Below are 109,768 nucleotides of genomic sequence, written 5' to 3' on the forward strand. Positions count from 1 at the left end.
ATGACCAGCCGCTTGACCGCCAACCCGGACAGAACCGGGCAATACCTCCGCCCGAAACCGCCCGCGGCAGCCTAAATCGGTATCGAACACCCTCTCAGGGGGTGTCGAATTCGCCGGTGCGGACGGCGGTGACGAAGGACTGCCAGGCGGCGGAGGAGAAGACGAGGGCCGGGCCGGAGGGGTCCTTGGAGTCGCGTACGGGCATCACGCCGGCGAAGCCGTCGGCGACCTCGATGCAGGCGGCGCCACCACTGCCGCTGTGTGAACTCTTCCGCCACAGCGCGTCGGTCAGGTCGACATCCACTCCAGGTCTCTCCTTACCGCACGGATGAAAGCCAGCGATTGGGTCCGGCCCGGGGCCTCGACCGCAAGGCGATCGTAGCTCTTGTTCAGCGCGGCAACCGACTTGGTATCGCGATCGATGTACCCGCGCTGCTCGATCTCGCCGTATGCCAGAACTTTGCGGTTCGGCATGGTAAGGAGGTGCACCATGTGCGTGAATGGTCGGCTCTCGCCGAGGGAGAACGGAACGACCTGAATGACGACTTCGGGTCGGTCCGCCAGCTCCTCAAGGCGGAGCAGTTGCTCAACCATGGCGTCGCGGCCGCCAACGACCCGCCTGAGACAGCTCTCGTCCAGGACCAGGTGAACGAGCGGAGGATGTGCCCGCTCCATGATCGCCTGCCTGGCGAGCCGGAACGCGATGCGTTCCTCGGCTAGTTTCTCGGTCGCACAGCCCTGCCTGACGGCGGCCATCTCGATCGCGGTCGCGTATGCCTGGGTCTGCACCAGCCCCGGGATGATGTTGATTTCGAAGATTCTGACCTGTTCTGCGAGCGCCTCGTACCGCGCGTACTCCGGGAAGCCCTCCAGGATTGCCGCGTTCTTCAGCTGATACCACATCAGTAGCAGCGTGCCGCCCGTGTCGAGCGCGGCGTCGGCGAGTTCGGCGAGCTTTCGACTCGGCGGCCGGTGCGCAAGTTCGACGTACGACAGGTGCGAGGGGGAGCACTCCAGGAGCGGGGCCAGGTCGTCCAGCAACATGCCTCTGGCCTCGCGGAACTTACGGAGTTGGATCCCGAACGGCGCCCAGGGGCTGGATTCCGGGTCGATGGTCTTCTTGTTCATGGCAGTCCCTCAAGTTCCAGCGGGCCCGTAGGCAACTCGCATGCCGCTTCCGATCGTAGGCGACGCTGCGCCACCATGTGCACCGAACGTGAAACTCCGATCGCAGAGGGTTCCCTACCTATGTCCGATGACGAGGCGCGCCGCCTCCACGGCTACGGGGTGCGGTTCGACCCCGAGGTCCAGCGCTACCGGGTCCGCAACGAGATCACCGGTGAGTGGCTGCGCAGCGGCACCGACGGTGAACTGGCCTCGTTCACCTTCTTCTCCGACGCGTACAGCGCCTGGAAGGTCTTCGAGGTCCACCCGCGCCCGGGGGAGCAGCCGCGATGACCTCCGCGCTGTCCCGTGCGACCGCCGAGCAGCGGCGGCAGGCCGCCTCGGTGCTGGACGACCTGACGACCGTCCTCGCCCTGGGCGGGGTCACGTTGCCCTCGATCGGCGTGGATTGGGAGTACGGGCGGATCACGGGCAACTACCTGGTCGACCTCGGCTCGGCCCGGCCGCTCGATCTCCTGCGGGTCGTCGACCTGCTCCGTAAGGGCCTGCGCTACGAGCGCCTGACCCATGACGACTGAACTCCACGCCCTGGCCCGGCTGTTGTGGTTGGGCTTCTTCTCCGCCGTGCTTCTCCTCGCTCTCAGAAAGTGAACCCCGCCCCCATGCGCGACCCCCGTCTCCTCGCCAAGCCGCCGGTGTGCCGGCTGGGCTGTCTCGCCCTCGTCCGCAACCGGCACGGGGACGTCCTGCTCGTGGACCCGGACTACATGGACGGCCTGCTGCTCCCGGGCGGCGCCGCCAAGCCCAACGAGCCCCCGCACCTCGCCGCCGCCCGCCACCTGCACGCGAGCACCGGCCTCAACTTGCGGATGACCGCCTACTCGGCCGTGGACTTCACCCCCGCCGACCGCTACCTGGAGCGCGTCAACCTGGTCTTCCACGCCGGCACCGTCCGCGACGAGACCCCCCTGACCGTCCCGCCGCGGAAGGTCAGCGGCCTGCTCGGTGCCCGCTTCGTCCCCACCCACGACATCCCCAACGTGATGTCCCCCGCCCAGGCCGCCCGTGTCCTGGAAGCCCTCGCCGGCCGTACTCTGCCGATCCTCCTGCACGGCCAGCGCCCGGACTAGGACCTGACTCCAGCCGCACAGTAGTCCGGCCAACGGGCCTCGGACGTCGGCCGGTTCCTCCTCCTCGGCTCACATCCGGGACTTGAGGACGTCGACCTCGCAGCCCGGCGCGAACGCGTCGAAGCCGTGCTCGACCAGCCAGCGAACCCCCAGCAGGCTTCGCAGCGACCACCACGCGCGGATGACGTCGAGGTCGACGTCGGTGCCGTAGCCGGTGATGACGTCTTCGAGGTGCTCCTCGTGTCCGAGCGTCAAGGTGGCGAGGTCGAACAGGGCATCACCGCGGCCGGCTTCGGACCAGTCGATGATGCCGGTGACCTCGTCGCCGTCGACGAAGACGTGATCGATCTGCAGGTCGCCGTGGGTGAATGCCGGAGTCCACGGCCGGATCGCGGCTTCGGCGATCCGGCGGTTACGGGTGACCAGGTCGGCGGGCAGGATGCCGTTCGTCACGAGCAACGCGCACTCGCCGTCGAGTTCCGCCGCCAACTCGTCGGGACTCCGGCGGCGTCGGCCGGACCAGGGCGGCAACGGCGCCTCGTGCAACGTCCGGATGGCGGCACCCGCCGCGGCCCAGGCCGCCGACGACGCGGTCGACGGCTCGCCGAGGCGCCCGAGCGCCGTCCCCGGGACAGCGGTGATCGCGAGTACGGGCGGTTTGCGCCACAGGACGCTCGGGGTGGGGACCGGCGCGAGGGCCATCGCCTCGACCTCGACGTCGATTCGGGCCTGATCGGTGTCCACCTTCAGGAACACGTCGCCGACGCGCAGGGTCGCGCGCTCGGAATGGGCGACGACGACCTCGATCTCATGCATGGCGACCCGCACCCCGCCCGGCTGCGAGCCCGGCGACGATACGTGGCGGCTCGACGGGTACTTCGAGCACGGTGGCGGTGATCCGGCGCGGCCAGGGCCGCACCCTGCGCGTCACCGCCGTCCCCGCCGTGCACCGCCGGCTCCTCACCCGCTGCCGGCCGCTCGACGCCGCCCAGGCCGTCCCGGCCCAGCGCGAGGCCCGCCGCGAGTACCACAACCGCGTCAGCGCCTTCCCGCCGGTCAAACCGGCCAGGGCGTCGACGTCCGCCGCGGTGAAGCGGCGGAGCGTCATCGGTTCGGGTTCCAGGTACGTGGGCACGGCGACGATTGGAGCAGCCCGCCCGGCGCGCGGCAACTGTATTCCGAGCGCCCGGGCGGACGATCTCCTCGATCAGTCGGGGACCGGACGGCGGGCGGCGCCCCAGGCGGGTGCCGCCCCTCGCGGGCCGAGGCGGGCTTCGATCGACAGCCGTGGAAGCAGGAGGCGCGGGGGATCAGACAGCGGCCAGGCTCTTCGCCAGGACCCGCTCCCGGCCCACGCCGTCGGGCAGCAGATCACCGGGCTCACCCGTGTCCGTGAAGCCGTGCCGCTCGTAGAGCGCGGTCGCCTGGCGGTTGTCCGGCATGACGGACAACCGCAGCGTCGTGGCACCGCGCTCCGCCGCCCACCGCTCGACCGCCCGGATCAGGCCGTCACCCACGCCCTTGCCCCGAGCCGTGGGGCTGACCCACATCGAGATCAACTCCGCATCCCCCGCTCCCTCGCCCGGCACTCCGCTGGCCATGCCCACCGGGCGGCCGTCCAGGAGCGCGACGAGATCGTGCGCGCCGGGAATCGACAGCCGGGCACGCCAGCGTTCCTCCCGGTCGCCGGAGCCCTGCCACTGGGCCAGCGTCGATCCGAACGCGTAGGGCGCCTCGGCGAGCGCGGCCAGTCGCAGCTCCCGCCACAGGGGCCAGTCATCGGAAGTCACGGTGCGAAGTTCGAGCATGATCCACACCCTGCCCGCCCACCACGGCGGCCGGCAACTGGATTACCGCCGTGCCGACGAGGCCGTGCCGAGGAGGCCGTTCCGTGCTGTGACGAGGCGGAAGCGGGAGCAGCGGGCCTCGCACACCCCCACCGCCACGGGACCTCGGTGCACCCGTCCGGCCACGGCACCGGGCCGCCCCGCCCCGGGAAGCGATCCGGGAGCCGTCAGTTCCACGGCTCCCGGCAGGGGTCCTCCCCCAGCAGCCGCGCTGCCGCCACGCAGAGGTCTTCGCCGTAGAGCTGGTTGCCGCCCCACGCGGAGCCCCACAGGTCGGACGCGGCCCGGGCGACGGCGCGCCAGGTGTAGTCCTCATCGCACCGCCAGGTGCGGATCCGGGCGGCCATCTCGGGGGTGATCGTCGCCGGGTCGACCGTGCCGTGTGCCATGCGGGCGACTGTACGGACGGTGCGGGGGAGGCGGCCACCGAATAGCCGGGGTCCGTCCGGAAGACGGCGGGCCCGCGGCGGGGCGGGTCGGGACGCTCCGTCAGGAGACGGTGTACGGGGCGAAGTCGGCGTTGGACTTGCAGCCGAGGTTGTCGAAGGTGCTGACCTTGGTGTTCGGGTCGGTGGAGACCAGGCGGTACTTGCAGGCGCCCTTGATGTAGCGGCCGTCGACACCGCCGGGGAAGTCGACCTCCTTGTTCCACAGGTACGGGGACTGGTAGTCGTTCACGCGGGCCGTGGCGTTGACGTCGATGCCGCCGGGGGCGTAGATCTCGTACACCCAGCCGGTCTTCGCGGGCCCGTAGGTGGCGAACTTCTGCGCCACCCACATCTCACAACTGGTGCTCAGGTGCGCGCTGTTCTGCCCGCCGCCCTTGACGATGTACTCGGCGAGCGGGGTCACCTGCTCGCCGCGGGGGGTGAAGCCGGTGCGGAAGATGTCCTCCACGTTCTCGCGGGTGTCGCCGCGCCACAGCGTGTTGACGTCCTTGCGCCACTGCCAGTGCTCCTCGTCCGCCTTGGCGGCGACCGACTGGGCGATCTGCGGCTCGGTCGTGGTGCGCCACCAGTCCCAGGCGTTGTAGCCGACGACGGGCCCGCAGGGCGTGGTCAGGTCATCGTCGGCGGCCGCCCGCGCGGCGGGCACGGCGGCCGTCGTCGGCGCGGCGGCCGCGGCCGGGGCGACGGCGACGGTGGAGACGGCGGAGGCGAGCGAGACGGCGGCCAGCACCCGCAGGGCGGTCTGCAACATCGGGGAACTCTCCATCGGTTGATCGACAACGACCGGCTCTTTATAGGGCGCGCGGACCGGGGCGCGCCCGCAGCGATACGCCACAACCACCCGCAGGGGTGGATTAGTCGTACGGACCGCAGCCTGGCGCGCTCGTGCCGCCCACCGCACGGGACGTCGGCCCGGCCGACGCCCCGCACGCCGCCGAGGCGGGCTACTCCTGCGGGGCCCTGCGGCAGCCCTCCACCGTGATCACGGCGGGGACGCGGTCGTCGCGCGGCATCCGGTCACAGGCCGTCGCGGGAGTTCTCGATCACGGTCGTCCGCTGACCGGCCGGGCCTGAGCAGGCCCGGCCGGTCGAGCACGCCCCGTTGCGGAACACGCGACCAAGGAGCCGCGCCGTTACCGCGGGACGACCTCGGCGGACTGGTATCCCAACGGCGTCGAGGTGTCCCCGGGCGGCAGGTGCGGCGGCGCCAACCGGTCAGGTCAGCTGCCGCCCCCTCGGCCCTCAGCCGGCAGCAGTCTCGACGACCCTCACGTCGAACGGCTGCCGGTTGTTGCGTTCGTTCCGGTCGTCCACGCTCTGCACGCTGACCGAGCCGCCGGTCAGCGTGCCCAGCTCCAGGCCGAGGGACAGCTTCACCGGGACGAGCGCGGTCGCGCTGCGCCCCTCCTTCAAGCCGGGACCGAACGTGCACCGCACCAGGTGGCCGTCGCCCAGTTCCTTGCAGTCCGTGGGGAAGAAGGGGCCCAGTGCCGTCACGCCTTGCGGCAGCACGACGGTGACGGTGAACGGCGAGGCCGTGGTCTCCGGGCCGAGATTCGCGACGAAGGCGTGCACGGTGGTGGTGCCGCCGGGCGCCGCGGGTTCCGGGTCGAGCCGGACGACCTCCAGGTCGGAGTCGGACGGCTGGGCAGGCACGCTCGGCGGTGCCGGCAGCACGGCCGGCCGGGGGTCGGGCCGCAGCGCCCAGGACGGCCCGGCGGACAGCGCCGCCACCCCGCAGCCCGCCGTGACGGCCGCCGTGAGCCATGTCCAGCGCCCCGCTCCACCGCCGAGTCCCGTACGCCAGCGCGCCATCGCCGTCCACCTTTCCCTTGCAGCCGGGCGGCCCGAACCGTCGTCGCGAGCCGCGTCCGCGTCAGGATGGCCGAGTGGCGGACCGCCTTCGCGCAGACCCGCAGGCCTTGCGCCGAACGGTGGAACGCGGGCACGGGAAGCCGGCCGGCGCGACCGCGGGATGCGGCGTAGGCGGGGCCAAAGGGTCGGGTGGCCAGGACGCCATGCTGCGCGGGAGTCCCTTCACGTACCGGGCTTTACCGCGAGGCGAGTGCGGCGGCGATGTGCGGGTCGGTGCGCGGGGCGGTGTGCGGGGCGGTGTGCCCGTCACGCCGGCCGGGGCCGAACAGGCAGGAGAACAGGCACGGGCGCGTGACCCGGTGGAGACGTCAGGCACCACAGGGGCCTCCCGACAACAGGTGTGGACGCCGAGGCCTGTCTCCTTGTCGCGTGTCCCGCTGAGGGGGATGCTCGACCGGCCGAGCCGGCTCAGGCCCGGCCGGTCAGCGGACGACCCTGATCGAGAAGTCCTGCGAGTCGTGCACGCTCGGGTCGTCGGGGCTGGTCACCGTCACCGTCCCCCCGATCGCCGGGCCCCCGGAATCGGCCGAGATCCGCACCGGCACCAGGGCCGTCGCCGTCCGCTCGGACGGCAGGCCGGCCGGGAACCTACAGGTCACCGTCCGGCCGGCCGCCTTGCAGGACCGCGGGTAGTACCGGCCGTCGGGCGTCGCTCCGGCCTCCAGCGAGACCGTGACGACGAGCTCCGGGGCGGCGTCCTGGGTTTCATTGGCGACGATCCCGTGCACCGTGGTCAATTCGCCGGGTGCCGCCGGGTCGGGGTCCTCCTGGATCACCACGATGGCACCGGAGCCGATCCGAGGCCGCTTGACCGGGCCCGAAGCGCCCACCAGCCCCACCACCGTGCCGCACACCACCGCCGTGACCGCCAGCCGACGCATCATCAACCGCACCTTCCACTCTTCCGTTCCTCCGGTCGGCGGTCACCCTAGACAGCCCCAGTACGCTCGCGTATCCGCAACGCCCCCCGCGGGACACCGCTCACCCGTGCAGGCGTACCAGCGCTGGTTGATCACATAGCCCTCGCCCAGGCAGCCGAACGAGCTGTAGACCCCTGCGTCTCTGTCGGTGGAGCTTTCCACCGGCGCCCCTTCGACCGGCATCGGGGACGACTCCGCCCACGCCGGCGAGTTCATCACCCGGGCCGGACGCTGACCGCGCATCACGATCACGATCGTCGAAGGCGGCCCACCGGGATCGGCGGCTTCGTTCTACTGCCCCGCCGACGGGTGGTCGAGAGATCGCCGGCGAGCCCGCCGCAACTGCCGCAACTGCCGGGACTGCGAGCGGCTTCCTGCCCATGCCGAGGCCCACCGCGGCTGGAGCGCCCTCACCCCCGTGCTCCGCCACCTCGCCCGCGACCGGGGGCGGCGGCCGCCCGTCGCCCGGGGGGACGGTACGGTGAGGTCGACACCGGCCCACCAACCCGCGGTGGCACAGACCCCGCGCGGCCGGCCCGGTCCGGACGCAACCCGGCTTTCGGTGTGACCGTCGTCATCCAGTCGGCACCGTGCGGATGCGCCGCGTTCCGCGTCTTCCTAGCATCCGTTCCATGACGATCATCTCCACCGTCCGGGTGGCCTGCATCGCCGCCCTCGTCAGCGCGAGTCTGGCGGCCGGCACCGGGACCGCGGCGGCCGGCGGGGGCGTCAAGTCCGCCGCGGTGCCGTACTACCACCAGGAGCTCGCCAACGACTGCGAGGCGGCGGCCCTGCGCATGGTCCTGGCCTCGCGCGGCGTGCACGTCGGCGACCAGGACGTCCTGGACCACATCGGCGTCGACTGGGACCACCCGGAGTTCGGCCACTCCGGCCCGCGCTCCGGGGACCCGTACCAGGCCTTCGTCGGCGACCCGGACGGCTCGGAGGCGGACGGCACCGGCTTCGGCGTGTACTCGCCGCCGGTGGCGCAGGCCGCCCGCGACTACGGGCTCTCCGTCACCCACTCCGGCTCGGGCATCTCCGTCCACACCCTCAAGGACGCCCTGGCCGCCGGACGCCCGGCGATCGTGTGGGTCGACTACCTCTGGCGCCACCTCAAGTCCACCACCTACACGGCGTACGACGGCCGGAAGGTGCTGTACGCGGGTCCGGCCGAACACGCCGTCGTCATCACGGGGTTCGCCGACGGCACAGTCTCGCTCAACGACCCCGCACGGGGCCGGACCACCGTCTCGGAATCGGACTTCGAAAACGGCTACGCCACCTACGGACACATGGCCGTTATCGTCGAATAGCGGCCACCACTCGCCCGCCACCGCATCGACGTCCTCTCCGCCGTGCTCGGATACGGCCGCCTCACCGGCCGTCACCCCGCCCGCGGGGCGGGCAGTGCGTAGGAATGAACCCGGGGGCCGCGCGGGTGGCGCTGCCCGGCCGGGCCGGGTGCGGGCCCGAGGGTGGGGCGCGAGACGTGTCTCCGTCCCGCTTCCCCTCCACCGTGAAGGACCTCCGTATGACTGGTCTGCTACCGATCGGCGCCGAGACCCCCTGCAGCTCGCTCCCCAAGGGCGAGGTGACCCTGGTCGGCCGGCTCACCCGGTTCCCGCCGAGGGGCGACCTGTTCCAGCCGGAGAAGCCCGCCGAGCTCGTCCACCCGGACAAGCCCGGCGACATCGTCGCGGTGATCGAGAAGTTCCCGGCGAAGGTCGGTGGTCTGTAGCCCCCGGGGCCGGACAATGTGAACCGAAGGGCCCGACGCGCCGGGCCCTTCGCCGCGCGCCCGGAGGAAGCGGTCTTGTCCCGGGCGGGGGCAGCGGGTCCAATGGCGCCTATGGCAGTGAGCGAGCTCGTTCTGATGACGGATCACGGCTCCACCGAAGGCAGCCGCGAGGTGCTCGTCGCCGCGGCGCGCAGGCTCACCGGCCGCGATCCCGTCCTGCTGGACGCGCGGCACTTCACGCCCGGCGGCGGTGGCCGGATCCGCGCCGAGGGCGGGGGAGTCCGCCTGGAGGCGGGCGGGGTGAGCGTGGTCACGGACAGCGTGCTGGTCTACGAGATCCCGCCGCACCGGCGCCGGGAGTTCGAGGCCGTCCAGCACCGGCTGCGCGAGGGCGGCGTGCGCTCCCTGGGCACGGACGCCGCCGCCTGGCGGGCCGCGACCGAGAAGGACCGCACCGTCCAGTGCTTCACCCGCGACGGCATCGCCCACATGCCGACCGTCGCCTTCCCCCGCATCCGGCCCACCGCCGCCGAGGCCGCCGAGGCGTTCGAGCGGCTGGGCGGCGACGTGTGGGCCCGCCCGACCGTCGGCATGGGCGGCGCCGACGTCTTCCACCTCACCACCCACGCCCAACTCGCGGCCGCCGCCGACTTCTACGACCGCGCGGGCACCGGCTGGCTGATCGCCCGCGACGCCGGGAACTTCGGGCCCGACGGGCAGCGCCACCAGTACCGGGTGGTGGTGCTCGGCGGCCAGGTCCTGCGCGCGGTCGAGCACGTCCAGCCGGACCCGGACGCGCCCTGCAACGAGTGCCAGGGCGCCGTCTCCACCCGCCTGGACCCGACCGACCTGCCCACCGGCCTGGCCGAACTCGCGGTCTCCGCGGCCAAGTCGCTCGGCCTGCCGTTCGCCGGCGTGGACCTCGCCGCGGAGAGCGGCGGCGTGGTCTTCGAGGTCAACGTCCACCCCGCGTTCGGCACGGACGGCGGCCTGGAGACCGTCGCCGTCCCCTACGTCGCCGCCCACCTGCCGTCCGGCGCCACCGCCGTGCCGAACTGACCGCCTCCGGGCCCCGGGACCGGTCCGGCTACTTCGGCGTGTACCAGCTGAACTCGAGGATGGTGTCGTTGTAGTCGGTGTCGTCGCCGTTCTCGGCCACGATCACCATCAGGTTGTAGGCGCCGATCCCGTACGGGCCACCCGAGTTGAGCTTGCTCGGCTTGAAGGTGCCGTCCGCCGCGCTGTACTCGAAGACGGCGGTCAGGAGGGCCGGACCGGTGACGGTCGAGGTGCCGATGACGGTGTTGTGCTCGCCGACGCCGCTGAACGTCACGTCCACGTCGCCGTCCGCGCTCCTGAGCGTCACCTTCTGGGTGCCGGACGAGTTGGCCTTCGCCTTGACGGTGACCCGGGCGCCGGCCGGAAGGCTGATCTCGGCGACGTCGTCCTTGACGAAGGCGTAGGCGTCGGACATGGGACTCCTTCGAGGGGATGCTGCTGCTGCTCGGCTGGTGATCACCGCTCAAGTTAGCCGGGAGGGAATCGAGTTCGGCGAGGACCGGGTCCGGATCCCTCGTTCGGGTGACATGTACCTGAAAGCGGTGCGCCGCCGCCGGACGGCGTTCCCCGCCCGCCCGTCGACGTGCCGCCGCCCGCAGTGTGGACGATGCGCAGGGAGTCGCCCGCGTAGCTGACGTCCAGCTTGTCGGAGGCGGAACCGCCCAGTGCGCCGGGCGGCGCCCAGGGCAGGGTGAGCGTGCCGGACTCGGCGAGGGTGTTCGGCACCTGCAGGGCCTCGGGGGCGCGCTCGTCGACCAGCTGGCCCGGGCCCTCGGAGAAGTGCAGGGACAGGTGGCCGCCGCGCAGCAGCAGACTGCCGCGACGAGGGCCGGGTACCGCAGGGCGTTGCGGCGCCCGATGACGCGGGCGGCGGCGTGGAACCGGCTCAGGTGACGCGTGCTCATGTACGCCCCTGGAAGCAGCCTTCATCAACTCGGGGAGTCCAGGGGATGCCGCGCCGCGCGGAACAGGACGTCGGCCGCTCCGACGTCCTGCTCCACGGCCTCCGCACGACTCCCCGCTACGTCCGCTGCTTCCGCTCCCGCTGCGGCAGCAGGCCCAGGTCCGAGACCTCGCCGAGGTGGACGAGCTTGTCGGGGTTGGACACCGCGTGCAGCGCCCGGACGGCGCCGTCGGCGATGTCGAGCCCGATGACGCTGGTGACACGCCCCCGGGGGTCGAGCAGGACGGCGCCGGGGCCGCCGTTGACCCGGGCCGGACGCACCGTGATGCCGAGCTCGCGGTTGCGGCCGAAGCCGAACAGCAGCAGCTGGGCGACGCGCTCCAGGCCGGCGACGGACCGGCCGACGGCGCGGGCCTTGCCCCCTCCGTCGCCGTGGAGGACGACGTCGGGCGCGAGCAGGTCGAGCAGCGCCGCCAGGTCGCCGCCGTCGGCGACCTCGAAGAAGCGGCGGGCCAGTTCATCGCCCTCGGCCCGCCGCTCCGGGGCCGGTGCCGCGACCGGCTCGACGGCGGCGGTCTCGCCGGTTTCGGCGGTCCGGGCGGTCTCGGCGCCGGCCAGGTGCTTGCGGGCGCGGGCGAAGAGCTGGCGGCAGTTCGCCTCGGACCGGCCCGTCATCCGCGCCACCTCCGGGTAGCCGTACCCGAGGGCCTCGCGCAGCAGGAACACCGCCCGCTCGGCGGGGGACAGGGCCTCCAGCATCAGCAGGAAGGCCATCGACAGCGTGTCGGCCAGCTCGGCGTGCTCGGCCGGGCCGCCGGGGCGGTCGACGTAGGCGACCACCGGCTCGGGCAACCACTCGCCGACGTAGGCCTCGCGCCGCACCCGGGCCGACTTCAGGTGGTTGATGCCCAGGCGGGTGACGGTGGTGGTCAGGTACGCCTTCGGGTCGGCGATCACCGTGCCGGCCAGCTCGGCGCGGGTCAGGCCGAGGAAGGCGTCCTGGACGAGGTCCTCGGCGTCGCCGACCGAGCCCGTCATCCCGTAGGCGATCGAGAACAGCAACGGCCGGTAGCCCGCCGCCCCCGCCGCAGCCGCTTCCGTCGTACCCGTCGACCCCATCGACCCCGTCGAAGCCGTCATGGCGCCCCTCCCTCTCCGGCACCCACCCGCCGCACGGCGGGGTGGCGCACGTCACATCCGGGCCCGGTCACACTCCGCCCGGCTGCCCTGTCTACAAGGGCAACAGCGGACAACGTAACCGAGGAGCACACCATGGAAGCCCGTCTGAACGCCTTCGCCAGCCCCGTCCTGGGCAAGGTCTTCAAGCACCTCATCGCGGCGGGCGCGGCCGTCACCGACGACGTCCTGCCGTACACCGTCCAGGAGTTGGTGCGGCTGCGCGCCAGCCAGATCAACGGCTGCGGCGCCTGCGTCGACATGCACTTCAAGGAGGCCGTGCACGCCGGGGAGCAGGCGACCCGGCTGAACCTGGTGTCGGTGTGGCGGGAGGCGACGGTGTTCACCGACGCCGAGCGGGCCGCCCTGGAACTCGCCGAGGAGGGCACCCGCCTCGCCGACGCGGCCGGCGGGGTCAGCGACGAGGTGTGGGAGAGGGCGGCCAAGCACTTCGACGAGGAGCAGCTCGCGGCGCTGGTGGGCGTGATCGCGATCATCAACGCCTTCAACCGGGGCAACGTGATGCTCCGCCAGCCCGCCGGAAGCTACGAGCCGGGCATGTACAAGCAGCACCACTGACCCTCGGTGCGGTGCGGTGGCCGGAGCGGCGGCGGTGCGGCTGCGCCGCCGGGAGTACGGGCTCGTGGCGGCGGACGTGGTCTACCTCCTGCCGGCCGCGTTCGTGGTGGGGGGCGCGTGGGGCCGCAGCCGTTCCTCGGCTGACGCCCGGCGCCCCGCCCGTACGGGTGGACCTCGCCGGGGCGTCCCGTCCCGGGCCGGCCCGCGCCGCCGGTCCGGGGCGGGTCAGCGGCGTGGGCCCGCGACGCGCTCGCTCAGCCGGAAGACGGTGATGTCGATCTGTCCGTGCCCGTCCTCCCAGGCGGCGACCGCCTCGCAGCCCTCCTCGCGCAGGACGCCCGGCCCGACGGCGTCGCCGGCCAGCGGCATCAGGCCCTCCTCGCCGTCGGTGCAGAAGTGGCCGAGGTGGGTGCGCAGCCCGGGGTGGGCGACGGCGGCGAGGCGCTCCCGCCAGTCCTCGTCCGGCTCGGTGGTGAAGGGCGGCAGGTCCTCGGGGGCGCGGCCGGTGGCCAGCGCGGCGCACAGGGCGTCCAGCAGGGTGCCGTCGGAGACGAGCCGGGGGAAGAGGACGCTCCACGACCCGGCCAGGGCGGCGTCGGCGAGGTCGACGCCGTACCGCTCCAGCAGCGGGGCGAGGTCGGCGCCGCGCACCAGGTGCGGGGTGAAGCAGGCGGCGTCGAGGGCGGCCGCGAAGCCCTCCGGGAACGCGGCCGCCCCGCCGGCCGCGTCGTGCGGCCGGACCTCGAACACCGAACGGGCCGCGTCGAAGACCGGGGTGCCGTCGGCCTCGTCGAACAGGTAGAGGCCGGAGACGAGGGGCTCGTCCCCGCGCAGGGCGGCCGGGCGTACCCAGGCGGCGTCCCGGTGGAAGCCGGTCTCGTGCAGCAGGTTGCCGTCGACGCGGGCGGCGTACACCGCGCCCGGGTCGTAGGCGTCGAGGGGGCGGCCGAGCAGCACGGCGAAGGCGTCGGCGAGCTGCCGGTCCCAGTCGGGAACGGCCGGCGGGGCGCTGGTGTCAGGTGCCATGGGCGCACCGTAGTGCCGCGCGCCGACACCGGCCGCGGCCGGGTCCGCCAACCCGCCGCGCCCGTCCGGCGGTTCACCGGCCGACCCGGGGCGCACCCGGACGGCGCAGGCGGTGCTCAGCCCGGTATCAGGGCGTCCCACTGGTCGCGGGTCGGGCCCTCGGGGCGGGGGGCGAAGTCGGGGTGCTCGGCCAGCCAGGCGGTGACGCGCTCGCGCACCTCCTCGGTGCCGTAGGCCTCCTCGGGGGTGCGCACCAGGTGGCGGGCGTGGGCGCGGGCGCGCATGACGACGGGGTCGTCGAAGGCGCAGGCGGCGCGGGCGGCGGCGTGCCGGTCCGGTGCGGGCGCGCCGCCGGCGAGGCGCTGCTCGTTGGCGCGGTCGGCGGCCACCTGGGCGTCGAACCAGGGGCGCAACTCCCGGGCGGTCCAGGCGTGGTAGCCGGCCGGGTCGGCGGCGGTCCCGTCGGCGTGGGCGGCGAGGTGGCGGGCGGCCCACAGGCCCAGGACGACGCCCTGGCCCATGGTGGGGTTGGTGTGGACGAGGCTGTCGCCGGCGTTGACCAGGCCGGTGACGACGGGCCCGTGCTCGTCGGCCAGGGAGGTCCAGCGGTTGTCCAGGCCGGCCATCGCCAGGACGGGGGAGCGCGGCTGCGCCTCCAGGGCGAGCCAGGCGGCGGTGGCGGGGAAGCGGCGGGCGGCGGCCTCGAACACGGCCGGGTCGGTGAGCGCGGCGCGGGTCGGATCGGCGGTGGACAGGACCAGGTTCACCGCGAAGGTGTCGTTGTCGGAGGGGAAGACGCCGGCGAGGGCGAACGTCGCGGCCGAGCCGTTCGGCACCCGCCCGGGGTCGCGCGGGCCGTCGGGGCGCAGCTGGTACCAGCGGCACAGGTAGGTGAGCCCGGTGCGGTGGTTCTCGACCACGGGCGGGCGGCATCCGGCCGCGGTGAGCCAGCCGGGCACCGGCGAGCGGCGCCCGCACGCGTCGACGACCAGGTCCGCCGGGTGGGTCCCGTCGGCCGTCCGCACGCCCGTGACCCGGGGCGGCCGGCCCTCCCGCACGGCCAGGCCGCCGACCCGTACGCCCTGGCGCACCTGCACGGCGGGCTCCCGCCGTACGGCCTCGGCCAGGGCCGCCTCCAGCACGATGCGGCGGGTGCGCACCGTCACCAGGTCCTCGTCACCCGGGCGGTGCGGGGGGTGCTCGCCGAACCAGTCGAACTCGTGGTACTCGCGGGCCCCGCGGGCCAGCAAGTCCTCGTAGACGTCGGGCAGTTCGGCTCGCAGTACGGTGCGCACCGGGGCGAGCAGCCCGTGCGGCTGGCCGGCCTGCGGCACGCGGGGCCGGTGCCAGTCGTAGAAGTCGGCGTCCAGGTCCCGCCCCGCCTGCCGTGGGTCCTGCTCGAACACGGTGACCGGATGCCCCCGCCGACCCAGCATCAGGGCCGTCGCCAGCCCGCTGATTCCGCCACCCATGACCGCAACCCGCGCCACAAGATCCCCTTCGCGTCGTGTTGCGGGGCGAGCCTACTGCACGGCCCCGCACCGCCCGACGCCAGGTCAGCCGGGCCGCGGGCGCTTCTTCACGGATCTGTCACGCCTTCGGCGACTTCGCCGCCGGGCGGCCCGGCGCGGCCCTATGGTGATCCCGGACAGGGGCGGGGGCCGGTCCGGTCGCAGCGGCAACGGCGTTGGGGGACACATGGGCGAGTGGGACGGATTCCTGGCGGAGGACGACACCGTGGTGGCGGGCGGCGCCTCGCTCTCCTTCTCGGAGACGGAGAGCGTCGCGTTCGAGGAGCACGCGGAGTTCGCGGTCGGGGCCGACGTCCACGAGGTGCACGACGTCCAGGCGGTGGAGGCCGTCGAGGTCGTCGCGGTGGAGGCGGTCGAGGTCGTGGAGGCGGCCGGCGCGGTGGAGGCGGTCGCGGTGGTGGAGGCGGTGGAGGTCTCCGTGGTCGCGGAGGCCGGCTTCGAGTCCTACCTCTCCGTGACGGAGACCGACACCGTCACGGCCTCCCACGAGTCGTACGAGTCCTCCGGGGCCGGGGCGTTCCACGGCGACGAAACGGCCTTCGACGCCGACGCCGGGCACGACGCCCTGGACCTCATCTGACCCTCCGTCAGCCACCCTGCGCCGGGTGGGCTGACCCTCCCCGCCCCTCGCCCCCGGAGGTGCCGTGCCGCCCTCGATCACCCTGGACGCCGAACGGCGGATCGCGGCCGCGCCGGAGCGGGCCCGCGCCGCCGTGGTGGCGGTGCTGCACCGCTGCGGCTTCCAGCTCACCACGGACCTCGCCACCGTCATCGAGGCCCACCGCGGCTCCGCCGTCCGGGCGGTGATGATGGTGGCGGACCAGGTGCCGGTGCTGGCGCGGGTGAACGTGCTCCCCGACCCCGCCCCCGGCCCCGGTGCCGCGCCGGATGCGGCGCCCGGCCCCGATGGCGCACCCGGCCCCGCGCCGGACGCGGCACCGGGGCCCGGCCCCGGCCCGCAGGCGGCGCTGGTGCGGGTGCACTTCTCGGACCGGGCGCTGTCCACCGTGGTGGTCGGGGTGCAGGAGCCCTTCCGGCAGGCGTTCCTGTCCACGCTCGCCGCCGTCGACCAGGCGCTCGCCGACCTGGCCCCCGGGGCCGGTGCCGGGGCCTTCCCGGCCCCGAACCTGTGGGCGCGCCAGCGCAGTTCGGACGTGGCCGAGCGCGGCCACGCGGCCGGCCAGCGCCTCGTCGACGGCGCCGCCTCGGTGTTCTCCGGCCGCCTGTCCGGCACCGCGCGCAACACCGGCCCCGCGGGCTGGTCCGGCATCACCCACGTGCGGTTCCTCTCGAACGAGGGCCAGGCGGTGCTCGACATGCCCGCCGTCGGCGCGCTGCTGGCGATCCCCGCGCTGATCGGCTCCGAACAGACGGCCGCGGGCGCGGCGCCCTCGCTGCCGGAGGCGCTGCGGGCCAAGGTGTTCGACCTCGCCGCGCTGATCGAGACCACGCTCTCCCGCTCCGCCTACCGGGACCCGACCGTCCCGGTCCCCGACGAACACCGGCTGACCTTCCAGTTCCTGTACCAGCAGGCGGCGATCCGCTCCCGGCTGCCGGTGCGCACGCTCTGCGTCTGCCGGGACTGCAAGCACCCCAAGGTCGTCAACCTGGACCTGAAGCGGCTGCAGGCCCGCAACCGCCACCTCAAGATGCTGGCGGCCGTGCTGGGGATGACCGCCGGGCACGACAAGCCCAACCCCTTCCAGGTCTTCAGCACCGTGTTCCGCCAGGCCAAGCTGGAACCCGACTTCATCTGCAGCCGCTGCGAGAGCACCGAGGCCAACGAACGCCCCGTCACCTTCTGCCCCGGCTGCGGCGACCAGCGCGCCGAGGCGGTGCTCACCACCTGCGACAAGTGCCGGCACGACTTCCGCACCCCGATGCGCGGCGTGCGCGTCTGGCAGGACGTGCCACCGGCACCCCCGGTGCCCGCGATGCCCCCGGTGCCCCCGGCGCCCCCGATGCCTCCCGCCCCGCCCCCACCCGCCGCCCCACCGGCGCCCCCGGCGCCCCCGGCGCCGTCCGCGCCACCCCCGCCGGTGACCCCGCCGCCGGTGACCCCGCCGTCCGCGCCGCCAGGGCCGGTGCCGCCCCCGCCGGTGACCCCGCCCCCGCCCGCGGTGCCCCCGCCCGGGCCCGCGACGCCCGCGCCAGCGGCGCCGCCCGCCACCGGGTTCGGCCCCCCGCCCGCCCCGTACCCGGCGCCGCCCGCCCCCGCCCCCGCCCCGGCACCGGTGCCCACCTCCCAGCCCGTCCCGTCGCCGTCCCCGCCCTGGGCCGTCCCGCCCCCGGCCAACCCGTACGCCCGCCCCACCGCCCCGCCGCCCCCGCCCGGACGGCGCTGCGCGATCTGCGGCCTGGCCTACCCGGTGCTGTGGAGCGTCCGGATCCCGCGGGAGGGCGGCGCCTGGCAGCACCTGACGGTGTGCGCGACCACCCCCCGCTGCTCCCCGGCCTCCGTCACCCCGCCCGTCCGGCTCTGACCACCCGGGCGCGGGCCCACCGCGACCGGCGCCTTCCCCGGCGGCGGGAGCCGCGGCGCACGGCCGCCGCCAGCCCACCACGGTGCCGGGCTCGTCCGGCCAGACCCACTGCACGCCGTCCGGGCCGGCGGCCAGGGTGCGCAGATGGGCCGGGGCCGGGTGCGGGTGCGGGGTCAGGGGGACAGAGCGGCGACGGCCGTGGGGGTCCAGTGGCCCGATGCGCCGGGGCGGGTGGCGAGGTAGCCGGCGGTGCGCCAGGGGCCCCAGGCGTGGGACTCGGCCGGGCCGGCGGCCAGGGTGCGCAGGTAGGCGGGTGCGGGTGCGGGTGCGGTGTCAGGGGGACAGGGCGGCGACGGCCGTGGGGGTCCAGTGGCCCGATGCGCCGGGGCGGGTGGCGAGGTAGCCGGCGGTGCGCCAGGGGCCCCAGGCGTGGGACTCGGCCGGGCCGGCGGCCAGGGTGCGCAGATAGGCGGGTGCGGGTGCGGGTGCGGTGTCAGGGGGACAGGGCGGCGACGGCCGTGGGGGTCCAGTGGCCCGATGCGCCGGGGCGGGTGGCGAGGTAGCCGGCGGTGCGCCAGGGGCCCCAGGCGTGGGACTCGGCCGGGCCGGCGGCCAGGGTGCGCAGATAGGCGGGTGCGGGTGCGGGTGCGGTGTCAGGGGGACAGGGCGGCGACGGCCGTGGGGGTCCAGTGGCCCGATGCGCCGGGGCGGGTGGCGAGGTAGCCGGCGGTGCGCCAGGGGCCCCAGGCGTGGGACTCGGCCAGGCCGGCGGCCAGGGTGCGCAGGTAGGCCGGGGCGGGGGCGTTGAGGTCGGCGCCGGCCGCGCCCCAGGGGGCGGTGAAGGTGAGCAGGGGGTGCCCGTCCAGGGTGCCCAGGCGCAGCAGGGTCTCGTAGCGGCCGGGGCCCAGGGCGGCGCGCCCGTGGGCGAGCACCCGGGTGAGGTCGAGGTCGGCGGCGGGGGAGCGGCGCATCTCCTGGGCGGCGATGTCGCCGAACTGGCCGGCGGTGAGCAGGTAGGCGCGGCAGGGGACCTCGCCGCACACGTCCGGGTCGTAGAAGGCCGAGCCGCCGCCCCAGGTCAGGGACCGGTCGGCGAAGTACAGGGTGCCGGGCAGCGCGGTGGCGACCGACCGGCGTGCGGGGCTGCGGTCGCGGCAGCCGGGGTAGGTGCGCGCTCCGCCGTCCGGGCGGCCGCCGCGCAGGTAGCAGGCGAGGCGGGCGGCGTGCAGGTTCGAGCCGTACGCCACGTACCAGACCAGGCCCGCGCTCACCGTCCGCTCACCGTCCGCTCGCCGCCTCCCCGCCGGGCTCGCCGCCGCCTCGCCGGGGGGAGTCCCCGGCGCCCGGCGGGGCGAACAAAACCTCTCGATTCGGTAAAACCACCCTCGCTGCCGGTAGCGTGCCGGACGCCATGCCGTTCATCACTCCGCCCTCTCCGGCCCCGCCGACGCACCCCGGCGGCGGCTACCCTGCACCAGCGAAAAGCACCCGAAAGCACCGAAATGACATTCGATTCATGCCGTGCCGCCGCCCTCGCGGCATCGATGATGAGAATTTCCTTTGACCGCACCTCCGCTGCATCCAGCGGACTCCCAGCACAGTCATGGTGAGGGGGCGCGCCCGCCGGTGACCTCAGTGTCACCTCCCGTCCCCCGCGACACCGCCCCGCCCGCGCCCCCCAGAACCACGGAGCCGAGGAAACAACCCCCCATGGACGCACGCCACGACACGGCCGGCCCCACCGCCGGCCCGGGCACGCTGCACCGCCCCCACCCGGGCCCCGCGGCCGGCTGGCCGCTCGCCCGGCCCGCCGACCCCCGCAGCCTGCTCGACGTCATCGCCGCCACCGCCGGCGCCCACCCCGAGGCGCCCGCGCTCGACACCGGCGACACCGTCCTCGGCTACCGCGCCCTGCTGCACGAGGTCGACACCCTCGCCGGACAGCTCGCCGCCCACGGCATCGGCCGCGGCGACCGGGTCGGCGTGCGCATCCCCTCCGGCACCGCCGACCTGTACGTCGCCGTCCTCGCCGTCCTGCGCTGCGGCGCCGCCTACGTGCCCGTGGACGCCGACGACCCCGACGAACGCGCCGCGATGATCTGGCAGGACGCCGCCGTCTGCGCCGTCCTCGGCGCCGGACGCCGCCTGGACGCCGGCCCCGCCCGCCCCGGCGGCCACCCCGCCTGGCCCACCCCCGCCGACGACGCCTGGATCATCTTCACCTCCGGCACCACCGGCCGCCCCAAGGGCGTCGCCGTCACCCACCGCTCGGCGGCCGCCTTCGTCGACGCCGAGGCCCGCCTCTTCCTGCGGCACCGCCCCCTCGGCCCCGGCGACCGCGTCCTCGCCGGCCTGTCGGTGGCCTTCGACGCCTCCTGCGAGGAGATGTGGCTGGCCTGGCGCCACGGCGCCTGCCTGGTGCCCGCCCCCCGCTCCCTGGTCAAGGCCGGCACCGACCTCGGCCCCTGGCTCGTCGCCCGCGGCATCACCGCCGTCTCCACCGTCCCCACCCTGCTCGCCCTGTGGCCCCGCGAATGCCTGGACGCCGTGCGCCTGATCATCGTCGGCGGCGAGGCCTGCCCCGCCGAACTCGTCGAACGCCTCGCCACCGGGGAACGCGAGTTCTGGAACACCTACGGCCCCACCGAGACCACCGTCGTCGCCACCGCCGCCCGCCTGCTGCCCGGACAACCGGTACGCATCGGCGCCCCCCTGGACGGCTGGGAGATCGCCGTCGTCGACCAGGCCGGACACCCCGTGCCCTGGTACGAGAGCGGCGAACTGCTCATCACCGGCGTCGGCACCGCCCGCTACCTCGACCCCGCCAAGGACGCCGAGAAGTTCAGCGCCCACCCCGCCCTCGCCTCCCCCCGCGTCTACCGCTCCGGCGACCTCGTCCGCAACGACCCCGAAGGCCTGGTCTTCCTCGGCCGCGCCGACGACCAGGTCAAACTCGGCGGCCGCCGCATCGAACTCGGCGAGATCGACGCCGCCCTCCAGGCCCTACCCGGCATCCGGGCCGCAGCCGCCGCCGTCCGCAAGACCCCGGCCGGCGCCGACCTCCTCGTGGGCTACCTCGTCCCCCACCCCGGCACCGCCCCCGACCTCACCGACGCCCGCCGCCACCTGCTGGAACGCCTGCCCGCCCCGCTGGTGCCCGTCCTCGCCCTCCTCGACTCCCTGCCCACCCGCACCTCCGGCAAGGTCGACCGAGGCGCCCTGCCCTGGCCCCTCGCCACCACCGGCACCGCCCCCACCGCCGAACCCCTCCACGGCACCGCCGGCTGGCTCGCCGGCCACTGGGAACGCCTGCTCGGCACCGCCCCCGGCCCCGCCGACGACTTCTTCGCCCTCGGCGGCTCCAGCCTCACCGCCGCCCGCCTCGTCTCCGAACTGCGCACCCGCCACAGCGGCGTCTCCGTCGCCGACCTGTACGCCCACCCCGTCCTCGGCGACCTCGCCGCCTACCTCGACACCCTCACCCCGGCCACACCCCCCCACCCCGCCACCACCAGCGCCGCCACCGCCGCCGGCCACCGCCGGCGCACCGTACGCCGCACCCCCCGCAGCGCCGCCCTGTGGCAGACCCTCCTGCTCCTCGGCATGTTCTCGCTCGCCGGACTGCGCTGGATCCTCGCCCTGATCGCCCTCGACAACCTCACCGGCAACCACCTCGCCTGGGCCCCCCACACCTCCTGGTGGCCCGTCGCCGCCGGACTGCTCCTGCTCCACAGCGCCCCCGGCCGCACCCTGCTCGCCGCCACCGGCGCCCGCCTCCTCACCACCGGCGTCCGCCCCGGCAGCCACCCCCGCGGCGGCCACGTCCACCTGCGCCTGTGGGCCGCCGAACGCTACACCGCCATGCTCGGCACCGCCGCCCTCGCCGGCACCCCCTGGGCCACCCGCTACGCCCGGGCGCTGGGCTGCCGCGTCGGCCCCGGCGTGCGCCTGCACACCCTGCCCCCCGTCACCGGCCTCGCCCGCCTCGGCGCCCACGCCTGCCTCGAACCCGAAGCCGACCTCGCCGGCTGGTGGCTCGACGGCGACACCCTCCACCTCGGCCACATCGAGGTCGGCGCCGGCGCCCGCGTCGGCCACCGCGCCACCCTCATGCCCGGCGCCCGCATCGGCGCCCACGCCGAGATCGCCCCCGGCTCCTGCGTCACCGGCACCGTCCCGCCCGGCGAACACTGGCACGGCTCCCCCGCCCGCCCCAGCACCGAACCCCTCGCCGACTGGCCCACCACCCCCGCCCGCGCCTCCCGCGCCTGGAACCCCGCCTACGGCGCCGCCTTCGCCCTCCTCGGCCTCCTGCCGATCCTCTCCGCCCTGCCCGCGCTGCTCATCGTCTACCCGATGATCGACACCGACCGCACCCTCGCCGCCGCCCTCCTCCAGCTCCTGCCCGCCACCGTCCCCCTCGCCGCCCTCACCCTGCTGTGCCACGCCGCCCTGATAGCGCTGCTGGTACGGCTGCTCTCCCGGCCGCTGCGCCCCGGCTTCCACCCCGCCGGCGGCCGCGTCGCCTTCTGCGCCTGGGCCGTCAGCCGCCTCGGCGACACCGCCCGGCGCACCCTCTTCCCCTTCTACGCCGGCCTCGTCACCCCCGTGTGGCTGCGCCTGCTCGGCGCCCGCGTCGGGCGGCGCGTCGAAGCCTCCACCGTGCTCGCCCTGCCCGGCCTGATGCGCGTCGACGACGGCGCCTTCCTCGCCGACGACACCCTCGTCGCCCCCTACGAGCTGCGCGGCGGCTGGCTCCACCTCGGCCCCGCCCACATCGGACGCCGCTCCTTCGTCGGCAACTCCGGCATCGTCGGCGCCGGCCGCCACCTGCCCGCGGGCTCCCTCGTCGGCGTGCTGTCCGACGCCCCCGCCCACGCCCCCGAAGGCTCCTCCTGGCTCGGCCGCCCCGCCTTCGCCCTGCCCCGCGTCGCCGACACCGGCGCCGACGCCCGCACCTACAACCCGCCCCGGCGCCTGGTGTGGGCCCGCGCCGGCGTCGAGCTGTGCCGGCTGCTGCCCGTCATCCTCGCCGCGCTGCTCGGCGACCTCGTCCTCGCCGTCCTGCAGGAACTGCGCGACGCCTACGGGCTGGGCACCGCCCTCGCCGCCGCCGGACTCGTCCTGATCGGCGCCGGCGTCCTCGCCTGCGCCGTCACCACCGCCGCCAAGTGGCTGCTCGTCGGACGCTTCCGCGTCGCCGAACACCCCCTGTGGTCCTCCTTCGTGTGGCGCAACGAGCTCTACGACACCTTCGTCGAGGAACTCGCCATGCCCTTCGGCGGCTCCACCATCACCGGCACCCCGTACCTGAACGTGTGGCTGCGCAGCCTCGGCGCCCGCATCGGGCGCGGCGTGTGGTGCGAGACCCACTGGCTGCCCGAGAGCGACCTGGTCACCGTCGAAGCCGGCGCCAGCGTCAACCGCGGCACCGTCCTGCAGACCCACCTCTTCCACGACCGCGTCATGCGGCTGGGCCCCGTCCACCTCGGCGCCGGCTCCACCACCGGCCCGCACTCCATCGTGCTGCTCAACTCCTCCCTGGGCGCGAACACCACGGTCGGGCCCGCCTCCCTCGTCATGCGCGGCGAGAACGTCCCCGGCGCCACCCGCTGGCTCGGCAACCCGGTGACCGCGTGGGACGCCGACCCCACCCCGCCCGCCGGCCGGCGCCGCCGCCGGGCCGCCGCGGCGGTGTGACGGCTGTGACGGGGATCACCTCCGCCGGGCGATGAGCGGGCGGCGCGGTCACGGTCTCCTCCCGTGACCGCGCCGCTTTTCGCGGCCCGCCCGAGAGGAACACGCTCATGACCGCCACGCCCGAGAAGAAGACCGCCGCCGCACCGAAGACCGCCGCCGGGAAGGCCGCCGCACCGAAGGCCGCCGCCGGGGAGGCCGCTGCCGCCGCTCCCCGGAGCGCCGCGGCGAAGGGCGGCCCGGCGTCCTACTTCCCGTCGATCGAGAAGAAGTACGGCCGCCCCGTCGCGGAGTGGAAGGGCCTCATCCGCACCTCCCCGCTCACCCGGCACATGGAGCTCGTCGCCTGGCTCAAGAGTGAGCACGGGCTCGGCCACGGCCACGCCAACGCCCTCGTCGCGCACACCCTGGCCGAGCGGGCCGCCTGAGCGCCCCGCCCGTCCGTCCGCCCGCCCGTCCGTCGCCGGCCGGTCCGTCCGTCCGCCCGTCCGTCGTCGGCCGGTGTCCGTTCCGCCCGCCCGTCCGCTCAGCCGGTGGAGGCGGCCCGGCGGGCGTGCAGGACGGCGGCGTCCAGCGGGAGGGGGGAGTGGCCGAGGAGTTCGAGGCCGGCGTCGGCGAGCAGCCGGCCGTAGTGGTCGGCCCGGCGCTCGCGTCCGCCGGTGTTGCACCGCATGTGGAGGTCCCAGGCGGTGGCCAGCGAGGGCGATCCGCCGTCGTCGGGCAGCAGGCGTTCGACGATGAGCAGGTCGGCGTGGGCGGGCATCGCGCGGGCGCAGTGGCCCAGGATCTCGCGGCAGCGCGCGTCGTCCCAGTCGTGCAGCACCCGCGACAGCAGGTAGACGTCGGCGCCCGGCGGGACGTCCGCGAAGTCGCCCGTCCGGTAGGTGCAGCGGGCACCGCAGCCGGCCGCGTCCAGCCGGCGGCGGGCGGCGTCGACGACGTGCGCCCGCTCCAGCAGGATCCCGCGCAGGCCCGGGTGGGCGCTCAGCACGCGGCCGAGCAGCTCGCCGGTGCCGCCGGCCACGTCGACGACGGTCCCGGGCGCGGCGCTGCCATCGGCGTCGTCGACGGCGCTCGTACGGGCGCTCGCGCGGGCCGCGGCGGCCGTCAGGACGGGGTGGCCGGGCAGCGGTTCGAACATGGGGGAGCTCGCGGCCATCGACTGGTCGAACAGGGCGGCGAGTTCGGGATCGCGGGCGAAGTGGTCGAAGTGGTTCTCGCCGAAGAGGTGGTCGAAGGCGGGCCGCCCGGTGCGGGTGGTGTGCTCCAGGCCCTCGAAGGACCGGTAGAACGGGCCGCCGTACATCAAGGCCAGTGACCGCATCGACCCCGGTGCGTCGGCGCGCAGCAGCGCGCCGAGCCCGGTGAGGCGGTAGCCGTCGGGGTGTTCGCTCACCACGCCCAGCATGGCGAGGTAGCGCAGCAGCGCGGCGAGGGCCTGCGGATCGGCGCCGACGCGCCGGGCCAGCGCCTCGGCGGGGGCGGCGCCGCTGCGGTCCAGGGCGTCGGGCAGCGACAGCCGGGCGCAGACCGCCAGGGCCTGGGTCGTCCACGCGCCGGTGAACAGCCGCAGCAGGGTCTCGCCGAGGTCGGCTCCGCCGCGGTGGCCGGGGCGCGGGCCGCCCTGCGCCCCGAGGCGGGGGCGGCAGCCTTGCGGGCCGAGGTGGGCGTCGAGGACGTCGGGGTGTTCGCCGCGGGCGTGGAGTTCCAGCCTGCGGTAGGCGCACCGGGCGCCGGCGGGCACGGTGAAGTAGAGGACGGTGCCGTCCTCGTGCGGGTTGTAGCCGCCGCCGTCGGCCTCGGCGCCGTGCCGGGCCAGCAGCGCGCACAGGCCGCGCAGCAGCAGCGGATCCGCGGCGTGGACCTCGAAGGCGAGGTGCGCCTCGTGCTGGTGGGCCCGTTCGTGGTCGGCGAGGGCGGTGAGCGGGGAGAGCGGCGGGACGGTCAGCGCGAACACCTCGACCTCCCGGTGCTCCCGGCCGGGGCCGAGCGCCCTCGGGCGCAGGATCCGCACGTCGAGGGCGGCCGGGTCGCTGCCGTGGCGGCGGGCCAGCCGGTCCCGGACGACGACGCTGGGCACCGGCGGGGCGTCGAAGTCCAGTCCGCAGGCGGCCAGGTGGGCGTGCAGGGTCGGCTGGTCCGGGGGGAAGACCAGGACGGCGGCGTGCGCGAAGCGGCAGTGCCGGGCCGCGGCCCGCAGCTCCGGGCCGGCCAGGCCGGGCAGTAGGAGGGGGAGCAGGGAGGCGGTGTCGTGCTCCCGGACGAACGCGGCGGTGCGGCGCAGAACGGCCGCGTCGTCCCGGGGGTCCGGGGCAGGAGCCGGGCCGGGGGCCGGGGTCGGGGGTGTCGCGGCGGGCGCGGGAGTGGTCGTGGTCGTGGTCGTGGTCAACGGGGTGTCCTCGCTGGGGCGCCGGGCGTGCGGCGCCGCGGTACTGGGGGGAAGGGGGGGAGCGGAGCGGCGGAGAGGGACGGCGCCGGGGCGTGCGGCGCGGCGGGTCAGAGGCCGACGTAGTTCTCGGCGAACCAGTCCTGGTGGCTGCGCGAGGCGCGCAGGGAGGCGAGGCGGGCGCGACGGATGGATTCGTGGAAGAACGATTCGCCGTCGGGCGGTCCCGGCCGGGCGTGCAGCAGCCCGACCATCCAGTGGGAGAACTCCTGGGCCCGCCAGATCCGGGCCAGGGCCTGCGCGGAGTAGCGCTCCAGTGCCCGGCCGTCGCCGCGGGTCAGGTCGTCGGCCAGGGCGCGGGCGAGCAGTTCGGCCTGCAGCACGGCGAGGTTGGCGCCCTTGGCGGCGGCGGGGCTGATCAGGGCGGCGGCGTCGCCGGCCAGCAGCAGGGACCCGTGGCGCAGCGGTTCGACGACGTCGGACTCCAGGTCGACGACGGCGCGCCGGACGATGCGGCCGCGGTGCAGCGGGCCGTGATCGCCGGCGCGCATCCGGGTGTCGAGTTCGTCCCAGAGCCCTTCCTCGGGCAGTTCCTCGGCGCGGGTGCCGCGTTCGCACTGCAGGTAGTAGCGGGTGACCTGCGGGGTGCGGGCCATGTGCCCGGCGAAGCCGCGCCCGTGCAGCGCGTAGGCCACGGCGTCCAGGCTCGGCGGGGCCTCGGCGAGCAGGCCCAGCCAGGAGACGCCGTGGTCGCGGCGGTGGCGGCGGGCGGTGGGCGGCAGGCAGCGCCGGGCGGCGCCGTGGCGGCCGTCGCAGCCCGCCACGTAGCGGGCGCTCCAGCGGCCGGTCTCGCCGCCCGGGCCGCGCACGGTGACCGCGGGCCGGGGCCCCTCGGCGCCGTGCACGGCCAGGGCCTCGGTCTCGAAGCGGATCCGCCCGCCGGCCTCCAGGTACTGGTCCAGCAGGTCGGCGACCAGGTCCTGCTGCGGGTAGACGGTGTGCTGCTCGCCGCGGCCGAGGCGGGCGTAGTCCAGGCGGAAGTGCCCGTCGTCGGTGCGGAATTCGCAGCTGCCGTGGAGCCGGCCGCGCCGGTGCAGGTTCCCCGACAGGCCGTGCCGGTCGAGGATCCGGACGGTGTTCGCGGCCAGGAACCCGGCCCGGGCCCGGGTGCGCAGCTGCAGGGGGGTGGCGCGTTCCAGGACCGCGCAGTCGACGCCCTCGCGGTGGAGCAGGTTCGCGAGCAGGAGACCGGCCGGGCCCGCACCGAGGACGACGACGTCGGCCGTGTTCCGGGCGGTTCGGGTGTTCTGACTTTCCGTCACGGGAAATGGATCTTAATCGGCGCAAGATACATCGATCGTCGAAAATCGCCCTAAACGGTGAATAGGCGGATGATCATCCCGTCGCTGCGCACCGCGCCGGGCCGGGTTCGGCGCGCGCGCAGGCCGACGTCGCCGTCCCCGATCGCCGCCGAGCTCCGGGCCCCGGGTTCAGCGCGCGCGCAGGCCGGCGAAGACCACCTCGAAGACCCGCTCGCGGGCCGCCGGGTCGCCCGCCAGCTGCTCCGTCGCCGTACCGACCCCGACGAGCAGCGCGACCAGCTCCGCCAGGCCCACCTCGGGACGCACCGCCCCAACCCGCTGCGCCGCGGCGAGGATCTCGGACAGCTGGGCGCGCATCAGCTCGCCGGACTCCCGCAGGGAGGCGTGCACGTCGACCCCGGCCTCGGCGAGAGCGCGGGTGAACTCCTGCTTGCCGGCGGACTGTTCGACGATCAGGCGGAAGCAGGCGAAGAAGGCCTCGCCGGGCTCGGCCTCGGCGGCGAGCCGGGCGGCGCCGGCGGTGATCGTCTCCAGCCGGCGGACCACGACCGCCTCCAACAGGGCTTCCTTGGTGGGGAAGTGGCGGAAGAGGGTGCCGACGCCGACCCCGGCGGCGCGGGCGATCTCCTCGGTGGGCACGCCGATGCCGCGGGTGGTGAACACCTCCGTGGCGGCGTCGAGGAGCCTGGCCCGGTTGCGGGCCGCGTCCGCGCGCAGCGGCCGCGGCGGGGCGCCGCCGGCCCCGGCGCCGCTCATGTCGCCGCCGGTGGCGCTGCCGCTCACGTCGCCGTCGGTGGCCCCGTTCTCCTTGCGTACCGCTGGCACCGGTCTCCCCCTTCCGTCCGCGGCGCGCGCGGATCTACCCGTGGACAACCGGAGTGGTCAGTCCGTATCGTTCTAAACGGAGTCGCTGGTCCGATTCTAGCGGCGCGATCCTGGGGGTTGATCATGTCCGAAACACCGTCTCCGCGCGAGGTCGTCCTCGAACTGCTGGCGGGCATCACCGGGGGCCGGTTCACCGAGCTGGCCCGGCTCTACGCCGAGGACGCGGTCGTCGAGACCGTCTTCGCGCCGGTCGAACCGCGCGTCTTCACCGGGCGGGCCGTCATCGCCGAGCGGTTCGCGCAGGTCGGCGCGCACATGCCGATGGAGCTGCGGACCAAGAACGTGGTCGTGCGGGAGACCGACGACCCCGAGGTGGTCGTCGCGCAGTTCGACTACCAGGCGCACCACCGGCACACCGGCCGGGACTTCGAGGTCGCCAACGTCCTGGTGGTACGGGTGCGCGACGGCCTGATCGTCGACAGCCGGGACTACCACGACCACCTGGCCCTCGCCGTCGCCGGCGACGGCCTGCCCGAGCTGGTGGCCGCCCTGGAAGGCGAGTAGCACCGGGGGAGGACCGGGGGCCGGGGCCGCCGGCGGCACGATCGAAAGGCGGCGGACCCGGCCCCGGGTACGGTTCCGTACGGGCGGGGCATCGACCGCGGGTGGTGCCCGTACGGCTGCGGTCGGGCCCCATTCGACAACTTCAACAGCCCTTGAAGTCAAGCCCGCGCCGCCGCGGCGGCCCGCCCCCGGCCGCCCCCGGCCGTCCGCCGCTCGCCGCAGCGGGGTAGCCTCGCTCACGGCGGAGGCCTGCGCACGGCAGCACCGACGACGAGGCGGACAGGGCGGGGCGATGGCGGATCAGCAGCGCAGCTACTGGCGGGTGGCGGACGGTTCGGCGGTCAGCGCCCACCAGGCGCACATCGTGTGGACCCGGGCCGCCTACCCGGCCCTGGTGGACGTGGCGGGCCGCTACCACGCGGTGATCAGCTACGCGGACCTCGCCGAGGCCGTCCAGGAGGCCTCCGGCGTGCGCACCCGGATCCACCAGCGGCACTGGATCGGCAAGGTGCTGTCCCTGGTGGTCCTGGAAGCCCACCGGCGCGGCGACCCGCCGCTGACGGCCCTCGTGGTGAACGCGGCCGACGGCAAGGTCGGCGCCGGCTACCAGGAGGTCCTCGCGGTCGCCGGGCAGCCGCCGCTGTCCTCGGAGATGGACCGCGAACAGCACGCGGCCGCCGCCCGCCTGGCCTGCTACCGCCACTTCGGCGCCGACCTGCCCGCCGACGGCGGCACCCCCGCCCTCGCCCCGCGCCTGCGGGCCTCACTGGAGCGCAAGGCCGCCGCCACCGCCGGCACGGCCGCCGGCACGGCCACGGGCACCGCCACCACCGCGACCCCCGCCGCCGCGCCGCGCCCCCCGGCGATCTGCCCCACCTGCTTCCTGGAGCTGCCGGCGACCCGGGTGTGCGACTCCTGCGGGGAGACCGTCGCCCCCTGAGGCCTTCCACCGTCCGGCGGAAGGTCGGGCCGCTCCATCTCGGAGGGCGGGCCGCTCCACCGCCGAGGGCGGGCCGCTCCACCGTCGCGGGCGGGCCGCTACACCGCCGAGGGCAGGCGCCCGGGCATCCGCCAGCCCTCCGCCAGGCGGGACGGGGACAGCCGCTCGCCGCCGCCGAAGAACTCGCAGAACTTCATGATCAGCGGGTCCCAGCCGACCGGGTCCACGTAGTGGTCGGTGCCGGGCACGATCAGGCGCTCCTCCACATGGGCACGCACGACCGTCACCTCGAAGGCGGTGCACCGCTCGTTGCCCGCCAGCGGCGTCGCGGCCACCACCCGGCACTCCAACTGCACCGGGCACTCGGCCGCGCGCGGCGCCCGCACCAACTCGCCCGCCAGCTCCGTCATCCCCGCCGCCGCGAACTTGCGCCGCTCATGGCGGTAGCCCTGCTCCCGCCGCAACTCGCTGATGTACGCACGGGCGGTCAGCAGCGCGAGGGCGTTCACGGCCTCCACCTGCGCCGAGGACGGCAGGTTCAGCACGCACTCGCCCTCGCGCCGCAGGTTGACCGAGGTCTGGGAGGCGTTGCCCAGCCCCAGTACGCAGGACTGCCCCAGCCACCACGCCGAGGACACCGGCGCGAGGTTGGCGCCGCCGTCCTCGTTGCGCGAGCCGATCAGCACCACCGGGGTGCCGAAGTACAGGACCTTCAGGTCGGTGACCTTGTGCACGGGAATCGCCGTTCTCGGGAGGGGAAGCGTCGTCGATCGACGACTCTGCCCCCGCCCGGACGGGGGCGCTGGCGGCGATCGGACATCCAGTTCCCGCCACCGGCGCCCCCGGCGCCCGGCCGACGGGCCCGTCAGCCCACCGGCCCGTGGGCGGCCACCTGACGCGCCAGGCCGTCCCGCAGCCGGTACGACAGGCCCACCACGGCCGCCTTGCCCTCGGCCACCCTCGACGCCAGCACCTGCGAACGCTCCACCAGCAGGTCCACGGTCTGGCGGATGTGCTCGTCCACGATCGCGTCGCGGTCCTCGATGCCCGCGGCCCGCGCGGACAGCACGCTCGGCGTCACCCGCTCCACCACGTCCCGCACGAAACCGCCCGGCAGCTGCCCCTGCTCCAGCGAGTCCAGCGCCGCCGCCACCGCACCGCACGAGTCGTGCCCCAGCACCACCACCAGCGGGCACTCCAGCACGCTCACCCCGTACTCGATGCTGCCCAGCGCCTCCGCCCCGGTGACGTGCCCGGCGGTACGCACCACGAACAGGTCACCCAGCCCCTGGTCGAAGATGATCTCGGCGGCCAGCCGGGAGTCCGAACAGCCGAACAGCACCGCGAACGGCCGCTGCGCCGGCGCCAGGGCGGCCCGGCGCCCGGCGTCCTGGTTGGGGTGCTCGGGACTGCCCGCCACGAACCGGGCATTGCCCTCCATCAGCAACCGCAGCGCCTCCGCCGGGTCGGACACCGGGTCGGACGGGGCGGTGACCGCGGAGGCCGCGGCGGCCGCGGCGTCGGACACCTGGGCGGACATCGAATCGGATATCGGTGTGGGGATCATGCCAGCACCCTAGATCGCCCCCGGTGAGCCCCGCAGCCGGGGGGTGCGGCCCCGCCGGCGGGCGACGGCACCGCCGCCCGCCGCCGTAGCCGCCCCAAGCCCGTGGCCCGCGGCCCGTGGCCTGCGGCCCGTGGCCCGAGGCCCCGCCGCACCACCCGCCGTCGTCCCGTCCGCCCGGCCGGGACCCGCGCCCGGAGGGGAGCGGCGGCCGCCGCGTCCGTCACCGGGGGTGGGTACGGTGGCCGGTGTGTCCTCCCCCGCGCCCCGCCCCGCCCGCGTCCCCCTGGCAGACCTCGCCCGGCTGCGCCGCGCCCGCGACCGGATGGACCGCGAGTACGCGCAGCCCCTGGACGTGCCCGCGCTCGCCCGCACCGCGCTGATGTCCTCCGGGCACTTCTCGCGCAGCTTCCGCGCCGCCTACGGCGAGACCCCGTACAGCTACCTCATGACCCGCCGGATCGAGCGGGCCAAGGCGCTGCTGCGGCGCGGGGACCTGAGCGTCACCGAGGTGTGCATGGAGGTCGGCTGCACCTCGCTGGGCTCCTTCAGCAGCCGCTTCACCGAGCTCGTCGGCGAGAGCCCCAGTGCCTACCGGGCCCGCGACCACGAGGACGGCGCCGCGATCCCGGCCTGCATCGCCAAGATCCGCACCCGCCCGGTGCGGCGTACGGAAGCGAAGGACGGGAGCCCTCCCGTAGCGTGACCGCATGAGCATCGAACTCGCGCAGTGCTTCATCGCCGTCGACGACCACGACAAGGCCCTCGCCTTCTACCGCGACGTCCTCGGCTTCGAGGTGCGCAACGACGTCGGCTTCGAGGGCATGCGCTGGGTCACCGTCGGCTCGCCCGACCAGCCCGACGTCGAGATCGTGCTGGAACCCCCGCTGGCCGACCCACACGCCTCCGAGGACGACCGCCGGGCCGCCGCCGAACTCCTCGCCAAGGGCCTGCTGCGCGGCGTCATCTTCCGCACCGACGACTGCGACGCCACCTTCGAACGCATCCGCGCCGCCGGAGCCGAGGTCCTCCAGGAGCCCATGGACCAGCCCTACGGCGTCCGCGACTGCGCCTTCCGCGACCCCTCGGGCAACATGCTCCGCTTCAACCAGCCCCGCACCAGGTAGCGCGGAGGCCGGCGGCGGCCCTCCGCGGCAGTCTCCGGCGGGTCCCGGGTCCGGCGGGGCCCGGGTCCTGCCCACCCCCGTGGGGCCGGGCCCGGGAGCCGCCGGGTCAGGGGGCCGTGCGGTCCTGACGCAGGCAGGCCCGGAAGGCCTCGGCGGCGGTGACCGCGGGCAGGACCGGCCAGGGCAGCAGGCCCGCGGCGGCGGCGAGGGTGGCCGGGGTGAGGACCGGGAGGGTGGCGGCGAGGGTGAGGCGCACGCGCAGGGCGTGGGGCACCCCGGGGCTGGTAGGGCCGGTGGGGCCGGTGGGGTCGGGAGCGGTGGGGGTCATGACGCCCGCCGGGCCCGGTCGAGGAAGGTGCGCAGGTCGGCCCAGGCGTCGGCGGGGGCTCCAGGGTCCCCGGACATCGCGGCGGGCTCCTCGCGCCAGGCGGTGCGCACGGCGCCCGACAGGGCGCTGTCGCCGCCGCTGAAGAGGCGGCCGAGCTCGTCCATGCGCTCGGCGATGCGGCGCACCCGCGGGTCGGTGGGCGCGACGCCGGCGGTGCGCAGGGCTTCGGCGTTGCGGTAGAGCTGGGGCCACTCGACCTCCAGCAGGTAGTGGGCGGCGGGCCCGAGCGCCGCGGCGTGGTCGGCGAGGGCGTGGAGCTGGTCGCCGTCGAGGTGGCGCTGCAGGGCCTCCCGGGCGGCGGGGGCGGTCGGGCCGGTGTCCCCGACGGCCTGGACCAGGCGCAGCAGGTCGGTGGTGGAGGGGGCGCGTTCGGCCGCGAGTTCGCCGTGCACGTGGGCGAGGCGCTCGCGCAGGGCCTGCAGGGCGGCGAGGGAGGCCTCGATGGCGGCCAGGTGCTCGCGCACCAGCCGCACGGGGTCGACGCCGGCGTCCAGGCAGGTGGCGATGGTGTCCAGGCCCAGGCCCAGGCGGCGCAGGGCGAGGATCTGGTACAGGCGGACGACGTCCTGCTCGGTGTAGGCGCGGTGGCCGGAGGCGGTGCGCCGGGAGGGGACGAGCAGGCCGATCTGGTCCCAGTGGTGCAGGGCGCGCACGGTCAGTCCGCTCGCCTCGGCGAGCGGGCCGACCTTCCAGGTCTGTTCGGTGGACATGGCACGAGCATCCCTCCTGACGTCGCGTGAGGTGCAAGGCCGGGTGTCAGGCCGCGGTGGTGCGGGCCGGCACCGGGTGCGGCAGGTGCGGAGGGTGTGCCCGGCCCGGGCCGGGGGGCGGAGTGACGGCCCGGAGTGACGCCCTTTCCGCAGGCGGGGGCCGCCGGTCCCGGCGTCGGGTGCACGGGTACGGGACGATGGCGGCATGGACGACACCCGACAGATGATCAGCTCCGGCTCCCCGCTCGAACCGCGGATCGGCTTCTCCCGGGCCGTGCGCAAGGGCTCCCACGTCGCCGTCGCGGGCACCGCCCCCATCGGCGAGGACGGCACCGTCGTCGGCCAGGGCGACGTCCACGCCCAGACCGTCCGCTGCCTGGACATCGCCGAAGCCGCCCTCAACGAGGCCGGCGCCTCCCTGACCGACGTCGTACGGACCCGCATCATGCTCACCGACATCGGCCGGTGGAAGGAGGACGCCCGCGCCCACGGCGAACGATTCGCCACGATCCGCCCGGCCTGCACCTTCGTGGAGGTCTCGCGCTTCATCGACGAGCGCTGGCTGGTCGAGATCGAGGTCGACGCGATCCTGGACTAGCTGTTCCGGCCCGTGGGCGCCGTCGTCGGCGTCGGCATGGGCGCGGGCGTGGGCCCGGCCGTCGTGGGCGGGGGTGTCGTCGGCGCCGGTGTCGTGGCGGGTGCGGGGTCCATCAGGGTGTGCAGGAGGTCCTTGCCGAGGGTCAGGCCGGTCTGTGACTCGTCCGGCAGCCCGTAGTCGTCGTACCAGTCGGCCGGCGCCTCCGGGTGCGGGCCGCTGACCGCTACCCGGCCCGCGCCGTACGGGGTGACCACGACGGCGGGCCGGCCGCCGGGGTAGCGGGCGAGGACCTCCGTGCCCGGGCCGTCGACGTCGAAGGACGGGCCGTCCTGGAAGTACATCCGCTGCGGGCGGCCGCGCCACAGGACGTCGACGAGCTGGTCCCGCTCGTCGGTCACGCTCGCACCCGGGGAGCGGACGTACGGGCCGGAGTCGCCCGGCAGGAGGTCGTAGCCCGGGTCGCCGGCCAGGTAGCCGCCCATGCACAGTCCCAGGTAGTGCCCGCCGCCGCGCACGTACGCCCGCACCAGCTCCGGGGAGAAGCCGGGTTCGCGCCCCAGCAGGCCCCACGCGGTGTCCACCTCCTGCCCGTTGGTGCCGCCGGGCTGCACGTACACCGCCACCCCGCTCAGCGCGGACGGGCCGAAGCGCACCCGCTCCTTCGGCCCGACGTAGCGCACCGCGAACCCGTCGCGCTCCAGCATCGTCGCGGCCGCCTCCGGGCACCCCTCGCAGGCCGCCGGCCCCCGGTACACCAGCGCCAGCGGCCGGTCGTCCTCCCGCACCGGCGTCCCGCCCCCGCCCGCGGGGCCGCCCGCACACCCCGACACCACCAGCACCGCCGCGGCGGCCACCGCCGCACCGCGCACTCCCCGTCCTCCGCGCCCACCACGCACTCCGCGCACGCCCGCCCGTCCCTCGGACCGTTCCCGACCCCCGCCTGCGGGCCGACGTTACGTCCCGGCGGGCGCGCGCCGCGAACCCGCCCCCCGATCGGGCGAGTTCGCGGCGCGCGCCTTGACGGACCGGGGGCGGGCACGTCTCAGCCGTCCGCCCGCCGCCGGCGCCGCAGGGAGTCCACCACCGCCGACAGGTCCTCCTCGGCGATCGACGGGTCCGCCAGCAGCACCTCGCGGGCCGCCGACAGCACCGGGCCGCCGCCCGCCAGGGCGAGGTCCTTCGCAGCCAGCCGCACCGGGAAGTCCGAGTCGGTGCTGTGCGCCCGGGCCACCACCCCCGCGAGCGGCCCGGCCGCCAGCACCTCCCGCGCCGCCTCCGGCGGCACCCCCAACTCCCCGGCCACCGCCAGCACTTCACCGACCACCGTGACCGAGGCCACGATCGCGCCGATCGCCACGGTCTTCAGCGCCGCCCCCGACCCCGGGCCGCCGCAGCGCCGCACCCGGCCCAGGCGCTCCAGCACCGGCCGCGCCCGCTCCAGGTCCGCGTCCTCGCCACCCGCGAGGACCAGCAGCTCACCGGCCGCCGCCGGGCCCACACTGCCCATCACCGGCGCGTCCACCATCCCCACGCCGTACGGGAGTCGGGCGCGCAGGGCGGCGGTGGCCTGCGGCCCGATCGAGGACATGTCGATCCACAGCGTGCCCGGCGCCAGCTCGGCCGTGAACCGCGCGGCGACCTCGGTGACGGCCGCCGGGTCGGACAGCATCGTGACGACGACCTCCGCGCCCCGCACCGCCTCGGCCGGGGACGCGGCCTCGGTCAGGCCCCCGGCGCGGCCGGGGGAGCGGTTCCAGACGGTCAGCGGGTGGCCGGCGGCGGCGAGGCGACGGGCCATCGGCAGGCCCATCCGGCCCAGCCCCAGAAAAGCGATCTTCTCCATGGCCCCCACGCTAGGCAGCCGCCAGGCAGGCGACAAGCGAATGTCCCGCATGATAGCCATGCGCAATGGACATGGCTTGGCTGGACGTCTTCCGCACCGTCGCACACCTCGGCTCCTTCACCGCCGCCGGCGAACGCCTCGGCTTCACCCAGTCCGCGATCTCCCGCCAGATCGCCACCCTGGAAAGCGAGTTGGGCACCCCGCTGTTCGACCGCCTGGCCCGCGGCGTCCGGCTCACCGAACACGGCCGCGCCCTGCTGCCGCACGCCGAAGCCCTGCTCGAACGCCTCGACACCACCCGCCGCGACCTCGCCGCCCTCACCGAACTCACCGCCGGACACCTGCGGGTGGGCGCCTTCGACAGCGCCAACGCCGCCCTCGTCCCCGGCGCGCTCGCCGCCTTCCGCGCCGCGCACCCGCACGTCGCCATCAGCCTCACCGAAGGCCTCTCCGCCCACCTCCTGGACCTGCTCGCCAACGGCGCCATCGACCTCGCCCTGGTCGCCTCGTACACCCAAGACGCCTACGACGGCGACCAGTTCGACCTCCGACCGCTGCTGGACGACCCCGTGCTCGTTGCCCTCCCGCCCGAGCACCGCCTCGCCGGGCGCCGACGCCTGCGCCTGGCCGAACTCGCCGACGAACCCTGGATCGCCGCCCGCCGCCACGCCGAATCCACCCTCCTCGCGGCCTGCCTGCGCAGCGGCTTCCGCCCCCGCATCGAATACGCGGTCGGCGCCTGGACCGCCAAACTCGGCCTCGTCGCCGCCGGCCTGGGCCCCACCCTCATCCCCTCCCTCGCCGCCCGCGCCGCCCGCCCCGACATCGCCCTCATCCCCCTCCACCCCGACGACACCCCCGTCCGCCGGGTGTGGACGGCGACGCGGCGGGGGCGGCGGGTGACGCCGGCGGTGGCGGGTTTCACGGGGTTCCTACGGGAGGCGGCGGGGGCGGGGGTGTAGGGGGTGCTGTGGCTCGGGGGGTGTGGACGGCGACGCGGCGGGCGCGGCGGGCGACGCCGGCGATGGCGGGGCCGGGGTGGAGGGGGCCGGAGCGGCGGAAAGGGGCCGGGGGACCCGGTGGCGTCCGGCGCGGAGATCGGGAAGACTCGCCCGCATGGTCTCGGTACTGCAGAACGTGGCGATCGACTGCGCGGACGCCTATGAGCTGGCCCGCTTCTGGAGCAAGGTGACCGGCCGTCCGCTGGACCCGGACGACCGGCCGGGCTCCCACGAGACCCAGGTGATGCTCGCGGAAGGCCCCGTCCTGTACTTCAACCAGGTGCCCGAGCCCAAGACGGTCAAGAACCGGATCCACCTGTGCCTGCGCCCCGAGACCTCCCGCGACGAGGAGGTGGAGCGCCTCCTCGCCCTCGGCGCCACCCTCGTCGCCGACCGCCGCAACCCCGACGGCTCCGGCTGGGCCGTCCTCGCCGACCCCGAGGGCAACGAGTTCTGCGTCCTGCGCAGCGCCGCCGAACGCGCCGCGGCGACGGACACCTGACCCGACGTGCCGTCAGAGCCCGCGCGCGCCGAGCGCGGTGCGGGCGGGCGCGGTGCGGGCGAGGGCGGTGCGGGCGGGCGCGGTGCGGGCGAGGGCGGTGCGGGTGAGCGCGGCGATCTCGTCGGGGGTGCCGACGGCGTCGACGGTGACCAGCAGGCCCTGGCGGGCGTAGTGGCGGGCGACGGGCGCGACCGCCGCCTCGTGCAGGCCGAGGCGAGCGCGGATCCTCTCCTCGGTGCCGGCTTCCCACCGGTGGCGCCCACTGCGGCAGAGCCGTTCCGCCTCCTCCTCGGGCAGGTTCAGGCGCACCACCGCGTCGAGAGGGGTGCCGAGTTCCCGCAGCAGATCGTCCAGGGCGAGCGCCCGGGCGGTGTCGGGTGGGCGGTTGAGGAGGACGAACTCCGCGGGCGCCGTGCGGTGCAGGTGCTCGCGCAGGACCTCGGTCGCGAACTCGTCCGGGAACCGGCTGCCGGACTCGATGATCCCCGCGGCCCGCAGGCCCAGTTCCGTGCGTCGGCTCAGGTGAGCGCGCATCAGGTCGCCGAGGCGGATGACCGGCACTCCCAGCACCGGGGCCAGCGCATCGAGCGGGGATTCCCCTCGCCACGCCGGCGGCTGCAGGAGGACGAGTCGGGACACGGGACCGCATCCTGCCACGGCGCCGCCGAGGCCGTCCACGGACGTGCGCGGGCGGTCGCGGTGCCGGCGGCCATCGCCCGAGGCGGCCGATTCGTTCAAGGCCGCCGGGCCGGTCCTCGCCTACGGTCGGGGGCATGACCTGGGTGAACGACAGCATGCTCGAACGGGCCGGCCGGTTCCTGTGGACCTCGGGGCGGGTGCTGGAACAGCGCCGCTACGCCTTCCACTTCGACGGCGCCGGGCCCCAGGGCCCGCTCGCCGCGCTGGACGCCTACGCCACCGGCGACGGCGGGTACGCCTTCGGCCTCGAACCCGACGTGCGCGGACCCGCCCCGCAGCCCATCGCCGTGCCCTCCGCCCTGCGAGTCCTCGCCGAGACCGGCGCCCTGCACGGTGAGCGGGCCCGGCGGATCTGCGACTGGCTGGCCGCGCACACCACCGCCGAGGGCGGCGTGCCCAGCGTCCTGCCCAGCCTGCGCCGCTACCCCCGCCCGCCGTTCCTGCCCGTCCCCGACGAGCCCGCCGCCGACCTCCTCGCCACCGGCCAGATCGCCGCCCCGCTGCTGCGCGCCGGCATCGACCACCCCTGGGTCGCGGCGGCCGCCGACTTCTGCCACCGCGCCGTCGAACACCTGGAGCACACCCACCCGTACGAGGCCGGCGCCGCCGTCGCCTTCCTCGACGCCGCCCCCGACCGCGAGCGGGCCCGGCGCCAGGCGCACCGGCTGGGCGAGCTGGTGCGCGCGCAGCGGATCGTCCTGCTCGACCCCGACCACCCCGAACAGGCCCGCGTCGCCGCCGGATACGCCCCCGGCGAGCACCACCTGCCGCACGACTACGCGCCCACCCCGGACAGCCTGGCCCGGCAGTGGTTCACCGACCGCGAACTGCGGGCCGGCCTGGCGCACCTGGCCGGCCTGCAGCAGGAGGACGGCGGCTGGCCGATCCGCTGGGCCCGCTGGTCGCCCACCACCGAGGCGGAGGCCCGCCCCGGCGTCACCCTCGCCGCGCTGCTCACCCTGCGGGCCTACGACCGCGCCGGCCCGGCCCGTGCTTGACCTCAAGCGGACTTGAACTCCTGTCGGTACCGTGGACGACCGGCCTGGTGCTGACTTCCCCCGCACCTTGCCGTAGACCGGCTACAAGCAGCTTCGCCGAATCGGTGACCGCCAGGTCAACCCTCTACGGATTGCTTGTCCTCAGGACCCATCCCATGTCAGCGAGCGTCTGAGAAATCGGGACGTACCACATTCCGTTGAAGCACCACGGCGTTCGATATCCACCGTCGGATGCCGTGCGGCCGTTGCAGTTGGTCTCCTTCTCGAGTGACGTGATGGTTCCGCGGGCCTGGACCTTGCTTCCGTCTATCGCGACCACGGGTCCGCCGCTGTCCCCGTTGATAGCGGCGATGTCGTTCGGGTCCGTCTGGACGACCTCGTCAGCAAATTTGCGCCAGATCTGGTTGGGACCCTGAATCTGCCGGTCAACCTGAAGGACGCGGAGGCCGCAGTGAGCGCCCGAGTTGGCCGCGGAGTGGCAGACGTAGTCGCCTATATTGTTTCCGCCGTAACCGGATACCTGAACGGCATCACCATCATTCGGGTCATTCCATGGGCCACCGTAGACGTATCCACCCGAATGCTGCATGTCGTGGGGGACGATGCCGATGGTGTCGTCTGCGGCGTTTCCGTCACCCTCGTTGGCGTATCCCATGTACTGATTGCTGTACCAGGTCCTGTACGAGCCTGCGCCGCAGTGCCAGGCAGTGGTGACAAAGTTCTTGTAGTTGGCCGAGGGGCTGTAAACCCCGAAGCCAGTGGAGCAGATGTGGCCGGGCCCAGCCGGGGCACGCCGGCGCCGCCGTACCAGGGCTCGGAGTCTGCGCCACGCGTCAGGTCCTCCACCATAGCTTGGTGGTGGGCGTGGACTTCCACACCAGCGACGGCCGATGCGATGGCTTCCACATGTGGAGTGAGTTCTTCGGCGGAGAGCAACGGAAGGATGGCGCGCGTCTCGGGTGCGCCCTCGTCGTCTGTTTCATAGCCGAGGTCGAGGCCACTTCCGTCAAGCGACGGCCCGATGCTGTTGATGTGGCTCGGCCTCTTCGCCGCGATGGGCATCGGCTTGCCGTTCGGCAGCAGCTTCTCACGTGCTGTGTGCAGTTCGGCTTTGGAGTACTTGGCGGGCACGACCTGGACACTCACGCCCGGCGGAAGGTCTTGGAGCGTGTCGCGAACTGTGTCCGGGAGCTCTCCCTTCCAGTGCAAAGTGATGCGACTGGTTCCCGGGTCCACCTCGACCTCGGAAAATCCCGGAATCCGATCCCGGTTCTGCTCATCCTGCCCTGCAGTGATGTGGTCGACTACCCTGTCGAGAGCTTCCTGCTTTTTCATGAGCTCGACGACGTCCGGCTTGGCTGCTCCTCGCAACGTGGCCGCATCGGTGCCGCCGGTGGGCAGCTTCTTCTGGGGCGCGTGGCCCGCCTGGGCCGGCGCTGCGGTGGGTATTTCTCTCCCTGATATGGCGATCGCTGGGGTGATTGCGGATGCTGACGCCAGCAGGACGGTCGCCAGGATTGTCCACGTTCGACCGGAGTTGCCTTTCTGGGCCATTAAGTCCCCCCAAATAGGATGCCATTAGGCGTCGTGAACGATGCTGCACCCCGCACCGTAGCGGCGTGAGAGGGCAGAGCGCACCTCAGATAAATGCCCCATGGGTCCCCTTGTGGAACATTTCGGGCGCACCGTTTAGACTTTGCCATTTCTCGGCAAATGAAAGCGGTGCGTTGGGGTTATTTGCCCGGAAAGCGCTGTTTGCTGACTCGCTTGACTTTGCACACGCTATGCCGCAAGCATGGTCATGACCGCCGGGGAGGGCCCGTGACGCAAAGCACCATCCGTCAGATAGCCAAGCGCGGAAGACGAAATCGTCTGGCCGCTTTGGCCGCCATAGCCATCCTTGGCGGCGGGTTCGCGACGACTGCTTGGTGGATGAATCGGGCTCCTGAAACGAAGGTCTACGAAGGCCCCGTGGCCGGCCACCCGCTCCTTGTCAGCTCCGACGGCCAGACCTTGACCCTCAGTATCGGCTGGGGATGCGAAAAACAGCCCCAGCTCGTGGCACGCGAGTCCGCGGGCATGGTGAAGATCTCCCTGCGGCACACGGTCCCCCCAGGGTTCTGCGACCCGGGTGGCATCGGACAGATCGCGATCCACCTGAACCAGCCGCTCGGGACCAGGGCGCTGAACGACGCCACCGGCAAGCCCGCCGTCCACTTCGACGAGCGCGATCTTCGCCGGCCTGCGTTCCTGCCAGAGAACTACTACCCCTATCCGGCGGGCAGCATGGTCCAGCTTCCCGGCCTGGCCCCGCTCCCGACCGACACTCCTGCGTGGGCCAGCGGGTACACGCTGGGCACAGGGGCCGACGTGCAAGGGTCTCTGATTGTCAGCCAGATCCTCCGGAGCAGCACACCACCGGACGGCCGAGCCGCCACCGTCAAGGGCCACCCCGCGACCATCACGTCATCGAATCCCCAAGGCGGGCCCCGTTCGCTGACATGGTCGGACGGGACCTACACCTACATCGTCACCACCGGCGGCCCGCCACGACTCTCAGACGACGAACTCATCCACGTCGCAGAGAACCTCGGCAACTGACTAACGTAGGGTGGGGGCCGCCGTCAGACGGGTCCCGCCAGCGCCCCGCGGTTGCGCCTGCACTGCTCGGAGCAGCACACTGCCCAGCTGTGCCTGGGCACCGTCCGGACCATCGACGTCCGCGTCGACGCATCCCCATGGTGCAGCACGACCAGAAGCCTGGCGGCTGGCCTGCAGCAGGAGGACGGCGGCTGGCCGATTCGCTGGGCCCGCTGGTCGCCCACCACCGAGGCGGAGGCCCGCCCCGGCGTCACCCTCGCCGCGCTGCTCACCCTGCGGGCCTACGACCGCGCCGACCCGACCCGTACTTGACCTCAAGCGGGCGCCGGCCCGGCTCGTGCTTGACCTCAAGCGGACTTGCACTCCTACGGTCGACCGCGTCCTGACGATCAGTCGGTGGACGCGACCCACGACGCGAAGGAGCACCGGAGAGATGGCGACGCTCAAGGAGTACCCGCACGAGGTGATCGCCGCCCAGCCCATCGGGGCGTGGAGCGGCGAGGCCTACCGCAGGGTGGTGGGAGGACTGCGCGAGCAGCTGGCGGTGGAGGGCCTGACCCATCCGCACTGGTGGACGCTCAACCACGCGGCCGGCCGGCCCGGCGGCTGGACCAGGGCGGCCCTGGTGGAGCGGCTCGTCCGCTACGACGACCAGGACACCGACTTCGACGCCGTCTTCGACGACCTGATCGCGCGCGGCTGGCTCGTCGAGGACGCCGGCGCCTTCACCCTCACCGAGGAGGGCGAGGCCGGGCGCCTACGGGCCCGGGAGCGCAACCTGCGGATCCACGAACGCACCCACGAGGGCATCGACCCGCAGGACTTCGTCACCACGGTCAACGTGCTGCGCCGCATGGTGGCGAACCTGGGCGGCGACGGGAACCTCCCCGACTGACCGGCCGCCCAGCCGGCCGCGGAGGCGGCCCCGGACGGGGGTCGGGGCCTCCTGCGCGGGCGTCACCGCGGCGTCGATCCGCCCGGCCGAGCCCGCAGGGCACGCCGCGGCGCCGCGCCCTCCTCCGGGCCGCATGCGGACTCCACCGCCCTCCCGGGATGTCGTCGGCGCGGAACAACAGCCGCCACCGCGACGGTCGCCGCCCTCGCCCCGGCGAGCGGTCTGCCGGCATCCCCGCCGCCGACCCTAGTCCCACACCACGGACCACACGGCCGTACCGGGCGGCGCCGGTGGGACGTCCCGGTACTCGTCCACCAGGCCCGGGACCACGCCGCTCGCCGCGAGCCGCGTGGTCCACGCGGCGCGGGCGGCCTCGTCCGCCGTGGTGCAGACGGCGACGGCTTCCGCCGTGAGCTCCTCCAACGCCAGTGTCTCCGGGTGCAGTTGGACCCGGACCCAGGCGACGTCCGGGCGCTGCTCCACGGTGCGCAGGCAGGCGACCAGGTCGGCGAGCGGGGGCCGCCCGTACCCCCACTGGTTGGGGGCGATGCACCCCTCGTCGTCGTTGCCCTCGAAGCATTCGTCCAGCGTCAGCAACGGCATGACGCCGTCCTCGCCGGCCCGGTCGATCACGTGCGCTATGGGGATCACGGTCAGGGATCCTCGCACAAGGGCGTGCGGAGCGGGCCGGGGCGGCCGGTCACGCCCGGGCACCGGAGGAGGATTGACCCGTGGAAAAGTGCTCCGATTGCCCCAGGATCATGGGTCTTTCGGGCCGTAGATTGGCCGCATGACGACGACGAACACCACCGCGAACACCGCGAACACCGTGAACGCCACCGCCGTCACCACCGCGATCCCGGCCCCGGTCCTGGCCCGCCGCGCCGAGGCCGAGACCTGCGCCGACCCGGGCGCCACGCCACCATGACGCTGCTCGCCGAGACCGACCAGGGGCAGGGCGGCTTCACCGTCTACCGCTCCGCCTTCTCCCGGGGCGCCGCCGGGGCGCCCGCGCACGTCCACACCAAGGCCTGGGAGCTGTTCTTCGTGATCAGCGGCTCGCTGGAGGTGCTGGTCGGGGAGGAGGTCACCGTCCTGGGCGAGGGCGACTTCCTGGGCGTGCCCCCGCACACCCCGCACGCCTTCGCCGCCGCCGAGGGCGCCGAGGCCGACGTCCTGTTCCTGTTCACCTCCGGCATGGACCGCTTCGACTACCTGCGGCTGCTGGGCAGCGTGATGCGCGGCGAGACGGCGCCGGCGGCGATCGCGGCCTCCGGCGAGCGCGTCGACAACCACTACGTCGACAGCCCCGTCTGGCGCGAGGCCCTGGCGGGCCGCGCCTGACCGGGCCGGTCGGGGGGCTGACCGGGCCGGCCAGGGCGGGGTCGGTCACCCCCGCGCCCCGGGTCGTCGCTCGTCGTCGCTCGACGGGCCGGGGCGGCCCGGGTGTGGAACGGTGGAACCCGGGGGTGTCCCGGTTGCGAGAGGAGTGGCCATGTCGTCGAAGCGCCGCCGCAAGAAGAAGGCCAGGGCCAGGCGCGGGGCCAACCACGGCCGCCGCCCCCAGTGCTGAGCCGTACCTGAGACGGCCGCTCGCGCCCGGGCCGTAGCCCGGGCGCGACGCGGCGGCCGGGCAGGTCAGAGCCGCCCGCGCCCCAGGAAGCCGCCGCGCGGCACCACGTGGTACTGGCGGCGGTCGTTGCCGTTCGTGCCCAGGACGAGTTCCAGGACCAGGCCGCGGCCGTCCGCGCGGGCCTCGCGCAGCAGCTCCGCCGCGGCGGGCTCCGCGGGCGTCTGCTCCATGACGTGGTACGCGGTGGGCGCCGGTGCCGGGAGAGGGTCCGGGCGCGGGATGCCCGGCAGGTCCCAGTGCAGCCGGGCGACGGGGCTGTACAGGCCGGGGGAGTCCATGGCCCAGCCCTCCTCGGTGGTGCCGCCGTCGCGGTACCAGCGCAGCGCGTGCTCCACGGTGCCGCCCGCGCTCGGCCGCTGGCCGGCCCGGCACCACTCGGCCACACCGGCCGCCTCGATCCTGGGCAGCACGGCGGTGATGTCCTCGCGGACCACGTAGTAGGCCCGCGCGTGGAGCCGGCAGATCAGCAGCGCCTCGGCGTCGGAGAGGCGGTCGAGCGCTTCGAGGGGCCTCGGGCGGGTGCGGGAGTCCAGGACGCGGGTCACCACGTGCTCGACGCCCTCCACCGCCGCCAGCGCCTCCACCAGCCGCCGGATCCGTCCGAGCTCCGCCGCCCGGGCCGCCCGCGCCCGCGGCGAGTCGGCCAGGGCGCGCAGCCGCCGCTCGGTGGGCCAGCGGCCGCGCACGGCCCGCAGGCCGTCCCACAGCTTCGTCAGCGGGTAGAGCAGGAGGGTCAGGAAGCCTTCCACCGGCCGGTGTCCTCTCGGATCGCACGCGTGTCCGCGCAACTCACCCTGGCCCACCCGGGCCCGGCCCACAATCCGCTCACCGGGCCCCGCTCCGGCAACCCACGGCCGGAGGTCAGTCCCAGGGTTCGTTGACGGTTCCGGTGGTGAAGGAGGCTTCTTCGAGGAGTTCCGGCGTCAGGCGGACGCCGGTGAGGTGTTCGGCGAGGGCCAGGGCGAGCTGGGTCTCGTCGGGGTACAGGGCGGGGTCGAAGTCCGGGACGGCTGCGCTGACGGGGCCGGGAGCCATGTCCTCGACGCGCAGGCGGGTGGTTCCGTCCGCGTACCAGCAGCCAGTTGCTCGCCAGCAACGACCGCCACTGGCCCGGCAAGCCGTCGAGCGACATGATCCTCGTGCTGCGCCTCGACCGGACCGCCGGTCCGGCGGGGCGGGCGTGCGGCTAAAGTCCCAGGTGAGAACCGTCGCGCCGTCCGAGGAGACCCCGCCATGCCGACCGACCCCGTCGCCGCCGCCGCAGCCGCCCGCCCGCAGGACGCGAGCCCGCGGCCCGCGCGCCTGGGGCTGGGCACCGCGGCCGTCGGCCGGCCCGGCTACATCACCCTCGGACGGGACGCGGACCTGCCCGCCGAGCGGACCGTCGAGGCGCTGCGCGAGCGCACCCACACCCTGCTGGACGCCGCGTACGCCGCCGGGGTGCGCTACTTCGACACCGCCCGCTCCTACGGCCGCGCCGAGGAGTTCCTCGCCCAGTGGCTGGACGACCACCCCGGGCCGGCGGGCGAGGTGACGGTCGGCAGCAAGTGGGGCTACACGTACACGGCCGGCTGGCGGACCGAGGGCGTGGCCGCGCACGAGGTCAAGGAGCACTCGACGGCCGTGTTCGACCGTCAGATCCGCGAGACCCGCGCCCTGCTCGGCGACCGCCTGGACGTCTACCTCGTCCACTCCGCCATGCCCGACGGCCCCGCCCTCACCGACCCCGCCCTGCACCAGCGGCTCGCCGCGCTCGCCGCCGAGGGCGTCCGGGTGGGCCTGTCCACCAGCGGCCCCGCCCAGGGCGACACCATCCGCCAGGCCCTCGCCGTCACCGTCGCCGGCCGCCCGCTGTTCACCGCCGTCCAGGCCACCTGGAACCTGCTGGAGACCTCCGCCGCCCCCGCCCTCGCCGAGGCCCACGCGGCCGGCTGGATGGTCGTCGTCAAGGAGGGCATGGCCAACGGCCGCCTGGCCGGACGCAACGCCACCGGCCCCGACACCGCCGCCCTGCGCACCCTCGCCGCCCGCACCGGCGCCACCCCCGACGCCCTCGCCCTGGCCGCGGCCGCCGCCCAGCCCTGGGCCGACGTGGTGCTCTCCGGCGCCGCCACCCTCGACCAGCTCGCCTCCAACCTCACGGCGGCCGAGGTCCGGCCGGCCCCGGACGACCTCGCGGCCCTCGCCGGCATGGCGGAGCCGGCCGAGGCGTACTGGCGCACCCGCTCCCGACTGCCCTGGAGCTGACGGGAGTCGGCGCCCCGGCCGGGTCCTGCGGGGCCCCGCCGGTCAGGCCCGAGGCTCGGCGGCCCGCTCGGCGGCGGTGCTCGCCCGCCACTTGTCGAGGTAGCGGAAGAACACGTCCAGAGGCGACTCGTCCCCGGCGACGTCCTCGACGGCCCGGGGCCAGCCGCTCAGCACCGACAGGCCCTTGGCCTGGGCCAGCCACTGCGGGAACGCTCCGTCGGCCCCGAACTCGAACGGCTCGCACAGGCCATGGGCCTCGAGTGCGACGGCGTACCCGGTGAGCATCGCCTGCAGTTCCAACAGGTCCCGGTGGTACAGCCACATGCCGGGTCGCAGGCGGATCTGCTCCAGCAAGTCGTCCAGGTTCCGGAAGTCGGCGGGCCACCTGGTTCGGGGCCGGGTTCCATGATCAACTGTCATCGGCCCACCCTACGCAAAAAGCTCGCGGCGGCTGGGGGCCTGCGGGATGCTCGGCGCGTGCGTGGGGAATGCGACGGGGTCACCCCGGTGCCGCGGATGCCGCTGCTCGGCGACTTCCGGCTCCACGCCGACTTCCAGGTCGGCCTGGACCGGCCGGTGTTCGTCGCGGAGGGCGACCTGGTCCACTACGGGCGGGGCCACGTCGTGGTCACCCGGCCGACCGGTGAGCGGCACCGGCACCCGGCCGGCCGCAGCCACTGGATCTGCGGCCGGCCGGGCCCGGTCCCCGATCCGGGCGCCGGGCGGCGGCGCCGGTAGCGCCCCGGCCGGCTGTCGGTGCCCCCTCCTACGGTGGGCCGCATGACGCAGCCACCACCGGACCTCGCCACCGCCGTCGCCGAACTCGCCGCCCGCGCCGACCTGCCCGTGCCGCTGCCGCCGGGCCGCCTCGTCGGCGCCGAGGACGGCCGGGAGCCGCTGCTGTGGATCAGCGACGCCCCCGCGCCCGCCGGGCTGTGGGCGCAGCTGCACCGCGCGCACTCGCACAGCGGGCTGTGGCCGCTGCTGCTCAGCCCGCTGGAGCGCGGCGGCCCCGACTACCGGCCCTGGCTGTCCGGCGAGCTGTACCCCACCGGCGCCGAGGTCCCCGGGCTGGACGACCCGGCCGCGCTGCTGCGTGGCTGGTGGCAGACGGGCCGCGGCGAGGACGGCCACGGCGAGGACGGCCACGGCGGCGGTGACGACGACGAGGAACTCGCCGAGGCCCTGGCCCCGTACGGCCTCGCCTGGCCCGGTACCGCGCCCGCCGTCGCCGTCCCCGAGGGCGCGGCCGACCGCGAGGCCCGCCGGCTGGCCGACGTCCTGCAGCCGGGCAGGGACGTCCGCCTGGGCCTGGTGCGGGCCGGCGGCGGCGCCGAGGCACTGGCGGTGTGCGGGTGGAGCGGGCCGGTGAACCACGAGGGCGACATCGCCAAGATCGCGGCCGTGCTCGCCGACTGGGAGCGCCGCTTCGGCGCCCAGGTGGTCGGAGTCGGCTTCGACACCCTGGAGTTGAGCGTCCCCGTGCCGCCCGCCACACTCGCCGAGGCGCTCCTGCCGGCCGCCGAGCACACCGCCTTCTGCCCGGACCTGGTCTTCCAGGGCACCGGCAGCCTCACCGAGTACGCCGAGCAGCTGGTGGGCGCCCACCAGTGGTCGTTCTGGTGGGACTGACGCCCGCCCCGCCCCGCCCGGGGTCAGTACTCGGAGCTCGGTGCGGCCGTCGTCGGCCCAAGGTCCGGCTCGTCGCGCAACTCCACCGCCTCGCCCGGCCGTTCGAGCTCCAGGACGACCAGCTCGTTGCTCCCCGCCCGCCACAGCGGCGCGGGGGCGTAGAGGGTGCGCTGGGGGCCCTGCGCGCGGTAGCGGCCCAGCAGGAACCCGTTCAGCCACAGCAGCCCGCGCCCCCAGCCGGGCAGGGCCACGAACGCGTCGGCGGGGGAGGGCAGTTCGGCGGTGAAGCGGTGGAATACCGGCTGCCCGTCCGGCCCGTCGTCCCCCGCCGCGTCCGGGCCGCCGCTCGCGAAGTGCAGCGCCGACAGGTCGGTCAGCGGCAACGGCCGGATCTGCCAGCCGAACAGCCGCTGGCCGCCGTGCGAGACACCGCGGGTGATGCCCTTGCGGTCGTCCATGTTCGGGCCGTAGTTCACCCGGCCCAGGGCCTCCACCAGGATGTCCAGGGTGACCCCGTCCGCGCAGGTGGCCAGCGCCAGCGACTCGCCGGGGGAGTTGCGCTCCAGCGTCCCGAGCGGGCGCCCGTCCGCGAACACCAGCGCCCGGTCGGCCAACCCGTCGATGCGCAACGGCAGTTCGGGGCGCGGGCCGGGCACCCGGGTGCGGTAGTGGATCAGGCCGCGGTCCTGCCCGAGCTGCTCCATGGGCAGCGGCGCGGCCCGCTCCACCGGGTGCGACAGCGCGTCCAGGCTCTCCAGCAGCACGGCGCGCCCCTGCGCCCGCTCCAGGCGCTGCGGCGCCACCCGGGGGAGCGGGGCGGGCAGTTCGCCTCCGGGTAGCTCCGGCACGGGCAGGTAGCGGCCGATGACCTCGCGCAGGGCGTGGAACTTGTCGGTCAGCTCGCCGGCCTCGCCGATCGGCGCGTCGTAGTCGTAGCTGGTGACGGTCGGCTCGTAGCCGGCGTCCAGCGGGTGCGCGCCGGAGTGGTTGGCGCCGGACCACAGGCCGAAGTTGGTGCCGCCGTGCGCCATGTAGAGGCTGACGGAGGCGCCGGTGGCCAGCAGCTCGTCCAGCGAGGCGGCGGTCTCCTTCGCGTCCCGCACGTGGTGCGGCAGGCCCCACTGGTCGAACCAGCCGATCCAGAACTCCATGGCGGTCAGCGGGCCCTCGGGCTGGTGGCGGCGCAGCACCGCCAGGCGCTCGGGGGCGCGCGAGCCGAACGTGGCCGTCGCCAGGTGGCCGGGCAGGGCGCCGCCCTGCTGCATGGTGTCGTGGGCGCCGTCGGTGGTGAACAGCAGGCAGTCCACGCCGCGCCGCTCCAGGCCGTCGCGCAGGTGCAGCAGGTAGGCGGTGTCGTCGCCGTAACTGCCGTACTCGTTCTCCACCTGCACCGCCACCACCGGCCCGCCCCGGCTGGCCAGCAGCGGCAGCAGCTCGGGCGCCAGCGCGTCGAACCAGCCGTCCACCTCGGCCAGGAACGCCGGGTCCGCGCAGCGCAGCCGCATCCCGTCCACGGCCAGCAGCCGGGCCGGCAGGCCGCCGAACTCCCACTCCGCGCAGATGTACGGGCCGGGGCGCAGGATCACGTCCAGCCCCATGCCGCCGGCCAGGCGCACGAACCGGCCCACGTCCCGCCACCCGGTGAAGTCGACCTTCCCACCGGGCAGTTCGTGGAAGTTCCACGGCACGTACGTGTCCACCGTGTTCACCCCCAGCGCCCGCACCCGCCGCAGCCGGTCCTCCCACAGGTCGGGGTGGATGCGGAAGTAGTGCACCGCACCCGCCACCACCCGGTGCGCCACCCCGTCCCGCACGAACCCGTCCGCGTCGTACCCGAGCATGCGCATTCCTCGCCTTCCCGATCGCCGGCCCCGGCCACCCCGAACCTAGCAAGGAACCCGCCCGCGCACCGTCCTCCCCCGGCGCGCCCGCCCGCCGGCGGGAGGGCCGGGGTCGTCCCGGACCCGCTCGATGGGCCAGAATCCAGGACCTGGGACAACCCCGGGCACCGGCGAGAGTGATCAATGACACGCGCATTCGACATCAACAGGCTGCTGGACCTCATGCCGCCGCACGAGGGGGCCGGTGAATCCGGTGACTGGGCAGCGGTCGAGCGGGCGTGGGGCTTCCGGTTCCCCAGCGACTACACCCAGTTCGTGACCCGGTACGGGCGCGGGAGCATCGAGGCCTGTCTCTCGGTGTTCTGCCCCGATGAGCTGATGCCGGAAGACGCTCCACAGCCGGGGATGCACGACATGACGGAGGAAGCGCGCCACCTCTTCGAGGAGGACGGGGAGCCTACCGATGAGGTGCACTCCGCCGAGCAGCTGATCGCCTGGGGTGGTTCGGCCACTGCTGACACGCTGTGCTGGCTGATGGTCGGGGACGACTCCGACGCGTGGCCGGTCGTGGTCCTCGGCAGGAACGGGGGCGCGCCGCTGGTCTTCCACATGGGGATGGCCGAGTTCCTCTACCGGATGCTCACGGCGGAGATCGACCCGTGCCCCATCGGGATCACCGATGCCTGGGGCTGTGCGTCCCCTCGGTTCGTCCACTGGCGGCTCAGCCGGGAGCGGTCCCGCGCCAAGCTCGACCCGCTGACCGGCGGGCCGAGGAGCTGACACACCCCCTGACCGGCAGCCTACCGATGAGGTGCGCTCCGCCGAGCACTGATCGCCTGGGGGCTGACACGCTGTGCTGGCTCATGGTCGGGGACGACCCCCGCGCGCGGCCGGTCGTGGTCCTCGGCAGGAACGGGGCACGCCGCGGGTTTTCCCCTGAGGATGGCCGAGTTCCTCCACGGCGTGGACTGCGCCCGGATCAGCCTGAGCCCCGTCGGCGCCGTCGTCACCTGGGGTGAGCGGCCGTCCGTCCACTGGCGGGCCGAGTGGCGGGGACAGAGCGGTTCAGGGCTGGGTCGCCGGAGGTCCGGCGGGCAGTGGGGTTCGGCTCGGTGATGAGAGAGGGATCAGCCCGCACCGGTGGCCGAGCGCTCTGCCCCTGCCCCGCTACGCCGGGGGTAGGGGCAGGGTGGGGAGGTGGTCGGACATGAGGAGGGCGACGAGTTCGCGGCGGGTGCGGGTGCCGGTCTTGTGGAGGATCGCGGTGACGTGCTGCTGGACGGTGGGGACGGTGAGGTGGAGGCGGGCGGCGATGTCCTTGGTGCTGGTGCCGCGCACCGCGTGGAGGGCGACCTGCTGTTCGCGGGGGGACAGGCCGTGGGCGAGGACCGCCAGGGGCAGGCGCTGGACGGGGGAGGCGGGGGAGGCGACGACGGCGACGGCGCCGGCGGGGCCGTCGAGCGGGGAGGCGTGCAGGGCGAGCCACCGGCCGTCCGGGGTGCAGACGCGGACCTCGGCGGGCCGGCCGGCGCGGGCGGCCTGGCGGGCGACGGTGAGGAAGCCGCTGGGCACGCCGCCGGTGTGGGCGGTGGGTTCGGCCATCCGCGCGATGAGGTCGCGGGCCGCGGCGTCCGCGGAGCGCAGCCGGCCGTGGGCGTCCAGGACGGCGACGGCCGGGCCGTGGACGGGCGCGGCGGGGCCGGCGGCGCGCAGGGCGGCGAGGTGGGCTGCGCGCAGGGCGGCGCCGATGGGCGCGGCGACGCGTTCGGCCAGGCGCAGGTCGGGCGGGCCGTAACGGCCTCGGGCGCGTTCGCGCATGAACGCGGCGCTGCCCCAACGTCCGCCGCCGAGGTCGAAGTTGATCCGCAGTTCGTCGCCGTAGCCGCAGGGGTGCAGCAACTCCCGGTAGCGGACGCTGCGTTCGGGGTGGCCGTCGGTGGCCCGGTCGACGCTCTGCACGCGGTGGCCGGCGCTGCGGATCGCGGTGAAGGTGGTGGCGTCCTCGCCCTGGAACTCCAGCCGGACGGCCTGTTCGAAGCGGGCGGGGTCGAGGCCGTCGGCCACCGTGGAGGTGGGGAAGCCGGTGACCGGGTCGGTGCCGTGCCAGCAGCCGCCGTCGAAGCCGAGCGGGTCCGCCAGCAGGGTGTGCAGTTCGCGGAAGAGCTCGGCGGCCGGCAGCCGGGAAGCCGCCAACTCACCGATCGTTCCCAGGACTTCCCGTTCCAGGTTGCGTCGTTTGGCCACGGACGGAATGGTAGGGAGGGCGGGACCGTGGTCGGTGGACGAACGACCGGATTGGCCGGACGCGGGCGGACGGTGACCGAAAACGCGGGGGCGGCCGCCACTGCTCGGCGACCGCCCCCGTCCCCCGTTCCCCCGGGCCCCCGGTTTCCCCTGCCCCCCGTTCACCCGTGGTGCCCGCTCAGGGCTTCGGCGTCGGTGTCAGCTCCACGGGTTGGCCCGCTGGTCGTCGATGGCCGTCCAGAAGCGGGTCCCCATCGGCAGGGTGCCGTTGGCCCACAGGCCCCAGCCCGAGGCGTCGTGGAACTCCGCCATCCGGAAGCCGGATCCGAAGGAGCTCGCGCACAGCTGGTCGGCCGTGGCCCGGCTGGACAGCCGGGTGCCCGCCACCGGCGCGGTGGCCTTCACCTCGCCGCCGGCCCAGCTGTGGAAGCCGCTGGTGGGCACGCCCGCGGGCGCCGGCCGGCCGTCCTTCAGGAGGCACAGCACCGGCAGCTGGGCGCCGGCCCAGGTGTCGCCGTTGTACGGGTCGCTGCCGCTGTCGTAGCCGACGTGCACCACGTTGTCGGCGCGCTGCTCCAGGGTGGTCCAGGTCATGCCCTTGTGGGCGCCGACCGGGCCGAACAGGGCCTCGTAGCTGGTGCGGTAGATGTTCCACTGCTGGTAGCGCCCGTCGTTGCAGCCGAACATGTAGAGCTTCCAGCCGCCGAAGTTCTTGGTCGTGTTGTCCAGGCACAGGGAGTCGGACACGTTCTGGATCCGCACCCCGACCATGTCGTACTTCGCCGTCTCGCCGGCCGCCGTGTACGGGGTGATGCGCCACATCTGGCTGGTCTGGCCGGCGGCGCACTGGTAGCCGCCGGGGCGGCCGTCGGTGGAGGTCAGGCAGGAGCGCCGGTCGACCTGGTTGTTGATCGTGTAGATGCCGCTCCAGCCCGGCACCGGCGTGAACACCCACATGCCCGGGTTGTTCTCCGGCGCGCAGGGGTGCATGTCCTGGGAGCTCCACACCGCGCCGTCGGGACAGCGTTCGGAGGCCTGGTTGAACAGCACCGTCGCGGGGGTGTCGGCCGAGGCGGCACCGGGGGTCAGCGCCAGGCCGCCCAGGGCGAGCGCGGCGGACAGGACGATGCGTCGGATCAGCGAGCGCACAAGGATCTCCAGATCGAGGGGAGACGGGACAAGGGGCGGTACGGCCGGCCGACCGCCCCCAGCTTGTCAGCGCCCGGTCAACCGCCGGTATCCGAGTTTTCTAGGACCCCGCCGGCACCCCGGCACACCCGGCACCCCCGTCCTCACCCCCGCTCGCCACTCCGCCGGAACCCGGCACTCCCTACCGGCACCCCGGCACACCCGGCACTCCCTACCGATACGTGACGGATTCGCCCGCCGCCCGCCGCGCCCTACTGTCGGGGACGTCAGCAGGAAACGCCCACGACGACCCCCAGGGAGCAGCAGCCATGACCGCCTACGCCATCGCCCAGGTCCACTCGGTCGAGTTCGGCCCCGACATCGTCGAGTACCTGGAGCGCATCGACGCCACCCTCGACCCCTTCGGCGGCCGCTTCATCGTCCACGGCGGCGCGTACGAGACGGTGGAGGGCCGCTGGGGCACGGGCGGCACGATCGTCATCGCGTTCCCCGACCTCGACCGGGCCCGCGCCTGGTGGGACTCCCCCGCCTACCGGGAGATCCTGCCGCTGCGCACCCGGCACATGGTCGCCGACATCATCCTGATCGAGGGCGTGCCGGCCGGCTACCGGGGCGCGGACGCGCTCAAGCACTGACGCGCTCAAGCACTGGCGCGGCGTCAGGCGTCCAGCCGCTCGCGCCACCAGGCGACCGTCGCCCGCACCTGCTCCTCCAGCGGCGTGGCCCGGACCGTGAACGCCGCCTCGTAGGCGGAGGCGTCCACGATGAACGGGCGGTCGAACTGGTAGCGGACCTCCCGCAGTTCGCGCAGCAGCGGGGAGAACAGGCCGGCCGCGCCGAGCAGGACGGGGGGCAGGCGGCGCACCGTGACCGGGGCGGTGCCGGCCTCGGCGGCCAGGTGCCCGACCATGGCGCGCACGGAGGCGGCGGGGAGGGTGGGCACGTGCCAGGCCCGGCCCCAGGCCCGCTCGTCGCCGGCGACCTCGGCCAACGCCCGTGCCACGTCCGGCAGGTAGGTCCAGCTGTGCGGGGCGTCCGGGTCGCCGAGCACCGCGACGGAGCGGCCCTTCAGCAGGCCCGGCACGACCCGGGCGGCGAGGTGGCCGCCGTCGGTGACACCGGGGCCGAAGAAGTCCGAGGCGCGCACCTCCACCGCCCGGATCCGCCCGGCCTCGTGCAGCGCCCGCGCCTGCTCCCAACCCGCCGCCCGCACCCGCCCCTTGGGGCCGGTGGCGGCGAGCGGGAGGTCCTCGGTCAGGGGGCGGTCCGGGTCGGCCTGCGGCCCGTACCCGTACAGGTTGCCGAGCAGGACGAGGACCGCGCCGCTGTCCTCGGCCGCCGCGCACAGCGAGGAGACGAGGCCCGGCCAGCGCGAGGCCCACTGCGGCAGGGGCGGCGCGGCGCAGCCGTGGATGGCGGCGGCGCCGCGGGCGGCCCGGGCGAGGGCGGCGGGGTCGCTCGCGTCGAGGGTGAGGTGCTCGACGCCCGCCACGGGCTGCGGCCCGGGGCGTCCGGTGCGGGTGGCGACCCGTACCTCGTGGCCCTGCGCGGCCAGCAGGCGGGCGGTGGCGGCCCCGGCGGGCCCGTGTCCGACGACGAGATGGAAGCTCATCCGGCTCACCCTATCCACGTCCCGGCGGGTGCAACGCGGCGGTGGGGGGAGGGTGTTGAGGAGCTGCATTTATTTGGTATGGAGAACGTAAAAGAAGATCTATGCTGTCGGGGTTCATGATCCTCGCGCGAAGTAAGGTCTGCAGCGTTGAAGCTTCCCCGGGTGTCCGCCGTCGTCGCGGCCGCCGTTCTGGCCCCCGCCGTCCTCTTCCCCTCGACGGCCTCGGCCGCCGACGCCCCGCAGCCGGCCGGCGTCTCGGGCCCTGACACCGCCTCGGGTTCGGCACCCGACACGGCGTCGGAGACGGCGAAGGACACGCCCAAGGACCTCTCCGGCGGGGAGCAGCAGAAGGACCAGACGGACCAGAACGACCGGAAGGACCGGAACGCCGGTCAGCCGACCGACCAGGAGACCAAGGACCGCGCCGAGGTCGAGCGGATCCTCGCCGACCCGGCCAGCGGGCCCAAGGTGCGCGAGACGGCCGCGAAGGCGCTCAAGGGCACCGCCGCCGACCTGCGGCGCTTCCTGGAGACCGGGCTGGAGGACGCCCGCCGGACGGACAACCGGCTGCTGGTCGTCCAGATCGCGGACCGCGGCGGCCCGGCCGTGCGCAAGGCCGCCGACAAGGCGCTGCGCGGCACCTACCAGGACATCCTCGACTTCCTGAACACCGGTCAGTACGTCGCCCGCGTCGAGGACCAGGACCGCGCCGAGGTCGAGCGCATCCTCGCCGACAAGGACAGCGGCCGTGGGGTGCGCGAGGCGGCCGAGAAGGCGCTCAAGGGCACCGCCGCCGACCTGCGGTACTTCCTGGAGACCGAGCTGCCGAAGCAGCGCGCCATCGACAACCGGGTCAAGGTCGCCCAGATCATGTCCTCCGGCGGTCGCGCGGTGCGCGAGGCGGCGAACAAGGCGATGGACGGCGACGACGCGGCGATCCTGAGGTTCCTCACCGAGGGCTGGCCCGCCGCCCAGGCCGAGGACGACCGGGTCGCGATCCTGGTCATCCTCGCGAACAAGGAGACCGGCCGGCACGTCGCCGAGGGCGCCCAGAAGGCCCTCAACGGCACCAACGCCGACCTGCGGCGCTTCCTGGAGACCGAGCTGCCGCGCCTGCGCGCCACCGACAACCGGATCAAGGTCTCCCAGCTCGCCGAGACCGGCGGGCCGGCCGTGCGCCAGGCCGCCAAGGCCGCCCTGGAGGGCAGCGACGCGGACATCCTGGCCTTCCTCACGGACGGCTGGGCCAAGGCCCGCGCCGTGGACGAGGCCGCCGCGTCCGGCGCCGGTACCACCGCCCAGGGCGGCGGGCAGCCGCAGACCGTCCAGCCTGCGGGTCTCACCCAGACCGTCACGGGCACCACCACCGGTACGGGCACGGGGATCGTCACCGTGGGCTCCGGCTCCGGCACGCTCGCCGCAACCGGCACCGACGGGATCGGCTGGGAGGCCGGCGGCGCCGCTGCGGCCCTGGCCGCGGGCGCGGCCCTGGTCGCGCTCTCCCGCCGCCGTTCCGCCGAGGACTGACGCCGAGCACCGGCGCCGAGCACCGGCGCCCCTCGCGTCCCCGGCCGTCGCCCGCCCCGGCCGCCGCCCGTGACGGGCGGCGGCCGCGGAGGCGGTACGCGCGTCAGCCGTCCCGCCCGGCCAGCCGGCGGGCGATCCGCTCGCGCTCCCGGGCCGCGTTGGTGCCGTCCAGCTGACCCTCGAAGACGCGCCGGGCCGCCGCGACCAGCTCCGGCGGCACATCCGGGCGGGCGCACTCGATCGCCCACAGCGCGTCCTCGGTCTCCATGTCCAGCCCCACGCAGGTCGGCACGCCCCGCCCGGCCAGGGTGGAGGCCAGCACCGCCTCGAACACGGCCCGCAGCCGTACGTCGTCGTAGTCCAGCACGTCTCAGTCACCGCCCCCGCCGCCGGAGTTCCCGCGGCGCCGGCTGCTGCGCAGCGCGCTGCGCAGCACCTCGCCGCCGCGGACCGTGACCGAGGCGACCGCGCGGGTCCACGGGGGCCCGCCCCGGTCGGCCCACACCACGCACCCGCATCCGGCGACCACCAGCACCAGCAGCCCGACCAGCACCGCACCGACCATCGCGGTCACCCGCCCTTCCTCCGTACGTCACGCCCCCCATGCGGATCCTCCCACCCGGTTCGGCCGCGAACCCCGCGGCTGTGCCAGGATGCCGTAGCCGGTCCTCCCGATCGGCGCACCGGCCCGCACCAGGCGCGACCGGTCGCGCCCGCGCACCACCCACCGCGCCGGACCGCACACCTCGCCGCACGCCCCGACGCACCACCCCGCCGCACCACCCCGCCGCACCATTCCGACGCACCACCCGAGGAGCCCCCGTGGCCACTGCCCGGTACGCCACCCTGCACACCACCGCGGGCCCGATCCGCCTGGAGCTGTTCCCGTTCCACGCGCCGAAGACGGTCCGCAACTTCGCCGAACTCGCCGAGGGCACCCGCGCGTACACCGACCCGCGCACCGGCGAGCCGGGCAGCGGCCCGTACTACGACGGCACGCTGTTCCACCGGGTGGTCGCCGGGTTCATGATCCAGGGCGGCGACCCGACCGGCACCGGCACCGGCGGGCCGGGCTACGCCTTCGCGGACGAGTTCCACCCGGAGCTGTTCTTCAGCAAGCCGTACCTGCTGGCGATGGCCAACTCCGGCCCGGGCACGAACGGTTCGCAGTTCTTCATCACGGTGGGCACCCCCGCCCACCTCAACCGCAAGCACACCGTTTTCGGGCAGGTCGCCGACGCGGCCTCCCAGGCCGTGGTCGACGCGATCGCCGCCGCCCCGACCGAGGGCGAGCGCCCGGTGGCGGACGTGGTGATCGAGTCCGTCGAGATCACCTGGTCCTGAGCGCGATGGCCCCCGGCCCGGCGCGGAGCTTCCCGGCGCACCCGATCCGGGGGGTGCGGGCCCGTTACGTCCGCCAGAGCGGCTGCCCCGGTGACGTGGCGATCGTCACCGTGGACTTCGAGCCGTGGGAGGAGGGCGTGTGCCTGGAGGCGGCGCCGGACGCCACGGTGCGCGGCGGCTGCGATCCGCAGGACCTCGCGCTGTTCCACGCGGCGCTGGCCGAGGGGGTGCGCGAGGAGCTGGCCGAGCGGGCGCCGGGGCGGGCGGTGGCACTGGCGGTGGTGGTGCACGGCACCGTCGTGCACGAGATCGACTCGCGCGAGCACTCCTTCCGGATGGCCGGACGCCTGGCCGCGCGCGAGGCCCTGGCCCGGGAGGGCGGCGATCCCGGGGAGGACGCGGACGGCCGCCGCCCGGTCGAGCGCGGGCGGCGGCCGGAGAGTTGACGGTCCGTCAGACGCAGCTGGTGAAGGTCGGGCTGGCGTTGGCGACGTAGACGGTCGGCCCGGCGTTGGGGTCGGAGGCCACCGGGACGGTGATGGTGTCGTCGGCGGTCCACGGGATGCCGTGGGCGTCGAAGGTCCAGCTGCCGGTGACCTTGCGCGCCACCTCGGCCAGCGTCACCCAGCCGTACTGCTGCGGCGGGACGGGGACGGTCACGGCGTTGTTGACGCTGCGCGAGCCGTTCCAGACGTTGGTGAAGGTGAGGCCGGTGGTGACGGCCGCGGTGAACACGCCCGGGGTGCCGCCGGAGATGGTGGAGCTCAGCGTGCTGCCGATGCTGCTCGACCAGCCGCTGGTGTCGGTGACCGCGAAGCTCTGCTGGACGGTGCCGCTGGTGTTGTTGAACCAGACCGCGGAGGAGCAGACCCGGGGCAGCGGCGCGGCCGGGGCCTCGCTCTGGACGGTCCAGGAGCAGGTGGAGGCGTCCTTCTGGCACTGCTTGGCGGCGTGGTCGACGGCCAGGGTGCGGGCGGCCTGCGGGGCGCCGGTGGCCCACTGCTGGTTGGCGGTGCCGTTGCAGGCGTACTGGTCGGTCCAGGCGTCGTCGTACTGGGCGCCGGCCAGCAGGTCCAGGCAGGTGCTGTCGCCGGCGTGGCGGATCATGAACGCGTCGCCGCCGCCGGGCGCCGGCTGCAGGAACCAGCGCTGGCCGGCCTGCCCGGCGCAGGTCTGCTGGCGCAGGGCCGGGACGAACCAGGCGGCCAGGTCGACGCACTTGCCGGTGTCGTTGTTGACGATGGTGAAGGTGGAGTCGGAGGGGTCGACGTTCAGCCGCCAGGACTGGTGGTAGCCGGGCGCGGAGTTGGTGACGACGTAGACGCCGTCGCCGGTGTTGCCGTTCTGGACGTCGAGCCGGCGACCGTTGCCGAGCGAGGTGAGGTTCAGGCAGGTCAGCGGCGCGCCGGCGCACCCGGCCGCGGTGGCGGTGGCGGTGGCGGATGCGGGCGAGGGCGCCGGGGCGGCGTGCGCGGGCGCGGCGGCCAGGCCGAGGGCGGCGCAGCAGGCGGCCAGGAGGGCGGCGAGCGCGCGCAGCCAGGGCGCGGTGCGGCCGGGGGTCCCGGTGGCGGTCAGGAGGGTGGCGGGCACGGAGCGGTGTCCTTTCGTCGGAGCTGTCGAGGGGGAGAGGAGGGAGAGGTCGGCGGTGGTCAGGGGGCGGCGGCGAAGGCCGCCTCCAGGCGCGGGACGTAGTCGACGAGGTCCTGCGCCCAGCAGCCGGGGGTGTGGCCGCCGTGGCAGTCCGGGCCCCAGGCGCTGCCGTCGCCGTAGTCGACGTAGTGGTACGGCAGTTGGAGGGCGTTCAGGCGGTCCCGGACGCGCTTGGCGGTGCCCTCGGCCCAGAACTCCATGTCGGCGGGGTTGCCGTTGCCGGTGCCGGTGTAGACGGCGATGCCGGTGTGGGCGAGCAGGGCCATCCGGGAGGCCGGGTCGGCGGCGTTCCAGCGCCAGTCGGCGTTGAACACCGGGTACGGCGTGCCGAAGACCGCGTCGCTGGAGACGGTGGGCCCGAAGTCGAAGCCGCAGGGGTGGCCGTCGCTGGGCCCGCACAGGACGGTGCCGACGTTGGTGAGGGTGGCGACGACGGCGCCGCGGATGATCATCTCGTCGGCGGACAGGTCGTTGGCGCCGGACATGGTCAGGACCTGGCCGAACAGGTCGGGGCGGTCCTGGGCGTAGTGCAGGGCGCCGAAGCCGCCCATGGACAGGCCGCCGACGGCGCGGTGGGCCCGGTCGGTGCGGGTGCGCAGGTTGGCGTCGACGAACGGCACGACCTGGCCGAGGTGGAAGGTCTCCCAGTTCTGCGCGCCGGCGGCGGTGCCCTGGTCGAGCCAGTCGGTGTACCAGCCGCGCAGGCCGCCGTCCGGGATGACGGTGATCATCGACTGCGCGGCGGTCAGCGCGGGGTAGGCCAGCGCCGGGTCGATCGGGTTGTCCGAGGCGCCGTGCAGGAAGTACAGCACGGGGTAGCGCTTGTCGGGGTGCCGGGCGTAGTCGGCGGGCAGCAGGATGCGGATGGTGTGCTCGCCGGCGACCTGGGGCGTGGTGACGGTGATGACGAAGTTGGTGGCGCTGCCGGTGGCGGTGCCGACCTGGGTCAGCCCGAAGCCGTCCGTCAGCGGCGGCGGGCCGGGCGCGGGGTCCGCCGCGGGCCCCGCGGCGGGCGCGGGCGGGGGGACGGCGGAGGCCGCGGGCGCCGCGGGCGCCGCGAGCGGCAGCAGGCAGGCGGCCAGGGCGGCGACGGCCGTACGGGCGCGCCGCAGCCGGGCGGGCAGGAGCCGGGCTGGGGTCATGGGTCGTCCTCGGCCTTCGACGGGGGCGGGGGTGAGCGGTGTCCGGACGGGCCGTGCCGACGGGCCGTCCGCCCGGTCCGTGCCGACGGGCCGTGCCGACGAGCCGAGCTGACGATCCGTCCGCCCGGAGGTCCTGTCTGAACATCGACAACTCTCGTCACGTCGCCCACCCTCGCGCCAGAGCCACCGGCGGCGCACCTGGGCCACCGGCGCATGTGCGCCACCCGCCGGGGTACGATCCTTCGGTTGCGAATGACCGGGGGGGTTGCCGTGCACGACGTACTGGATCCGGACTCCGAACGCGGCCGCGTCTACCGCGGCCTGGTCGGCCGGCCGCGGGCCCGGGTCGCCGACCTGGCGCACGGCGCGGGCCTGGACGAGGACACCGTGCTGGCCGTCCTGCGCGACCTCGCCGACGAGGGCGTCGCCGTCGCCTTCGACACCGCCGGCAGCGCCGACGACCGCGACCACGCCTGGGAGGCGCTGCCGCCCGGCCGGGTGGTCGAGGCCGTCCTGCAGCGCGACGCGCTGCGCCAGGCCACCGCCCGCCGGACCGGCGACGAACTGGAACGCCTCTACCGCTTCGCCCGACGCGACGCCGGCAGCTACGGCGCGCTGGAGGTGGTCGAGGACCCGGCCGAGGTGCTCGCCGCGAGCCGGCGCCTGCAGCTGGCGGCCCGTCACCAGGTCCGGGTCGTCGACGTGCCGCCGTACTCCGGCACCAGCGCCCACTACGCCGACCAGGAGGTGCTGCAGCGCCGCCGGATGGCCGCCGGCGTCGTCTACCGCGCGATCTACCAGGGCTGCGCGTTCGAGGACCCGGTGGCCGGGCCCAACATGGCGCGCATGGTCGAGGCGGGCGAGCAGGCCCGCACCCTGGACGAGCCGCCGCTCAAGCTCGCCATCGGCGACGACGACCTCGCCATCGTCACCCTGCCCGCCGACGACCGCCCCGGCGTCGTCTCGCTGCTGATCCGGCCCTCCGGCCTGCTGAACGCCCTGACCGCCGTGTTCGAGACGCTGTGGCGCCTGGCGGTGCCGGCCACCGTGGCGGGCGCCGACGCCGGTGTCGACCTGCGGATCGACGACCGCGACCGGCGCATCCTCACCCTGATGGCCAGTGGCGCCACCGACGACGCCATCGCCCGCCGCCTGGGCCTGGGGCGGCGCACCGTGGTGCGCCGGGTGTCCACCCTGCTGGCCCACCTGGGCGCCACCACCCGCTTCCAGGCGGGCGTCCAGGCGGCCCGCCGCGGCTGGCTCTGAACCGGCCGGACGGGCACCGCCTCACCGCGGGCGCCGGGGCCTTCGGCGTCGGGCTTCACCGGCGCAGGGCCGGCCGGCGCAGGGGCCTCCCCGGCGTCGGGCCTCGCCGGTGCGCCGTCTCACCGGCGCAGGGCCCGGCCGGTGTCCGTGAGCAGCCAGGAGCCCAGGAAGCGGGCGCCGGCCAGGCAGAACAGGGCCGGGACGCCGAACAGCGGGATCCCCACCGGACTCGGGCGGCCGGTGGACACACGCCCGTCGTCCTCCAGCCAGACCCGGGTCTCCTTGCCCTCCGGGTACGGGCCCTCCGGGCGCTCCACGCTGAACTCCCGTCCGTCCACGGTCCAGCGGAAGGTGCAGGCGTAGGTCTTGGCGCCCAGGCCGCCGCCCTCCACCGGCTCCTGGCCGCTCACCCGGCAGCGCGTGACGGTGGCCGGTACGCTGCGCGGCTCGTGCAGCCGGGCCCGGACGGTCCCGGCGACCTGCGCGGACAGGAACACCGCGCCCAGCGCGAGCAGCAGGAACCCCGTTACCCGCACGCCGGAGCCGGCGAGTTCGCCCTCCGCGTCGCCCCGGCCCGCCACGACACCGGCGGCCAGACCGGCCAGCGCCGCGGCGCCGCACACCCACCACAGCACCCCGGCCACCGGCTCGTCCTGCGACCACCGCCACACCGTGACGCCGCCCGCGACGGTCAGCACCACCACCGCGCCGGCCGCCGTCGCCACCGCGGCCCGCCGGCCCGCATCCGGCCCCCGGCCGGGCCCCTGATCCCCCGTCATGCCGCATTCCTCCCCCGTGGTCCGGCTCACCCCGTCGATGGTGTCCCGGGCCGGCGGCCCGCGCACACCCCCGGAGCCGGTTTCCGTACCGAGCGGTGACCCGGCCGCGGCATCGTCACACCGGCGGCCCGGTCACCGCCTCCGTCACCGGCTCCGTCACCGGCTCCGTCACCGCGGCCGGGATCCTCGCCCGGCCGGGCCCCGTCGTTCAGGGCAGGGCGAGGATCCGGGCGACCCCGAACTCGAAGCGCTCGTCGAAGTCCCCGTCCTCCAGCCGGGCCGCGACCCGCTCCACCGCCGGGTAGCGGCCCCCGCCGAGCGCCCCGGCCAGCGAGTGCTCGCCGCCCTGGGCGGCCAGGGCCTGTTCCTCCTGGGTCAGGCCGAGCGCCAGGTACTGCAGGTTCCACAGGGTCCAGGCCGCGCGGCGCTCGTCCAGCCCGCCGTCCAGCAGGGCCCGCAGCACGGCGTCGGCGTAGCGCAGGGTGGCCGGCTCGGCCGCGTACGTCCCGGCGACGATCAGCGCGCCGTCGCGGTGGGCCAGCAGGGCGCTCCGGTAGCGCCGGGAGAGCTCGCGCACCCGCTCCTGCCAGGGGTCGGGCAGGCCGTCCAGGCGGACCCCGGCGACGATCGCGTCCGCCATCAGCTCCAGCAGGCGGCCCTTGGTCTTGGCGTGCCAGAGCACGGTGTTCATCCGCACGCCGAGGCGTTCGGCGACGCCGCGTACGGACACCGCGCCCGCGCCCTTGTCGTCGAGCAGGTCGAGCGCGGCGCGCACCACGGTGTCGGTGTCCAGCCGGGTCCGGGAAGCCTCCGGCGCTTGCTTCTTGGTCACTGACCTAGTCTACTGGATGCGGCATCGTTGGTCAGTGACCAAGAGATGTGACGCCCGAACGACCCGTGACGCTCTCGAAAGACCGCGAAGGGGAGACCCATGCCCAGCACCCAAGGAACCCGACAGGTCGTCATCGCCGGAGGCGGGCCCGTCGGCCTCTGGCTCGCCGCCGAACTGCGCCTGCACGGCGCCGAGGTGACGGTCCTGGAAGCCCGCACCGAACCCGACCCGCACTCCCGCGCCAGCTCCGTGCACCCCCGCACCCTGGAGATGCTGGACTGCCGCGGCGCGATCGAGCCCTTCCTCGCCGAAGGCCTGCGCGTCCCCCGCGGACACTTCGCCGCCCTGTCCGCCGGGCTCGACTTCCGCCGCCTCGACACCCCCTACCCGTTCAGCCTCGCCCTGCCCCAAGTCCGCACCGAGCAGCTGCTCGCCGACCACGCCCGCGCCGCCGGCGCCGACCTGCGGCGCGGACACCGCGTCACCGGCCTCGGCCAGGACGACCGGGCGGTCACCGTCCACGTCGACGGCCCCGACGGCCCCTACCGGCTGCGCGCCGCCTACCTGGTCGGCTGCGACGGCACCCGCAGCACCGTGCGCGAAGCCGCCGGCATCGACTTCCCCGGCACCCCCGCCACCGCCTGGGCCTGGATGGGCGACGTCGTCCTCGACACCCCGCCCCGCCACCCCGCCTGCTCCAACGAACGCGGCACCTTCATGGCCTTCCCGCTGCCCGGCGGCATCCACCGGATCGCCGGCAACGACGCCGCCACCAACCGCACCCGCCCCTCCGCCCCCCTCACCTTCGACGAGCTGCGCGCCAAGGTCCGCGACATCACCGGCACCGACTACGGCATGCGCGACGCCGGCTGGACCTCCACCTTCGGCAACGCCGCCCGCCAGGCCGCCCGCTACCGCCAAGGCCGCGTCCTGCTCGCCGGCGACGCCGCCCACGCCCACTTCCCGGCCGGCGGCCCGGGCCTCAACACCGGCCTCCAGGACGCCTTCAACCTCGGCTGGAAGCTCGCCCGCGTCCTGCACGGCACCGCCGACGACACCCTCCTCGACAGCTACCACACCGAACGCCACCCCATCGGCGCCGACGTGCTGCGCAGCACCCGCGCCCAGGCCGGACTGATGACCGGCCACACCCCCGAACACCTCGCCATGCGCGAGCTGCTGTGCGAACTCATCGACGGAGTACCGGAGTTCTCCGACAACCTGGCCGCCCGCGCGGCCGGCCTCACCGCCGCCTACCCGCCCGACCCCGCCACCGGCGCCCACCCGCTCACCGGCACCCGCGCCCCCGACCTGCGCCTGAGCGCCCCGACCGGCACCACCACCCTCTTCGCCCTGCTGCGCCCCGGCCGCCCCGTGCTGCTCGACCTCACCGGCCGGGCCGCGCACCCGGACCTCCCCGGGACCGGCCGCCTCACCCGGCACAGCGCCCCGCTCGCCGAGCGGCGGGCCGACTGGCGCGCCGTCACCGCCGCCCTGGTCCGCCCCGACGGCCACCTCGCCTGGCTCACCGAGGAGACCGACCCCGACGCCCTCGCCACGGCCACCCGCACCGCCGTGGCCGCCTTCTGATCCGCAGGCGCCGTCCCGGACCCCCGGGACGGTGCCCCCATTGCGGTTGGATCACGACGTGTCCGGTTCGTCGGTCCTTGGGGGAGTGTGCGGTGATTGATTTTGTTGGCAGGGCTGTCAGCGCGCTCTCATAATGCCTGCTGACACGCGTGACGGACGGTCCGGAGAACCCCTGGGGGAGTGGGTCCCACGAGGGACCTCGCGCGTGGGAATCCGCATTCTTTTCCTGGGGGGAGTCCCTTGCCCGAGTCCGAGAACGAGAGCGCCGCCGCCGAACCTCCGGCACCGGCCCAGCCGGCCACCGCGCCCGAGCCGGCCACCGCCGCGCCTGAGGCTGCCAACGCGCCTGAGCCCACCGTCGCGCCCGAGCCGGCCGCCGCCGAGCCGAAGCCGTCCGCGCGCCGGCTGCCGCGCGCCGTCGGCGTCGCGCTGGCCACCGCCGGCCTGCTCGCCGTCACCGCGGCCAGCGCCGCCGTGACCGTCGCCGTCGGCAAGCCCGACGCCCACGCCCACCCGGCCGCCGCCCCCGCCGTCACCGCGTCCCCGACGGCGAGCGCGAGCGCCGCCGCGAGCGCCCCGCCCGCGCCGCAGCCCGTCCCGGTGCCGACCGCCGTCCCGAGCGAGCCCGCCCCGGCCAGCACCGTCAAGGGCACGGTCAGCGGCGGCAAGCACGACGGCGACCTGCGCTACTTCCTGCTCCCGATCCCGGCCGGCGGCGAGTCCTACGGATCCGCCGACGGGATGAAGATGACCGACGACGACGTCGCCGACCTGTTCGGCAAGCAGGACGGCATCAAGGACATCCTCGCCTCCTACGGCTACAAGGAGGGCGCGACCCGGATGTACCGGACGGCCGACGGCAAAGCCGAAGTGACCGTCACCCTGCTGCACTTCGGCTCCGCCTCGATGGCGACCGAATTCGTCAAGGGCTACAAGATCAAGTCGCTGGACCCGGTCGACCTCGACGGCCTCCCGGACGCCCGCGGCTACCTGAAGAAGCCCAAGCAGCAGGCGTACACCGGCTCGATGACCGGCATCGCCAGCCAGGGCGACGTCCAGTACACCATCGACGTCGACGTGAAGGGCACGCCGGACAAGGCGCTGCTGAGCGAGCTGATGAAGCGCCAGCGCGACTGGCTCGCCTCGGGCGGCTGAGCCCCGCGCCGCCGCGCGCCGCCGCCCGCCCACCGACGCCACCCCTTCCTTCCTCCTCTGGAGCCACTCCCGTGACCACCGAACCCGCGGAGCCGGTACCCGCGCCCGCCGCGCCGCCGGCCGCGCCCGCCGTCCCGCCGCCGCCCGCAGCCGGACCGCACACGAACAACCCGTACGCCGCAGGCACTTACACGAGCGGCCCGTACGCCGCCGACCCGTACGCCGCAGGCCCGCACCCCGCCGCCGCGCACTCCGCCGCGCCCGGGGACCTGCTGGAGGGCGGCCCCCAGAGCGCGCCCCGCGCCCCGCGCCGCCCCCGCCCGGTGCTGCTGGCCGCCTGCGGCCTGGTGCTGGGCACCCTGGTCGGCGGCGGCGTCGGCTACGGCGTGCAGGCCCAGCGCCCGGCCACCCCGCTGCCGCCGCTGCAGGTCGCCCGCCCGTCCTACCCGGCCGGCACCGTCGACCCGGCCGCCCTCGCCGCCGAGCAGCCCGCGCCGCCGGCCATCGACGGCGACCTGACCAAGCTGCTGCTCACCGCCCCCGAGGGCAGCACCCCCTGGGGCGACAACCCGGACAAGCCCGGCTGGGCCACCATCGGCGAGATCGCCGAACACAGCGGCGACGCGGCCTTCGCCTTCCGCGACCTCGCCTCGCGCGGCTTCCGGCGCGCGGCCGAGGTCGACTGGAAGAAGGACGACACCCGCTACCGCATCATGCTCACCCAGTTCACGGCCGAGCACGCCGACGAGGCGAAGTCCTCCACCTGGCTGCCGTTCGCCGACGGCGCCAACGGCGGCTACAAGGTCGAGACCGTCGCCCGCCACTGGGCCGAGAGCACCGACCAGTACTACTACGGCGAGGCCGTGGCCAAGCGCGGCTCCTTGCAGATGACGATCGAGGTCTTCGGCACCCAGATGGTGAGCGCCGACGTCCTCAAGGACCTCGCCAAGCGGCAGTGGGAGCGCCTCGTATGAACGACGACACCGTGACCGGGCACCAGGTCGCCCCCGAGCGGCCGCCCGCCGCCGAGCCGGTTGCCGCGGCCGACCCCGCCGCCGCACCGGCCGACCAGGCCGCTGCCGCGACCGACCCCGCCGCCGCACCCGCCGCGACCGACCCCGCCGCCGCACCGACACCGATCACCCCCGCCCCCGGCTCCCGCCGGCTGCTGCGCGCCGGCGCCGCGACGGCCGCCGCCGCGCTGGTCGGGGTGGTCATCGGCATCGGCATCATCAAGACCCAGTACGACGACCCGGCCCCGGCCACCGCCGCCGCCCCGTCCGCCGCTCCCACCCCGACCGCGACCGCCACCCCGTACGGCGCCAAGTCCAACGGCAGCCACTTCGGCGCGCTGCGCGACCTGCTGCTGCCCGTCCCGGCCGGCTACGAACTCGGCCCGGACGACGGCGTCTACGGCAACGACACCGAGCTCAACGGCCAGCAGCTGTCCGCCGAACTGGACGCCGAACTGCAGCAGGTCCCCAAGGAGAAGCGCGACAAGCTGCGCTCCTACTGGGAGGGCCTGCACGTCAAGGCCACCGGCGTGCGCACCTACCTCGCCGGCGGCGACGACCTGGTGATCGGCCTGAAGCTGCGCCAGTTCAACCAGCAGGAAGTGCAGCGGATCAACGAGTACACCGCGGTCTTCACCGGCGACACCGGCCTGTTCCGGATCGGCCCGAGCATCCCGGGCCACCCCGAGGCGCACTGCTACCTGATGCCGGCGCCGCCGTCCGCGCCGATCGACTACCTGGAGTGCTCGGCCGCCGAGGGCGACCTCCTGGTCGTCATGAACGCCGAGGGCGTGGCACCGCTGCCCAAGGACAAGATCGTCGCCCTCTTCACCCTGCAGCTCGACCGCCTCGCCCGCCCGGGAGCGTCCGCATGACCGACCACGACACCCCGCCGCAGCCCGCCTCGGACCCGCTCCCGCCGACCCCCGCCGCCTCGCCCGCCCCGCCCGTACCCCCGACGGCCCCGCCGCTGCCCGGCGCTCCCGCCGAAACCGCCATCGGGGCCCTGGAGTTCACCGCGCCGCCGCCGACCCCCGAGGAACTCGCCGAGCAGCAGGCCCACCGGGCCCGCCGCCGCAAGGCCGCCGTGCGCTGGAGCTGCGCCGCCCTGGTCTTCGCCCTCGCCGGCACCGGCACGGCCCTGGCCGTCACCGCCCCCGAGCGCACCGACATCCCCGGCCTGGCCACCCCGGGCGACGGCCGCTACACCTTCCCGCCGCTGACCCTGCCGCCGCTGCCCGCCGGCAAGGCCGCGCCGAACGGCACGGGCAAGTCCCTGCACTACGCCGACCTGCGGTACCTGCTGCTGCCCGCCCCCAAGGAAGCCGGCGGCTCCCTGGCCGCGCCCACCTTCCCCGCCCCCACGGCGCACCCCACCGCCTCCGGCACCCCGGAGCCGGCGCCGAGCGCGACCGCCTCCCCGACGGCGGCCCCCACCGCCACAGCCGCGGCCTCCGCCGACTGGGTGCCCTGCGACGCGCTCCTCGCCGAGCAGCAGGACCCGGCCAAGCTGCGCGCGAGCCTGCTGGAGAACGCCTGCCGCGCCGCCACCGTCCGGGAGTGGACCGCCACCGACGGCACCCGCACCCAGATCCGCCTGCTGCGCTTCGGCTCCAGCAAGGAGTCCTGGAGCACCTACACCTCGCTGCGCTCCAAGGGCGCCCCCAAGGCGGCCCCGGACACCGCGTCCACCGACCACGAGAAGTGGGACGAGGTCGACGGCGTCGAGCTGACGGCCGTCGAGTCCACCGCGCACGGCCCCAAGGGCAGCCCCACGGCCCGGGTCGCCTACGTCTCGGCCGCCGACGTCCTGGCCGTCATCACCATGACCAACCCGGCCGGCGTGCCCGTCGCGCCGTTCCGCCAGGTCGTCACCCTGCAGTCCGACCTGCTGGCCTGACCCCGGGTACGGCACGGCGCGCGCGGGAAGTCGGCCGAGCCGACTCCCCGCGCGCGGGGCGCCCCACCGGTCAGCCCTCACCCGGCCTGCGCGGCCACGGCCAGGGCGGGCCGCGGTCGATCCTCCGTCAGGCGCTGCGCGCGGGCGGCCTCCAGCAGCTCGTCCAGACGACGGTGGACACCGGCGACGTACGCCCCCGCGTCCTCCTCCCCCCTATGACACACCCGTGCGTGCCGCAAACTCCCGCACGCCGGGCACCGTCGCCGGCGCGTAGAGCAGGTCCGCTGTGAGGGCTCGCAGCGCCGGCCGACGCACCTCCTCCGGCGCCACCTGCTCCGTGAAGCGCAGCGAGGCGAACGTGCGACGGCGGTCGCCCAGGTGGTGCCACATGCGTGCACAGTCCGTGCCGTACCGGGCTCGTCGCTCGGCGGTCGGCAGTCGCCCCGGTGAGATCCGCGCCGCATACGGTACGCCCTCGTCCGGGGTGCCCAGAGCCGTGTGCACGCCGACCCAGTACAGGTCCGCCTGCGTGCTGGTGGCGTCGACCGTGAACAGCGGGGTCCGTGGCCTGGCGTCGGCAGTGGCCAGACGGCCGACCACCTCCTCCACGCCCGCCATGAGGTTCAGGGCGTCGCCTCGCCGCTGCCCGCACGCGGCCGTGTAGGCGGCTGTCATCAGCAAGGTCGCCGCGACCGCCTGAGGCACGTCCGCCTGGTCCTGGCGGAGCGAGTCGGCGGTGCCACGCAGAAGGTCGACCGCCGCAGCCGGGCGGCCCGCGCGTCGCATCGTGATCGCCAGAACCCGGGCCGCCTCGCCCTGGACCACCGGGTCGCCGCTGGCCTGTGCTGCGGCAAGCGCCCTCTCGGCGGCCGGCCAGGCGACGTCGGAGTGGGACTTCAGCGCGAGCTCCGTCGCCAGCACCCAAGCCCGGGCCACGCACGCGTGGGCGGCCTCCCGAGTCCGCCCGGACGTGGCCTCCCGGGTGGCCTGCGCCGTACCCAGCAGGCCGGGCAGAGCCTCGCCCAGGTCCTGGTAGCGGGCAGCGGTGAACTGTGCGCGCGCCGAGGCCAGCATCCGGCCGAGGCGCTGCAGGGACGTGGGCTCCGACGCCGTCGGCTGGTACAGGGCTCCGACGATCCGGGACGACGCATCGGGAGGTGAGGCGGCCGTCGCCGACGACGGGAGCATCGAGGTCCCGGCCGCCGCCATGCCGGCGACGAGCAACTGCCTGCGGAGCATGGCGTCCTCCTGACCCGGGGTCACATTCCGCGTCAGCGTAGCCGGTCGTCCCAGGCCAAGGGCGTCAAGCGGCAGGTCCAGCGCCTGGGCGATCAGGAGCAGCGCCCGCTCGGTCGGCCGCAGCAGGCCCGCCTCCACCCGGCTGACAGCCGACGCCGAGTAGCCGCACACCCGGCCCAGCTGGGCCTGAGTCATCCGCTGCGCGCACCGGGTGGCCCTGATGACCGTCCCGATCTGACGTTGACGTGACACGGCGTCACCCTCCAAGTGCACGGGGTGGCCACCGTACAGACGGGGCGACACCCGTAGTCAGGGCGTGCACGGCGCATGCGGGGCACGCATACGGCGTGCGGGAGCACCCTCCGCATCTCTCCCACGGGGTCGCCGCGGCGGTTGTCTGGGAGCACCCCGGCCGGGCGTATCCCCATCCAGTCCTCACCCGGAGGAGACCGTGACATGAGTGCGTCCCTGTTGCTCGACCACCCCGCCGCCCGGACAACCCCGCGCGCCGTCCCGGTGCCCGGTAGCCTGCCGGAGGACGGCCAGGACACGTCGATGACGGCGTGCCCGGTCTGCGGGTCGGGATCCACCTACCAGACCATGGGCGGCCGTTGGGGCTGCACCGTGTGCGGTTCCACCTGGAGCTGAACAGCGAGGAGGTAACCGGCATGTCGATCTGCGCGCAGTGCCGCGCCGCATCAGCGGTGATCGAGGACCTCGACGTGCAACCGCCGCAACCGTGGTGCCTCGGTTGCGCGACCGCCCTCGTGCGGGCCGGCGACCCGGTGGTCAACTACCGTCCGCTCGACGGCACGGACGGGTACGGCCGCGTCCTCGCCGGCGGCAGCACCCAGGTGCTGCCGTTCCGCTGACGGGCACGGCGAAGCGCCCCCGCACACTCCCGGAGGGCGCCGTTTGGCGGACTCCGGGAGTGTGCGGGGAAATCGCTTCGCATACACGCGGCCGCAGGTCCGGGGCGTGCTCGTGAGCAAAGCCCGAACTCCCGTGGGGTGGGCCGTCAGGCGTCTCGGGGCGGGAGGAGGCCGCGTTCGGTGAAGACCTTCTTGGCGACGAAGGTGGCGTTCAGGGCCTTGGGGAAGCCGCAGTAGCCGGCGGAGTGCAGCAGGGCCTCGACGATCTCCTCGGGGGTGAGGCCGACGTTCAGCGAGGCGTTGATGTGGACCTCCAGCTGGGGCTCGCAGCCGCCGAGCGCGGTGAGCATCCCCAGGGTGACCAACTGGCGGTCGCGCGGGGCGAGTTGGGGGCGGCTGTAGATCTCGCCGAATCCCCAGGCGACGATCTGGTGGCCGAGCTCGGGGCTGATGTCCTCCAGCGACTCCACCACCCGGCGCCCGATGTCGCCGTCGATCCGCTCCAGCACCTCCATCCCGTGCTCGAAGCGCTCCCGGCGGACCTGCGCGTCGTTCGTTCCCATGTGCCGCACTCCTCTCTGCGGGCCGCCCGTGCCGGCGGCCGCGTCGCGTTGTCGACCTGGGCAGAACCGTAGGGCGTGGAGTGCGCTCCGACTCAAGCCCGACACTCCCGTGCCCACCGCCGGCGCCGACGGTGGGCACGGGAGTGTCGGGGCGTCAGGCCCGGTGGTAGGGCAGCGGGGTGGGGACCTCGCCGCCGAGTTCGGCGGCGGCGTGGCGGGCCCAGTACGGGTTGCGCAGCAGCTCGCGGCCGAGCAGGACGGCGTCGGCGCGGCCCTCGGCGATCAGGGCCTGGGCCTGGGCGGGGTCGGTGATCAGGCCGACGGCGGCCACGGGCAGCCCGGCCTCGTTCCGCACGGCCTCGGCGAAGGGCACCTGGAAGCCGGGCGCGGCCTCGATCCGGGCGTCGGGGACGAGGCCGCCGGTGGAGACGTCCAGCAGGTCGACGCCGTGCGCCTGCAGTTCCTTGGCGAGGCGGACGGTGTCCTGGGAGGTCCAGCCCTCGCGGCCGTCCTCGGGGTTCTCGGTGAGCCAGTCGGTGGCGGAGACGCGGAAGAAGACGGGCAGCTCCTCGGGCCACACCGCGCGCACCGCGTCGACGACCTCCAGCGCGAAGCGGATCCGGCCCTCGAAGGAGCCGCCGTAGCCGTCGGTGCGGCGGTTGGTGTGCGGGGAGAGGAACTGGTGGATCAGGTAGCCGTGGGCGCCGTGGACCTCGGCGACCTGGAAGCCGGCGTCCAGTGCGCGCCGGGCGGCGTCGGCGAACTGCCGCACGATCGCGCCGATCTGATTCTCGGTCAGCTCGTGCGGCGCGCTGTGGGCGGGGGAGAAGGGCTCGGTGCCGGGGCCGACCGGCGTCCAGCCGTACTCCTCGTCCGCGGCCAGCGGGCGCCCGCGCTCGACCCAGGTCCGCTCGGTGGAGGCCTTGCGCCCGGCGTGGGCGAGCTGGATCGCGGGGACGGTGCCCTGGGACGTGAGGAAGGCGGTGATCCGGCGGAAGGCCGCGGCCTGCTCGTCGTTCCAGATCCCGAGGTCGTACGGGCTGATGCGGCCCTCGGGGCTGACGGCGGTGGCCTCGGTGATGATCAGCCCGGTGCCGCCGGCGGCGCGCGCCGCGAGGTGGGCGAAGTGCCAGTCCGTCGCCACCCCGGCCGCCGCCCCGTCCGGCAGGGCGCTGTACTGGCACATCGCCGGCATCCAGATCCGGTTGGGGACGGTCAGCGAGCGCAGGGTGTACGGGGTGAAGAGGGTGGTGCTCATATCGGACTCCCATGGGGGTCGGCGGCGCCGGAGCGGACGGGACGGCGGCCACAACTGCTTGCAGCTGCAACTTATGTCTATCAAGATAGTTGCACACGCCGGGCATTTGCAAGGGGTGCCCCCGCCCCCTGGAAACCGCCGAGACGGGCCGGGGGCACCGCGGCGCTCAGCGCCCGCCGCCCGGCCGCAGCAGGTCGCGGGCCCGGGCGGCCAGGCCGTCGGCCCCGCACCGGCCGGCCAGCTCCAGCCCGCGGGTCAGCGCCGCCCGGGCGCCCGCCGCGGTACCCAGCGCCTCCCCCAGGTCGACCAGCGCGAGCGCGTGCTCGTAGCGGGCCGGCGAGCGCTCCAGCACGCCGACCGCCTCCGCCAGCAGCTCGGCCGCGCGGGACCGCTCGTGCACCGCCGCGCACAGCCGCAACGCACTGCCCACGGCCGACTCCGTCCCCGACTCCCGGGCCCGGCGCACCGCCTCCGCGGCCAACTCCCGGGCCCGCTCCGGCTCCTCGGGCGCCACCGCCCGCGCCAGGTGGCCCAGCCACGGCGCCCACACCGTGTTGCGCCATCCGCGCGCGTCCAGGGCCGCCCCGGCGTCGGCCAGCGTCGCCGCCGCGCCCGTCGCGTCGCCGCGGGCCAGCAGCAGGCGCCCGTACAGCGTCGGGGCGTCCGGCAGCACCATCACCGTCGGGTACGGCGGAGCGAAGGCGTGGTCGTGGGCGAACTCCAGCGCCCCCTCCAGCCTGCCGCGGGCGGCCAGCGTCTCGGCCAGCGCCCCGACCGCGTCCCAGTGCAGGGGAACGTCCGGCCCGATCCGCTCGGCGATCCGCAGCGCCCGGCGCAGGTAGTCCTCCGCCGCGGCGAGCGCACCGCACCGGAAGCGCAGCATGCCGGTCAGCAGGTAGGCGAAGCCGAGGTGACCGCCGCTCCACCCGGCGACCTCGTACGCCCGGACCGCCTCCATGAACAGCTCCTCCGCCCGGTCGACCCGATCGGCGTACAGGTAGCTGATGCCCAGGATCCCGGGCAGCTCGAAGCCCCAGGTGGTGTTGGTCCAGCCCAGGCTGCGCGGCAGCCGCCCACCCGGCAGGGCGGACTCGGCCAGGGCGAGCGCCTGCGCGCGGTCGACACCGCGCAGCGTGAGGTCCCAGCACCGCAGCACGGCCACCGCGTGCGCCAGCCCGTCGCGTTCGAACATCGACCCGCCCGCCGCTTCCCCGTGCGCGCCGGTGCCGCCCGCGCCGGTGCCGCTCGCGTGGGTGTCGCCCGCGCCGGTGCCGCTCGCGTGGGTGTCGCCCGCGCCGGTGCCGCTCGCGTGGGTGTCGCCCGCGCCGGTGCCGCTCGCGCGGGTGTCGCCGAAGGCCAGGCCGACCGTCCCCAGCATCCGGTCGAACTCCTCCAGACGCCGCGAACGGCCCGGCCCGTCCGCATCCCGCGACTGGAACGCGGCGAACATGAAGTGCGCGACCTCCAGGCGCAGCCGCCCCGGCCCGGGCCCGCAGCGGGCCGCCTCCTCGGCGCACAGCGCGGCGGCCTCGCCGACCCGGTTGCTGTGCGCGAGGGCCTGGGCGAGCCGGAAGACCGCGTCCACCCGCAGCTCCGGACCCAGCCCGTACGGGTCGGCCAGCGCCAGGCGCAGCTGGTTGACGGTGGTCGCCGGATCGGTCAGCAGCGCCGAGCAGCCGAGCTCGTAGAGCACCGGAGCGCGGTCCTCGTCGGCGGGCGGCTCGCTGATGGCACGGCGCAGGCAGCGCTGCGCCGCTTCGGGCGCGCCGATCGCCAGGTGTTCGCGGGCCGCCCGGCGCAGCTTGTCGACGATCGCGCGGTCCCCCTCCGGCAGGATCTCCAGCAGGTGCCGGGAGGCCGCCAGCAGGCCGAGGCCGGCGTTCTCCACCTCGACGGCGGCGACCCCGTGCATCCCGGTGCGGGTGGACGGCGGCATCGACCGGTACACGGAGGTGGCGATCAGCGGGTGGACGAACTCCAGCCGGCCCGCCGGGGTGCCGGTCAGCACCCGGTGGCGCCGCAGCTCCCGCACCGACTGGGCGGCGGTCTCCGGGCCCTGGGCGCAGATCGCGGCGGCGAGGTCGGGGCGGATGTCGGTGTCCAGCACGGACGCCGCCCAGGCGAAGCGCAGCGTGGTCGGGCCGAGCCGCTCCAGCCAGTGCCGCAGCGTCATCCCCCGGGCGGTGGCGGCGAGTTCGCGCAGCTGCCCGGTGCTCTCCTCGACCGGGTCGAGCCGTTGGTCGGCCACCTCGCGCAGCAGGGCCGCGGTCTCGTACGGGTTCCCGCCGGTGACCGCCCAGACGTGACGGCAGAAGGCGTCCTCGGCCGCTGCGCCGAGGGCCTCGCGGACCAGGTGCGCGACCGAGGCGGGCTGCAGCGGGCGCAGTTCGTGCCGGCGGTCGGCCCGCTCGGCGAGGCCGCGCTGCAGCGCCAGGGCGTCATCGGGGAACTCGTCGCGGCTGGCCAGGACCAGCAGGGCCGGAAGCTCCCGGACGCGGACCGCGAACCCCGCCAGCCAGCCCAGGGACTCCGGGTCGGCCCAGTGCAGGTCGTCGACGATCACGGCCAGCGGGGAGCGCACCCGCACGAGGCGTGTGAGGACGAAGTCCAGGCCGTCACGCACCCCCTGCGGGTCGAGCTGCCCGGCCGGCGGCACCAGTCCGGTCGCCGGGCCGACGACGTCCTCCCACGGTCCGAAGACCTGGCCGCGCTCCTCGTCGGACAGGGCCGCGAGCACCGGGCGCACCAGCTGGCGCACCACGTGGAACGGCTCGTGGCACTGGCGCTGCCCGCCCCGGGCGAACAGCACCGTGCAGCCCGCGTGCCGCGCCGCCCGCCGCACCTCGGTCAGCACCGCGGTCTTGCCCAGGCCGGCCGCGCCCGTGTAGAGCAGCAGTTCCCCGACTTCGGTGCCGACGGGCCCGGTGAGCGCCTCGATCGCCCGGCTCGCCGACCGGATCTCGGTCTCGCGCTCGTGCAGTCGGCCGCCCTCCCCGCCGGACCCCGCGTCGCCCCCGGGCTTCACCTCGGTCACGTTGCCTCCAATTCGCCCTGTCGCGAAGGTCGTTGAGAGGCCGACGGTACTGCTGCGGAGGCGCCCGCGGTGGGGGCTTGACAAAGCTGCCCGGCGGCCGTGCCGAAAACCCGTTGGCCGGGGCCGGCGAGCCGACGACGGCGCCGCCCGGGAGCCCGGGGCGGCGCCGTCGACGGGTCAGGCGGCGTCCGCTCGGCGGCCGGGCCGCCGAGCGTGGCCGCCGTCGGCTCACCGGCCGTCGGCGCACCGGCCGTCACCACGTCGGCGCGCCGGCTGTCGGCGCGGCAGCCCGTCGGCCCGTCGGCCCGTCGGCGCGGCGGCCCGGACGCCGAGCGCACGGGTCAGCGCACCGGCTGGGGGGTGCGCTGGGCGGGGACGGCCGGCGTCGGGCGGCCGCCCGACGAGGCGGTGGCCGGGGCGGCGCCGAGGGCCGTGCCGCGGGTCTCCTCCGCCCACAGCACGCACACCAGCAGGCCCAGCGCCGTGGTGCCCGCCGCGATCAGCATGGTCGGCCCGGTGCCCAGCCCGGTCAGGGACAGCGGCAGCAGGTAGGTGCCGACCGCCGCGCCGATCCGGCTCACCGAGGTGGCCACACCCACCGCGGTGGCCCGGATCTCGGTCGGGAACAGCTCGTTGGGGTACGTCCAGTCGAGCACGTTCGGCCCGCCGCACAGGAAGGCGTACGCGCACAGCGCCAGCAGCGCGACCGCGGCCGGGGCGCTCGGCCACACGCCGAGCAGGGCCAGCGGCACGGTCATCAGGGCGAAGGACCAGATGATGACGGGCCGTCGGCCCCGGCTGTCGATCAGGCGCAGCGCCGGGTAGCAGCCCAGCAGGAACACCAGGCTGATCAGCCCGGTGCCGAGGGTCTCCATCACGGTGCCGCCCGGCATGCCGAAGGAGGAGAGGATCTGCGGGCCGAAGGTGAGCATCGCGAACAGCGGGCCGACCTGGCAGAGGAAGAACAGGCCGCAGAACAGGGTGCGGCGCCGGTAGGGCTGGGTCAGCAGCAGGCGCAGCCCGCCGGGGCCGCCGTGCCCGGCCGGGTCGGGCATCAGCTCGCGGCCGTCGACCCGCACTCCCAGGTGCTTCTCGACCACGCGCACCGCGTCACCGACCCGCCCGTTCGCCGCCAGCCAGCGCGGCGACTCCGGCGAACCGCGGCGGATCACCAGGAAGACCACGCACAGCACCGTCGAACTCGCCAGCATCCACCGCCAGCTGCCGGGCCCCGCCAGCTCCAGGAACAGGTAGCCCACCCCGTACGCGAGCACCGAGCCCGCGTACCAGGCCACGATCTGCTGACCGAGCAGCCGCCCGCGGTGCTTGGCGGGCAGCCACTCGGCGAGCAGCGAGGTCGCGATGGGGTAGTCGGCGGCCACGGCCATGCCGAGCACGAAGCGCAGCACGGTGATCGCCCACACCGCGTCGACCCAGAAGGAGGCCACCGAGCAGGCGACCATCACCAGCAGGTCGGCGGTGTACATCACCTCCCGGCCGATCCTGTCGGTCAGCACGCCGAACAGCGCGCCGCCGACGAACATGCCCACCAGGGCGGCGGCGCCGATCAGGCTGACCTCGGCGGTGGACAGCCCGAGGTCGGGACGCATCCCGATCAGGGCGACGCCGACGATGCTCAGGATGTAGCCGTCCAGCAGCGGCCCGCCCGAACAGGCCAGGGCCAGCCTGCGGTGGAAGGCGGTATACGGGGCGTTGTCGATGGTCTGGGACATGTGCTTGGGGTCCTCCGGAGCGTACGGCCGCGCTGTCCGCGGGCCGTGCGCCGGGTAGACGGCGGGGAACGACGCCGCCCACCTCGGGCGGCGCCACCGCCCGGTCACACCGGGCGACCGTCCAGGGTTGCCCCGGCCGGCGAGCGCCACCACGGGGTCCAAGGTCGAACGGATCGGTGACCTTGGTCCCGAAGCGGACAGGCCCTCCGCCCGTGCCGCACCGCCGTCCGCCCAGTCCTGCCGGGGCCGGGCGCCGTCGCGGGGCCCTCCCGCCGTCCGACCCCGTCCGCGCCGTGACGCTCGTCACGACGAGGGCCTCGACCGGCCCGCATCCGTGAGCCGTGTCACGCCCTCGGCGGTGTCGCGCCGTCGGCGGTGTCGCGCCCTCAGCGGTATCGAGCCCTCAGCAGTGGCACGCCGTCGGCTGTGTCGAGCCCTCGGCGGTGGCACGCCGTCGGTCGTGGCACGCCGTCAGCCGTTCGCGGCCGTACCTGGCCCGGCCGCGCGCAGCCGGGCCAGGCCCACGTCCAGGGCGGCCTCCAGGTGCGCGATCGACCCGGTGGCCATCAGGATCAGCACCCCGCCCTGGACGCCGGCCAGCAGCGCCGCGGCCTCCCGACCGGCGTCCAGCGCCGGGTCGACCTCGCCGGCGTCCTGCAGGTGACGCACGCCCGCGGCGAGCTGCGCCTGCCACCGGTCCAGCAGTTCGCCGGCCACCGCCCGGGCCGCGCCGGTGGCGGAGCCCAGTTCGGACAGGGCCACGTGCAGGGGGCAGTCCGAGCCCTGGGCGCGGTAGCGGGCGAGGACCTTGTCGCGCCACCGCTGCCAGGCCTCCCAGGAGGTGAGGGCGCCGAGTTCGGGCTGCTGGTCGTCGATCACCCGGCCCGCCTCGTGGCGGGCCACGGCCAGCAGCAGTTCGTCCTTGCCGCCGGGGAAGTAGTGGAAGAGCTGGCTCTTGCTGGTCGCGGTGCGGGCCATGACGTCCTCCAGGCGCAGCGCGAACACGCCCTCCTCGCGGATCTGCCCGGCGGCGCCCTCGACGATGCGCAGCCTGGTCGCGGCGCCCTTGCGGGTCAGCGGCACGTTCCCTCCCGGTGCTGGTGGCCTGCCTCCGATCCTCGCGCGTCCCGCTCGGCCCGTCACGGCAGGAGCAGCAGTTTGCCGGTGGTGCGGCGGGACTCCAGGTCGGCGTGTGCGCGGGCCGCCTCGGCGAGCGGGTAGCGGCCGGTGACGTGCGGGGTCAGCCGTCCGTCCAGGACCAGGTCGAAGACCTCGCCCGCCCGCCGCACCAGGGCCTCGCGGGTGGGGACGTGGTGGTGCACCACCGGGTAGGTCAGCAGGATGCTGTTGGGCAGGTCGGTGGGACGCAGCGTGGGCACGCCCATGAACGGCCCGTAGTAGGCGTGCACCCCGTGCGGGCGCAGGGCCAGTTGGGAGGAGGCGAAGGTCTCCGCGCCGCCGCCGTCGTAGACGACGTCGGCGCCGCGGCCGCCGGTCAGCTCCCGCACCGCCCCCTCGAAGCCGGCGCCGGAGTGGACCAGCACGTGGTCGGCGCCGGCCCGCCGGGCGACCTCGGCCTTGTCCTCGCGGGAGACCAGGCCGATCACGTTCCCGCCGCGGGCCTTGACCATCTGGGTGAGCAGCCGGCCCACCCCGCCGGCCGCCGCGTGCACCACGGCGGTGTCGCCCGGGCCCACCGGGTAGGTCTCGGTGCTCAGGTGACTGGCCGTCAGGCCCTGCATCAGCAGGCCGCCCGCGACCTCGTCCGGCACCCCGTCGGGCACCGCGACCAGCGAGGCGGCCGGGACGGCGAGCACCTGCGCGTAGCTGCCCGGGTGGTAGAACCAGGCGACCCGGTCGCCGACCGCCAGGTCCCGCACCTGCGGCCCGAGCCCGGCGACGTACCCCATGCCCTCGGCGCCGAGGACGGCGGGCGCCGCCCAGCCGCCGGTGCCCTGCGCCCGGGCGCCGACGTCCATGTAGTTGACGCCCGCCGCGCCCAGGCGCACCAGCACCTCGCCGGGGCCGGGCACCGGGTCCGGCAGTTCGGTCCATCGCATCACCTCGGGGCCGCCGTGCTCCTCGATCCGGATCGCGTGCATGGGGGTGACCGCCTTCCTGTGCGGGCTCGTTCGAGAGGGAACGAACTGCACGGTAGGCAGCCGGAATTGGACCCACAAGTCCAGAATCCCTGCGGCGACGGCCCGTTGGGCGCTGCCCGCTGCCCGCTGCCCGCTGCCCGCTGCCCGCTGCCCGCGACCGGGAGCCGCCGCCGGGAGCCGCCGCCCGGAGCCGCGCGGGGTAGCCTGGCCGCCGACACGGGAACGAGGGGGAACCGGGGCCGATGACGTACGCGACGACACCGGACGGCGTCCGCATCGCCTACCAGCTCCAGGGCGGTCACGGCCAGGGCGGCCACCCGGCCCCGCCGCTGGTCCTGCTGGCGGGCCAGGCCAACAACCACCACTGGTGGGACGCGGTCCGCGCCGACTTCCACCCCGCCCGCAGCACCCTCACCCTCGACTACCGGGGCACCGGCGACAGCGACAAGCCCGACACCCCGTACAGCACCGAACTGTTCGCCCGGGACGTCGTCGCCGTCCTCGACGAACTCGGCATCGACCGGGCCGACGTCTACGGCACGTCCATGGGCGGACGGGTCGCCCAGCAGCTCGCGGCCCGCCACCCGCACCGGGTCGGCGCCCTGGTCCTCGGCTGCACCTCGCCCGGCGGCCCGCACGGCGTCGAACGCGGCGACGACGTCCGCCGGGCCCTGGCGCAGACCCGCCCCGGCGCCGCCCGGCAGGCCCTGCTGGAGCTGATGTACACCCCCCGGTGGCTCGACTCGCACCCCGGTCCGCACCACACCCTCGGCGACCCCGACATGCCCGCCCACGCCCGCCGCCACCACCTCGTCGCCAGCAACCGGCACGACGCCTGGGACCTCCTGCCGGCGATCGCCGCACCCGCCCTGGTCGTCCACGGCAGCGACGACCTGCTCAACCCCGCCGCCAACGCCCCCCTGCTCGCCGAGCGCATCCCCGGCGCCCGGCTGCACATGATCCCCGGCGCCCGGCACGCCTACTTCGAGGAGTTCCGCGCCCAGGCCGGGCCCCTCGTCCTGGACTTCCTCACCACCGTCGCGCGCGGTCCGGCGCACCGGGTGTGATCCCCGGCCGACCGCCGGCCGCCGACTTCCAACCTCCCGGCCCCGCGCGCTCCTTCCGCAACGCGCGGGGCCGCGGCGCGCCCGCCGGCCGCGGTGCCCGCCCTCACGTCCGAGCGGCGGGTCGTCCTCGCCCGCCGGTACCGGCCGGTACCGGGCCGGGTGCCGGACGAACTGCCGGCGGCTTCCTCGAACCCGGCGAGCAGGCGGCGGGCGCCGGCGCCCGGGAGCCGCTGGAGGAGACCGGGTACCGGGGCCGGATCCGCCCCGCCGGGCCGTCCTGGCACGACGCCTGCTCCGGCGCCCGGCGCTACGCGTTCTTCGCCACCGACGGCGTCGAGGCCGCCGAACCGCGGCCCGAGCGCACCGAGTCCATCGACGTCGTTCCCCTCGCCCTGGAGGAGTTCCGCACCCGCGTCCTGCGCCGGGGCGAGCCGGCCGACAGCGCCGCGGCCTGCCGCGCGCCGGGCGTGCTCGGCCTGCTGGGCGGGGCGGGGGCGGGTTCCGGAGAGCGGGACCGAACCGCTTGACCTCAAGTCGACTTGAACTACCAGACTGGCCGGCATGCCGAACGACACCGCAACCAGCAGCCGTCAGCCCGTCCTCCCGCTGACCGACACCGCACTCGACGAGATCGCCGCCCGACTGGCCGCCGGGGCCGCGGTGATCGGCGTGGGGGAGTCCACGCGCTTCTCCCGGGAGACCTCCGGCATACGGGACCAGCTGTTCCGCCGGCTGGTCCGCGACCACGGCTTCCGCGCGCTGGCCGTCCAGGACGGCGCCGGTGCCGCCGCGGCCCTCGACGCGTACGTGGCCGGCGGCGAGGGCACGGCCGCCGAGGCGCTGGCCGGCGCCTGGCGGCCGTGGCGCACCGAGGAGACGGCCGGCGCCCTGGAGTGGATCCGGGCGTTCAACCGCGACCACGCGGACGACCCGGTCCGGATCATCGGCGTGAAGCCGCTCCAGGCGGCGCCCGCCGACTACGACGCCGTCCTGGAGCAGGTGCGCGCGGTGGCGCCGGAGCGGCTCGCGCAGCTGACGGCCCACCTGGACCCCATCCGCACCGCCCACACCGTCGACGAGCACGTCCAGCGGGCGCGGGGAGTCCACCCGGGACGGCCGTTCGCCGAACACGCCCGCGACGCCCTCGCGTTGGTCGAATCCCTCCCGGCGGTGGGCGGGGACGCGCTCGCGCGGATGCGCCTGATCGTGGAGTTCCACGACCGCAGTGTCGCGGGGCGCAACAACTACGCGGGCGAGGCGGAGGTCGGGGCCGACCTCATCGCCGACTTCCAGCACCGGACCGGCCTGCGCACCGTCTACTGGGACGGCATCGCGCACACCTCGGCGGGCGAGACGGTGCTGGGCCTGGCCCCGGATCGCGGCCCGCAGGCCACCCTCGGCAGCCTGCTGCGCAAGCGCTACGGCGCGCAGTACGTCTCCGCGGCGATCGGCTTCCACCACGGCGACCTCGGCGTGGCCATCGTCCCCGCCCCGGGCGCGGACCTGGTCGACGCGGAACTCGGCGCGACGGACCTGCCCGCCCACTGGCTGGACCTGCGCCAGGACGACGTGCGCGGCCGCTGGGACAGGCCGGTGAAGGCCCGGGTGATCAGCGGCGTCTACACCCCGGAGCGGGACGCCGTGGAGCACCTGGCCGTCGACTCCCTGACCGAGGCCTTCGACCTCCTCGTCCACATCCGCGAGGTCTCCCCGGTGCACTGGCTGCCCTGAGCGCGGGCGCGCCGGTGGCTCGCCTCCCGAGGAGCACGGCCCCGGCCTGCTGTGGCCCGTGCTCCGAGCGGGGTGCGCCGAGCCGGGTGCGCCGGGCCCGGTGCGCCGGCCGCGGACGGCGGTCCCGGTGGTCTCGTTGGGGTGGTCTCGCTGCGGGGCAAGCGGCCCCGGTGCGGTGCCCGCTTCGGTGCCCGGCGTGGTGCCCCGCTTCGGTCCCGGCGTGGGGCCCCGCTTCGGTGCCCGCTGCGGTGCCCCGGAGCGGGCCGGGGGATCCCGTCGGCGGGCACCGGCCCCGAGGCGGTGTCAGGGCCGGTCGCCCGCGCGCAGTTCGGTGGCGATCTGCCGCCGGCCGGCGATCAGCGTCTGCAGCACCACGCAGAGCCCGGCCAGCAGCGCCAGGCCCGCGGTGGGCAGCAGCACCGGCACCAGCGCCGGGGTCAGGGCGTCGCCGACCGTGGCGCCGACCAGGGTGGAGAGGTCGAACGCGCCGCCCAGCAGCGCGGCCGCCGTGAGGGCGACCAGCCCGCCGCCGACGATCGCCGCCAGGGCGTGCGGCAGCGCCTCGGCGATGATCAGGGCCAGGCCCTGGCGGGGTCGCAGGCCCATGGTCCGCAGCCGGGCGAGGACGGCGGTGCGCTCGGGCGCGGCCCGCAGCAGTGTCAGCAGGACGGCCAGCAGGGCGAATCCGGCTCCCGCGGCGGCCGCGTACCGGAACAGCCGTCCGGCGGCGTGCTGTAGCGGGTCGTCGGCGAGGGCGGCGGCCGTCTCCCGGCTGCTGTGCACGGTGTACCCGGCGGGCAGGCCGTCGGTGTCCTTGCCGACGGCCGTGGCGTCGTCCGCGATCAGCTTGGCCAGACCGACCGGCCGGGCCCCGGTGTCGGCCCGCAGGGCCGTCCGGACTGCTTCGGGGTCGACGTCACCGACGGCGAACCACTCGTTCAGCCGCCTGGCGTCCGGCAGGCGTTCCCAGGCGGGGCCGGCGGGGACGACGACGAACGGCTTGCCCGGGTCCGGCAGCGCGGGGGTGGCGGTGAGCGTCCCGGCGACGGTGAGGCGCAGGTCGTTGCCGTTGGGCGTGCGCACCTGGGAGGAGCCCGCGGCCAGTTGCCCGACCAGGTCGGGGCTGACCAGCGCGGGGACGGGGGTGTCCGGGCCGCCGGGGGCGGCGGCGAGCGCCGCCGGGTCGAACCCGCCGGCCCCGAGGCTCCGGGCGATCTGCGCGTAGGCCGCCGGATCGACGACCATCACCAGGGAGACCTCGGTGGACTTCTGGTCGGTGCCGATGACGCGGGTCTGCGGCTCGACCCAGACCGGGGTGGCGGCCCGGACGCCGGGCAGGGCACCGGCGGCCCGGGTGAACGACTCGGTCAAGGTGGCGTAGCCCGGGAGGGAGACGGCGACGTCGCCGCCGGTGGACAGGCGTGCGGCGCGCATCCGGGCGTGGTCGACGGTGTCGAGCACGGTGGCGCCGAAACCGGCCGTGGTGACGGCGATCAGCAGCGCCAGCAGCGGCAGCGCGGACGGCCGGCGCCGGCCCGTGGTGTCGCGGGCGGCCCGGGCCAGGCCGAGGAAGCCGATCAGTCCGCGGCCCCGGCCGGCCAGCGCGGCCAGCCAACCGACCACCACCGGCTCGATCCGGGCCAGCAGCAGTCCGCCGGTGACGGCCAGCAGCAGCGGCGCGGCCACCAGCAGCGGGTCCGCCCCGGTCGTCAGGACGTGGCCGACGCCGCGGCGGCGGACCTCCGCCACGGCCGCGACGGTGACGGCCAGGACGGCGAGTTCGCCGACCACCCGGCGCCAGCCGCCCGGCGATCGCCGGCGCGACCACAGCAGGGCGGCCCGGGCCGGGAAGGCCAGCAGGGCGAGCAGGGTGGCGGCCAGCGCCGCGAGGAGCGCGTAGCCCCACCGGGGGGTGGGCAGCAGGTCGAGGGCCAGGGCCGTGGCGAGCACGGCGGCGGGCACGACGGTCGCCGCGCCCTCGCCGAGCAGGCGCAGCAGCACCCCGGCGCGCGAACCGCCGCGGGCCCGGAGCAGACTGAGCTCGGCGGTGCGCCGGTCGACGGTCAGTGCGGCGGTCAGGCAGAGCACCACCACGGCCACGCCGGCCACCCCGGCGGGGCCGATCGCGCTCAGCGGCACAGCCGCCTGGTAGCGGGCGTTCGCGCGGGTGAGCAGGTCGGTCAGGTCGGCGGAGATGCGCAGGTCCGGGCGGCCGGTCGCCTTGACGAGCGCCGTGGCGCCGCTCCCGGTCTGGAAGGACGCGAGGGCGGAGCGGGTGCGGTCGAGCCGGTCGGCGCGCAGCCCGGCGGGGTCGACGGGCAGCCGCCAGAAGTTCTCGCCGCCCGATCCCCAGCGGGCCATCGCGGGCAGGCTGTCGCCGCCGACGAATCCGGTGGTGCCCCAGTGCTCGTGCAAGGGGGCGGTGTCGGTCCGCAGGCAGGCGCGGACCGGGCAGCCCAGGTCGTCCCAGAACGGGTCCCGCGGGTCGTTGACGCGGTAGAAGCCGACCACCACGGTGCTCCGTTCGGCACCCGGGCCCGCCTCGCCGTTGTCGATGACGTCACCGAGCCGGATGCGGATGGTCTCGGCGGCCTGCTCGCTGAGGACGATCGGCAGCGGGCCGTCCGGGCCGGCGGGGGTCGGCCAGGTGCCCTCGGTGAGGGTGACCCGGTCGGCCAGATCGTGCAGGTAGAGCAGGCCGAGGTCCGGGAGGCCGAACTCCGAGATCCGGGCGTACCCCGGATTGCCCATGGGCCGGGAGGCCAGGGCGCGGGCGCCGTGGGCCTGGCCCGACCGGGCCAGCGGCAGCTCCCGGCCGAACGCCTCGGCCAGTTCCTGCTGCACCCGGTCGAGGGTGGAGGCCTTGTCCTCGTCGAGGACCTTGGAGGTGGTCCGCAGGCTGTTCTGGTTGAGGCCCTTCTGGCTGACGAAGTCCCGCAGCGCCGTGTCCGCGCCGCGGTCCGCGAGGCGGGGGAAGGCCGCCGCGAGGAAGACCGTCACCAGGGTGAGAGCCGCCATCAGCAGGGCGGCCGCCGGGTCGGCGCGCAGCCTGATGCGGACCCAGTGCATCACATTCCTCCCCCGGACCACGTCCCCCGGCCCTCTGCCGGCCCCACCCGTCGATCCGTGAACACCGACATCCGGTCACCGGATAGCGGACGACTCTGTCAGATCCGGTGCGGGAACGGAAGGGAGGTGGGCCGATCCGCTGGGCCGGAGGCGGATTCCCTCGCGCGCTCCCCAACTCCGATGCTGCCGAACTCCTTTGACCAGGGGAAATCCGTGGTCCGGGTTTCCGCTCGGCACGGTGAACCCGCGGGCCGCCGCATCCGTTGCACCGCCACGCAACGGAAGGGGAGCGGGCGGTCCGGCGTCGCGGCGACCGCGGATGCCGCCGTCCCGGTCAGCCGACCGGGACGGGGACGCCCCGGACGGGCAGTGGCAGGCCCGCGCCGTGCTCCCAGGCGTCCCAGGCGTCCTCGACACGCCGGAGCAGGACGGGCACCTGCTGCCCCCGACCGCCGGCCGGGAGGCTTGCCGTTGCCGAGGATCGTGCTCAACTCTGCTCCCCATAGGAGGGCTTGCCGTCGCCCGACCGGCGCGTCATCCTCGCCCGCCAGTACGCGCGGGCCCGTCGGGATGCGTTCCCGACGGGCCCGCGCCGGTCGGTCAGACCGAGGTCAGCTCACGCGCGCCGAACAGGTCCTGCGACCGCATGACACCGGTGGGGTCCTTCCACCACACCCTGAGGGTGTAGCCCTTGGGGAGGATCGACCGGACGGCGTTCAGGCAGGCGGTCCTGTCCCCGTCGACGTCGCACGGACCCTGGGGGTCGTTGATGACGACCTCCCCGAGCGGCATCCGGTTCTTGACCATCCGCCAGGCCAGCTTCGTCTCGACGAGCCCGTTGGCCGGGCCGACGGAGTGCAGGAAGGCGGCGATCTCCTGGGCGTCGACGCCCTCCCCGCTCGGGAGCGCCCCGCCGAGGGGGTAGGAGTCCCCCTCCCAGCCCTGGACGATGACCGTCCCCCAGGCCGGGCCGCCCTTCTGCCACGCGGGAAGCCTGCCGAGGAGCTGCTCGGCGAACTTCTCCCGCCCGTCGTTGTGGACGAGGACGGGCGTGTCGCCCGCGAGCACGAAGTACGTGTGCAGCTCGTCGACGGTGAGGTTGTAGGCGGCGGAGGGAGCGCTCCGGTGCTCGACGGAGACGATCCGGACGGCCGCACCGGTGTCGGTGCGCAGGGTGTCGCCGGGCCGCAGGTCGGCCGCGTCGGTCCACCGGCCGGTGTCCTGCGCCCAGAACGGGTGGTTGTCGGTGGCGGTGAGGGTGGACGTCCTGCCGCCCGGGCCGGCGACGGTGAGTTCGGTGAACTCGGTGTCGTTCGGGTTGGAGACGGTCTCCCGGACGGTCCGCGGGCCGGACACGCCGGTCCGCGGGTCGGCGGCCGTGACGGTGTCGCCCACGCGGACCTGTTCGATCGGACGGGTCGTTCCGTCGGCCATCAGCACGAGGGTGCCGGCGGGGAAGCTGTTGAAGCGGGGAATCGCGAGGTCGGGACGGAGGAGGAACCTGAATCCGCCCTTCTCGTACGCCCAGCCCGAGACGGCCTTGGCGGCCTCCTTGAAGTTCTTGTCCCAGCCGAAGTGCCGGGCGACCTCGAGGGCGACGTGGCCGCCGGGGACCACGCGGGAGCAGGTGTCGAGGGCGGTGTCGCCGGTGGCGCCCGGGGCGCGCCAGCCCCACTCGCCGATGGCGTAGCCACAGTTGACGCCGTTGAAGATCCGGCCGGGGACGCCGGGGATCCTGCCGAAAAGCTTGAGGACAGTGTGTTCGTATCGGGAGAACGCTATGTACGGTCCCGCGGCGTAGGCGTCGAGGGTGGCCACCATCGCGTCCTCCGCCATCCGTCGGAGCACGCCCTCCTGGTGCGCCTGCCGGACGGCGTCCAGCTGGGCGCCGTCCGCTATGGCGCGGGCCTCGTCGCGGCTCTTCCCCGCGTTCTCGGCGGACCGGCGCGCGGAGGCGACCGCCGCGTAAGCGATGTCGGCGGCGCCGCGCGCGGCCGCCGCGCTCGCCGCCGCGTAGGTGGCCGAGTTCTGCGCGGATTCGGCCGCCCGGTCGGCCGTGGCCTCGGCACCGCGGGCGGTCGCGGCGTAGCCGGCGGCCTTGGCGGCGGACGCGTCGGCCTTGTCGGCGGCGGTCTTGGCCTGCTGCGCGAAGCCGGCCGCCGCCGAGGCCGCGGCGCGCGCCTGGTCGGCAGCGGCGTTGGCGGCGTCCGAGGCGCCCGCGGCGACCGCCGCGGCCTGGGCGGCCTGGGCGGCGTTCTGCCGGGCCAGCGAGGCGACCTGGGCGGCGCCGTCGATGGCGTTGTCGACGGCGGCGACGTGTGCCTCGGTCAGCCCGTCCTGCTGCTGGGCCTGGTACACGCCGGTCTGGAGGAAGTCGGCGAGGAGCGGGTAAGGGCCCTCCAGGGCGATCTGGGCGGCGGACTTGACCTCGGCGCCGCCGGTCTCGATGAGCTGGGAGGCCGTGAGGCGGTCGTCCACCGCCTTGGCGTCGTACTGGCCCTGGGTGAGGAAGGCGACGAGGGTCTCGGGCGTGTTGGTCTCCAGCGCGGCCTTCGCGGCCTGCTGGAGGTGCGGCCCGCCGGTCTCGATGAGCTGGGAGACCTTGACCCGGTACTGGGTGAGCGCCGCGGTGTGCCGGCCGGTCTGGAGGAAGGCACGGACGGCGGCGCCGTCGCCGGTGAGCGCGGCCTTGGCGGCGGCGCGCACGGTGTCGTACTCGCTGTTGTCGGCGAGGTAGCGGGTCTGGGCTCGATCGTCCTGCTCGGCCGAGGTCTGCCAGGCGGTGCGGACGTAGTCGACCACGGCCTCGTCGCTGCCGGCGAGGGCGTACTCGGCGGCGGCCTTGGCCCACGGGCCGCGGACCTTGAGGGCGGCGAGCGCCATCCTGCGGCCGTCGGCGACCACGGTGGCCGGGTCGGTGCCGGGCTGGGACGCCCGGGCGGCGAGCTGTACCGCGTCCTGGTCCAGGCGCTCGGCCTGGGCCTTGGCGTCGTCGGCCGCGCGCCGCTCGGCGTCGGACTCGGCCTTCAGGTCCTGGGCCTGGACGATGCCGTCGGCCTTGCGGGCGTTCAGCTTCTCGGCCTCGACGAGTGACGCCTGGGCCTGGACCACGCGGGCCTTGGCGACCGCGAAGCCGGCGTCGTCGGCGGCCTGGCGGGAGCTCTCGGCGTGGGCGGCGGCCTGCTGGGCCGCGTTGGTGGCGTTGCCGGCGTTGGCGGCGGCGTTGCGTGCGGACTCGGCGGCCTTCGTGGCGTGGTCGGCGGCCGCGTTGGCGGCGTCGCGGGCCTCGGCGGCGGCCTGGCCGGCGTCCTTGGCGAACGTGGCGGCGGCGTTGGCGGAGCGGGTCGCCTCGGCCGCGTTGCGGCGGGCCCTGGCCGCGGCCTGCCGGGCCTCGGCGGACGAGGCCCCGGCCTGGTCGGCGTAACCGCCGGCCCGGTCGGCCGCGTCGGCGGCGGCGTTCACGTCGGCGACGGCGGAGGCGGCCTTCTCCGCGGCGTACTGGGCCTGGAACGCGGCCTTGGAGGCGTTGTCGGCGGAGGCACCGGCGGCGCGGGCCTGGGCGGCGGCCCGGGTGGCGTCAGCGGCAGCGGCCTCGTCGACCTTGCCCGCGGCGGCGGAGGCGAGGGCGCGGGTGGTGGCCTGGGCGGCCCCGACAGCGGCCGCCGCGGCACGGCCGGCGGCCGCCGAGGCGACGTTGGCGGCCTGGACGGCGGCCCGGGCGGCCGCGATCGAGGCCCGGGCCGCGTCGGCGGCGCGCTGGGTGGCCTCGGCGGCGCGCCGGGCGGCGGCCGTCGCCCGCTGGGCGTCGTCCTTGGCGGCCAGGGTCTCGGCGGCGGCCTCCTCGGTGGCCTTCTTCGCGAGGGCGGCGGCCTCGACAGCCCGGTCGGAGGCCTCCTTGGCGGCGTCCTTCTGGCGTGACGCCTCCGCACCGGCCTGCTGCGCCTGCTGGACCAGTTGCTCGATGGTCGCGTGCTCCTGGTCCCGCGCCGCGGCGATGTGCTGACCGGTCTCCAGGAAGGTGCGGACCTCCTCCGCGCTGCCGTCGAGGGCGATCCGAGCGGCCTGCTTGGTCGCGGGGCCACCGGTCTCGAGGAGCTGTGAGACCCGGATCCGGTCGTCGCTCTCCTGCAGCGGGTAGCGGCCCTGGTCCAGGAAGGCCCGGACGTCGGCGACGGGCTTGTCCAGTGCCGCGAGGGCGGCGGCCTTGGTGTGCGGGCCGGCGGCTTCGGCGATCTGGGAGACCAGGACCCGCTGGTCCTGCTCCAACGGGGCCTTCCAGCCGTCCTTGGCGAACGCGGCGACGTCCTGGTCGGTGCCCGCGAGCGCCGTCTCGGCGGCCGCGCGCAGCCGGGGGCCGCCGACCGTGACCATCTGCAGGACGGCCGCCCGGCCGTCCTTCGCCTCGGCCTTGGCCAGCTCGCCGTCCTGCGGGCTCTGCGGCGTGCCGAGGAACTGCCGGACCTGGTCCGTGGTCCCGGTGAGGGCGATCTCCGCGGCCGCCCTGACGCTCGGGCCACCGTCCTTCCACGCCTGCAGCACTCGCCCGCGGTCCGTCAGCGCGGGGGCGGGCGTCGTCCCGTCCGCCGTCGCCGGGGCGGCGGACAGCGTGGACGCGAGCAGCGCGGCCGGCAGCACCGTACGGCACAGCAGCCTCAGCCCGGCCCTCCTTCCACGGTGTCCCAAGCCTGTCGAAACTGAACTCATGATTTCCTCGCAAAAAGGGTCGGACGGGGCGGTCCGGGGCAGCGCGGAACAGGGGCCGTCCGAGGTTTTCCCGAATGACGGAAAACGGCCTGCGCGGTCCCCCTGAAGCCCCGGTTCTCGGCCGTGCGCATTGTCGCCGAAGTCGGCGGGCCTCCATGAGAGTCCGCTTCGACGATCGAGTCAAGCATTGGGAAAGCAACCGTCACATGCCCGTTTTGGCCGCCTTGCTGTTGGTGTGCGTCCGGCTCGTCGACCAGCCGGTCCGGCGCCGGGAAGGGCTTGCGTGCTCAGGGCTCCGCAGGAGGCAGCGGCCACCGGCCACCGGCCGCCTCCACGAGTCGACGCGGTGCCAAGAACTGTCGACGCAGTGCCAAAAAGGTTCGGTTGCGCCCTGCCAGAATCCGCTGGGAGCCACTGATTTCGAAACCCGGTACCAAAGCGTCCGCATCCACGAGCGGGCGTGATGCACATTCCTCGGCTCCCGCACCGGACAACCGTCATTCCCGTTTGCGTCTCGATCAGATGAGGAGTCATGAAGAACCTTGCAGGAAAACGCGGCGTCACGGCCGCGGCGACCGTTCTCGCCCTGTCCACCGTGGCGGGCTGGGGTACCGCCGTGGCGGCGCCCGGTGGTGCTGCGCCGGCCGCGGCGGCGGAGGCGCCCCCGGCCGCGGTGGAGGGCTTCGCCTACCCGGGGTCGGCGCAGATCCTGGCGGCGAGGGGAATCACCCTGACCCGGGGCGACGGCGGCATCACGCTGGCCGACTGCGGGAAGGCGGGGAGCTTCCAGATCAAGGTGAACGCGATCACCAAGCCGGCCAACCCGGACGACATGATCTGCTTCGCCGCGCCGGGGGCGTCCGGCTACCTGGCGCTGTCGATCCCGGACGCGTACCGGGTCACCACCTACGGCCGGTCGGTGCGGGCGAGCCTGTCGACGGACCAGAAGCCCACCGAGACGGTGGACGTCGCCGCGGGCGGGACGAAGGGCATCGGCGAGTCGCTGGATCCGAAGAGCCGGGCGGTGCTCCTCGAACTGCGCGTCACCGGATCCACCGCCACCGCCCCCACGCCCGCGCCCACCGACCCGGCGCTCGCCTTCGCCGCGAAGGTCGACGTCGGCGACACCAAGCGCTCCTGCACCGGCACGCTGGTGGACCGGTACTGGCTGCTGACGGCGGCGTCCTGCTTCACCGACACCCCGAACGATCTGTCCACCGTCACGGCCGGCGCCCCGAAGGACAGGACCACCGCGACCATCGGCCGCACCGATCTCACCAACACCGGCACCGGCGCGGTCGTCGACGTGGTCGAACTGGTCCCGCGCACCGACCGTGACCTCGTGATGGCCCGGCTTTCCAAGCCCGTGGAGGGCATCACGCCGGCCGTGCTCGCCGCCACCGCACCCGCCGCGGGCCAGAACCTGCGCATCCCCGGCTACGGCCGCACCGCCACCGAGTGGGTGCCCACGAAGCTGCACACCACCGCCCACGCGGTCGCCGCGGTCACGGCGGCCGGTGTCGACACCGCGCCCGCCGCCGGGCAGGCGCCGCTGTGCCAGGGCGACGCCGGCGCTCCCGCCCTGCGCGACAACGGCGGTACGACCGAACTCGCCGCCGTCGCCACCCGCTCCTGGCAGGGCGGCTGCCTGGACACGCCCTCGACCGAGACCCGCACCGGCGCGAGTGCCACCCGCGTCGACGACCTCGGCGCCTGGGTCAAGGCGCTGAGCTACCGCACGGCGGAGGTCAAGGCCGGACTGCACGTCCAGATCGTCGGCGGCAACAGCGGACTGTGGGACACCGCCGTGGACCGCACGACGCACAGCTGGCTCGGCACGTGGTCGCCGATCGACAGCAGCGCGCTGACCGCGGTGGACAGCGTCTCCATCGGCGACACCGTGCACGTCTTCGTGGTCGGGGCCGGCCGGGTCTACACGAAGGACGGCAAGGTCGGCGGCGCCTGGACCCCGTGGCGCGAGGTCCCCGGCGGCGCCGCCGGCGTCCAGGGCATCACCGCGACCGCCCGCGGCAACACCGTCAGCCTCCAGATCATCGGCTCGGACAACACGGTGTGGGACGCCACCGGCGACTACGACACCGGCGGGTGGGCGGGCTGGGTGAAGCTCGGCGACAACACCGCGGACCACCTCAGCAGCGCCACCACCCCCGACAACGTCGTCCACCTGTACTCCGTCGGCACCGACCGCAGGGTCTACACCCGCGACAAGCCGACCAACGGCCAGTGGACCCCGTGGGTCGAGATCCCCGGCGGCGCCGTCGGCGTCCAGGGCATCACCGCCGCCGCCCGCGGCTACACCGTCGACCTCCAGATCATCGGCGGCATCGGCGACCTGTTCACCACCTACGGCCACTACGACCGCGGCTACTGGGACCAGCAGTGGCAGAAGGTCAGCGACAACCGCCTCAAGGCCATCTCCAGCAGCGCCGAGGGCAACCTCGTCCACGTCGTCGCCGTCAACGAGGACGGCAAGGTCTACAGCCGCGACGCCGACTACAACGCCGGCCAGTGGACACCATGGGTCGAGATCCCCGGCGGCGCCACCGGTGTGAAGGCCATCACCGCCACCACCACCGGCTGACCCCGGTCGGACCAGGTGGGCGCCCGAGTGATACCCGGGCGCCCACCGCACCGGTCCGGGCGTTCCGCGGCTACCCACCGCCGGGCTCGCGCTGGGCCCGGCGGCGGTGCTCCCGGGGCGAGAGCCCGTACGCGGCCTTGAAGGCGCGGCTGAACTCGGGGGCACGGAGCATGCCGCAGCGGGCGGCGATGACATGGACCGGCACGGCCCACAGCGCGGGGTCGGCCAGGTCGCGATGGGCCTTCTTCAGCCGCTGCCCGCGGATCCACGCGGCGACGGTCTCGCCCTGCGACTCCTGCGTGAAGAGACGGTGCAGGTAGCTGACGGAGACGTGGTGCGCCGCGGCGATCGTGGACGGAGTCAGATCGGGGTCGTGGAGGTGGTGACGGACGAACGCCCGGACGTTCTCGACCAGGACCCGCCGCTGGGCATCCGGCGGGAGTACGGACGTGGCGTCGAGCTCCTGGGCGAGCCAGGCGGCCACCAGGTCGACCAGGACCGTGCCCAGCCGTGCCGTCGTGGTCGGCCGCAGGACGGCGGCCTGCCGGTCCAGGCCGAGCACGAACTCCGCGAGCAGCGCACCCGGTCCCTCCTTCGAGGGAAGCCTTCGGCCAAGCAACTCGCGCACCAGACGCCCGGGGATCGGCAGCAGCGAGCGGGGGATATCGATCCCCACGGCGGCGGCTTCCGGACAGCCCCCGCCCTTGGCCCGGTCCGCGTATATCCGCACGTCGTGCGGGGTGGAGCTGTCGATGAAGGCGAAGTCGCCGACGCCGAACGTCTCCGCCTGGTCGCGGCCACGCCTGAGCCCGTGGACTCCGGAGGTCAGCAGCGTCAGGTAGTACAGCTCCTGATCGGAACGCCGGATCATCCGCTCATCGCGCCGGAAACGCGCCGACGGGAACGACGACCCCAGCAGCGCCACCGGCCCCAGATCGGACCGCCGCGCCTTCCACGTGAAGTCCTCCGCGTGCGCACTCGTCGCCTCGCACTCCCGCGTCTTCCCCAGCGTGTCCCGCCAGTGCTCGAAACGGTCCTTCGCCGTCATGACCCCGTCCCCCAGTGCGCTCTCCGCACCCGTGAGCATCGCTGCTCCCCCCTGAATCATCATTCCTCGCCGGGCCGGCAAGGCCTCCCCGTCGAACATCATCGACCACGCACAATATGGGTTCGGTCAGTTCACGGAGGACCGGTCCCGGTCAGCCGACCGGGACGGGGACGCCCCGGACGAGCAGCGGCAGGCCCGCGCCGTGCTCCCAGGCGTCCCAGGCGTCCTCGACACGCCGGAGCTGGGCATCCGCCATCACCCGCCGCAGCTTGGGCTGCGGCACCCAGTGCAGCGCGCGGATACCCGTTGCCGGCTGGTGCGGTCGGACGGCCCCGGCCTGCCGGGCGGTGACCACCCCGCCCGCGTACACGAAGTCCAGGGACTCGGGGAGTTCGCCCGCGGGGGAGTAGTCGACCGTGAGGATGGTGCGGAGGGGAAGGACGAGCCCGGTCTGCGTCTCCAGGTGCCGGCGGGCGGCGAAGTGCGGGAGCTCGTTCTGCTCGGCGCTCCCGCCGGGCAGCGTCAACCCGTCGTGGTGGGCGGAGTCGACCAGGAGGACGAAGAAGTCACCCGACCCCCTGGGGTCCTCCCGCAGGACGAACACCTGCTGCCCCGACCGCCGGCCGGGAGGCTTGCCGCTACTGAGGATCGTGCTCAACTCTGCTCCCCGTCAGTGGACGTGCCGTCGGACTGGAACGGCCACCCGTCGAACGACCTGCGCCGCGCCTTGCCGCCGGTCCCCGGCGCGCACTCCCGCGGGTACAGCGACTCGATCATGCCGAGATCCACCAACCGTTCGGGCCCGGTCGCGCCCAGCGGCCGCAGCACCGCCTTCCCGAGGAACACCTCCACGAACACCCCCTCGGTCGGCCGCCCGTCCTGCGGTCTGCTGAAGTCCCGCACCACCTCGTGGAGTTGGAAGGGGGATGAAGGATTCTGAGCGTCGGACATGAAGGTCTCCCGTGAGCAGCGTTGCCGATGGGCAGTTTCGGTGAGTGACCGGTTGACTACCAGAGTGGCTCAGCCTCCTCTAGGATCGGAAGAGTTTCAAATCTCTAGCCCAGGCGATTTTAAAAAAGGTGATCTTGATGCGCCGAACACTTGATCCAACGTCATCGCCGCTGGAGGCGCTGGCAGTTCAAATCAGCAGGTCACGCAGGGCAAAGGGACTGACGCAGATTGAGCTTGGCAAGCGAGTTGGTTACTCCAACGTCTACATCTCGAATGTGGAGCGAGCCAAACAAGCTCCGTCTTTAAAGTTCGTAGAACGCGTCGACGATGCCCTCGATGCCGGTGGTGCTCTGACGGGGCTGTGGTGGAGTTGGAAGAACGGTGCTCTGCTGCCCGGGTTCTCCGAGTACCTGCGCCGCGAACGCGAAGCGATCACGGCCAGGTTGTTCGACACGGACATGGTGTCGGGCATACTTCAGCACCCGGACTACAGCGCTGCTTATGAAGCTGGCATCGTTCGACGCGGGGAAGCGACTCGGGAGCAAGCCGACGGAAGGCTCGCCTTGTTGGCTCAACGTCAACTTATGCTCGACAGGGGCACGATGGTCCATGTCGTTCTGGATGAGGGGGCCCTGCGGCGGCCGATCGGCGGCCGGGCAATCATGGCCAAGCAGCTCGCTCACCTGGAGACTCTCAGCGAGCGGCCGAATGTGATCATCCAGATTGCCCCGTACAGCCTCGCTGAGGATCGACCGCTCTCACACCCCGTCACGCTCTTGACTCTTCCGAATCGGGCTTTGGTCGGCTACACGGAGACGCTTCAACGGGGGTACCTGGAACAAGATGCCGAGACAGTGGCCCGATGGCTCGACAGATACGATCGGCTCCAGGTCGACGCGCTCAGCCAGCCGGACACCTTGGCCATGATCCGGGAGGCACGGAAGGAACTGGACCATGCATGACCCAACCAGCGCCAAGTGGCGCAAGAGCACCTACAGCAACGGCGGGGGTGGCTGCATCGAGGTGGATGACGTATGCCCCGGTAGAGTTCGTGACTCGAAGGACCCTGAGGGGCCGGCTTTGGTCTTTTGCGCCGAGGCCTGGGCATCGTTCGTCGCCGCTGTCCGCAGCGGCGAATTCGGCGAGGTCTGAGAGGGGAACGTCGTGGCTGATCGTCTGGACCTGTCCGGCGCCGCGTGGTTCAAGAGCAGCCATAGCAACAACGGTGGTAGCTGCGTCGAAGTCGCTCTCGGCTTCCCTGGTGTGATGCCGGTCCGCGATTCCAAGGACCCCCAGGGGCCGGCCCTGGTCTTCCCCGCCGAGGCCTGGGCGTCGTTCGTCGCCGCTGTCCGTAGCGGCGAGTTCGGTGAGGTCTGAGAGGAGAAGGTCATGGCCGATCGCGTGGACTTGACTGGCGCTGCCTGGTTCAAGAGCAGCTACAGCCAGCAGGGCGGTGACTGCCTTGAGATCGCGCGAGGCTCTGCTGAGCTGATGCCCGTCCGTGACTCAAAGGACCCCCACGGCCCGGCGCTCGTCTTCGCCGCCGAGGCCTGGGCGTCGTTCGTCGCCGCTGTCCGTGGCGGCGAGTTCGGCGACGTCTGAGCAGAGCCGCAGGCCCGGACCGCTCCCGCGCGGTCCGGGCCTGCGGACGTCTCTACTGGGGGATCATCTTGAGCGAGCATTCTGAGAGCTACCACGTCACTGGGAACCCGATGCTCGGCGCCGATGGCGTCACCATCTGGCAGCAGTACGGGGGAAAGGCCCCGGAGGGCTACTTCTACGACGGCTGGCACAAGTTCGTGCCAGGGGATGCCCGTTACGAGGAGTTGCTCCCGCAGGCGCGGCAGAATCCGCAGGTGGTCGAGGAGAGTACGGCGCCGATCTACCCCGAGACCATGGCCAGGCTGAACGAGATGCAGCGCAAGACGCGCGAGTGGCTCGCGCGTCAGGAGCGCTAGACCCCGGCGGACGCGGGCTCGCGGCCCGCGTCCGCCGGGGCATCCTTACGACTCGTCGGCCGACGGCTGCTCGTCGTACGACGAGGTGCCCTCGTCCAGCAGTGGTTCCTGCGTCTTGAGGTGCGCCGGGGCGAGGGCCCGTAGGGCGTGGTAGCCGGTGATGACGACCAGGGTGCCCAGGGCGATGCCGCTGAGGGTGAAGGTGTCGGTGAACTTCATCGTCACGTTGCCGACGCCGATGATGATGCCCGCCGCGGCGGGGACCAGGTTGAGCGGGTTGCGCAGGTCCACGCCGGACTTGGTCCAGATCTGCGCGCCGAGCAGGCCGATCATGCCGTACAGGATGACGGTGATGCCGCCGAGCACCCCGCCGGGGATCGCGGCGACGACGGCGCCGAACTTGGGGCACAGGCCGAACAGCAGGGCGAAGCCGGCCGCCGTCCAGTACGCGGCGGTGGAGTAGACCCGGGTCGCGGCCATCACGCCGATGTTCTCCGAGTACGTGGTGTTCGGCGGCCCGCCGACGGCGGTGGAGAGCATGGAGGCCACGCCGTCCGCCGAGATCGCGGTGCCGAGCTTGTCGTCCAGGCTGGTGCCGGTCATCTCGCCGACGGCCTTGACGTGGCCGGCGTTCTCGGCGACCAGGGCGATCACCACGGGCAGGGCGACCAGGATCGCCGACCACTGGAAGGACGGGCCGTGCAGGGTGGGCAGGCCGACCCAGTCGGCCTTGCCGACGCCGGACAGGTCCAGGCGCCAGTGGTCGGTGAGGTGGCCGCTCGCGTCGACCGAGTGGATCTTGCCGAAGACCCGGTCGAACAGCCAGGAGATCCCGTACCCGAAGACCAGCCCCAGGAAGATCGCCACCCGCGACCAGAAGCCGCGCAGGCCCACCACGGCCAACCCGGTGAACAGCATCACCAGCAGCGCCGTCCACTGGTCCTGCGGCCAGTACGTGGAGGCCGTCACCGGGGCCAGGTTGAAGCCGATCAGCATGACGACCGCGCCGGTGACGATCGGCGGCATCGCCGCGTGGATGATCCGCGCCCCGAACCGCTGGACCGCCACGCCCACCAGGAACAGCGCCACGCCGACCACGAACACCGCGCCGGTCACCGTCGCGCTGGTGCCGCCCTGCGCCCGGATCACCGCGGCGACGCCGACGAAGGACAGTGAGCAGCCCAGGTAGCTGGGCACCCGGCCGCGGGTGGCCAGCAGGAAGATCACGGTCGCCACGCCGGACATCATGATCGCGAGGTTCGGGTCGAGGCCCATCAGCACGGGCGCCACGAAGCTCGCCCCGAACATCGCCACCACGTGCTGGGCGCCGAGCCCTACCGTGCGGGGCCAGGAGAGCCGTTCGTCGGGGCGGACCACCGCCCCCGGCGCGGGCGTGCGCCCGTCACCGTGCAGCTTCCAGCGCACGCCGAGATCCATGGTGAGACTTCGCTTTCTCTGTACTTCCGAGGAACTTCCGGCACCATTCTGGTGTCCGGGGGCGCCCGGACGATCACCCGCCCCGCCCCCGCGAGCGCCGCCCCGCACCCGCTCCAGACCCCGCCGCCCGGCCCGGCCGGTAGAACGGACCCCCCGCAGGGAAAGTGACGTCGCATCAGGCAACGACGGGGCGCCACCGTGTCCGAACGGTCCGTCCCCGCCGCCCGCCCGCCGGAGGGAGCCGCGTTGACCGTGCCGCCGCAGCCGACCTGCCCGCACCACCCGAACCTCCCGAACCACCGGAGCTGCCAGAGCTGCCCCACCTGCCAGGGCTGCCGGGACCTCCAGAACGTCCAGGCCCGCCAGGACGAGCTGCTGGAGCTCTACAAGCTCGCCGTGGAGATGGCCGACCGGGTCTCGGCCCGCCGGGGCACCGCCAACACCTTCTTCCTGTCCGTGCAGACCGCCCTGGTCACCCTCATAGGCTTCGGCATCCCCAAGCTCTCCGAGTCCCCCTGGTGGGTGTCGACGGCCGTCGCGCTGGCCGGCCTCACCCTCTCCGTCGCCTGGTGGATGCAGCTGCGCAGCTACAGGGACCTCAACGGCGCCAAGTTCGCGGTCATCAACGAGCTGGAGGCGCAGCTCGCGGCGCGGATCTACACCGACGAGTGGCAGTCCCTCAGGAACCTCACCCGCAGCGGCCGCTGGCACAAGCACTACACCGAACTGGGCACCAGCGAGCGGGCGGTGCCGGTGGTCTTCGCGGCAGCCCATCTGATCCTGCTCACCGGCACCCTGGTCACCGGCACACTGGCGTCATGAGCCACCTCGATCCGATCGCCGACCTCATCCGCGCCTGCCTGCCCACGGAGGCGAGACCTCCCGCGGGCTCCGACGACCTCTTCCGGATCTACGCCGTCCTGCTCCAGGCCAAGGGCGAGCAGGTCACCGACGAGGACGTCCACAACGCCTGGACCGCCTGGGCGCAGTCCACCGACGACAGCCACAAGTCGCTGGTGGCCTTCGACGAGCTCGACGCGCCGACCCGCGCCCTGGACGCCCCCTACACCCGCGCCATCCGCACCGCCGCCCGCCGCCTCCACCACCCGACGGCCTGACCCCGCACCCTGACCGGCGCCGTGACCCCGCCCCTGACCGGTGACCGCGGGCCCACCGCCCGACGGCCTGACCCCACCGCCTGACCGGCGACCCGCGGGCCCGCGCCCCGACCCCCGGCCACGGCCCGGGGTTCAGGGCGCGGCGGCCTCCAGGTCGTCGACGGTGCCGGACATCACGGTGCGCAGGTGGCGGGTGAGGTGCTCGGCGGGCCAGTGCCACCAGGCGAGCGCGAGCAGCCGGGCGATGTCCGCCTCCGGGTAGCGCAGCCGGAGCACCCGGGCCGGGTTGCCGCCGACGACGGCGTAGTCCGGGACGTCGGAGGTGACGACGGACCCGGCGGCGACGATCGCGCCGTGGCCGATGCGCACCCCGGGCATGACGGTGACGCCGTGGCCGAGCCACACGTCGTGGCCGACCACGGTGTCGCCGCGCCCCGGCAGGCCGGTGATCAGGTCCAGATGCTCGGCCCAGGCACCGCCCATGATCGGGAACGGGAAGGTCGAGGGGCCGTCCATCCGGTGGTTGGCGCCGTTCAGGATGAACCGGACCCCGGTGGCGAGGGCGCAGAACTTGCCGATGACGAGCTTCTCCGGCCCGTAGTGGTACAGCACGTTGCGGGTCTCGAACGCCGTCGGGTCGTCGGGGTCGTCGTAGTACGAGTACTCGCCGACCTCGATCAGCGGCGAGGTGACCAGCGGCTTGAGGAGCACCACCCGGGGCTGCGCGGGGAAGGGGTGCAGCACGGTCGGGTCGGGCACGGCGGGGATCACGGCGGCACGCTCTCGGATCGGCGGCGGGACGCTCCATGATCCACCGGGCCGGGGCCTTCCGGCAGCCGGTCCGCCCGCCGTCCACCCGGTCCCCGGACGGGTTTCACGAAACCTCCACCTAAGGTGGTCGCATCGATCGGCCGGGACGGGGTAGCCAGGGCGTTCGACCGTGTCGACACGAGGAAGGGACTCCCATGGCCGTGACCACTGGTGAACCGACCGTCTGCGCCGACCCGTCGACGGACCTCTCGTCGGCGGCTCTCCCGTCGGTGGCCGGCCCGTCGGCCGGAGAGCCGCCGTCCCCGCCCGCCGTGCCCCCGCAGCCCCCCGCGCCCGCCGGGTCCGCCGCGGGCCTGCGGGAGCTGCTCCCGCCCCAGCTCGCCGCGGTCGAGGACCCGCGGGAGATCGCCCCGGCCGACGCGCGGGAGCTCACCCGGGTCCTGCTGCGCCGCCTCGGCACGCTGGAGGAGGGCACCCGGGAGTACTCCTACGTCCGCGCCACCCTGGTGGAGATGAACCTGTCCCTGGTGCGGTTCGCGATCCGCCGCTTCACCACGCACCGGGAGCCGCAGGAGGACCTGCTGCAGGTCGGCGCGGTCGGCCTGATCAAGGCCATCGACCGCTTCGACCCGGACCACGGCGTCGAGTTCACCAGCTTCGCCCTGCCGACCGTCCTCGGCGAGATCCGCCGCCACTTCCGCGACACCACCTGGGCCGTCCACGTGCCGCGCCGCCTCCAGGAGCTGCGCATCGTCCTGGCCAAGGCCCAGGACAGCCTCGCGCAGGAACTGGACCGGGCCCCCACGGTGGCCGAACTGGCCGAGCGCCTGAACCTGTCCGAGGAGGAGGTGGTCGAGGGCCTGACCGCCGCGAACGGGCACACCGCCGGTTCGCTGGACACCGGCACGGAGGACGACGACCGCCCCGGCCCGCTGGCCGAGCGCCTGGGCGGCGACGACCCGGAGCTCGACCTGGTCGAGAACCTGGTGGCGCTCAAGCCGCTGATCGCCGCGCTTCCCGAACGCGACCGGCTCATCCTGTCGATGCGCTTCTGCGAGGACATGACGCAGTCCCAGATCGGCGCCCGGCTCGGGCTGTCCCAGATGCACGTCTCCCGGCTGCTCGGGCGTACCCTACGGCACCTGCGCGAGGGACTGGAGGAAGGCTGACCCCCTGCTTGGCCGACGGGCGGGATCTCCGTAAGGTCGGAGGGCACGGACATGGAGGGGACGACGATGACGCCATCCGACAACGACCAGGCAGAGCGCGTGCTGGAAGCCATCCCGGCCCCGGGGGAAGCGACCGTGAAGGTCCGCCCCGGGGCGGGCGGGGCGGAGGTGTGCGCGCTGGCCGGCGACCTCGACATCGAGAACCTCGCCCCGGCCGCCCGGACGCTCGCGGCCCTGGTGGCCCAGGGCCCCCGCGCGGTGGTGGTCGACCTGTCCGGCGTCGGCTTCTGCGACTCCTCCGGTCTGAACCTGCTGCTCAAGACGCGGCTGGCCGCGGAGCAGGAGGGGGTGGCCCTGCACCTGGCGGCGGTCCCGCCCACCGTCATGCGGGTCCTCGAACTGACCGGCGCGCACGCGGTGTTCTCCCTCCACCCGTCCGTCGACGCGGCCCTGGCGGCCTGAGCCGGCGCCTGCCGGGGTCGTCCGCCGGGGCCCACGGGGTTGTGCCGTTCGGGACACGGTCCGGGGCCCGGCGGGTGCATAATCCCGAAAGTGCCGGGAAACCGACCATGCGACAGACCGCCGTCGATCCGAAGGGGTGCCCTCAGATGACGATGAGCCGGGGAACCCTGGACGGAGACCCGTACCGGGCCGGGCCGGCCCTGCCCGTCGGCGGCCAGCGCCGCAGACTCACGCTGGCCGGGCTCCCGAAGCCGGTCGCCCGCGCCAGGACCTTCACGGCCGGGGCCCTGGACGACTGGTACGCCTGCACGGGCGAGGGCGTCGCCGCGGACGTCGTCCTGCTGGTGGCGGAACTGGTGGCCAACGCCATGCTGCACGGCGACGGGCCGCTGGAACTGGTCCTGGACGCCACCCGGGCCCGGCTGCGGATCGAGGTCAGCGACCGCAGCCCGGCCATGCCCGCCCCGCGGATGCCCCACCGGCCGGCCCTGCCCGGCGGCCACGGCCTGGTCATCGTCCAGCGCATCGCCGACCGCTGGGACGCCGAACCGCACAGCCAGGGCAAGACCATCTGGGCCGAGTTCGACGCCCTCCGCCTCACCGGCGACTGACCCGCCGCCGCCCCGCGGACGGCCGTGGCCGTGACGCGGGGCGGCGGTGCGTTCGGACGCGGGTCAGCGGATGCGGCCGTTGCCGTAGAACGGTCCGTAGTACAGCGCGTACAGGTCGCGGACGTCCGGCTCCGCCCAGTCCCGGCCCTCGTCGAGATCGGGGCTGTTGCGGATCTCCTCCTTGGTCCGGTCCACGTACACCTTCTGCTCACCGATCTCGATCCGGGCGACGGTGCCGGCCGGCAGCAGCACCCGCTTGCCGAAGATCCACGGACCGGTGTCGACCACCAGGTACTGCGCGTCCACCTCCTCGGACAGCTTGTCCACCTTGCCGATCGGACCGTCCTCGGCCTCCACGTGGAACCCGATGAGGTCGGTGCCGGCGGTGTGACCGGAGGCGTCGCGGAACTCCCAGATACCGGCGTGGTCACTCATGCCCTGCTCCCTTCCGTGGCCGCGGGCCGGGCCGGATGCCCGGTCCGACGCAAACACGCAGACCGGCTGCCCCCGCCCGCCGCTTCCATGCCACCCACCTCCGGACGGAAACACCCACGCCGCGTTCCTGCCCGCCCGGGGCCGCCCACGGCGGGCAGGAATGCCCGCGCTCCTTCGGGACAGACGACCCCCTGATCCCCCCGTCCCCCCAGCCCCCTGCCCGCCGGGCCTTCCGCTCCCCGGCCTGCCGCCCGCACGGGCCCGGCCGCCCCTGGCCCGTTCCCCGGTTCGGCCCGCGCCCCGGCGCCCCGGGCCGCCCACGACGGGCAGGAATGCCCGCGCCCCTTCGGGACAGACGACCCCCGACCCCCTGACCCCAGGGCAGAAGGGAAGAACCGACGATGTGGTGGAGTCTGGTACGCCTGGCGCTCGCGGGTGCCGTGGCGGTCCTCGTCGCGTACGGCCTGGACCGGGCCGTGCAGGTGGCGGTGCGGCGGCTGGTCCTGCGCGGCGCCAGCGGCGGGGTGCCGCTGCTGGTGCGCAGGTGCCGGCTGCCGATCCTGGCGCTGACGGCGTGCCTGCTGCTGCTCGGCGCGCTGCCGTGGGTCGCCGCGCCGCCCGCGGCACAGGAGGGGCTTCGCCATCTGGCCGTGGTCCTGGCGATCGCCGCCGGGGGGTGGCTGTGCGCCCGGGTGGTGGCGCTGCTCGTGGACAGCGCGCTGCGGCTGGCCGTCCACCGCCGGGACCCGGCGTGGGCCGGGCGGGCCCGCACCCAGGCCGGCCTGCTGGGCCGGATCGGGCAGGCGGTGGTCGCGGTGGTGACGCTGGCGGCGGTCCTGATGACCTTCCCGGCGGTGCGCGGCATCGGCACGAGTCTGCTGGCCTCGGCCGGTCTGGCCGGCGTGGTGGCCGGGGTGGCGGCGCAGAGCACCCTGGCCAACGTGTTCGCCGGGGTCCAGATGGCCTTCGGCGACCTCGCCCGGATCGGGGACGTGGTCGTGGTGGGCGGCGAGTGGGGGACGGTGGAGGAGCTCACCCTGACGGCGGTGGTGATCGAGACCTGGGACCAGCGGCGGCTGGTGATGCCGATGTCGTACTTCGCGGGCCGCCCGTTCGAGAACTGGTCGCGCCGTTCCAGCCGGATCACCGGCACCGCGCTGCTCCACCTCGACCACCGGGCCCCGGTGGCCCTGCTGCGCGAGGAGTTCGAGGCCTTCCTGGCGAAGAGCGAGCTGTGGGACGGCGAGGGCAGCGCCCTGCAGGTGGTCGACACCACTCCGAGCACGATCGTGGTCCGGGTGCTGGCCACTGCGGCGAACGGTGCCGACGCCTTCACGCTGCGCTGCGAGCTGCGCGAGCACCTGATCGGCTTCCTGCGCGACCACCACCCGTACGCGCTGCCCCGGCTGTCCGTGGCCGAGGCTCCCGGCCGGCACCCGGACGGCCGGGACCTGCGGGACGCCGCCGAGGGCGCCCGGGACGCCGCCGAGGGCGCCTGGAACGCCGCCGAGGGCGCCTGGAACGACCCGGACGAGCCGGACGCCAGGGGTGCCGCGGAGGTCCCGGACCCCCGGGCCGCGGCCGACGCGCCCCGCCCGCCGTGGAGCCGGCCGCGCCGGTGACCGCCCCGACGGTGCCGGCTGCGCGCCGGTGGCCGCCGCGGCCGTCCGCCCCGACGGTCACCGCCCCGGCTCTCAGCCCCGGCTCTCAGCGCCCCTCGACCGCGCGGGCGTCGCCGGTCAGCGCGTAGCGGCGGCAGGCCAGCAGCTCCTCGCAGGTGCTGCCGATCTCCTTGCCCAGCAGGTGCAGGACGCCTTCGGCGTCGCGGTCCGGGACGTAGCCGGGGGCGACCCGCAGGGCGAGCAGGCCCAGCTCCCGGAAGCCGCCCAGCATCCGCTGCTGCGCGCCCAGGCCGCGGGCGACGAGGGCCCGCCAGGCCTCGACGTCGTGGCCCTCGGGGGTCCGGACGCCCTGGAGGTCGATGGGCGGGACGTCCGGGCGTTCGCGGAGTTCGGTGACCGCGTCGGCGACGGCGGCACCGACCAGGGCGGCGTCCACCGGAGCGTCGCCGGCCTCCACGCGGACCCGGGCCAGCCGTTCGGCGATCAGGTCGGTGAGCTCGGCCAGCCGGCCGCGCAGGTCGACCACGGCCTGGACGGAGAGCACCGGCCAGGAGTCCCAGACGTGGGAGAGCGTGGGCCCGGCCTCGCGTTCCACGGCCTCCTCGATGGCCTCGGCCACCGCCGCGAGGTCCAGCAGCCGGTAGGCCGTGGGACGGGAGAGGCCGAGCTCCGTCATGGCGTAGGCGCCCCAGGTGGGGGAGCCGAGCGCCGTCCAGACCCGAGCGCGGTGCGCGGCGCGCACCGCGCGGGTCAGCACCAGGGCGGAGGTGCGCGGATCCGCCACCGCCGCCCGCAGCTCGTCGGTCAGCCTCCGGGCCTCGGCCGCGTCGGCCACGAGCCCCGGTTCGTGCTGTCGTTCGCCCATACGTCTGCATGTGCCCTCACCCGGAGGGGTCGAACCGGGACGGAACGGTGCGAATCGCCCAGCCCGGCCGACCCGGCCCGTCAGCCCCGTCAGCCCCGTCAGCCCGGCCCGACCCGGTCCGGGCCGCGGCTCACGGCGTACGGGTCACCGTGGATCCCGCCAGCCGTTCGGCCAGGCCCTCCCGGCCGTGCTCCCGGAACCAGCGGCGCTGGCGGTCGGCACCGTTGCCGGTGCGCTCGAAGCCCCACCACAGCCCGGCCACCCGGCCGGTGTCGCCGGTCGCTTCCAGGCCGGGGGCGAGGTGGGCGCGCAGCTCCTCGACCACGGTCGCGGCCGGGCGGGCGCTGCCGTCGGTGGGGGAGACCAGCCGGCCGTGCAGGCCGGTGCGGGCGGCGTGCCAGGTGGCGGCGCGCAGCAGTTCGTCGGGGGTGTCCGGGCGGGGGAGTCCGGCCCGTTCGGCCAGGACGGCGGTGGTGACCAGGGCCCGGACCAGGCCGGCGAACAGCTCGGCGTCGGCCACCGTGAGCTGGACGTCCATCGCGCGCACCTCGACCGTCGGGTAGCGCTCGGACAGCCGGGCGTGCCAGTAGAGCTGGCCGGCGTCGGAGATCGCCCCGGCGGTGCGCAGGGCCGCCACCCGCCGCCGGTAGTCGGCGGCGTCGCGGAAGGCGGGCGGCGGGCCGCTGACCGCCCACTGGTCGAAGTGGACCGTGCGCCAGCTGGCGAAGCGGGTGTCCCCGCCGCGCCAGTAGGGCGAGTTGGCGCCGAGCGCGATGAGCACCGGCAGCCACGGGCGCAGCCGTACCAGGGCGCCCAGGCGTTCCTCCTCGTCGGGGACGCCGACGTGGACGTGCATGCCGTTCAGCATCAGGTCGTCCACCAGGGCGGGCGCCTGGCGCTGGGCCCGCCGGTAGCGCGCGGTGTCCGTGACCGGCACCGGGCCGGGCGGCCCGAAGGGGGAGGAGCCGGCCGGGACGAGCCGGCAGCCGTGCCGGGCGGCGGCCGCGCTGAGTCCGGCGCGCACCCGGGTGAGGTGGCGCGAGACGCCCGCCAGGTCCTCGCAGACCGGGGTCGCGCTCTCCACCTGGACCTGCAGCAGCTCGTGCTGGGCCTCCGCGGGGCGCAGCGCGGGCGCCCGGGAGGCGGTGGCCAGGACCTCGGCGGCCCGCGGCAGCGGGGTGCCGTCCCGGGGGTCGACCAGCAGGTACTCTTCCTCGACTCCGAGTGTCAGCATGCTGCTCCGGCTACCCCCGGGCGCCGGTCGTACGCTCCCGGCGTGGCCGATCACCGGGCGTCGGCGTCCGCCCCGGTTCCGCCGCCCGCATCCGCCGTCGCCCCCGCGTCCGCCCCGGTTCCGCCGCCCGCGTCCGCCTCCGCCTCCGCCCCGGTTCCGTCGCCCGCCCCCGCCGCCGCCCCCGCCCCGCCGCCGGCCAGCAGTGCGTGCACGGCGGCGGCCATGGTGTGCCGGGCCTGTTCGACGTCCAGGCCGCAGCCGCGCCAGTGGTGCCAGGCGCTCCAGGTGGTGACCGCGTCCAGGGCGTTGAGCAGGTCGGTGCGGGCGGGCTCGGGCAGCGGGTCGAGTTCCGCGGCGAAGACCTGGGTGAGCCGCAGCCGGGCGAAGTCCAGCATCTGCCGGACGGCCTGCTGGACCCGCGGGGACGGGTTCTCCAGGCGCATGATGGCGAGCCTGGCCGGGGTGACGCCCTCCAGGATGCGGGCGCGCTGTTCGGTGATGGCCGCCACCCGCAGCTCGCGCGGCCCTTCGGTGGGCAACGGCCGGATCTGGGCGGCGAGCTGCTCCAGACGCCGGTTGACGGCGACCTCGGCCAGCTCGGCCATGTCGGCGAAGTGGTGGAAGACCAGCCGGCGTGAGACGCCCGCCCGCTCGGCCACCTTGTCGGCGGGGAAGTGCGCCTGGTTCTCGTCGAGCAGCGACAGCACCGCGTCGGCGATCTTCTCGCGGGTCTGCCGCCCGCGTTCCGTGCGCCCGTCGGGGACGGGCGCGGCGGTTTCGGTCCGTTTCACGTGGGCCCCCTCGCCCTCTCGTTGACTTTCTTGCACCGCGAGTGCAAGTGTACGCATTGCACGGGGAGTGCAATAAGTTTCGGCCGGGGGCCCGTCGCGCGCCGCCCGCCGCACGAGAAGGGCCGTCCGCCGCCGATGTTCACCACTGTGGGGCGCTGGTGCGCCCGCAGACCCAAGCGCGTCCTCGCGGCCTGGCTGCTGCTGGCCGCCGCCGCGCTCGCCGCCCTCGCCGTCTTCGGCCGCGTCACCAGCGAGGCCGTCTCCATCCCCGGCAGCGACAGCCAGGCCGCCAAGGACATCGCCGACCGCGCGTTCCCCGCCCCGGCCTCCGGCAAGCAGCCCGTCCTGCTGCACACCCCCGAGGCCGCCGCCGCGCTCACCGCCCCCGCCTCCGCCGCCGCGGTCCGCAGCGCGGCCGCGGCCGTCGCGACGGTGCCGCACGTCGTCGCCGTCACCACGCCCTACGACCCGGCCGGCGCCGCGGCCATGAGCGCCGACGGCCACACCGCCTACCTCTCGGTCGAACTCGACGTCTCCGGACGGGAGGTGACCCCCGCGACGACCGACGCCGTGCTCGCCGCGGCCGCCCCGGCCACCGCCGCCGGCATCGAGGTCACCCCCGGCGGCTACCTCGCCGCCGCGGTCGACAAGGGCAGCACCGGCCGCAGCGAGGCCATCGGCCTGGCCGCCGCCCTGGTGATCCTCACCCTCACCCTCGGCGGCCTGCTCGCCGCCGCCCTGCCGCTGCTCGCCGGCGTGGTCGGGCTCGCCATCGCCCTGCCCGTCCTCGGCCTGGCCGGCCACCTGATGGACGTGCCCGAAGCCGGCGAGACCATCGCCGCCATGATCGGCCTGGGCGTCGGCATCGACTACACCCTCTTCGGCCTCACCCGGTTCCGGGACCTGCGCGCCGCCGGAGTCGGGATCGAGGACGCCGCCGTGCGCACCACCGCCGGTTCCGGCAAGTCCGTCGCCTTCGCCGGCAGCGCCGTCGTCGCCGCGCTCGCCGGACTGGCCCTGGGCGGCCTGCCGCTGCTGTACGCCCTGGCCCTGGCCCCCGCGATCGCCGTCCTGACCGCGCTGGGCGTCAACCTCACCCTGCTGCCCGCCACCCTCGTCCTGCTGGGGCGCCGCCTGAGCCCCAAGGCCGCCACTCCCGCCCCCGCCGGGCGCCCGCGCGGCTGGGGCCGGATCGCCACCCTGGTCGCGGCCCGGCCCTGGTCCCTGCTGCTGGCCGGCCTGGCCCTGCTCACCGCCCTCGCCGCCCCGGCCGCCGGCCTCCACCTCGGCCAGCTCGACGCCGGCAGCAAGGCCGCGGGCAGCATGAGCCGCACCGCCTACGAGCGGATGGCCGCCGCCTTCGGACCGGGCGCCAACGGCACCCTCCAGGTCGTCGACGTCCTGCCCACCCCGGCCACCCCCGGCTCCGCCGACCCGCGTACCGCGACCGTGACCACCGCGCTGCGCACCGCCGAGGGCGTCGCCGCCGTCAGCCCGCCCGCGCTCGCCGCCGACGGACGCACCGTCCGCTGGCAGCTCACCCCGGCCACCGCCCCCGCCGACCCCGCCACCGCCGCGCTCGTGCGCCGGCTGCGCGCCGACGTGCTGCCCGCCGCCACCGCCGGCACCGGCCAGGCGGTGCACGTCGGCGGCACCCCCGCCGCCCAGGCGGACCTCAACGCGCGCATCGCGCAGCGCATGCCGCTGGTCGTCGGCTTCGTGCTGACCGTCGCGGGCCTGCTCCTGCTGCTGGCCTTCCGCGCGCCCCTGGTCGCGGTGAAGGCGGCCGCGATGAACCTGGTCTCGGTCGCCGCCGCCTACGGCGTGCTGACCGCGGTCTTCCAGGACGGCCACGGCGCCCGGCTGATCGGCCTGGACGGCGCGGTGCCCGTCCCCGGCTACGTGCCCCTGCTGATGTTCGCCGTGCTCTTCGGCCTGTCGATGGACTACGAGGTCTTCCTGCTCAGCGCCGTACGGGAGGGCTACCAGCGGGAGCGGGACAACCGCCGCGCCGTGGTGGCCGGCCTCACCGCCACCGGACGGATCATCAGCTCGGCCGCCCTGATCATGGTCGCGGTCTTCCTGAGCTACCTGCTCTCCGACGACCCGGTGGTCAAGATGTTCGGCATCGGCCTGGCCACCGCCGTCGCCCTGGACGCCACCGTCGTGCGCGGCCTGCTGGTGCCCGCCACCATGGTCCTGCTCGGCGACGGGAACTGGTGGCTGCCCCGGTGGCTCGACCGGCTGCTGCCGCACGTCG

Annotated in this window: 111 protein-coding genes and 2 pseudogenes (1 of these 113 cut by a window edge); 57 read left to right on the forward strand and 56 right to left on the reverse strand. The window is 74.9% G+C overall.

Annotation, left to right across the window (positions count from 1 at the left end; genetic code table 11):
- Positions 1-94 precede the first annotated feature (94 nt).
- Both ACZ6Y7_RS28470 and ACZ6Y7_RS28475 read right to left on the reverse strand, forming a co-directional pair.
- The gene (locus ACZ6Y7_RS28470) at positions 95-304 is read right to left on the reverse strand and encodes a DUF397 domain-containing protein (protein ID WP_465760804.1); all 210 of its coding nucleotides are present in this window, start codon (positions 302-304) and stop codon (positions 95-97) included.
- The gene (locus tag ACZ6Y7_RS28475; protein ID WP_465760805.1) at positions 289-1,128 is read right to left on the reverse strand and encodes a helix-turn-helix domain-containing protein; all 840 of its coding nucleotides are present in this window, start codon (positions 1,126-1,128) and stop codon (positions 289-291) included. The genes ACZ6Y7_RS28470 and ACZ6Y7_RS28475 overlap by 16 nt, the downstream gene beginning before the upstream one ends.
- Before the next feature lie 120 nt (positions 1,129-1,248).
- On the opposite strand from ACZ6Y7_RS28475, the gene ACZ6Y7_RS28480 reads away from it, so the two are divergent.
- The 3 genes from ACZ6Y7_RS28480 (at position 1,249) to ACZ6Y7_RS28490 (ending at position 2,255) form a co-directional block, all read left to right on the forward strand.
- The gene (locus ACZ6Y7_RS28480) at positions 1,249-1,458 is read left to right on the forward strand and encodes a hypothetical protein (protein WP_465760806.1); all 210 of its coding nucleotides are present in this window, start codon (positions 1,249-1,251) and stop codon (positions 1,456-1,458) included.
- On the forward strand, positions 1,455-1,703 hold the full coding sequence (locus ACZ6Y7_RS28485) for a hypothetical protein (RefSeq protein ID WP_465760807.1): 249 nt from the start codon (positions 1,455-1,457) through the stop codon (positions 1,701-1,703). Before ACZ6Y7_RS28480 ends, ACZ6Y7_RS28485 begins: the two co-directional genes overlap by 4 nt.
- Before the next feature lie 84 nt (positions 1,704-1,787).
- Complete coding sequence (locus ACZ6Y7_RS28490) at positions 1,788-2,255, forward strand: NUDIX domain-containing protein (protein WP_465760808.1); 468 nt, start codon at positions 1,788-1,790, stop codon at positions 2,253-2,255.
- Between the two features lie 69 nt (positions 2,256-2,324).
- On the opposite strand, the gene ACZ6Y7_RS28495 is transcribed toward ACZ6Y7_RS28490, so the two are convergent.
- The 6 genes from ACZ6Y7_RS28495 to ACZ6Y7_RS28520 form a co-directional block, all read right to left on the reverse strand.
- Entirely contained in the window at positions 2,325-3,071 is a 747-nt protein-coding gene (locus tag ACZ6Y7_RS28495) for a phosphotransferase family protein (protein ID WP_465760809.1), read from the reverse strand.
- Positions 3,072-3,565: 494 nt separating this feature from the next.
- A complete protein-coding gene (locus ACZ6Y7_RS28500) occupies positions 3,566-4,063 on the reverse strand; it encodes a GNAT family N-acetyltransferase (RefSeq protein WP_465760810.1) in 498 nt (165 codons plus the stop codon).
- A 206-nt stretch (positions 4,064-4,269) separates the two neighbouring features.
- Positions 4,270-4,491 carry a hypothetical protein gene (locus tag ACZ6Y7_RS28505; protein ID WP_465760811.1) on the reverse strand — a complete coding sequence of 74 codons (222 nt, stop codon included), beginning with the start codon at positions 4,489-4,491 and terminating at the stop codon, positions 4,270-4,272.
- 100 nt (positions 4,492-4,591) lie between these two features.
- Complete coding sequence (locus ACZ6Y7_RS28510; protein ID WP_465760812.1) at positions 4,592-5,302, reverse strand: scabin-related ADP-ribosyltransferase; 711 nt, start codon at positions 5,300-5,302, stop codon at positions 4,592-4,594.
- Positions 5,303-5,793: 491 nt separating this feature from the next.
- The gene (locus ACZ6Y7_RS28515; protein ID WP_465760813.1) at positions 5,794-6,366 is read right to left on the reverse strand and encodes a hypothetical protein; all 573 of its coding nucleotides are present in this window, start codon (positions 6,364-6,366) and stop codon (positions 5,794-5,796) included.
- Positions 6,367-6,848: 482 nt separating this feature from the next.
- Complete coding sequence (locus ACZ6Y7_RS28520) at positions 6,849-7,310, reverse strand: hypothetical protein (RefSeq protein WP_465760814.1); 462 nt, start codon at positions 7,308-7,310, stop codon at positions 6,849-6,851.
- Positions 7,311-7,978: 668 nt separating this feature from the next.
- Here ACZ6Y7_RS28520 and ACZ6Y7_RS28525 point away from each other — a divergent pair.
- The 3 genes from ACZ6Y7_RS28525 (at position 7,979) to ACZ6Y7_RS28535 (ending at position 10,146) form a co-directional block, all read left to right on the forward strand.
- Positions 7,979-8,662: a C39 family peptidase gene (locus ACZ6Y7_RS28525; RefSeq protein WP_465760815.1), complete on the forward strand. Its 684-nt coding sequence runs from the start codon at positions 7,979-7,981 to the stop codon at positions 8,660-8,662.
- A 218-nt stretch (positions 8,663-8,880) separates the two neighbouring features.
- On the forward strand, positions 8,881-9,087 hold the full coding sequence (locus tag ACZ6Y7_RS28530) for a hypothetical protein (RefSeq protein WP_465760816.1): 207 nt from the start codon (positions 8,881-8,883) through the stop codon (positions 9,085-9,087).
- A gap of 111 nt (positions 9,088-9,198) precedes the next feature.
- Positions 9,199-10,146 carry an ATP-grasp domain-containing protein gene (locus tag ACZ6Y7_RS28535; RefSeq protein WP_465760817.1) on the forward strand — a complete coding sequence of 316 codons (948 nt, stop codon included), beginning with the start codon at positions 9,199-9,201 and terminating at the stop codon, positions 10,144-10,146.
- A gap of 28 nt (positions 10,147-10,174) precedes the next feature.
- On the opposite strand, the gene ACZ6Y7_RS28540 is transcribed toward ACZ6Y7_RS28535, so the two are convergent.
- A complete protein-coding gene (locus ACZ6Y7_RS28540) occupies positions 10,175-10,561 on the reverse strand; it encodes a fucose-binding lectin II (RefSeq protein ID WP_465760818.1) in 387 nt (128 codons plus the stop codon).
- A gap of 606 nt (positions 10,562-11,167) precedes the next feature.
- Entirely contained in the window at positions 11,168-12,190 is a 1,023-nt protein-coding gene (sigJ, locus tag ACZ6Y7_RS28545) for an RNA polymerase sigma factor SigJ (protein WP_465760819.1), read from the reverse strand.
- 132 nt (positions 12,191-12,322) lie between these two features.
- Between sigJ and ACZ6Y7_RS28550 the strand changes: the two genes are divergently transcribed.
- Positions 12,323-12,805, forward strand: a complete 483-nt coding sequence (locus ACZ6Y7_RS28550) for a carboxymuconolactone decarboxylase family protein (RefSeq protein WP_465760820.1) — start codon at positions 12,323-12,325, stop codon at positions 12,803-12,805.
- Between the two features lie 225 nt (positions 12,806-13,030).
- Here ACZ6Y7_RS28550 and ACZ6Y7_RS28555 read toward each other — a convergent pair whose 3' ends face one another.
- Together ACZ6Y7_RS28555 and ACZ6Y7_RS28560 are read right to left on the reverse strand one after the other, a co-directional pair.
- Positions 13,031-13,831: a hypothetical protein gene (locus tag ACZ6Y7_RS28555; RefSeq protein ID WP_465760821.1), complete on the reverse strand. Its 801-nt coding sequence runs from the start codon at positions 13,829-13,831 to the stop codon at positions 13,031-13,033.
- Between the two features lie 116 nt (positions 13,832-13,947).
- The gene (locus tag ACZ6Y7_RS28560; protein WP_465760822.1) at positions 13,948-15,303 is read right to left on the reverse strand and encodes an FAD-dependent oxidoreductase; all 1,356 of its coding nucleotides are present in this window, start codon (positions 15,301-15,303) and stop codon (positions 13,948-13,950) included.
- Positions 15,304-15,529: 226 nt separating this feature from the next.
- On the opposite strand from ACZ6Y7_RS28560, the gene ACZ6Y7_RS28565 reads away from it, so the two are divergent.
- Both ACZ6Y7_RS28565 and ACZ6Y7_RS28570 read left to right on the forward strand, forming a co-directional pair.
- The gene (locus ACZ6Y7_RS28565; RefSeq protein ID WP_465760823.1) at positions 15,530-15,943 is read left to right on the forward strand and encodes a hypothetical protein; all 414 of its coding nucleotides are present in this window, start codon (positions 15,530-15,532) and stop codon (positions 15,941-15,943) included.
- Positions 15,944-16,007: 64 nt separating this feature from the next.
- A complete protein-coding gene (locus ACZ6Y7_RS28570; protein WP_465760824.1) occupies positions 16,008-17,846 on the forward strand; it encodes a hypothetical protein in 1,839 nt (612 codons plus the stop codon).
- 653 nt (positions 17,847-18,499) lie between these two features.
- Here ACZ6Y7_RS28570 and ACZ6Y7_RS28575 read toward each other — a convergent pair.
- Complete coding sequence (locus ACZ6Y7_RS28575; protein WP_465760825.1) at positions 18,500-19,117, reverse strand: histone deacetylase; 618 nt, start codon at positions 19,115-19,117, stop codon at positions 18,500-18,502.
- Between the two features lie 439 nt (positions 19,118-19,556).
- Between ACZ6Y7_RS28575 and ACZ6Y7_RS28580 the strand changes: the two genes are divergently transcribed.
- Entirely contained in the window at positions 19,557-23,546 is a 3,990-nt protein-coding gene (locus tag ACZ6Y7_RS28580; protein ID WP_465760826.1) for a Pls/PosA family non-ribosomal peptide synthetase, read from the forward strand.
- Positions 23,547-23,779: 233 nt separating this feature from the next.
- Positions 23,780-23,971: pseudogene (locus tag ACZ6Y7_RS28585) on the forward strand (DUF4287 domain-containing protein); the annotation flags it as partial.
- A gap of 98 nt (positions 23,972-24,069) precedes the next feature.
- On the opposite strand, the gene ACZ6Y7_RS28590 reads toward ACZ6Y7_RS28585, so the two are convergent.
- From ACZ6Y7_RS28590 to ACZ6Y7_RS28600, 3 genes are all read right to left on the reverse strand, one after another.
- Positions 24,070-25,932, reverse strand: a complete 1,863-nt coding sequence (locus ACZ6Y7_RS28590; RefSeq protein WP_465760827.1) for a methyltransferase — start codon at positions 25,930-25,932, stop codon at positions 24,070-24,072.
- Between the two features lie 107 nt (positions 25,933-26,039).
- Positions 26,040-27,251, reverse strand: a complete 1,212-nt coding sequence (locus ACZ6Y7_RS28595; RefSeq protein WP_465760828.1) for a 4-hydroxybenzoate 3-monooxygenase — start codon at positions 27,249-27,251, stop codon at positions 26,040-26,042.
- 168 nt (positions 27,252-27,419) lie between these two features.
- Positions 27,420-28,076: a TetR/AcrR family transcriptional regulator gene (locus ACZ6Y7_RS28600; protein ID WP_465760829.1), complete on the reverse strand. Its 657-nt coding sequence runs from the start codon at positions 28,074-28,076 to the stop codon at positions 27,420-27,422.
- 123 nt (positions 28,077-28,199) lie between these two features.
- Between ACZ6Y7_RS28600 and ACZ6Y7_RS28605 the strand changes: the two genes are divergently transcribed.
- Complete coding sequence (locus ACZ6Y7_RS28605; protein ID WP_465760830.1) at positions 28,200-28,640, forward strand: nuclear transport factor 2 family protein; 441 nt, start codon at positions 28,200-28,202, stop codon at positions 28,638-28,640.
- Between the two features lie 292 nt (positions 28,641-28,932).
- Positions 28,933-29,580, forward strand: a complete 648-nt coding sequence (locus tag ACZ6Y7_RS28610; RefSeq protein WP_465760831.1) for a hypothetical protein — start codon at positions 28,933-28,935, stop codon at positions 29,578-29,580.
- Positions 29,581-29,678: 98 nt separating this feature from the next.
- Here the strand turns inward: ACZ6Y7_RS28610 and ACZ6Y7_RS28615 are convergent, their stop codons facing one another.
- Complete coding sequence (locus ACZ6Y7_RS28615; RefSeq protein ID WP_465760832.1) at positions 29,679-30,314, reverse strand: flavin reductase family protein; 636 nt, start codon at positions 30,312-30,314, stop codon at positions 29,679-29,681.
- 131 nt (positions 30,315-30,445) lie between these two features.
- Positions 30,446-31,021 carry a carbonic anhydrase gene (locus tag ACZ6Y7_RS28620; protein ID WP_465760976.1) on the reverse strand — a complete coding sequence of 192 codons (576 nt, stop codon included), beginning with the start codon at positions 31,019-31,021 and terminating at the stop codon, positions 30,446-30,448.
- Between the two features lie 448 nt (positions 31,022-31,469).
- On the opposite strand from ACZ6Y7_RS28620, the gene ACZ6Y7_RS28625 reads away from it, so the two are divergent.
- Both ACZ6Y7_RS28625 and ACZ6Y7_RS28630 read left to right on the forward strand, forming a co-directional pair.
- Entirely contained in the window at positions 31,470-31,850 is a 381-nt protein-coding gene (locus tag ACZ6Y7_RS28625; RefSeq protein ID WP_465760977.1) for a helix-turn-helix transcriptional regulator, read from the forward strand.
- A 4-nt stretch (positions 31,851-31,854) separates the two neighbouring features.
- Positions 31,855-32,271: a VOC family protein gene (locus tag ACZ6Y7_RS28630; RefSeq protein ID WP_465760833.1), complete on the forward strand. Its 417-nt coding sequence runs from the start codon at positions 31,855-31,857 to the stop codon at positions 32,269-32,271.
- A gap of 106 nt (positions 32,272-32,377) precedes the next feature.
- On the opposite strand, the gene ACZ6Y7_RS28635 is transcribed toward ACZ6Y7_RS28630, so the two are convergent.
- Together ACZ6Y7_RS28635 and ACZ6Y7_RS28640 are read right to left on the reverse strand one after the other, a co-directional pair.
- Positions 32,378-32,599: a hypothetical protein gene (locus ACZ6Y7_RS28635; RefSeq protein ID WP_465760834.1), complete on the reverse strand. Its 222-nt coding sequence runs from the start codon at positions 32,597-32,599 to the stop codon at positions 32,378-32,380.
- The gene (locus ACZ6Y7_RS28640; protein ID WP_465760835.1) at positions 32,596-33,369 is read right to left on the reverse strand and encodes a MerR family transcriptional regulator; all 774 of its coding nucleotides are present in this window, start codon (positions 33,367-33,369) and stop codon (positions 32,596-32,598) included. The genes ACZ6Y7_RS28635 and ACZ6Y7_RS28640 overlap by 4 nt, the downstream gene beginning before the upstream one ends.
- Positions 33,370-33,574: 205 nt before the next feature.
- Here ACZ6Y7_RS28640 and ACZ6Y7_RS28645 point away from each other — a divergent pair, with 205 nt between their 5' ends.
- Positions 33,575-33,967 carry a RidA family protein gene (locus ACZ6Y7_RS28645; protein WP_465760836.1) on the forward strand — a complete coding sequence of 131 codons (393 nt, stop codon included), beginning with the start codon at positions 33,575-33,577 and terminating at the stop codon, positions 33,965-33,967.
- On the opposite strand, the gene ACZ6Y7_RS28650 is transcribed toward ACZ6Y7_RS28645, so the two are convergent.
- Together ACZ6Y7_RS28650 and ACZ6Y7_RS28655 are read right to left on the reverse strand one after the other, a co-directional pair.
- Positions 33,964-34,836, reverse strand: coding sequence for a BPL-N domain-containing protein (locus tag ACZ6Y7_RS28650; RefSeq protein ID WP_465760837.1), 873 nt, complete (start codon positions 34,834-34,836; stop codon positions 33,964-33,966). The genes ACZ6Y7_RS28645 and ACZ6Y7_RS28650 overlap by 4 nt on opposite strands.
- A gap of 173 nt (positions 34,837-35,009) precedes the next feature.
- Entirely contained in the window at positions 35,010-35,810 is an 801-nt protein-coding gene (locus ACZ6Y7_RS28655; RefSeq protein WP_465760838.1) for an NAD(P)-dependent oxidoreductase, read from the reverse strand.
- 65 nt (positions 35,811-35,875) lie between these two features.
- Here ACZ6Y7_RS28655 and ACZ6Y7_RS28660 point away from each other — a divergent pair, with 65 nt between their 5' ends.
- A complete protein-coding gene (locus ACZ6Y7_RS28660) occupies positions 35,876-36,772 on the forward strand; it encodes a LysR family transcriptional regulator (RefSeq protein WP_465760839.1) in 897 nt (298 codons plus the stop codon).
- A 154-nt stretch (positions 36,773-36,926) separates the two neighbouring features.
- The gene (locus tag ACZ6Y7_RS28665; protein ID WP_465760840.1) at positions 36,927-37,313 is read left to right on the forward strand and encodes a VOC family protein; all 387 of its coding nucleotides are present in this window, start codon (positions 36,927-36,929) and stop codon (positions 37,311-37,313) included.
- Between the two features lie 12 nt (positions 37,314-37,325).
- Here ACZ6Y7_RS28665 and ACZ6Y7_RS28670 read toward each other — a convergent pair whose 3' ends face one another.
- Complete coding sequence (locus ACZ6Y7_RS28670; protein ID WP_465760841.1) at positions 37,326-37,952, reverse strand: adenylate kinase family protein; 627 nt, start codon at positions 37,950-37,952, stop codon at positions 37,326-37,328.
- Between the two features lie 134 nt (positions 37,953-38,086).
- Between ACZ6Y7_RS28670 and ACZ6Y7_RS28675 the strand changes: the two genes are divergently transcribed.
- Positions 38,087-39,010 (forward strand): hypothetical protein, encoded by a 924-nt coding sequence (locus ACZ6Y7_RS28675; protein ID WP_465760842.1) that lies wholly within the window; start codon positions 38,087-38,089, stop codon positions 39,008-39,010.
- A 124-nt stretch (positions 39,011-39,134) separates the two neighbouring features.
- Here the strand turns inward: ACZ6Y7_RS28675 and ACZ6Y7_RS28680 are convergent, their stop codons facing one another.
- Positions 39,135-39,902: a trypsin-like serine protease gene (locus ACZ6Y7_RS28680; RefSeq protein ID WP_465760978.1), complete on the reverse strand. Its 768-nt coding sequence runs from the start codon at positions 39,900-39,902 to the stop codon at positions 39,135-39,137.
- Between ACZ6Y7_RS28680 and ACZ6Y7_RS28685 the strand changes: the two genes are divergently transcribed.
- The 4 genes from ACZ6Y7_RS28685 to ACZ6Y7_RS28700 all read left to right on the forward strand — a co-directional run bounded on the left by ACZ6Y7_RS28685 (position 39,875) and on the right by ACZ6Y7_RS28700 (position 42,506).
- A complete protein-coding gene (locus tag ACZ6Y7_RS28685) occupies positions 39,875-40,471 on the forward strand; it encodes a hypothetical protein (RefSeq protein ID WP_465760843.1) in 597 nt (198 codons plus the stop codon). The genes ACZ6Y7_RS28680 and ACZ6Y7_RS28685 overlap by 28 nt on opposite strands.
- A gap of 360 nt (positions 40,472-40,831) precedes the next feature.
- A complete protein-coding gene (locus ACZ6Y7_RS28690) occupies positions 40,832-41,611 on the forward strand; it encodes a hypothetical protein (protein ID WP_465760844.1) in 780 nt (259 codons plus the stop codon).
- 51 nt (positions 41,612-41,662) lie between these two features.
- The gene (locus ACZ6Y7_RS28695) at positions 41,663-41,923 is read left to right on the forward strand and encodes a hypothetical protein (protein ID WP_465760983.1); all 261 of its coding nucleotides are present in this window, start codon (positions 41,663-41,665) and stop codon (positions 41,921-41,923) included.
- Positions 41,924-42,044: 121 nt separating this feature from the next.
- Positions 42,045-42,506 (forward strand): MarR family transcriptional regulator, encoded by a 462-nt coding sequence (locus ACZ6Y7_RS28700; protein WP_465760845.1) that lies wholly within the window; start codon positions 42,045-42,047, stop codon positions 42,504-42,506.
- A gap of 246 nt (positions 42,507-42,752) precedes the next feature.
- On the opposite strand, the gene ACZ6Y7_RS28705 is transcribed toward ACZ6Y7_RS28700, so the two are convergent.
- On the reverse strand, positions 42,753-43,157 hold the full coding sequence (locus ACZ6Y7_RS28705) for a hypothetical protein (RefSeq protein WP_465760846.1): 405 nt from the start codon (positions 43,155-43,157) through the stop codon (positions 42,753-42,755).
- A 139-nt stretch (positions 43,158-43,296) separates the two neighbouring features.
- Between ACZ6Y7_RS28705 and ACZ6Y7_RS28710 the strand changes: the two are divergent.
- Positions 43,297-43,850, forward strand: a pseudogene (locus ACZ6Y7_RS28710) (cupin domain-containing protein).
- A 151-nt stretch (positions 43,851-44,001) separates the two neighbouring features.
- Positions 44,002-44,079, forward strand: a complete 78-nt coding sequence (locus ACZ6Y7_RS28715; RefSeq protein ID WP_464336931.1) for a hypothetical protein — start codon at positions 44,002-44,004, stop codon at positions 44,077-44,079.
- A 65-nt stretch (positions 44,080-44,144) separates the two neighbouring features.
- Here ACZ6Y7_RS28715 and ACZ6Y7_RS28720 read toward each other — a convergent pair whose 3' ends face one another.
- The gene (locus tag ACZ6Y7_RS28720; protein ID WP_465760847.1) at positions 44,145-44,888 is read right to left on the reverse strand and encodes a hypothetical protein; all 744 of its coding nucleotides are present in this window, start codon (positions 44,886-44,888) and stop codon (positions 44,145-44,147) included.
- 112 nt (positions 44,889-45,000) lie between these two features.
- Positions 45,001-45,174 (reverse strand): DUF6461 domain-containing protein, encoded by a 174-nt coding sequence (locus ACZ6Y7_RS28725; RefSeq protein WP_465760848.1) that lies wholly within the window; start codon positions 45,172-45,174, stop codon positions 45,001-45,003.
- A gap of 198 nt (positions 45,175-45,372) precedes the next feature.
- Here ACZ6Y7_RS28725 and ACZ6Y7_RS28730 point away from each other — a divergent pair, with 198 nt between their 5' ends.
- Positions 45,373-46,386 (forward strand): aldo/keto reductase, encoded by a 1,014-nt coding sequence (locus ACZ6Y7_RS28730; protein WP_465760849.1) that lies wholly within the window; start codon positions 45,373-45,375, stop codon positions 46,384-46,386.
- 42 nt (positions 46,387-46,428) lie between these two features.
- On the opposite strand, the gene ACZ6Y7_RS28735 is transcribed toward ACZ6Y7_RS28730, so the two are convergent.
- Positions 46,429-46,806 carry a hypothetical protein gene (locus ACZ6Y7_RS28735; protein WP_465760850.1) on the reverse strand — a complete coding sequence of 126 codons (378 nt, stop codon included), beginning with the start codon at positions 46,804-46,806 and terminating at the stop codon, positions 46,429-46,431.
- Positions 46,807-46,863: 57 nt separating this feature from the next.
- Between ACZ6Y7_RS28735 and ACZ6Y7_RS28740 the strand changes: the two genes are divergently transcribed.
- Both ACZ6Y7_RS28740 and ACZ6Y7_RS28745 read left to right on the forward strand, forming a co-directional pair.
- On the forward strand, positions 46,864-47,124 hold the full coding sequence (locus ACZ6Y7_RS28740) for a hypothetical protein (protein WP_465760851.1): 261 nt from the start codon (positions 46,864-46,866) through the stop codon (positions 47,122-47,124).
- 42 nt (positions 47,125-47,166) lie between these two features.
- Positions 47,167-48,018 (forward strand): DUF4253 domain-containing protein, encoded by an 852-nt coding sequence (locus tag ACZ6Y7_RS28745; RefSeq protein WP_465760852.1) that lies wholly within the window; start codon positions 47,167-47,169, stop codon positions 48,016-48,018.
- Between the two features lie 23 nt (positions 48,019-48,041).
- On the opposite strand, the gene ACZ6Y7_RS28750 is transcribed toward ACZ6Y7_RS28745, so the two are convergent.
- Positions 48,042-49,859 (reverse strand): glycoside hydrolase family 35 protein, encoded by a 1,818-nt coding sequence (locus ACZ6Y7_RS28750; protein WP_465760853.1) that lies wholly within the window; start codon positions 49,857-49,859, stop codon positions 48,042-48,044.
- Between the two features lie 183 nt (positions 49,860-50,042).
- On the opposite strand from ACZ6Y7_RS28750, the gene ACZ6Y7_RS28755 reads away from it, so the two are divergent.
- On the forward strand, positions 50,043-50,639 hold the full coding sequence (locus tag ACZ6Y7_RS28755) for an SMI1/KNR4 family protein (protein ID WP_465760854.1): 597 nt from the start codon (positions 50,043-50,045) through the stop codon (positions 50,637-50,639).
- A 387-nt stretch (positions 50,640-51,026) separates the two neighbouring features.
- Here the strand turns inward: ACZ6Y7_RS28755 and ACZ6Y7_RS28760 are convergent, their stop codons facing one another.
- A complete protein-coding gene (locus ACZ6Y7_RS28760) occupies positions 51,027-52,103 on the reverse strand; it encodes a helix-turn-helix transcriptional regulator (RefSeq protein WP_465760855.1) in 1,077 nt (358 codons plus the stop codon).
- A gap of 198 nt (positions 52,104-52,301) precedes the next feature.
- On the reverse strand, positions 52,302-53,252 hold the full coding sequence (locus ACZ6Y7_RS28765) for a hypothetical protein (protein WP_465760856.1): 951 nt from the start codon (positions 53,250-53,252) through the stop codon (positions 52,302-52,304).
- 308 nt (positions 53,253-53,560) lie between these two features.
- Between ACZ6Y7_RS28765 and ACZ6Y7_RS28770 the strand changes: the two genes are divergently transcribed.
- The gene (locus ACZ6Y7_RS28770; RefSeq protein WP_465760857.1) at positions 53,561-53,887 is read left to right on the forward strand and encodes a DUF1330 domain-containing protein; all 327 of its coding nucleotides are present in this window, start codon (positions 53,561-53,563) and stop codon (positions 53,885-53,887) included.
- Between the two features lie 23 nt (positions 53,888-53,910).
- On the opposite strand, the gene ACZ6Y7_RS28775 is transcribed toward ACZ6Y7_RS28770, so the two are convergent.
- Positions 53,911-54,864, reverse strand: coding sequence for an NAD-dependent epimerase/dehydratase family protein (locus ACZ6Y7_RS28775; RefSeq protein WP_465760858.1), 954 nt, complete (start codon positions 54,862-54,864; stop codon positions 53,911-53,913).
- A 147-nt stretch (positions 54,865-55,011) separates the two neighbouring features.
- Between ACZ6Y7_RS28775 and ACZ6Y7_RS28780 the strand changes: the two genes are divergently transcribed.
- Positions 55,012-56,391 (forward strand): ALF repeat-containing protein, encoded by a 1,380-nt coding sequence (locus ACZ6Y7_RS28780; RefSeq protein ID WP_465760859.1) that lies wholly within the window; start codon positions 55,012-55,014, stop codon positions 56,389-56,391.
- Positions 56,392-56,494: 103 nt separating this feature from the next.
- Here ACZ6Y7_RS28780 and ACZ6Y7_RS28785 read toward each other — a convergent pair whose 3' ends face one another.
- Together ACZ6Y7_RS28785 and ACZ6Y7_RS28790 are read right to left on the reverse strand one after the other, a co-directional pair.
- Positions 56,495-56,758 (reverse strand): hypothetical protein, encoded by a 264-nt coding sequence (locus tag ACZ6Y7_RS28785; protein WP_465760860.1) that lies wholly within the window; start codon positions 56,756-56,758, stop codon positions 56,495-56,497.
- A gap of 3 nt (positions 56,759-56,761) precedes the next feature.
- Positions 56,762-56,956, reverse strand: coding sequence for a hypothetical protein (locus tag ACZ6Y7_RS28790; protein ID WP_465760979.1), 195 nt, complete (start codon positions 56,954-56,956; stop codon positions 56,762-56,764).
- A gap of 257 nt (positions 56,957-57,213) precedes the next feature.
- Here ACZ6Y7_RS28790 and ACZ6Y7_RS28795 point away from each other — a divergent pair, with 257 nt between their 5' ends.
- Both ACZ6Y7_RS28795 and ACZ6Y7_RS28800 read left to right on the forward strand, forming a co-directional pair.
- Complete coding sequence (locus tag ACZ6Y7_RS28795) at positions 57,214-57,735, forward strand: peptidylprolyl isomerase (protein WP_465760861.1); 522 nt, start codon at positions 57,214-57,216, stop codon at positions 57,733-57,735.
- Between the two features lie 53 nt (positions 57,736-57,788).
- Complete coding sequence (locus ACZ6Y7_RS28800) at positions 57,789-58,181, forward strand: hypothetical protein (protein WP_465760862.1); 393 nt, start codon at positions 57,789-57,791, stop codon at positions 58,179-58,181.
- 7 nt (positions 58,182-58,188) lie between these two features.
- On the opposite strand, the gene ACZ6Y7_RS28805 is transcribed toward ACZ6Y7_RS28800, so the two are convergent.
- On the reverse strand, positions 58,189-59,325 hold the full coding sequence (locus tag ACZ6Y7_RS28805; protein WP_465760863.1) for an RICIN domain-containing protein: 1,137 nt from the start codon (positions 59,323-59,325) through the stop codon (positions 58,189-58,191).
- 59 nt (positions 59,326-59,384) lie between these two features.
- Positions 59,385-60,527, reverse strand: a complete 1,143-nt coding sequence (locus tag ACZ6Y7_RS28810) for an alpha/beta hydrolase (protein WP_465760864.1) — start codon at positions 60,525-60,527, stop codon at positions 59,385-59,387.
- A gap of 270 nt (positions 60,528-60,797) precedes the next feature.
- Between ACZ6Y7_RS28810 and ACZ6Y7_RS28815 the strand changes: the two genes are divergently transcribed.
- Positions 60,798-61,793, forward strand: coding sequence for a hypothetical protein (locus tag ACZ6Y7_RS28815; protein WP_465760865.1), 996 nt, complete (start codon positions 60,798-60,800; stop codon positions 61,791-61,793).
- Positions 61,794-61,912: 119 nt separating this feature from the next.
- Here the strand turns inward: ACZ6Y7_RS28815 and ACZ6Y7_RS28820 are convergent, their stop codons facing one another.
- On the reverse strand, positions 61,913-62,572 hold the full coding sequence (locus ACZ6Y7_RS28820; RefSeq protein WP_465760866.1) for a hypothetical protein: 660 nt from the start codon (positions 62,570-62,572) through the stop codon (positions 61,913-61,915).
- Positions 62,573-62,780: 208 nt separating this feature from the next.
- Positions 62,781-63,404 (reverse strand): TetR/AcrR family transcriptional regulator C-terminal domain-containing protein, encoded by a 624-nt coding sequence (locus tag ACZ6Y7_RS28825; protein ID WP_465760867.1) that lies wholly within the window; start codon positions 63,402-63,404, stop codon positions 62,781-62,783.
- A 99-nt stretch (positions 63,405-63,503) separates the two neighbouring features.
- Between ACZ6Y7_RS28825 and ACZ6Y7_RS28830 the strand changes: the two genes are divergently transcribed.
- From ACZ6Y7_RS28830 to ACZ6Y7_RS28850, 5 genes are all read left to right on the forward strand, one after another.
- Positions 63,504-64,994, forward strand: a complete 1,491-nt coding sequence (locus tag ACZ6Y7_RS28830) for an FAD-dependent monooxygenase (protein ID WP_465760868.1) — start codon at positions 63,504-63,506, stop codon at positions 64,992-64,994.
- Positions 64,995-65,234: 240 nt separating this feature from the next.
- Positions 65,235-66,149, forward strand: coding sequence for a hypothetical protein (locus ACZ6Y7_RS28835; protein WP_465760869.1), 915 nt, complete (start codon positions 65,235-65,237; stop codon positions 66,147-66,149).
- A 71-nt stretch (positions 66,150-66,220) separates the two neighbouring features.
- Complete coding sequence (locus ACZ6Y7_RS28840; protein WP_465760870.1) at positions 66,221-67,123, forward strand: hypothetical protein; 903 nt, start codon at positions 66,221-66,223, stop codon at positions 67,121-67,123.
- Positions 67,120-68,037, forward strand: a complete 918-nt coding sequence (locus ACZ6Y7_RS28845) for a hypothetical protein (RefSeq protein ID WP_465760871.1) — start codon at positions 67,120-67,122, stop codon at positions 68,035-68,037. The genes ACZ6Y7_RS28840 and ACZ6Y7_RS28845 overlap by 4 nt, the downstream gene beginning before the upstream one ends.
- On the forward strand, positions 68,034-69,062 hold the full coding sequence (locus tag ACZ6Y7_RS28850; RefSeq protein ID WP_465760872.1) for a hypothetical protein: 1,029 nt from the start codon (positions 68,034-68,036) through the stop codon (positions 69,060-69,062). Before ACZ6Y7_RS28845 ends, ACZ6Y7_RS28850 begins: the two co-directional genes overlap by 4 nt.
- A 213-nt stretch (positions 69,063-69,275) precedes the next feature.
- Here the strand turns inward: ACZ6Y7_RS28850 and ACZ6Y7_RS28855 are convergent, their stop codons facing one another.
- Positions 69,276-70,604 carry a helix-turn-helix domain-containing protein gene (locus tag ACZ6Y7_RS28855; RefSeq protein WP_465760873.1) on the reverse strand — a complete coding sequence of 443 codons (1,329 nt, stop codon included), beginning with the start codon at positions 70,602-70,604 and terminating at the stop codon, positions 69,276-69,278.
- 153 nt (positions 70,605-70,757) lie between these two features.
- Between ACZ6Y7_RS28855 and ACZ6Y7_RS28860 the strand changes: the two genes are divergently transcribed.
- Complete coding sequence (locus ACZ6Y7_RS28860) at positions 70,758-70,949, forward strand: hypothetical protein (protein WP_465760874.1); 192 nt, start codon at positions 70,758-70,760, stop codon at positions 70,947-70,949.
- 20 nt (positions 70,950-70,969) lie between these two features.
- Complete coding sequence (locus ACZ6Y7_RS28865; RefSeq protein ID WP_465760875.1) at positions 70,970-71,173, forward strand: hypothetical protein; 204 nt, start codon at positions 70,970-70,972, stop codon at positions 71,171-71,173.
- A gap of 146 nt (positions 71,174-71,319) precedes the next feature.
- Here ACZ6Y7_RS28865 and ACZ6Y7_RS28870 read toward each other — a convergent pair whose 3' ends face one another.
- The 6 genes from ACZ6Y7_RS28870 to ACZ6Y7_RS28895 all read right to left on the reverse strand — a co-directional run bounded on the left by ACZ6Y7_RS28870 (position 71,320) and on the right by ACZ6Y7_RS28895 (position 79,863).
- Positions 71,320-71,736: a carboxymuconolactone decarboxylase family protein gene (locus ACZ6Y7_RS28870; RefSeq protein ID WP_465760876.1), complete on the reverse strand. Its 417-nt coding sequence runs from the start codon at positions 71,734-71,736 to the stop codon at positions 71,320-71,322.
- A 154-nt stretch (positions 71,737-71,890) separates the two neighbouring features.
- Complete coding sequence (locus tag ACZ6Y7_RS28875; protein WP_465760877.1) at positions 71,891-72,994, reverse strand: NADH:flavin oxidoreductase/NADH oxidase; 1,104 nt, start codon at positions 72,992-72,994, stop codon at positions 71,891-71,893.
- A 166-nt stretch (positions 72,995-73,160) separates the two neighbouring features.
- A complete protein-coding gene (locus ACZ6Y7_RS28880) occupies positions 73,161-76,028 on the reverse strand; it encodes an ATP-binding protein (RefSeq protein WP_465760878.1) in 2,868 nt (955 codons plus the stop codon).
- A 341-nt stretch (positions 76,029-76,369) separates the two neighbouring features.
- A complete protein-coding gene (locus tag ACZ6Y7_RS28885; protein ID WP_465760879.1) occupies positions 76,370-77,761 on the reverse strand; it encodes an MFS transporter in 1,392 nt (463 codons plus the stop codon).
- A gap of 471 nt (positions 77,762-78,232) precedes the next feature.
- Positions 78,233-78,844: a TetR/AcrR family transcriptional regulator gene (locus ACZ6Y7_RS28890; RefSeq protein WP_465760880.1), complete on the reverse strand. Its 612-nt coding sequence runs from the start codon at positions 78,842-78,844 to the stop codon at positions 78,233-78,235.
- A 56-nt stretch (positions 78,845-78,900) separates the two neighbouring features.
- Positions 78,901-79,863: a quinone oxidoreductase family protein gene (locus ACZ6Y7_RS28895; protein ID WP_465760881.1), complete on the reverse strand. Its 963-nt coding sequence runs from the start codon at positions 79,861-79,863 to the stop codon at positions 78,901-78,903.
- A gap of 242 nt (positions 79,864-80,105) precedes the next feature.
- Between ACZ6Y7_RS28895 and ACZ6Y7_RS28900 the strand changes: the two genes are divergently transcribed.
- Genes ACZ6Y7_RS28900 through ACZ6Y7_RS28910 form a run of 3 tightly spaced genes read left to right on the forward strand, consistent with a single transcriptional unit; the run spans position 80,106 to position 82,661 of the window.
- Positions 80,106-80,930: an alpha/beta fold hydrolase gene (locus ACZ6Y7_RS28900; protein WP_465760882.1), complete on the forward strand. Its 825-nt coding sequence runs from the start codon at positions 80,106-80,108 to the stop codon at positions 80,928-80,930.
- A complete protein-coding gene (locus ACZ6Y7_RS28905) occupies positions 80,927-81,457 on the forward strand; it encodes an NUDIX hydrolase (RefSeq protein WP_465760883.1) in 531 nt (176 codons plus the stop codon). The genes ACZ6Y7_RS28900 and ACZ6Y7_RS28905 overlap by 4 nt, the downstream gene beginning before the upstream one ends.
- 34 nt (positions 81,458-81,491) lie before the next feature.
- On the forward strand, positions 81,492-82,661 hold the full coding sequence (locus ACZ6Y7_RS28910) for an erythromycin esterase family protein (RefSeq protein ID WP_465760884.1): 1,170 nt from the start codon (positions 81,492-81,494) through the stop codon (positions 82,659-82,661).
- A gap of 303 nt (positions 82,662-82,964) precedes the next feature.
- On the opposite strand, the gene ACZ6Y7_RS28915 is transcribed toward ACZ6Y7_RS28910, so the two are convergent.
- Positions 82,965-85,730, reverse strand: a complete 2,766-nt coding sequence (locus ACZ6Y7_RS28915; protein ID WP_465760885.1) for a hypothetical protein — start codon at positions 85,728-85,730, stop codon at positions 82,965-82,967.
- 600 nt (positions 85,731-86,330) lie between these two features.
- Positions 86,331-90,413 carry a polymorphic toxin-type HINT domain-containing protein gene (locus ACZ6Y7_RS28920; protein WP_465760886.1) on the reverse strand — a complete coding sequence of 1,361 codons (4,083 nt, stop codon included), beginning with the start codon at positions 90,411-90,413 and terminating at the stop codon, positions 86,331-86,333.
- Positions 90,414-90,966: 553 nt separating this feature from the next.
- On the opposite strand from ACZ6Y7_RS28920, the gene ACZ6Y7_RS28925 reads away from it, so the two are divergent.
- Entirely contained in the window at positions 90,967-93,036 is a 2,070-nt protein-coding gene (locus ACZ6Y7_RS28925; RefSeq protein ID WP_465760887.1) for a trypsin-like serine protease, read from the forward strand.
- Positions 93,037-93,106: 70 nt separating this feature from the next.
- Here the strand turns inward: ACZ6Y7_RS28925 and ACZ6Y7_RS28930 are convergent, their stop codons facing one another.
- The 3 genes from ACZ6Y7_RS28930 to ACZ6Y7_RS28940 form a co-directional block, all read right to left on the reverse strand.
- Positions 93,107-94,084 (reverse strand): helix-turn-helix domain-containing protein, encoded by a 978-nt coding sequence (locus ACZ6Y7_RS28930; RefSeq protein WP_465760888.1) that lies wholly within the window; start codon positions 94,082-94,084, stop codon positions 93,107-93,109.
- A 151-nt stretch (positions 94,085-94,235) separates the two neighbouring features.
- Positions 94,236-94,742 carry an NUDIX domain-containing protein gene (locus ACZ6Y7_RS28935; RefSeq protein WP_465760889.1) on the reverse strand — a complete coding sequence of 169 codons (507 nt, stop codon included), beginning with the start codon at positions 94,740-94,742 and terminating at the stop codon, positions 94,236-94,238.
- On the reverse strand, positions 94,739-95,035 hold the full coding sequence (locus ACZ6Y7_RS28940) for a hypothetical protein (RefSeq protein ID WP_465760890.1): 297 nt from the start codon (positions 95,033-95,035) through the stop codon (positions 94,739-94,741). The genes ACZ6Y7_RS28935 and ACZ6Y7_RS28940 overlap by 4 nt, the downstream gene beginning before the upstream one ends.
- 137 nt (positions 95,036-95,172) lie before the next feature.
- Between ACZ6Y7_RS28940 and ACZ6Y7_RS28945 the strand changes: the two genes are divergently transcribed.
- From ACZ6Y7_RS28945 to ACZ6Y7_RS28965, 5 genes are all read left to right on the forward strand, one after another.
- Entirely contained in the window at positions 95,173-95,997 is an 825-nt protein-coding gene (locus ACZ6Y7_RS28945; protein WP_465760891.1) for a helix-turn-helix domain-containing protein, read from the forward strand.
- Positions 95,990-96,187 carry a DUF397 domain-containing protein gene (locus tag ACZ6Y7_RS28950; RefSeq protein WP_465760892.1) on the forward strand — a complete coding sequence of 66 codons (198 nt, stop codon included), beginning with the start codon at positions 95,990-95,992 and terminating at the stop codon, positions 96,185-96,187. The genes ACZ6Y7_RS28945 and ACZ6Y7_RS28950 overlap by 8 nt, the downstream gene beginning before the upstream one ends.
- 12 nt (positions 96,188-96,199) lie before the next feature.
- Positions 96,200-96,412: a DUF397 domain-containing protein gene (locus ACZ6Y7_RS28955; protein ID WP_465760893.1), complete on the forward strand. Its 213-nt coding sequence runs from the start codon at positions 96,200-96,202 to the stop codon at positions 96,410-96,412.
- A 12-nt stretch (positions 96,413-96,424) separates the two neighbouring features.
- Entirely contained in the window at positions 96,425-96,637 is a 213-nt protein-coding gene (locus ACZ6Y7_RS28960; RefSeq protein ID WP_465760894.1) for a DUF397 domain-containing protein, read from the forward strand.
- A 68-nt stretch (positions 96,638-96,705) separates the two neighbouring features.
- On the forward strand, positions 96,706-96,993 hold the full coding sequence (locus tag ACZ6Y7_RS28965; RefSeq protein WP_465760895.1) for a hypothetical protein: 288 nt from the start codon (positions 96,706-96,708) through the stop codon (positions 96,991-96,993).
- 45 nt (positions 96,994-97,038) lie between these two features.
- Here ACZ6Y7_RS28965 and ACZ6Y7_RS28970 read toward each other — a convergent pair whose 3' ends face one another.
- The gene (locus ACZ6Y7_RS28970) at positions 97,039-98,430 is read right to left on the reverse strand and encodes a uracil-xanthine permease family protein (RefSeq protein ID WP_465760896.1); all 1,392 of its coding nucleotides are present in this window, start codon (positions 98,428-98,430) and stop codon (positions 97,039-97,041) included.
- Positions 98,431-98,682: 252 nt separating this feature from the next.
- Here ACZ6Y7_RS28970 and ACZ6Y7_RS28975 point away from each other — a divergent pair, with 252 nt between their 5' ends.
- Both ACZ6Y7_RS28975 and ACZ6Y7_RS28980 read left to right on the forward strand, forming a co-directional pair.
- On the forward strand, positions 98,683-99,252 hold the full coding sequence (locus ACZ6Y7_RS28975) for a RipA family octameric membrane protein (protein ID WP_465760980.1): 570 nt from the start codon (positions 98,683-98,685) through the stop codon (positions 99,250-99,252).
- Positions 99,249-99,548 (forward strand): DUF7701 domain-containing protein, encoded by a 300-nt coding sequence (locus tag ACZ6Y7_RS28980; RefSeq protein WP_465760897.1) that lies wholly within the window; start codon positions 99,249-99,251, stop codon positions 99,546-99,548. Before ACZ6Y7_RS28975 ends, ACZ6Y7_RS28980 begins: the two co-directional genes overlap by 4 nt.
- Before the next feature lie 132 nt (positions 99,549-99,680).
- Here the strand turns inward: ACZ6Y7_RS28980 and ACZ6Y7_RS28985 are convergent, their stop codons facing one another.
- Complete coding sequence (locus ACZ6Y7_RS28985) at positions 99,681-100,316, reverse strand: CatB-related O-acetyltransferase (protein ID WP_465760981.1); 636 nt, start codon at positions 100,314-100,316, stop codon at positions 99,681-99,683.
- A gap of 197 nt (positions 100,317-100,513) precedes the next feature.
- Here ACZ6Y7_RS28985 and ACZ6Y7_RS28990 point away from each other — a divergent pair, with 197 nt between their 5' ends.
- The 3 genes from ACZ6Y7_RS28990 to ACZ6Y7_RS29000 all read left to right on the forward strand — a co-directional run bounded on the left by ACZ6Y7_RS28990 (position 100,514) and on the right by ACZ6Y7_RS29000 (position 102,561).
- On the forward strand, positions 100,514-101,488 hold the full coding sequence (locus ACZ6Y7_RS28990; RefSeq protein WP_465760898.1) for an RNA polymerase sigma factor SigF: 975 nt from the start codon (positions 100,514-100,516) through the stop codon (positions 101,486-101,488).
- A gap of 66 nt (positions 101,489-101,554) precedes the next feature.
- A complete protein-coding gene (locus ACZ6Y7_RS28995) occupies positions 101,555-101,950 on the forward strand; it encodes an STAS domain-containing protein (protein ID WP_465760899.1) in 396 nt (131 codons plus the stop codon).
- Between the two features lie 146 nt (positions 101,951-102,096).
- The gene (locus ACZ6Y7_RS29000) at positions 102,097-102,561 is read left to right on the forward strand and encodes an ATP-binding protein (RefSeq protein ID WP_465760900.1); all 465 of its coding nucleotides are present in this window, start codon (positions 102,097-102,099) and stop codon (positions 102,559-102,561) included.
- A gap of 63 nt (positions 102,562-102,624) precedes the next feature.
- On the opposite strand, the gene ACZ6Y7_RS29005 is transcribed toward ACZ6Y7_RS29000, so the two are convergent.
- Positions 102,625-102,996: a PRC-barrel domain-containing protein gene (locus tag ACZ6Y7_RS29005; protein ID WP_465760901.1), complete on the reverse strand. Its 372-nt coding sequence runs from the start codon at positions 102,994-102,996 to the stop codon at positions 102,625-102,627.
- A gap of 401 nt (positions 102,997-103,397) precedes the next feature.
- Between ACZ6Y7_RS29005 and ACZ6Y7_RS29010 the strand changes: the two genes are divergently transcribed.
- Positions 103,398-104,618, forward strand: a complete 1,221-nt coding sequence (locus ACZ6Y7_RS29010) for a mechanosensitive ion channel family protein (protein WP_465760902.1) — start codon at positions 103,398-103,400, stop codon at positions 104,616-104,618.
- Between the two features lie 85 nt (positions 104,619-104,703).
- On the opposite strand, the gene ACZ6Y7_RS29015 is transcribed toward ACZ6Y7_RS29010, so the two are convergent.
- The 3 genes from ACZ6Y7_RS29015 to ACZ6Y7_RS29025 all read right to left on the reverse strand — a co-directional run bounded on the left by ACZ6Y7_RS29015 (position 104,704) and on the right by ACZ6Y7_RS29025 (position 107,508).
- Entirely contained in the window at positions 104,704-105,483 is a 780-nt protein-coding gene (locus ACZ6Y7_RS29015; RefSeq protein ID WP_465760903.1) for a hypothetical protein, read from the reverse strand.
- 130 nt (positions 105,484-105,613) lie between these two features.
- Positions 105,614-106,717 carry a carboxylate-amine ligase gene (locus tag ACZ6Y7_RS29020; protein ID WP_465760904.1) on the reverse strand — a complete coding sequence of 368 codons (1,104 nt, stop codon included), beginning with the start codon at positions 106,715-106,717 and terminating at the stop codon, positions 105,614-105,616.
- Between the two features lie 50 nt (positions 106,718-106,767).
- Positions 106,768-107,508, reverse strand: a complete 741-nt coding sequence (locus tag ACZ6Y7_RS29025; RefSeq protein WP_465760905.1) for a TetR/AcrR family transcriptional regulator — start codon at positions 107,506-107,508, stop codon at positions 106,768-106,770.
- 135 nt (positions 107,509-107,643) lie between these two features.
- On the opposite strand from ACZ6Y7_RS29025, the gene ACZ6Y7_RS29030 reads away from it, so the two are divergent.
- Positions 107,644-109,768, forward strand: partial view of an MMPL family transporter gene (locus ACZ6Y7_RS29030; RefSeq protein WP_465760906.1) — the 5' portion only. Its footprint extends 110 nt past the window's final position; 2,125 of the gene's 2,235 nt are visible here — the first part of the coding sequence; it begins with the start codon at positions 107,644-107,646; its stop codon lies off the right edge, out of view.

The organism is Kitasatospora sp. NPDC053308 (genome assembly GCF_055585785.1).

Coding starts and splice junctions, on each gene's coding strand:
- ACZ6Y7_RS28605 (WP_465760830.1), top strand. CDS start 28,200: ATGTCCGAAACACCGTCTCCGCGCGAGGTCGTCCTCGAACTGCTGGCG.
- ACZ6Y7_RS28990 (WP_465760898.1), top strand. CDS start 100,514: ATGGCCGTGACCACTGGTGAACCGACCGTCTGCGCCGACCCGTCGACG.
- ACZ6Y7_RS28660 (WP_465760839.1), top strand. CDS start 35,876: ATGGACATGGCTTGGCTGGACGTCTTCCGCACCGTCGCACACCTCGGC.
- ACZ6Y7_RS28775 (WP_465760858.1), bottom strand. CDS start 54,864: ATGAGCTTCCATCTCGTCGTCGGACACGGGCCCGCCGGGGCCGCCACC.
- ACZ6Y7_RS28940 (WP_465760890.1), bottom strand. CDS start 95,035: ATGTCCGACGCTCAGAATCCTTCATCCCCCTTCCAACTCCACGAGGTG.
- ACZ6Y7_RS28530 (WP_465760816.1), top strand. CDS start 8,881: ATGACTGGTCTGCTACCGATCGGCGCCGAGACCCCCTGCAGCTCGCTC.
- ACZ6Y7_RS28820 (WP_465760866.1), bottom strand. CDS start 62,572: ATGACGGGGGATCAGGGGCCCGGCCGGGGGCCGGATGCGGGCCGGCGG.
- ACZ6Y7_RS28850 (WP_465760872.1), top strand. CDS start 68,034: ATGACCGACCACGACACCCCGCCGCAGCCCGCCTCGGACCCGCTCCCG.
- ACZ6Y7_RS28630 (WP_465760833.1), top strand. CDS start 31,855: ATGAGCATCGAACTCGCGCAGTGCTTCATCGCCGTCGACGACCACGAC.
- ACZ6Y7_RS28625 (WP_465760977.1), top strand. CDS start 31,470: ATGGACCGCGAGTACGCGCAGCCCCTGGACGTGCCCGCGCTCGCCCGC.
- ACZ6Y7_RS28490 (WP_465760808.1), top strand. CDS start 1,788: ATGCGCGACCCCCGTCTCCTCGCCAAGCCGCCGGTGTGCCGGCTGGGC.
- ACZ6Y7_RS28745 (WP_465760852.1), top strand. CDS start 47,167: ATGACGCAGCCACCACCGGACCTCGCCACCGCCGTCGCCGAACTCGCC.
- ACZ6Y7_RS28830 (WP_465760868.1), top strand. CDS start 63,504: ATGCCCAGCACCCAAGGAACCCGACAGGTCGTCATCGCCGGAGGCGGG.
- ACZ6Y7_RS28945 (WP_465760891.1), top strand. CDS start 95,173: ATGCGCCGAACACTTGATCCAACGTCATCGCCGCTGGAGGCGCTGGCA.
- ACZ6Y7_RS28520 (WP_465760814.1), bottom strand. CDS start 7,310: ATGATGCGTCGGCTGGCGGTCACGGCGGTGGTGTGCGGCACGGTGGTG.
- ACZ6Y7_RS28495 (WP_465760809.1), bottom strand. CDS start 3,071: ATGCATGAGATCGAGGTCGTCGTCGCCCATTCCGAGCGCGCGACCCTG.
- ACZ6Y7_RS28580 (WP_465760826.1), top strand. CDS start 19,557: ATGGACGCACGCCACGACACGGCCGGCCCCACCGCCGGCCCGGGCACG.
- ACZ6Y7_RS28505 (WP_465760811.1), bottom strand. CDS start 4,491: ATGGCACACGGCACGGTCGACCCGGCGACGATCACCCCCGAGATGGCC.
- ACZ6Y7_RS28885 (WP_465760879.1), bottom strand. CDS start 77,761: ATGTCCCAGACCATCGACAACGCCCCGTATACCGCCTTCCACCGCAGG.
- ACZ6Y7_RS28845 (WP_465760871.1), top strand. CDS start 67,120: ATGAACGACGACACCGTGACCGGGCACCAGGTCGCCCCCGAGCGGCCG.
- ACZ6Y7_RS28515 (WP_465760813.1), bottom strand. CDS start 6,366: ATGGCGCGCTGGCGTACGGGACTCGGCGGTGGAGCGGGGCGCTGGACA.
- ACZ6Y7_RS28735 (WP_465760850.1), bottom strand. CDS start 46,806: ATGACAGTTGATCATGGAACCCGGCCCCGAACCAGGTGGCCCGCCGAC.
- ACZ6Y7_RS28640 (WP_465760835.1), bottom strand. CDS start 33,369: ATGTCCACCGAACAGACCTGGAAGGTCGGCCCGCTCGCCGAGGCGAGC.
- ACZ6Y7_RS28950 (WP_465760892.1), top strand. CDS start 95,990: ATGCATGACCCAACCAGCGCCAAGTGGCGCAAGAGCACCTACAGCAAC.
- ACZ6Y7_RS28475 (WP_465760805.1), bottom strand. CDS start 1,128: ATGAACAAGAAGACCATCGACCCGGAATCCAGCCCCTGGGCGCCGTTC.
- ACZ6Y7_RS28980 (WP_465760897.1), top strand. CDS start 99,249: ATGAGCCACCTCGATCCGATCGCCGACCTCATCCGCGCCTGCCTGCCC.
- ACZ6Y7_RS28535 (WP_465760817.1), top strand. CDS start 9,199: ATGGCAGTGAGCGAGCTCGTTCTGATGACGGATCACGGCTCCACCGAA.
- ACZ6Y7_RS28665 (WP_465760840.1), top strand. CDS start 36,927: ATGGTCTCGGTACTGCAGAACGTGGCGATCGACTGCGCGGACGCCTAT.
- ACZ6Y7_RS28555 (WP_465760821.1), bottom strand. CDS start 13,831: ATGGCACCTGACACCAGCGCCCCGCCGGCCGTTCCCGACTGGGACCGG.
- ACZ6Y7_RS28865 (WP_465760875.1), top strand. CDS start 70,970: ATGTCGATCTGCGCGCAGTGCCGCGCCGCATCAGCGGTGATCGAGGAC.
- ACZ6Y7_RS28725 (WP_465760848.1), bottom strand. CDS start 45,174: ATGGCTCCCGGCCCCGTCAGCGCAGCCGTCCCGGACTTCGACCCCGCC.
- ACZ6Y7_RS28610 (WP_465760831.1), top strand. CDS start 28,933: ATGGCGGATCAGCAGCGCAGCTACTGGCGGGTGGCGGACGGTTCGGCG.
- ACZ6Y7_RS28925 (WP_465760887.1), top strand. CDS start 90,967: ATGAAGAACCTTGCAGGAAAACGCGGCGTCACGGCCGCGGCGACCGTT.
- ACZ6Y7_RS28960 (WP_465760894.1), top strand. CDS start 96,425: ATGGCCGATCGCGTGGACTTGACTGGCGCTGCCTGGTTCAAGAGCAGC.
- ACZ6Y7_RS28525 (WP_465760815.1), top strand. CDS start 7,979: ATGACGATCATCTCCACCGTCCGGGTGGCCTGCATCGCCGCCCTCGTC.
- ACZ6Y7_RS29005 (WP_465760901.1), bottom strand. CDS start 102,996: ATGAGTGACCACGCCGGTATCTGGGAGTTCCGCGACGCCTCCGGTCAC.
- ACZ6Y7_RS28915 (WP_465760885.1), bottom strand. CDS start 85,730: ATGCACTGGGTCCGCATCAGGCTGCGCGCCGACCCGGCGGCCGCCCTG.
- ACZ6Y7_RS29000 (WP_465760900.1), top strand. CDS start 102,097: ATGACGATGAGCCGGGGAACCCTGGACGGAGACCCGTACCGGGCCGGG.
- ACZ6Y7_RS28635 (WP_465760834.1), bottom strand. CDS start 32,599: ATGACCCCCACCGCTCCCGACCCCACCGGCCCCACCGGCCCTACCAGC.
- ACZ6Y7_RS28510 (WP_465760812.1), bottom strand. CDS start 5,302: ATGTTGCAGACCGCCCTGCGGGTGCTGGCCGCCGTCTCGCTCGCCTCC.
- ACZ6Y7_RS28730 (WP_465760849.1), top strand. CDS start 45,373: ATGCCGACCGACCCCGTCGCCGCCGCCGCAGCCGCCCGCCCGCAGGAC.
- ACZ6Y7_RS28910 (WP_465760884.1), top strand. CDS start 81,492: ATGCCGAACGACACCGCAACCAGCAGCCGTCAGCCCGTCCTCCCGCTG.
- ACZ6Y7_RS28565 (WP_465760823.1), top strand. CDS start 15,530: ATGGGCGAGTGGGACGGATTCCTGGCGGAGGACGACACCGTGGTGGCG.
- ACZ6Y7_RS28620 (WP_465760976.1), bottom strand. CDS start 31,021: ATGGAGGGCAATGCCCGGTTCGTGGCGGGCAGTCCCGAGCACCCCAAC.
- ACZ6Y7_RS28560 (WP_465760822.1), bottom strand. CDS start 15,303: ATGGGTGGCGGAATCAGCGGGCTGGCGACGGCCCTGATGCTGGGTCGG.
- ACZ6Y7_RS28485 (WP_465760807.1), top strand. CDS start 1,455: ATGACCTCCGCGCTGTCCCGTGCGACCGCCGAGCAGCGGCGGCAGGCC.
- ACZ6Y7_RS28715 (WP_464336931.1), top strand. CDS start 44,002: ATGTCGTCGAAGCGCCGCCGCAAGAAGAAGGCCAGGGCCAGGCGCGGG.
- ACZ6Y7_RS29010 (WP_465760902.1), top strand. CDS start 103,398: ATGTGGTGGAGTCTGGTACGCCTGGCGCTCGCGGGTGCCGTGGCGGTC.
- ACZ6Y7_RS28480 (WP_465760806.1), top strand. CDS start 1,249: ATGTCCGATGACGAGGCGCGCCGCCTCCACGGCTACGGGGTGCGGTTC.
- ACZ6Y7_RS28755 (WP_465760854.1), top strand. CDS start 50,043: ATGACACGCGCATTCGACATCAACAGGCTGCTGGACCTCATGCCGCCG.
- ACZ6Y7_RS29015 (WP_465760903.1), bottom strand. CDS start 105,483: ATGGGCGAACGACAGCACGAACCGGGGCTCGTGGCCGACGCGGCCGAG.
- ACZ6Y7_RS28900 (WP_465760882.1), top strand. CDS start 80,106: ATGACGTACGCGACGACACCGGACGGCGTCCGCATCGCCTACCAGCTC.
- ACZ6Y7_RS28550 (WP_465760820.1), top strand. CDS start 12,323: ATGGAAGCCCGTCTGAACGCCTTCGCCAGCCCCGTCCTGGGCAAGGTC.
- ACZ6Y7_RS28645 (WP_465760836.1), top strand. CDS start 33,575: ATGGACGACACCCGACAGATGATCAGCTCCGGCTCCCCGCTCGAACCG.
- ACZ6Y7_RS28995 (WP_465760899.1), top strand. CDS start 101,555: ATGACGCCATCCGACAACGACCAGGCAGAGCGCGTGCTGGAAGCCATC.
- ACZ6Y7_RS28675 (WP_465760842.1), top strand. CDS start 38,087: ATGACCTGGGTGAACGACAGCATGCTCGAACGGGCCGGCCGGTTCCTG.
- ACZ6Y7_RS28790 (WP_465760979.1), bottom strand. CDS start 56,956: ATGGTCGGTGCGGTGCTGGTCGGGCTGCTGGTGCTGGTGGTCGCCGGA.
- ACZ6Y7_RS28700 (WP_465760845.1), top strand. CDS start 42,045: ATGGCGACGCTCAAGGAGTACCCGCACGAGGTGATCGCCGCCCAGCCC.
- ACZ6Y7_RS28860 (WP_465760874.1), top strand. CDS start 70,758: ATGAGTGCGTCCCTGTTGCTCGACCACCCCGCCGCCCGGACAACCCCG.
- ACZ6Y7_RS28540 (WP_465760818.1), bottom strand. CDS start 10,561: ATGTCCGACGCCTACGCCTTCGTCAAGGACGACGTCGCCGAGATCAGC.
- ACZ6Y7_RS28930 (WP_465760888.1), bottom strand. CDS start 94,084: ATGACGGCGAAGGACCGTTTCGAGCACTGGCGGGACACGCTGGGGAAG.
- ACZ6Y7_RS28970 (WP_465760896.1), bottom strand. CDS start 98,430: ATGGATCTCGGCGTGCGCTGGAAGCTGCACGGTGACGGGCGCACGCCC.
- ACZ6Y7_RS28870 (WP_465760876.1), bottom strand. CDS start 71,736: ATGGGAACGAACGACGCGCAGGTCCGCCGGGAGCGCTTCGAGCACGGG.
- ACZ6Y7_RS28770 (WP_465760857.1), top strand. CDS start 53,561: ATGACCGCCTACGCCATCGCCCAGGTCCACTCGGTCGAGTTCGGCCCC.
- ACZ6Y7_RS28875 (WP_465760877.1), bottom strand. CDS start 72,994: ATGAGCACCACCCTCTTCACCCCGTACACCCTGCGCTCGCTGACCGTC.
- ACZ6Y7_RS28895 (WP_465760881.1), bottom strand. CDS start 79,863: ATGCACGCGATCCGGATCGAGGAGCACGGCGGCCCCGAGGTGATGCGA.
- ACZ6Y7_RS28750 (WP_465760853.1), bottom strand. CDS start 49,859: ATGCTCGGGTACGACGCGGACGGGTTCGTGCGGGACGGGGTGGCGCAC.
- ACZ6Y7_RS29020 (WP_465760904.1), bottom strand. CDS start 106,717: ATGCTGACACTCGGAGTCGAGGAAGAGTACCTGCTGGTCGACCCCCGG.
- ACZ6Y7_RS28810 (WP_465760864.1), bottom strand. CDS start 60,527: ATGACCCCAGCCCGGCTCCTGCCCGCCCGGCTGCGGCGCGCCCGTACG.
- ACZ6Y7_RS28500 (WP_465760810.1), bottom strand. CDS start 4,063: ATGCTCGAACTTCGCACCGTGACTTCCGATGACTGGCCCCTGTGGCGG.
- ACZ6Y7_RS28655 (WP_465760838.1), bottom strand. CDS start 35,810: ATGGAGAAGATCGCTTTTCTGGGGCTGGGCCGGATGGGCCTGCCGATG.
- sigJ (WP_465760819.1), bottom strand. CDS start 12,190: ATGACGGCTTCGACGGGGTCGATGGGGTCGACGGGTACGACGGAAGCG.